We start from the raw sequence: 87,895 nt of genomic DNA, 5'->3' as shown, positions 1-87,895 counted from the left end.
CGGGCGGGGGGGGGGGGGGCGGGGGGGGGGGGGGGGGGGGCGCGCCGGCGGGGGGCGGGGGGGGGGGCCCGGGGGGGGGGGGGGTGGGCGAGGGGGGGGGGGGGGGGGGGGGGGGTGGGGGCGGCCGGGCCCACGTGCGCGGGCCCGGCCTTGGTGGAAGGGGTGGTGCGGGCGGGTCAGTCGGCGAAGACGGCGCTGAACTGAGGGGTGCCCGAGGTGGAGACGCCGACGGTGCCCGCGCCGATGAAACGGCTACCGGCGGTGGTGATCTTCTCGCCGTCGGACGGCAGGTAGGTGATGGCGCCGTCACCGGCGTCCTCGGTCGCGCCGATCACCAGGTCGGCCTTGCCGTCACCGGTGACGTCGTCGAGCTTGACGTCGTTGCCGAAGAGGTCGCTCTTCTCGTTGCCGCCGGGGACGCCGGTGGTGTTCTGGTTGAACGACTGGGTGCCGGAGGCGGTGTTCACGCCGGACTGCGAGCCGTACAGGACGGTGACCGCGCCGGTGTCGGTGACGCCGTCGATGTCCTCCAGCGGGGTGCTGACGACGAGGTCCTGGTAGCCGTCGCCGTTGACGTCGCCGAGGTCGAGCTCCCAGCCGAAGGAGTCGCCCTTCTCCGAGGTGCCGGGGACGTTGCCGGTGTTCTGGTCGATGCCGGTGGTGGACGCCGGGCCGGCGGCGGAACCGTAGGTGACGTTCACCCGGCCGCCGGTGGAGGAGTCCGGGACGGCGGTGCCGTCGGACAGGGTGGCGTCCCAGCCGGCGCCGCTGACGATGTCGCCGAAGCCGTCGCCGTTGATGTCGCCGATGGCGGTGATGATGCCGGACTTGAGGGTCTTGGCGGACGAGCCGCTCAGACCGCTCGCGGTGCCGGGCAGCCAGTAGTTGGTGTTCCAGCCGTACTGCGACTTGGTCTCGTAGCCGTCGACCACGAGGTCGGTGCGGCCGTCGCCGTTGACGTCACCGGCGGTCAGGCTCATCGGGCCGAACGGGTAGTCGTTGCTGCCGTTCTGGATGGGCGGCTTGATGGTGGTGATGCTGCCCGCGGTGCCGGAGCCGCTGATGCCGCCCTTGTAGAGGTACAGGGTGGCGGAGGAGCTGCCGACGACCAGGTCGGTCTTGCCGTCGCCGTCGAAGTCGCCGGCGGCGAGGTCCTTGCCCCAGTAGTCGTGGCCGGAGACGGCCGGGTCGACCAGGTGGGCGGACTTGCCGGTCAGGCCGCTCTTCGAGCCCCACAGGACGACGAGGTCGCCGCCGTTGGTGTCGTTGCCGACCTTCTCGAACGGGCTGCCGACGGCGAGGTCGTCGTAGCCGTCGGCGTTGAAGTCGCCGTACGCCGTCTCGCGGCCGAAGCCGTCGCCGGCCTCGGCGGTGCCGGGGACGCCCGTGGTGTCCTGGCTGATGGTGGTGCGCTTGGCGGAGGAAACGCCGGTGGCCGTGCCGTACAGAACGACGACCTGGCCGGCGTCCTTGTGGCCGCCGACGTATGCGCCGGGCGCGGAGGCGGCGATGTCGCCGATGCCGTCGCCGTTGAAGTCCGCCTTCGCGACCTTGACCGAGTCGGCGGCGGTCGCGGGTGAGGCGACGAAGGTGAGCAGGCCGCCCGTCAGCGCGGCCGCGGTGGCCGTCGCGAGGGCGAGACGCCTGTGCTTGTGCATGCGGTTCTCCTGCGGCATGCGGGGGATGCCTGGCGGGCATCCACAGTCGATGGGGTGCGGACTGCCCGTGTTCGTCGCTTGTTGTACCGCGGTTCACCGGGCGGTCGGCGATCAAGAGACCTGCGCGGGGGCGTGAGGGTTGTACGGGAGACCGGTAAAGCTTTCGAGACCGCCGAGCACGTTCGGGTGACGGCGTCTCAGGGCCGCCGGGCGGGTTCGCATGACGGCGGTTCACGGCCGCCGGTCGGTGTGCGACGGCGTCCTGCCTGCGCCCGACGGGTGGGTGTGGGTAAGGATTGGCGCATGAGCGTAGTGAAGATCAACGTGCTGACCGTCCCCGCCGAGCAGCGGGAGACGCTGGAGAAGCGGTTCGCCTCGCGGGCCCACGCCGTGGAGAACTCCGACGGCTTCGAGTGGTTCGAGCTGCTGCGGCCCGTCGAGGGCACCGACCAGTACCTCGTGTACACGCGCTGGCGTGACGAGGAGTCCTTCCAGGCGTGGATGGAGGGGCCGATGAAGTCCGCGCACCAGGGCACCGGCGAGGGCGCCGAGCGCCCCCGCCCAGCCGCCTCCGGCTCCACCCTGTGGTCCTTCGACGTGGTCCAGCAGGCGGCTCCCAAGGGGGCGTAGCGCGCCGCGGCCCGTGACGTACGACGGCGCCCCCTGCCTGTGCGGGTCAGGGGGCGCCGTCGGGTTCCCGGGGGCGGCTCGGCCGGTGGGGTTACTTCACCGGCTCGGGCTCGGGGGCGGTCTCCGACTCGGCCGTGCCCGCGGGGGGCTCGTCGTCGGGGACCGGGGTCCGGACGGAGTCGAGCAGGAGCTGGGCGACGTCCACGACCTGGATGGACTCCTTGGCCTGACCGTCGTTCTTCTTGCCGTTCACCGAGTCGGTGAGCATGACCAGGCAGAACGGGCAGGCGGTGGAGACGATGTCGGGGTTGAGGGAGAGGGCCTCGTCGACGCGCTCGTTGTTGATGCGCTTGCCGATCCGCTCCTCCATCCACATCCGCGCGCCGCCGGCGCCGCAGCAGAAGCCGCGTTCCTTGTGGCGGTGCATCTCCTCGTTCCTGAGGCCCGGGACCTTGCCGATGATCTCGCGCGGCGGCGTGTAGATCTTGTTGTGGCGGCCCAGGTAGCACGGGTCGTGGTAGGTGATGATGCCCTCGACCGGGGTGACGGGGACCAGCCTGCCCTCGTCGACGAGGTGCTGCAGCAGCTGGGTGTGGTGGATGACCTCGTAGTCGCCGCCGAGCTGCGGGTACTCGTTGCCGAGGGTGTTCAGGCAGTGCGGGCAGGTCGCGACGATCTTCTTCGCGGACCTCGGCTTCGCGGACTCGGGAACGACCTTGCCCTCGTCGTCCGTCTCCTCGCCGAACGCCATGTTCAGTGCCATGACGTTCTCCATGCCGAGTTCCTGGAACAGCGGCTCGTTGCCCAGGCGGCGGGCGGAGTCACCGGTGCACTTCTCGTCACCGCCCATGATCGCGAACTTCACGCCCGCGATGTGCAGCAGCTCGGCGAAGGCCTTGGTGGTCTTCTTCGCGCGGTCCTCCAGGGCGCCGGCACAGCCGACCCAGTACAGGTACTCGACCTCGGAGAGGTCCTCGATGTCCCTGCCGACGACCGGGACCTCGAAGTCGACCTCCTTGGTCCACTCCAGGCGCTGCTTCTTCGCCAGGCCCCAGGGGTTGCCCTTCTTCTCCAGGTTCTTGAGCATCGTGCCCGCCTCGGACGGGAACGCGGACTCGATCATCACCTGGTAGCGGCGCATGTCGACGATGTGGTCGACGTGCTCGATGTCCACCGGGCACTGCTCGACACAGGCACCGCAGGTGGTGCAGGACCACAGCACGTCCGGGTCGATGACACCCAGCTCCGCGGCGGTGCCGATCAGCGGGCGCTCGGCCTCGGCCAGTGCGGCGGCGGGTACGTCCTTCAGCTGCTCCGGCGACGCCTTCTCCTCGCCCTCCATGGACTTGCCGCCACCCGCGAGCAGGTAGGGCGCCTTGGCGTGGGCGTGGTCGCGCAGCGACATGATCAGGAGCTTGGGGGAGAGCGGCTTGCCGGTGTTCCACGCCGGGCACTGCGACTGGCAGCGCCCGCACTCGGTGCAGGTGGAGAAGTCCAGCAGGCCCTTCCAGGAGAACTGCTCGACCTGGGAGACGCCGAAGACGTCGTCGTCGCCCGGGTCGGTGAAGTCGATCGGCTTGCCGCCGCTCGTCATCGGCAGCAGCGCGCCCAGCGCCGTCCCACCCTTCGCGTCCCGCTTGAACCAGATGTTCGGGAACGCCAGGAAGCGGTGCCACGCGACACCCATGTCGGTCTTCAGCGCGACCACGATCATCCAGATGAAGGAGGTCGCGATCTTCAGGCCGGCGAAGAAGTAGGTCAGGTTCTGGAGCGTGGAGACGTCCAGGCCCCTCAGCCACGAGACGACCGGGTACGAGATGAAGAAGGAGGCCTCGTAGCCGTCCACGTGGTGCTGGGCGCCCTCCAGGGCGTGCAGCATGAAGATGCAGACGCCGACGATGAGGATGACGGCCTCGACGAAGTACGCCTGGCCGAAGTTGGAGCCGGCGAAGCGGGACTTGCGGCCCGGCTTGTTCGGCTTGCTCAGCTGCCGGATGACGAGCAGGGCGAGGATGCCGAGCACCGTCATCGTGCCGATGAACTCGACGTAGACGTTGTAGGGCGCCCATTCGCCGATGATCGGCAGGAGCCAGTCCGCCTTGAACAGCTGGCCGAACGCGTTCACGATCGTCAGCAGCAGGGTGTAGAAGCCGATGGCCACGAACCAGTGCGCCACGCCGACGACGCCCCAGCGGTTCATCCGGGTGTGGCCGAGGAACTCGCGCACCACGGTCACGGTGCGCGCGTACGGATTGTCGGTCCGGGCCCCGGCCGGTACCGGCTGGCCGAGCCGCATGAAGTTGAAGATCTGCAGGCAGGCGCGGCCGAACAGTGCCACGCCGACCACGATCAGGACCAGCGACACGATGATCGCGGCGAGTTGCATTGGGGCTCCTGAAGCGGCCTCGATTTTGACCGAGCGACATTACTAAGCGGTAACTTATGCAGTCCGTCTGAGACTACCCCCATCTTCCTTCGGGATGCAGCCGGGCGCGGGGTGATCTGGGTCGCTGAGGTCTGCCTTTCCCCGCGTCCGCGCGTACGCCTATTGCATCCCACGGGCAATCCGATCGTGTTATTCATCCCGAATTGCTACATTCGCACCTACCTTAGAGCCGTGCTCTACGGGATCGCCGCCGCCACCGCCGCCCTCTTCCTCGCCGCCGTGCTCGCGGCGCTGCTCAGAGTGCCCGCGCTGCGGCTGGGCATCCTCGACCGGCGCCGGCAGCGGCCCCTTCCGGTGCTCGGCGGCCTCGCCGTGGTGGCCGTCACCTGTCTGGTCGCCTGGGTGGGGCAGTGGACGCGGGTGGCCCCGCTCGGGGACGGGGTCGGCAGGCTCCTGGTCGCCGCCGCCGCGCTCGCGGCACTGGGCCTCGTCGCCGACGTGTGGCGGCTGCGCGCGCGTGTGCTCGTCGCCGGCGCGTTCGTCGCCGCTGCCTGTGTGGTGCCGTACGACGAGACCGGCGTGCCGGGCGGGGCGCTGGCGGTGGGCTGGATCGCGCTCGCCTCCCTCGCCTTCAAGGGGCTCGACCACGCCGACGGGCTGGCCGGGACCGTCGGGGTGGTCACCGCGTTCGGGGCGGGCGCCTGTGCCGCCGCCGAGGTGATGGACGGGCTCGCCGTCCTGCTGAGCGTGTTCGCCGCCGCCCTCACCGGCTTCCTCATGCACAACTGGCATCCCGCGCGGGTGGGGATGGGGGCCTGCGGTTCGCTGTTCACAGGATTCCTGCTGTCGGCGTCCCTGGTCTTCACGCGTGCGGGGTACGCGATCGGCCCGAGCGCGGCCGTGGTGTTCGGTCTCGGCGCGGTCGCCGTCGCCGACACCGTCCTGGTGGTCCTCGCCCGGCTGGTGTCCCGGCGCCCGCTGCTCAGGCGGGGTCCCGACCATCTCGCGCACCGGCTGCGGCGGCTCGGGCTCACCCCCCAGGGGTCCGTCGTGCTGCTGGGTGCCGGCTCCTTCTCGTCGGTGCTCGTGGGGGTGCTCGTGCACACCGGCTGGACGGGGGGCCGGGCCGTGTGGTGGGTTGCGGGAGTGGCGCTGCTCGCCGTTCTCGTACTTCTTCTGGTCCCGATCAAGCCGCCCCGCCACACCGAATCCACGCAGGTCACGGGTTCGTTGCGTGTAAGGAACGGATAAGAGTTGAGCCCAGCTGGCTCAGGTCTGTTGACCGAGCGGACGCGGTCATGCACACTTGAGTCTGTTCCACTCAAGTCAGCTGGAGGAATCAACCATGGCACGTGCGGTCGGCATCGACCTGGGCACGACTAACTCCGTCGTCAGCGTTCTGGAGGGCGGCGAGCCCACCGTCATCACCAACGCCGAGGGTGCCAGGACCACGCCGTCCGTCGTCGCCTTCGCCAAGAACGGTGAAGTGCTCGTCGGCGAGGTCGCCAAGCGCCAGGCGGTCACGAACGTGGACCGGACCATCCGCTCGGTGAAGCGCCACATGGGCACCGACTGGAAGATCCAGCTGGACGGGAAGGACTTCAACCCCCAGCAGATCTCCGCGTTCATCCTGCAGAAGCTGAAGCGGGACGCCGAGTCCTACCTGGGCGAGAAGGTGACCGACGCGGTCATCACCGTCCCGGCGTACTTCAACGACTCCGAGCGTCAGGCGACCAAGGAGGCCGGCGAGATCGCCGGCCTGAACGTCCTGCGCATCGTGAACGAGCCCACCGCGGCCGCGCTCGCGTACGGCCTCGACAAGGACGACCAGACGATCCTCGTCTTCGACCTCGGTGGCGGCACGTTCGACGTGTCCCTGCTGGAGATCGGCGACGGCGTCGTCGAGGTGAAGGCCACCAACGGTGACAACCACCTCGGTGGTGACGACTGGGACCAGCGCGTCGTCGACTACCTGGTCAAGCAGTTCCAGTCGGGTCACGGCGTGGACCTGTCCAAGGACAAGATGGCCCTGCAGCGCCTCCGCGAGGCCGCCGAGAAGGCCAAGATCGAGCTGTCCTCGTCCACCGAGACCTCGATCAACCTGCCCTACATCACGGCGTCCGCCGAGGGCCCGCTGCACCTGGACGAGAAGCTCACCCGCGCTCAGTTCCAGCAGCTGACGGCCGACCTGCTGGAGCGCTGCAAGACGCCGTTCCACAACGTCATCAAGGACGCCGGCATCCAGCTCGGCGAGATCGACCACGTCGTCCTCGTCGGCGGCTCCACCCGTATGCCCGCCGTCGCCGAGCTGGTCAAGGAGCTGACCGGCGGCAACGAGGCCAACAAGGGCGTCAACCCGGACGAGGTCGTCGCCATCGGCGCCGCCCTGCAGGCCGGTGTCCTCAAGGGTGAGGTCAAGGACGTCCTGCTGCTCGACGTCACCCCGCTGTCCCTCGGTATCGAGACCAAGGGCGGCATCATGACCAAGCTGATCGAGCGCAACACCACGATCCCGACCAAGCGGTCCGAGATCTTCACGACGGCCGAGGACAACCAGCCGTCCGTGCAGATCCAGGTCTACCAGGGCGAGCGCGAGATCGCGGCGTACAACAAGAAGCTCGGCATGTTCGAGCTGACCGGTCTGCCGCCGGCGCCGCGTGGCGTCCCGCAGATCGAGGTCGCCTTCGACATCGACGCCAACGGCATCATGCACGTGACCGCCAAGGACCTGGGCACGGGCAAGGAGCAGAAGATGACCGTCACCGGCGGCTCCTCGCTGCCGAAGGACGAGGTCGACCGCATGCGCCAGGAGGCCGAGAAGTACGCGGAGGAGGACCACGCCCGCCGCGAGGCCGCCGAGACCCGCAACCAGGGCGAGCAGCTCGTCTACCAGACCGAGAAGTTCCTCAAGGACAACGAGGACAAGGTCCCCGGCGAGATCAAGACCGAGGTCGAGACCGCTGTCGGCGAGCTGAAGGAAGTCCTCAAGGGCGAGGACACCGCCGAGATCCGCACCGCCACCGAGAAGGTCGCCGCCGTCTCGCAGAAGCTGGGCCAGGCGATGTACGCCGACGCTCAGGGCGCCCAGGCCGCCGGCGGTGCCGGTGAGGCCGGTGCCGGCGAGGCCAAGGCCGACGACGACGTCGTGGACGCCGAGATCGTGGACGACGAGCGCAAGGACGGTGCCGCGTGACGGAGGAGACCCCGGGCTTCGAGGAGAAGCCCGACGTCCCCTCCGGCGCGACCCCCGAAGACGCCGAGTCGAAGGCCGCTCCCGAAGAGGGGGCGGCCCCGGCCGGGGACGTAAACGCAGACGCGGGTCTGGTGGCCCAGCTGGACCAGGTGCGTACGGCGCTCGGTGAGCGCACGGCGGACCTCCAGCGCCTCCAGGCCGAGTACGCGAACTACCGCCGCCGTGTCGAGCGCGACCGGATCGCGGTCAAGGAGATCGCCGTGGCGAACCTCCTGACCGAACTCCTGCCCGTGCTCGACGACATCGGCCGCGCCCGGGAACACGGCGAACTCGTCGGCGGCTTCAAGTCCGTCGCCGAGTCGCTGGAGACCGTCGCGGCCAAGATGGGCCTGCAGCAGTTCGGCAAGGAGGGCGAGCCCTTCGACCCGACGATCCACGAGGCCCTGATGCACTCCTACGCGCCGGACGTCACCGAGACGACCTGCGTGGCGATCCTGCAGCCCGGGTACCGCATCGGCGAGCGCACCATCCGCCCCGCGCGGGTGGCCGTCGCCGAGCCGCAGCCCGGCGCGCAGACGGTCAAGGCGGAGGGCGCCGAGGAGAGCACCGAGGCGGCCGAGGCCGACGACAAGGAGAACGGTGGCCCGGAGGAGGGCTGACGTAATCACCAGCGAGGCAGGAGAGGAGGGACGTCGAGGATGAGCACCAAGGACTTCATCGAGAAGGACTACTACAAGGTCCTCGGCGTCCCCAAGGACGCCACCGAGGCCGAGATCAAGAAGGCGTACCGGAAGCTCGCCCGCGAGTTCCACCCGGACGCCAACAAGGGCAACGTCAAGGCCGAGGAGCGCTTCAAGGAGGTCTCCGAGGCGAACGACGTGCTCGGCGACCCCAAGAAGCGCAAGGAGTACGACGAGGCGCGCGCCCTGTTCGGCAACGGCGGCTTCCGCCCCGGGCCGGGCGCCGGCGGCTCCTTCAACTTCGACCTGGGCGACCTCTTCGGAGGCGCCGGCGGGGGCGGTGCCCAGAGCGGCGGCTTCGGCGGCGGGATCGGGGACGTCTTCGGGGGCCTGTTCAACCGCGGTGGCACGGGGGCGACCCGGACCCAGCCGCGGCGCGGGCAGGACATCGACACCGAGGTCACCCTCAGCTTCACCGAGGCGATCGAGGGGGCGACGGTCCCGCTGCGGATGACGTCCCAGCAGCCCTGCAAGGCCTGCTCCGGCACCGGCGACAAGAACGGCACACCGCGTGTGTGCCCGACCTGTGTCGGCACCGGGCAGGTCGCCCGGGGCTCGGGCGGCGGCTTCTCGCTGACCGACCCCTGCCCCGACTGCAGGGGCCGCGGCCTGATCGCCGAGCACCCCTGCCTGGAGTGCAAGGGCAGCGGCCGGGCCAAGTCCTCCCGCACGATGCAGGTCCGCATCCCGGCGGGCGTCACCGACGGGCAGCGCATCCGGCTGCGCGGCAAGGGCGCGCCCGGCGAGCGGGGCGGACCGGCGGGCGATCTGTACGTGGCGGTGCACGTCGGAGAGCACCCGGTGTTCGGCCGCAAGGGCGACAACCTCACCGTCACCGTGCCGGTGACGTTCACCGAGGCCGCTCTCGGCGGCGAGGTGCGGGTGCCGACTCTAGGCGGCCCCTCCGTCACCCTGAAACTGCCGCCCGGCACCCCGAACGGCCGTACCATGCGGGCGCGGGGCAAGGGCGCGGTCCGCAAGGACGGCACTCGCGGCGATCTGCTGGTCACCGTCGAGGTGAGTGTCCCCACGGACCTGTCGGGGAAGGCTCGTGACGCGCTGGAGGCGTATCGCGAGGCGACCGCGGGCGAGGACCCGCGGGCGGAGTTGTTCGAGGCCGCGAAGGGAGCCTGAGAGTGATGGACGGCCGTCGACGTAATCCGTATGAACTGACCGAGGAGACCCCGGTCTACGTCATCTCGGTGGCGGCCCAGCTCTCCGGACTGCACCCGCAGACGCTGCGCCAGTACGACCGCCTCGGCCTGGTCTCCCCCGACCGCACCGCCGGCCGGGGCCGCCGTTACTCGGCCCGCGACATCGAACTGCTCCGCCAGGTGCAGCAGTTGTCGCAGGACGAGGGCATCAACCTGGCCGGCATCAAGCGGATCATCGAGCTGGAGAACCAGGTCGCCGCCCTGCAGTCCCGCATGGCGGAGATGGAGGCGGCCCTGGACGGCGCGGCGGCCGCGATGCGGCAGCGCGAGGCCGCCGTCCACGCCTCCTACCGCCGGGACCTGGTCCCGTACCAGGAGGTCCAGCAGACCAGCGCGCTCGTGGTGTGGCGGCCCAAGCGGCAGCAGCAGCCGGACTGATCCGTAGCAGCGGCCGGGCCGACCGGCGGCAGTGGCCGGGCCGGCCCTCCGGCAGGCGTGGCGGAGCGACGGAGCGACGAAGGGCCCGCAGGCGTCAGAGCCTGCGGGCCCTTCTCCGTGCCATCCCCGTTGGCGGAGTCTGTTCGCTCATCTGGTCGAATCCGCGCGCCGGCGGTGCGCCGCCCGGTGATCGCATGGTGATCACACGGTGATCGTGAGGTGCCGGGAACGGACCGGTCGTGCCGATCTGTGGCCGCCTGTGAACTCCGATTGCGTGGAGGGTCCGTAAAGAGTGTTTGCAGGGGGTTCCGCGCCCCCTTCACAGGGTCACCCGAGCGTGGTGTTGCGGACTCGTTAAGTGATTCCGCTTGACGCCGGGTACGGCATCCGCGTTGTCTTTTCAGACACCTGGGTCGTATAGCAGCACCCACGTCCGGAACGCACCTGAAGTGAGCCCCCGAATGCGCCGTATCGCCATATCCGTGGCCGCGTCCACGTTGACCCTCTCGCTCGCCGGCTGCGGCGTGCTGAACGCCACGGGGGACAGCGCGAGCGCGAGCCCGACCAAGGGCGACGACGTCACCGTGGGCCTGCTGCTCCCGGAGAAGGCCAACTCCCGCTACGACAGGTTCGACTACCCCATCATCAAGGACAAGGTGGCCGAACTCACCAAGAAGCAGGGCAAGGTCGAGTACGCCAACGCGAACGCGAGCGCCACCCGTCAGTCCGAGCAGCTGCAGCAGATGGTGGACGACAAGGTCGACGTCATCCTGCTCGACGCCGTCGACGCGCACGCCGTCGCCGACGGGGTGAAGAAGGCCAAGGACGCCGGCATCCCGGTCATCGCCTACGACCGCCTCGCCGAGGGCCCGATCGACGCCTACATCTCCTTCGACAACGAGCTGGTCGGCGAGGTGCAGGCCCGCAGCCTGCTGGAGTCCCTGGGGTCGGGCGTCGACAGCTCCGACAAGATCGTCATGATGAACGGCTCGCCCACCGACCCGAACGCCAAGCAGTTCAAGCAGGGCGCCCTGTCCGAGCTGACCGGCAAGGTGACGATCGCCGCGTCCTACGACACCAAGGACTGGAAGCCGGAGAACGCCGAGGCCAACATGGCCGAGGCGATCGCGAAGATCGGCAAGGGCAACATCGCGGCCGTCTACGCCGCCAACGACGGCATGGCGGGCGGTGTCATCAAGGCGTTCAAGGCGGCCGGCGTCACCGACCTGCCCCCGATCACCGGCCAGGACGCCGAACTCGACGCCGTGCAGCGGGTGGTGGCGGGCGAGCAGTACATGAGCGTCTACAAGTCCTACCCGGACGAGGCCGAGGCCGCCGCGCAGATGGCCGTCACCAAGATCCAGGGCAAGGACATCCGGTTCGACGCCCTCACCCAGGACAGGGTCGACAGCCCCACCAGCAAGGCCATCCCGGCCAGGCTGGTGCAGGTGAGCGAGCTGACCAAAAGCAGCATCAAGGACACGGTCATCGAGGACGGCATCTACACCGCCGCCGACATCTGCACCGCCAGGTACAAGGCGTCCTGCGCGGCGATCGGCCTGAAGTGACGGCCGGTGGATCCTGACCGGAGCCGGGCCGGACCGCGGCCGGACTCCGGCCGGACCCACGCCGGACCCGGGCCGGACTCCCGGCGGCAGGGCCCCGAGGCACGACCGAGAGCCGTACGACGACGTGTCGTACGGCTCGAGGCCGTGGGCCCTCGGCCGGGCCCACGGCCGCTCCCCGGCGTCGCGCCACCCCCGTGGGCGCGATGCGGCGGCCCCGGCCGGGCGGGGGGCGCCCGGGGCCGAGGCCGCTCCGGGTGCCTGGGGCACCCGGGGGAAGCGGGAACAACGATGCCCCGGTGAAGTCCGCCCCACCACCATCAGCTTGTTGCAATGCGAGGGGCGGAGCCTGGACGAAACCCGGGCAAAACAGGGGTTTGCGACAGCGCTCGTCGGGAGAGCCGTGTTGCGGACCTGGTCGGCGCCGCGCATAGTTGCGCTGCGGAAGAGGCAGCACACCGGGGGTGGAATGGGCGATGGCCGGGCACGGGGCGGAGGAGCATCCTCACGGTGCCGACCGGCTGTGTGAGGCCGGGGACCGTGTCTATTCCCGTGCCGTACGCCGGGGACGGGTGCCGCGCACGGACGCCGGGCCGGTGCCCTGCCTGCTGGAGCTGGCCCTGCTGCACCCGGACCCCGACGACATGGACTACCTGGTGCCGACCTCCCCGCAGGAGGTCATGACCAGGCTGCTGCGCGGCGTCTACGACGAGGTCAGCGAGAGTCAGCGGCGGGTGGGCTCGGCGGTGTCCGCCTTCGAGTGGTACGCGGACCTGGGCCGGCAGCTGAACGCCCTGGCCGCACCGGCCGAGGGCAGCGCCATCCGCGTGCTGGAAGGGCTCTCCCGCATCCAGGCGGCCATGGACGAGGCGACCGAGGCGTGCACCACCGAGGTGCTCACGGTGCAGCCTGGCGGCATCCGGCGCGAGGCGGAGCTGACCGAGGGGCTGCACCGGGCGCTGACCCTGCGCGGGCGCGGTGTGCGCATGCGCGACCTGTACACGCATGTGGCCCGGCACGGGCAGGGGCTGCTCAACTACCTGGAGCTGATGGGCGACACGGTCGAGGCCCGCAGCCTGGACGAGGTCATAGACCGGCTGATCCTCTTCGACCGCACGGTGGCCTTCATCCCCGCCAACTCCGACCGCACGATGGCCCTGGAGCTGCGCCACCCGGCGCTCGTCGAGTACCTGGTGACGGTCTTCGAGCGGCTGTGGCGGCTGGCCATCCCGCTCACCGCCCCGCTGCCCGACACCGGCATCGAGGGCATCTCGCACCGCGAGCAGTCCATCGCCGCACTGCTCGCCGAGGGGCATCAGGACGCGGTGATCGCCGAGCGGCTCGGCATCAGCGTCCGTACCTGCCGCGCCCACATCGCCCGGCTCTCGGAGACGCTGGGCGCGGCCAGCCGTACCCAGCTGGGCGTGCGGATCGCCCAGGTGGGGCTGGACGGCCACCGCCGGGGCCGGCCGGCCTCCGCGCTCACCGCTCCGGATCAAGAATCCCCGACTGTCCTATGAGGTAGCCGAGCTGGGCGCGGCTGTCGCTGCCGAGGGCGGTGGCGAGCTTGGCGATGTGCAGCCGCGCGGTGCGGACGTTCATGCCGAGCCGTTCGGCGATGACCGCGTCGGTGTGGCCCTCGACCAGGAGCGCGGCGATGGCGTGCTGGCGGGGCGTGATGCCGCCGAGCGACGGCGGCTGGACGGCCTGCGGGTACATCGGCGTGGCCAGCCGCCACAGCCGGTCGAACGCGGTGAGGAAGAAGCCGACCAGGGCCGGGTGGCGTACCTCCAGGGCGAGCCGCTGGTCGTCGCCGGCCGGGAGGAACGCCACCGTGCCGTCGATGACGATCTGCCGGTCCGGCAGCTCGTCGAGCGTGCGGGCCTCGGCGCGGCCGCGCAGCCGCTCGTATCGGGAGCGGATGAGCGGCAGATGGCGCTGGGTGTGCTGGTACAGGGTGCGGATACGGCCACCCCGGCCGAGCAGTGCCTGGTCGCGCTCCATGGCCCGGCTCTGCGCGAGCCGCCCGCGTTCGTCGTGGTAGTGGGTGTTGGGCTGGACGCAGCACACCTCGCCGGTCGCCTCGGCCATGGCGTCGCCGATCGCGCGGTTGATCACCTCGGTGCCGCCGAGGAGGCGCAGGGTGGGGGTGTCGGCGGGCGTACCGTGCCGGCTGCCGGCGTGCATGAGGGGCTCGAAGAGCTCCATCAGCCGCTCCTCCCGGCGCCGTTCCCCGGCGATGCGGGCACGGGAGGCGCGCAGGAAGCGGTTCAGCACGGCGGCGGGGGCGACGGGCTCCAGGCGGGCGAGGTCGTCGACGGCCGGGTGCAGCAGCCCCAGGCCGGTCAGGCAGGGCGCCTCGGCGGCCTCGGCGGCGGGCAGGTGCCCGTCCCGCAGGGCGCGCTCGTAGAGCTTCTCCCCGGCGGCGCACAGCTCCTCGACGCCGTGCTCGCGGTGGTTCACCGGACCGCCTCCGTGCGGCGGTCGAGGATCCCCGACCGCCCTATGAGGTAGCCGAGCTGGGCGCGGCTGTCGCTGCCGAGGGTGGCGGCGAGCTTGGCGATGTGGACCCGGGCGGTGCGGACGTTCATGCCGAGCCGTTCGGCGATGACCGCGTCGGTGTGGCCCTCGACCAGCAGTGCGGCGATCGCCCGCTGGCGGGGCGTGACCCCGCCCACGGTGGGCCGTTGGACGGCCTGCGGATACATGGGCGTGGCCAGCCGCCACAGCCGGTCGAAGACCGTCACGAAGTACGAGATCAGCGCGGGATGCCCCACCTCCAGGGCCAGGGTGGCGTCGGCGTTCGCCGGGAGGAAGGCGACGGCGCGGTCGATGACGATCAGACGGTCGGTGACCTCGTCCAGGCTGCGCGCCTCGGTGTCGCCGCTGAGCTGCTCGTAGTACCCGGCGACGGTGGGCAGATGGCGCAGGGTGTGCTGGTACAGCGTGCGGATCCGGCCGCCGCGGTCCAGCAGTTCCTGGTCCCGCCGCACGGCGGCACGTGACGAGGCATGGCCGCGCGGGGTGTTCAGTTCGTGGTGCGGCTGGACGCACAGCACCTCGCGGCGGGCCGCGGACATGGCCTCCGTGATGGCCTCGTTGATCCGCGCCGTGCCGCTGAGCACCCGCAGCGTGGGGGTGTCGGTGCCGGTCTCGGTCCGCCGGCCGTCGATCCGCATGAGCGGTTCGAACGCGTCGGCAACCAGGGCCTCGCGCCGCCGCTCGCCGGCGATCCGGTCCGCCGCCGAGCGCAGCAGCCGGTGCAGCGCCACGGCCGGCGGGACGGGCTCCAGGCGCCCGGGGTCCGGTGCGGAAGGCCGCAGCAGCCCGAAGTCGACCAGGCAGGGCGTACCGGCGGCGTCCCCTGCACGCACGTGCCCGTCGCGCAGGGCACGCGTGTACAGGTCCGTGCCCGCCGCGCACAGGTCCTCCACGCCGTGCCCGCAATGTGGTGCCGTGCTCACCGGGCCGCTCCCGCCTCGCCGGCCGGCTCGGCCGGGTGCGGGAGCCGTCCGGCGTCCGAGCCCGTGCCCTCGCGTGTCGCTCCCGGCGGGACCATCGCGTCAGTGGTCCCGGTCCAGCATTCCGGACTGTGCGATGAGATAGCCGAGCTGGGCGCGGCTGCCGCTGCCGAGCGCCTGGGCGAGCTTGGCGATGTGGGCCCGGCAGGTGCGCACGTTCATGCCCAGGCGGCGGGCGATCGCCTCGTCGACGTGGCCCTCCACCAGGAGCTTGGCGATGGAGTGCTGGATCTCGGTGATGCCGTCGGGGGCGGTCTCGTACGGGGTGCCGGCGCTCAGTGGCACGGCGCGGTCCCACATGAACTCGAACACCTTGATCAGGTAGCAGACGAGGCCCGGGTGACGCAGTTCCAGGGCGACCTGCCGGTCGTCCCGTATGGGGATGAAGGCGACCGTCTCGTCGCAGATGATGAGGCGCTCGACCAGTTCGTCGATGGTGCGGTACTCCGCCTTGCCGTTGGCGAACTGGTCCACGTAGGCGAGCCGTTCGGGGCTGTAGCGGGCGGTGTGCTGGTACAGCGTCCGGATCCGCACGCCCCGCTCTATCAGGGTCCTGTCGCGCTCCAGGCCCTCGATGACCCGGCGTTCGGGGTGGCGGGCGCTCGGCTGGACCGTGAGCATCTCGTTGCGGCACTGGTCGGTGGCCAGGTCGAGCGCGGCGTTGATGCGGTCGAGCCCTTCCAGCACGGTGATCGAGTGCGTCGGGTCCCCGCCCTGAGCGGTGAGCGTCATGAACGGTTCGAAGACCTCCGCCAGTTCGTTCGAGGTGCGGCGGCGCTCGGATATCTCGCGTTCGATCGGATTGAGCCGCTGCGCCAGGGCCACCGAGGGGGGAACCGGCCGCAGCCAGTTCGCGTCGTCGAGGTCGGGGTGCAGGAGGGCGAACTCCATGAGGCAAGGGGCGGCCTCGGCGTCGGTGCGGGCGATCCGCCCCGTGCGCAGCGCGTTGGCGTAGAGACGCCTTCCTTCCTCACAGAGGTCAGTGATGGCGTGGGGATGTGTCGGTTCTGCCGGATTTGTTGTCAAATCTCCACCCCCCAGGGTCCTGAACATGCAGGAACATGATGCACTGATTGTGTGGTCATGACGTGCCTGAATGAGCCATCGTCTTATCCGACGGGGGAAGAGGGGACCTTCAAGTGAGGACGAAGCCGACTATGCGTAAGAGAATGCTTCGCTCGGTGCTTGTCGCCGCCTTCTCCGCCGTTGTGGCCTTCGGAACACTGAACGGCCTCTCCAATGCGAAGGGCGACGTACGAGCGGACAGCCGGTGGTCAGTGGTGGCTGCGGACAGCCGGTGGTCAGTGGTGGCGGCGACCGACGAGCCCGTCGTCACCGACACGGTGGCCACTCCCGGCGACAGCATCTGGTCGTGATATGACGACTCCGCCTGACGACCGCAGCTTCCGTCGCGAGATGGCCACGGCCTACCGCTCGGGCTGGCACTTCATCGACCTGGTCACCGCCATCCCCCACAGCGGCGACTCGTTGATGGTGACCGTGTTCGGCGAGCCGGTCGTCGTCACCCGGGACGATGACGAGGACGTGCGGGCATACCGGTGCCTGCGCAAGCCCCGCGGGGCGCCTCAGCCGGTACGGTGCGCCATCCGGTACGGAATGATCTTTGTGAACCTGGACCAGCGGGACCACCGGCTGACCGAACCGGTGGACCCCGATCTGACGACCATCTCGGCCACCCCCCGCAGTGCCTGACGCGATTCCCCCGTCGTAAAAGATCGCTCAGGCGCTTCCCCCCGCAGCGGCGTCACCGTGACCTGAACACGGTGACGCCGCTGCAGTTTTGTGGGGGCATTCCACGCTATGGACGTAGCCCATGGTGGCCGAAACCAGCCGTTCGGCGGCCGTAGCCGGTCACCCGTGCCCCAGCGCCCGGTCCACCTCGATCTCGATCACCACGCGCGCCGGATTCGGGCGCGGTGTCCGCTCGTAGCGCTCGGCGTAGCGCTGTTCCGCCTCCGCCACCCGCTCCGGCTCGGTGCGCACCCTCGCGCGCCCCTCCAGCGTGGCCCAGCGCCGGCCGTCCACCTGGCACACCGCGACGCGCGCCCCTTCGTCGCCGGCCGCGCGCACGTGGGAGGCCTTCGCGGACGTGCCGCTCGTGATCACCCTGGCAAGCCGGGCACCGGGGTCGTAGGTCACCCCGACCGGCACCACGTGCGGGCTGCCGTCGGGCCGGAGCGTGGTCAGCGTGCACAGATGCCGCTCGCGCCAGAACGCGAGGTAGGAGTCGCCCGGGGCATCCGGGTCTATGGAGTGGTTCACCATGCCTGCAACCTAGCCGGAAATCCCGCTCCGCCATCTTGAGTGGAATCGACTCAACTTTGTGTACGCTGGTTAAGTCAGCAGAGAGAGGCCGAGGAGGAGAACGGACACGTGGACGCCGAGCTGACCAACAGGAGCCGGGACGCGATCAACGCGGCGAGCAACCGGGCCGTGACCGAGGGGCACCCGGACCTCACTTCCGCTCACCTGCTGCTGGCCCTCCTGGAGGGCCAGGACAACGAGAACATCACCGACCTGCTCGCGGCCGTCGACGCCGATCAGGCCGCCGTACGCTCCGGCACGGAGCGGGTCCTGGCCGCGCTGCCCAGCGTGACCGGCTCCACCGTGGCGCCGCCGCAGCCCAACCGGGAGCTGCTGGCCGTGATCGCCGACGCCGGGGAGCGGGCGAAGGATCTCGGTGACGAGTACCTGTCCACGGAGCACCTGCTGATCGGCGTCGCCGCGAAGGGCGGCGCGGCCGGTGAGGTGCTCAGGGGGCAGGGCGCCGACGCCAAGAAGCTGCTGGAGGCCTTCCGCAAGGCCAGGGGAGGACGCCGCGTGACCACCGCCGATCCCGAGGGTCAGTACAAGGCCCTGGAGAAGTTCGGCACCGACTTCACCACGGCCGCCCGCGAGGGCCGCCTCGACCCGGTCATCGGCCGGGACCAGGAGATCCGCCGGGTGGTGCAGGTGCTCAGCCGCCGTACGAAGAACAACCCCGTGCTCATCGGTGAGCCGGGCGTCGGCAAGACCGCCGTGGTCGAGGGGCTCGCCCAGCGGATCGTCAAGGGCGACGTGCCCGAGTCGCTGAAGGACAAGCGGCTCGTGGCGCTGGACCTCGGCGCCATGGTGGCCGGGGCCAAGTACCGCGGCGAGTTCGAGGAGCGGCTGAAGGCCGTGCTCGCCGAGATCAAGGACTCCGACGGGCAGATCATCACCTTCATCGACGAACTGCACACGGTCGTGGGCGCCGGCGCCGGCGGCGACTCCGCCATGGACGCGGGCAACATGCTCAAGCCGATGCTGGCCCGCGGTGAACTGCGCATGGTCGGCGCGACCACCCTGGACGAGTACCGGGAGCGGATCGAGAAGGACCCCGCACTGGAGCGCCGCTTCCAGCAGGTGCTGGTCGCCGAGCCCACCGTCGAGGACACCATCGCGATCCTGCGCGGTCTGAAGGGCCGGTACGAGGCCCACCACAAGGTGCAGATCGCCGACAGCGCGCTGGTGGCCGCCGCGACCCTGTCGGACCGGTACATCACCTCCCGTTTCCTGCCGGACAAGGCCATCGACCTCGTCGACGAGTCGGCTTCCCGGCTGCGCATGGAGATCGACTCCTCGCCCGTGGAGATCGACGAACTGCAGCGCTCCGTCGACCGGTTGAAGATGGAGGAGCTGGCGATCGCCAAGGAGACCGACCCGGCCTCCCGGGAACGCCTGGAGAAGCTGCGCCGCGACCTCGCCGACAAGGAGGAGGAGCTGCGGGGGCTGACCGCCCGCTGGGAGAAGGAGAAGCAGTCCCTCAACCGGGTCGGCGAGCTGAAGGAGAAGCTGGACGACCTGCGCGGCCAGGCCGAACGGGCCCAGCGCGACGGCGACTTCGACACCGCCGCCAAGCTGCTCTACGGCGAGATCCCGGAGCTGGAGAAGGAGCTGGAGGCCGCCTCCGAGGCCGAGGAGGAGGTCGCCAGGGACACCATGGTCAAGGAGGAGGTCGGGCCCGACGACATCGCCGACGTCGTCGCCGCCTGGACCGGTATCCCGGCCGGCCGCCTGCTGGAGGGCGAGACGCAGAAGCTGCTGCGCATGGAGGACGAGCTGGGCCGGCGGCTGATCGGCCAGGGCGAGGCCGTGCGGGCGGTCAGCGACGCCGTGCGACGCTCCCGCGCCGGCATCGCCGACCCCGACCGCCCGACCGGATCCTTCCTGTTCCTCGGCCCGACCGGTGTGGGCAAGACCGAACTGGCCAAGGCGCTCGCCGACTTCCTCTTCGACGACGAGCGGGCCATGGTCCGCATCGACATGTCGGAGTACGGCGAGAAGCACAGCGTGGCCCGGCTGGTCGGCGCACCCCCCGGCTACGTCGGCTACGAGGAGGGCGGCCAGCTCACCGAGGCCGTCCGCCGCCGCCCCTACAGCGTGGTGCTGCTGGACGAGGTGGAGAAGGCCCACCCCGAGGTCTTCGACGTCCTGCTCCAGGTGCTGGACGACGGCCGGCTGACGGACGGCCAGGGCCGCACCGTCGACTTCCGCAACACCATCCTGGTGCTCACCTCGAACCTGGGCAGCCAGTTCCTGATCGACCCGGTCACGAGTGAGGCGGAGAAGAAGGAGCAGGTGCTGGAGACCGTACGGACCTCCTTCAAGCCGGAGTTCCTCAACCGGCTCGACGACCTGGTGGTCTTCACCGCGCTGACCAAGCCCGAACTGGAGCGGATCGCGAAGCTCCAGATCGACCGGCTGGCCAAGCGGCTCGCCGAGCGGCGCCTGAGCCTGGAGATCACCCAGGAGGCGCTGGCCTGGCTCGCCGAGGAGGGCCTGGACCCCGCCTACGGCGCCCGCCCGCTGCGCCGCCTGGTGCAGACCGCCATCGGCGACCGGCTCGCCAGGGAGATCCTCTCCGGCGAGATCAAGGACGGCGACACGGTCCGCGTGGACCGGGCCGGCGAGGGCCTGCTGGTGGGCCCGGCGACCGGCAAGACGCTGTAGCTCCCGGCCGCCGCCGTACGGCCCCCGCTCCGGACCACCGCGAGGTGACCGGCGCGGGGGCGGCCGGCCGTTTCAGACGCTGGACACGGCGACGTACAGCGCCCAGAAGCACCAGAGGGAGAAGCCCAGACAGCCCCACCACAGGGCCCACAGGACCCATCGCACCGCTCTCGGTATGCGCATGCCCGGATCGTCGCCCGGCCGGGTCACCCCGCCGGGAACCCGTCCCGACCGCTTCCACGCCACGCCGGATCGCCCCCCGTCCACCGGATTCCCACCCGTCCAGCCGGATCATGTCAGCCCACGGCTGACAGGCCCCGCCGGGGGTTGCCACCCCCCTCCCCGCATGGGGGAGGATGGCGGGATCCGCATGAAGGGAAAATCACGGTGAGCATCGACCCGTCCTCGATTCCGAACTTCGGGGGCCAGCCCGAACCGCAGCCCCAGGGACCTGCGGGCCCCGTCGTCCCGGATCAGGACCTCGTGAAGCAGCTCCTCGACCAGATGGAGCTGAAGTACGTCGTCGACGAGGAGGGAGACCTCGCGGCGCCTTGGGAGCAGTTCCGCACGTACTTCATGTTCCGCGGGGAGGCCGAGCAGGCGGTCTTCTCGGTGCGGACCTTCTACGACCGCCCCCACCAGATCGACGAGAAGCCGCAGCTGCTGGAGTCCATCGACGACTGGAACCGCCGCACCCTGTGGCCGAAGGTGTACACCCACACCCACGACGACGGCACCGTCCGTCTCATCGGTGAGGCCCAGATGCTGATCGGCACGGGCGTCGACATCAACCACTTCGTCTCCTCCACGGTCAGCTGGGTGCGGGCCGCGATCGAGTTCGACAAGTGGCTCGTCGAGCAGCTCGGCCTGGAGCAGGAGGTCGACGAGGCGGAGAAGCCCGAGGACGACGGGGAGTAGCCCCGACGGTCCCGGACCCCTCACAGAGGCGCGCGCACGAACACGACCAGGTACGCGCCGTAGCCGAAGCTGAGCCCGGCCAGGGCCGCGACCACCACGGCCGCGTGCCGGGGCCGGGCTCTCGCCGTGCGCACCAGCGCGCGGGCGAGCGGCAGCAGCAGCGGGAACGCCGGCAGCAGGAACCGCGGCTTGGACGCGAAGAAGCCCGAGCCGCCGAGCACGACCAGGAGCAGTACCCCGCTGTGCACGAGCAGCGGCACCGGGGCGCGCTCCACGAGCAGCAGCGCGTACAGCAGCACGGCGGCCACGACGATGATCAGCGTCATCGGCACGTCGAACCGGCTGTTGTGCAGCAGCGAGCGGCGCACGACCTCCAGCGAGCCCTGCCCGAAGTCGAACCGCGAACCCCAGCGGCGCTGCACCTCGAAATAGCCGTGCAGCGGGTCGCCCGTGCGCAGTCCGACCCAGAGCACGTACGCCGTCCAGCCCAGCGGGGCGAGCGCCGCGCCCGTCCACAGCCTGTGGGAAACCCGGCCGCGGCGGCGCCACACCTCGCAGCCGGCCGCGGCCAGTACGGCGGCGGCGACAGCGAAGCCGTTCGGCCGGGCGAGTCCCGCGAGCGCCGCCAGGGAACCGGCCCACAGCCAGTTGCCGGCCAGCACCGCGAACAGCGACCAGGCCGCGAACGCCGTCAGCAGCGGCTCGGTGTACGCCATCGACAGCACCACCGAGTGCGGCAGCAGGCCCCACAGCAGCACCAGCGCGAAACCGACCGCCCGCCCGTGCAGCCGGCAGCCGATCGCGTGGATCCCGGCGGCGGCCACGGCGGCCGCCGTCCACGACACGAGGAGCCCGGCGCCGGTCCAGCCGAGCGGTGTCACCGCGCGCAGCGCCCGCACCAGGGCCGGATACAGCGGGAAGAAGGCCAGGTCGCTGACGACGGTGGAGCGCAGGTGCAGCGAGCGGCCGTAGCCGTGCGCGGCGATCCCGAGGTACCAGACCGAGTCCCAGGATCGGCCGAGCAGGGTGAGCGGGTGCTTGCCGGCGGCCTGCCCGACGAGCGCGAGCACGGCGGTGCCGGCGAGCCGCACGCCCAGGAACAGGCCGGCCGCGAGGACGCTCGCCCTCCCGAGGGGCGGCCCGGTGACCTTCCGGGGCTCCGGCTCCGGTGTGACGACGACGGGTGGGGTGAGGAGGGTGCTGGCGTAAGTCACACCACCGCACCTTGCAAGGGCCTGGGCGCGGACGCGAGCGGCGGACCGCCGACCGCGTGACCGGTTCACCTGTGTCGCGTACAGGAACGCCCCACAGGGGGCACGGACGGCCACCTGCCCCACTCGACGCCACGGCGGACGGGCCCGGGCGGGACGCCACGGCCCGCCCGGGCCGCCCGGCCCACCCGGCCCGCCGGTGGCGCCGGCCGCCGGTGGTGCCGGACGGGGCCGTCCGCCCGGGCCGCCGGTGGTGCCGGACGGGGCCGTCCGCCCAGGCCGCCGGTGGTGCCGGACGGGGCCGTCCGCCCGGGCCGCCGGTGGTGCCGGACGGGGCCGTCCGCCCGGGCCGCCGGTGGTGCCGGACGGCGCCGGTCTGCTCAGGGCGACGGTGGTGCCGGTCGGGTCACATGGTGCGCAGTCGTCCTGCCGCCTCCCGCAGGACCTCCTCCCGCTTGCAGAACGCGAACCGCACGAAGGGCGCCCCCGCCTCCCGGTCGTCGTAGAAGACGGCGTTGGGAACGGCGACCACGCCCGCGCGCTCGGGCAGGGCGCGGCAGAAGGCGAAGCCGTCCTTCTCGCCGAGGGGGCGGATGTCGGTGGTGATGAAGTACGTGCCGGCCGGCTCGTAGACCTCGAAGCCCGCCGCCGTCAGCCCCTCCGCGAGGATGTCCCGGCGCTTCAGCATGGAGCGCCGGAAGTCCTCGAAGTACGAGTCGGGCAGGGCGAGGGCCTCGGCCACCGCGTACTGGAAGGGCCCCGAGGAGACGTACGTCAGGAACTGCTTCACCGAGCGGACGGCGCCGACCAGCTCCGGCGAGGCCGTCACCCAGCCGACCTTCCAGCCGGTGAACGAGAACGTCTTGCCGGCCGAACCGATGGTGACCGTGCGCTCGCGCATGCCCGGGAAGGACGCCAGCGGCACGTGCTCTGCGTCGCCGAAGACCAGGTGCTCGTAGACCTCGTCCGTCACCACCAGCAGATCGCGTTCCACCGCCAGCTCGGCGATCGCGGCCAGTTCGGCGCGCGTGAGGACGGTGCCGGTCGGATTGTGCGGGGTGTTGATCAGCAGCAGCCGGGTGCGGTCGGTGACCGCGGCACGCAGTTCGTCGAGGTCCAGCCGGAAGCTCCCCTCGTGCGGCCGCAGCGTCACCGGCACCCGCCTGCCACCCGCCAGCGCGATGCTCGCCGCGTAGGAGTCGTAGTACGGCTCCAGCGCGACGACCTCGTCCCCAGGCTCGACCAGCGCCAGCAGCGCGGCCGCGATCGCCTCCGTCGCGCCCGCCGTGACCAGCACCTCGGTGTCGGGCTCGAACGCCAGCCCGTAGCGGCGCAGCTGGTGCTCGGCGATCGCGGTGCGCAGCTCGGGGACGCCGGGCCCCGGCGGGTACTGGTTGCCGCGTCCGTCGCGCAGCGCCCGCACGGCGGCCTCCCGGACCTCTTGCGGACCGTCGGTGTCGGGAAAGCCCTGGCCCAGGTTGATCGCGCCGGTGGCCACGGCGAGGGCGGACATCTCGGCGAAGATCGTCGTTCCGAACTCGGCGAGTCGGCGGTTCAGCAACGGGCGCTCGGTGGAGGTCATGCCGGTCATCCTGCGCCCAAGCTCTGGAGTTGCTCAACTCTGCTTTGCGGCGCGAGGCGGCCGGGCATCCCCCGGTCACCGCACGGAATGCGGTGACAGCGAGGCGCCCACGGGGGGCCGCTTCGGGGGAACGAAAGGAGGGGTGACGCCATGGAATTCGGCATCATCCTGGCGGTGGTCGCGGTGCTGTTCGTCGCGGCGATGGTGGGCCGGGGCAACCGGAACCGGCCCGCCAAGGTGTCGCTCGGCAAGAGCGGCCGTCGACGGTCGTCGCGTGCGTCGTCCTCGTCGTCCTCGTCGCACGACAACTCGGGCAGCTGGTGGGCCGCGGGTGGCGCCGTCGGCGAATCCGGCTCGTCCTCGGGGGGACACGGCGGTCACGGTGGGCACAGCGGGGGCCATCACTCCTGCGGGGGTCACTCCTGCGGTGGTGGCTCGTCCTGCGGCGGAGGTTCGTCGTGCGGCGGCGGGGGCGGCTGCGGGGGAGGCAGCTGACGGGGCCGCCGGGCCTCTGCAACCCCGCGCGAAGGCCCCGGTGACCATGGGACTTTCCGGAATCGGGGGGAACCGCGCCCGGCCGTGCACAGGCGCCCGCCGGAGAGGCCGTCCGGCGGGCGCCCGCCCGTCGGGCACCCGCGCCCGGCGTACGCCATGGTTGAACAGTTGAGCTGTGGAGCCCTCTGAGGGATGGAAACGCCACGAAGTTGGGTAAAAACGCTGTGGGGGCGCCTCTGTTCATGATTCCCTCTAAATCGCCAACGCAGCCCCTCGGACGTCCCGCAGACTCCCTTCCCCGGCCGAGCCGGCTGGGCTGACATGGCCGCTTCTCCCCCTCGTTGCGTGTTAGCGGAGCCGACCCATGCTCACGACCCTGAACACCCCCTACACCGATACACGGGCTGCCGACCTCGCCTGGGCGCTGGGGCGCGAGCCGCTGCCCGCCCTGGCCACCTTGGATCTCGAACTCATGGACGTAAAACTGCAGTTGAGGCTGCTCGGCGCGTCCCACCAGGTCCTCCTGGAGGAGGAGCGCGGCAACTGTTCGGAGACGGTCGCGTGCATTCCCGGCTCCAGCACCCCGCTTCCGCTGGGCGTCGCCAAGCGCGTCGACGACTGGGAGTACGAGTTCGCCGCCCGCGTCGAGGTGCTCACGCCCGGCTCTTTCGCCGGCCGCGCCCAGGAACTGCTGGCCCTGGTGTCGGATCATCCGCACGGCCTCGCCGGCGTCTTCCCCGGCAGCCCGCACGCCTTCACCGCGATGCTGGCCCAGCGGCACGAGGGCCAGGTGCACTGGCGGACCTGGCACGCCTACCCCCAGGACGGGCAGCTGGTGGCCACCCGGACCCGGGTCGGCGCGCGGGTGACGGTGGGGCAGCCGGGCTAGGACGGGTTCAGGCGGCATGAACGGGTTCAGGCGGCACGAACGGCGACATAAACCCGGGCTACGTCGACTGCCGATGTTTCCACACGTGTGGGTGACGAAGCGTACCGAGCGAGTGACGTAACGTCGCAGCGTGATCGAACAGCACGCCCCCGCGCCCCCGGGCGCCCCGCCCTCCCGGACCGGCCCGGCGCGGCTGCCCGTCCGGCCCGGGACCGGGCGGTTCCTGGTCCTCGTGTGCGTCTTCGTCTGCGCGGCCTGCGGACTGGTGTACGAACTCGAACTCGTCGCGTTCGCCTCGTACCTGATGGGCGACTCCGTCACCCAGGCCTCCGTCGTGCTGTCCGTGATGGTGTTCGCGATGGGCATCGGCTCCCTCGCCGCCAAACGGCTGCGCTGGCACGCGGCCGCCGGTTTCGGCGCGGTCGAGTCGGCCCTCGCGCTGGTCGGCGGCTGCAGCGCGATGGCGTTGTACGCCGTGTTCGCCTGGACCGGCGGCTGGGGCGGGGTGTGGGCCGAGGGCCCGCGCTGTCTCCTGGTCGCCTTCTCGCTCGCCATCGGTCTGCTCATCGGCGCCGAGGTCCCCCTGCTGATGGAGCTGATCCAGCGCATCCGCCGCCAGGACGCGGGCGGCGCGGTGGCCGACCTGTTCGCCGCGGACTACGTCGGCGCGCTGGTCGGCGGCCTCGCCTTCCCCTTCCTGCTGCTGCCCTTCCTGGGCCAGCTGACCGGGGCCCTGCTCACCGGGACGGTCAACGTCGTCGCGGGCGGCGCCCTCGTCCTCGGCCTCTTCCGCCGCGACCTCACCCGCCGCGCCCGCTGGACGCTGCTCCTCGTCGGCCTCACCGTGCTCGTCGTCCTCGCCTCCGCCGCGGCCCTCGCCGGCGACTTCGAACGGGCCGCCCGGCGTGCCGTCTACGGCAAGGACGTCCGGGTGGCCGTGCAGACCGGCGTCCAGGAGATCGTGCTGACCGGCGGCACCGGCGGCAGACCCCTCGACCTGTTCCTCGACGGCCGCCTCCGGGTCGGCGGCCGCGACGAGCAGCGCTATCACGAGGCCCTCGTCCACCCGGCCCTCACCGGCACCGACGCCCGCGTGCTCATCCTCGGGGGCGGCGACGGCCTGGCCGCCCGCGAAGTGCTGCGCCACAGCCGGGTGCGCCGCCTCGACGTCGTCGAACTCGACGCGGGCCTGCTCCGCCTGGCCCGGAACGACCCGGGCCTGTCCGCCGCCAACGGCCACGCCTACGCCGACCCCCGGGTGCACGTCACCACGGCGGACGCCCTCGGCTGGCTGCGCGGCGCGCCCGGCGCGGCGTACGACGTCGTGATCGCGGACCTCCCCGACCCCGGTATCACCGCCAGCACCAAGCTGTACTCCCAGGAGTTCTACGGCCTGGCCCGGCACGTGCTGACCCCGCACGGACGCCTGGTGGTCCACGCCGGCCCGGTCACCACCCGTCCCCGGGTCTTCTGGACGGTCGACGCGACCCTTCGCGCCGCCGGTTTCGCCACCGACCCCTACCGCGTCCTGGGCCACGACTCCGGCTTCGCGGCGGGCCCGGACCGCGCCACGGGATCGTCCCGGGAGCCGCACGACTGGGGCTTCCTGCTGGCGGCACCGGGCCGCACTCCACCACCCCTGCGACTGGGCCCGGTCCGCCCCCGCACCCTGTCCCGGGCCGGACTGGCGGCGGACGGGGAGGCGGCGCGACGGACCCGGGTCGGGGGGCTGCGGGCGTCGACGCTGGTGCATCCCCGGTACTGAGGGCACGCCTCGGGGGCCCGGCCCGCGTGCCCGTCTCGCTGGCCTGTCTCGCGGGCCCGGCTCCGCTCCGGCGGGTGCGGAGGGCAAACGGGGGGCCGGGAGCGCAGATCCCAGCACGACAGGGTGAGTTCCGCCCACAACTGGGTAGGCTCAGCGAACATGAGGCACCAGGTCTTCGTTCCGGTACCCGCCGAACGACTGAGGGCGGCACTGGCGGACCCCGCTCGCGTCGCCCGGGCCGTGCCCGGTCTTCAGCAGGACGCCGGTGCCGAACCCGTCGCCGGACGGCTGAAGGTCCGCGTCGGGGGTCACTCCGTCACCTACCGGGGAGCGGTGCGGGTGATGGCCCGCGGGGACGGTGCGTACGCCGTCGAGGGCGACGCCACCGAAGCCCGCGGCACCGGTTCGGTCAAGCTCGCGCTGACCCTGCGCCTCGCCGGCGCCGAGGGGGGTTCGACCGTCACCGTCGAGGGGACGGCGGACGCGGACGGCCGGATCACGGAACTGCCGACGGAGGCGGTCACCTCGGCGGCGACAAGGCTCCTGAACCGCTTCGTGGAAAGCCTGGCAGGCGTGAGCGAGCCGCCGGCGACGGCCACGAAGCCGCCACCGGCCACCGGGCCGGAGCCAGAGGCGTCACCGACCGCCGGGCCGGAGCCCACGCCGCCCGCCGAGCCGCGGGAGGCGGGGTCGCAGCCGGAACCGGTCGCCGGGACGGAAGCGGTCGCCGGTCCGGAACCGGAGCCGCCACCGGCCGAGTCGCGGGAAGCAGGGCCGGAGCCGGTCGCCGGTCCGGAATCGGAGCCGCCACCGGCCCCGGGGTCGCGGGACGCGGGGGCGGAGCCGGTCGATGAGTCGCGGGAGGCGGGGGCGGGGTCGGAGCCGCCGGCCGATCCCCGGACCTCCGTCTTCGACGCCGAGGTACCCCCGCCCGCCCTGGACCCGGAGGCCGACGACGAGGCCGGGTACGGCATGGATCCGGCCGACCGGCCGGGTGGAGGGTTCACCGACGGCGGCGAACCCCCGGCCGAGGCCGCGCACGCCCGCCGGACGATGATCGGCCGCAGTGCCGAGGAGGTCGACCACGCCCCGCCGCGCGGCCGCTACGCCCCCGTACCGGCCCCCCAGACCGTCGGCGGGAACCCCGCCCTGCGCTGGGCGGCCCCCGCCGCGGCCCTGGCCCTGGCCTCGGCGATCGTCGTCACCCGAGCCCTGCGCCGACGCCGCTGAGCGGTCCGGGCCGGGCCGTTCCCTGCTCGGTCACCCCACCCCCACCCCCCGCGCCCGGCCGGCGTCCTCTCTCCCCCCCCCCGCACATCCGCCCCGCACCCGCCCGGCGTCCTCTCCGTCGCCCCCGCCCGCCCCGCACACCGCGGATGGCCGACGTCCTCCTGATCACCCCAGTAGGGTCGTGGCGTGAGTAACGAAGACATCACGCTGACCGCGGGCGACGCGGAGGTGAGCGTGCGGCCGGGCAACGGCGGCCGCATCGGTGGGCTGCGGATCGGCGGCGTGGAACTGCTGCGGCAGGGCGAGCGCTTCGGCTGCTTCCCGATGGTTCCCTGGTGCGGCCGGATCCGGGAGGGCCGTTTCCTGGACGGCGCCACCGTCCGCCGGATGCCGCTCAACTCCCCGCCGCACGCCATCCACGGCACCGCACGCGACGGCGCCTGGCGCACCGCACGCGTCACGGAGAACGAGGCGGTGATCACGCACGAGCTGGCCGAACCCTGGCCGCACCGCGGCCGCGTCACCCAGATCGTCACCCTCGCCGAGGACGGTCTGACGCTGACGATGTCCGTGGAGGCGTACGACGACTCCTTCCCGGCGCAGATCGGCTGGCACCCCTGGTTCCACCGCAGCCTCGGCGGCGAGGACGTCCGGCTTGACTTCGAGCCCGCCTGGCAGGAGGAGCGCGGTCCCGACCACCTGCCCACCGGCAACCGGATCGACCGGAAGCCCGGCCCCTGGGACGACTGCTTCGGCATGCCGGGCGGCGTCGACGTCACCCTCACCTGGCCCGGGCGGCTGGAGCTGAAGGTGACCAGCCGCGAGGAGTGGGTGGTCGTCTACGACGAGCAGGCCGAGGCCGTGTGCGTGGAGCCCCAGACGGGTCCGCCCAACGGCCTGAACACCCTCCCGCGCCTGGTCACCCCGCTGGAACCGCTGGAGGCCTCGACCACCTGGAGCTGGCGCCGCCTCTAAGCTGGTCGGCATGACGGACGTACGTGCTGACCTCCTGCAGCAGATCAAGGACAAGGCCGTGGTGCACGGCAAGGTGACCCTCTCCTCCGGTCTGGAGGCCGACTACTACGTCGACCTGCGCCGCATCACCCTCGACGGCGAGGCCGCCCCGCTGGTCGGGCAGGTGCTCCTGGACCTGACCGCGGACCTGGAGTTCGACGCCGTGGGCGGCCTGACCATGGGCGCGGACCCGGTCGCGGCCGCCATGCTGCACGCGGCCGCCGCGCGCGGGAAGCGGCTGGACGCGTTCGTCGTCCGCAAGGCGGCGAAGGCGCACGGCCTGCAGCGCAGGGTGGAGGGGCCGGAGATCGCGGGCCGCCGGGTGCTCGTCGTCGAGGACACCTCCACCACCGGCGGCTCCCCGCTGACGGCGGTGGAGGCCGTGCGCGAGGCGGGCGCCGAGGTCGTCGCCGTCGCGACGATCGTGGACCGGGCGACCGGTGCCGCCGAGAAGATCGAGGCCGGCGCGGGTGTCCCCTACCGCTTCGCCTTCTCGAAGGATGAACTGGGTCTGGACTGACACGCCCCTTTGACCTGGACTTGGCGGGGGCATGGACCAGCGCCCCATGTCTGGAAAGATGGGGGCGACGATGACGTCACCCCCAAGGTCTAGGTCAGGGCCGTAACGCAGCACGCCCACCCGCAACTCAAGGAGCGGACAGATGCCCATCGCAACCCCCGAGGTCTACGGCGAGATGCTCGACCGGGCGAAGGCAGGCAAGTTCGCCTACCCGGCCATCAACGTCACCTCGAGCCAGACCCTGAACGCGGCCCTGCGCGGCTTCGCGGAGGCGGAGAGCGACGGCATCGTCCAGATCTCGACCGGCGGTGCCGAGTTCCTCGGCGGCCAGTACAGCAAGGACATGGTGACCGGCGCGGTCGCGCTCGCCGAGTTCGCGCACATCATCGCCGAGAAGTACCCGGTCAACATCGCGCTGCACACCGACCACTGCCCGAAGGACAAGCTCGACGGGTACGTGCGTCCGCTGATCGCGCTCTCCAGGAAGCGCGTCGAGGCCGGTCTCGGCCCGCTGTTCCAGTCGCACATGTGGGACGGCTCGGCCGAGACGCTCGCCGACAACCTGGAGATCGCGCAGGAGCTGCTGGAGCAGGCCCGCGCCGCGAAGATCATCCTCGAGGTCGAGATCACCCCGACCGGCGGCGAGGAGGACGGCGTCTCGCACGAGATCAACGACTCCCTCTACACCACGGTCGACGACGCGATCCGCACCGCCGAGGCCCTCGGCCTGGGCGAGAAGGGCCGCTACCTGCTGGCCGCCTCCTTCGGCAACGTGCACGGCGTGTACAAGCCGGGCAACGTCGTCCTGCGCCCCGAGCTGCTGAAGGAGCTCGCCGACGGCGTCTCCGCGAGGTTCGGCAAGGCCTCCCCGTTCGACTTCGTCTTCCACGGCGGCTCCGGCTCCACCGAGCAGGAGATCCGGACCGCGCTGGAGAACGGCGTCGTGAAGATGAACCTGGACACCGACACCCAGTACGCCTTCACCCGTCCGGTGGCGGACCACATGTTCAAGAACTACGACGGCGTCCTGAAGGTCGACGGCGAGGTCGGCAACAAGAAGGCCTACGACCCGCGCACCTGGGGCAAGCTGGCCGAGGCGTCCATGGCCGCTCGCGTCGTGGAGGCCACGCAGCACCTGCGCTCGGCGGGCAACAAGATCAAGTAAGCGGCGTTCCCGCGGTGGGCCCGGCGACTGTCTGCGTCGCCGGGCCCGTTGTATACCTGAAGACGTGCCCGATGTCCGGCTGGCGTCCCCCCGGGGCAAGTGGATCCTGCTGACCACGGTCCTCGGGTCCAGCATGGCCCTGCTGGACTCCACCGTCGTCAACGTGGCGCTCCCGACCATCGGGCGGGACCTGGACGCGAGCCTCGCCGCGCTGCAGTGGACGGTCAACGCGTACATGGTGACGCTGGCGGGCCTGATCCTGCTGGGCGGTTCGCTCGGCGACCGCTACGGCCGCCGGAAGATCTTCGTGCTCGGGGTGGTGTGGTTCGCCGCCGCCTCGCTGCTGTGCGGGGTGGCCCCGACCTCCGGGGTGCTCATCGCGGCCCGCGCCCTCCAGGGCATCGGCGGGGCGCTGCTGACCCCCGGCTCCCTCGCGCTCATCCAGGCCTCCTTCCACCCCGACGACCGCAGCCGCGCCGTCGGCCTGTGGTCCGGCTTCGGCGGGATCGGCGCCGCGGTCGGCCCGTTCCTGGGCGGCTGGCTGGTCACGGGCCCCGGCTGGCGCTGGGTGTTCCTGCTGAACATCCCGGTGGCCCTGGTGTGCGTCCCGGTAGCGCTCCGGCACGTGCCGGAATCGGCCGGCGAGAAGGCCCACGGCCGCTTCGACGTGCTCGGCGCGTCCCTGGGCGCGCTGTCCCTCGCCCTGCTGACGTACGCGCTCATCGAGGCCAGGGCCGGTTCCCTGGCGGTGGCCGTGAGCGCGACGGCGGGCCTGCTGGCCGCCCTGGCCTTCCTGTACGTCGAACGGCACCGGCCCGACCCGATGCTTCCGCCGGGCATCTTCGCCTCGCGCCAGTTCACGGCGGTCAACCTGGTCACGTTGTGCGTGTACGCCGCCTTCGGCGGCTTCTTCTTCCTCACCGCGCTCCAGCTGCAGGTGGTGGCCGGCTACTCGCCCCTGGGCGCCGGTACGGCGCTGCTCCCCACCACCGCCCTGATGCTGCTGTTCTCGTCCCGCTCGGGGGCGCTGGCCGACCGTACCGGCCCCCGGCTGCCGCTCACCGTGGGCCCGCTGATCTGCGCGGCGGCGATGCTGCTGATGCTGCGCATCGGCCCGCACGCCGACTACCTGAGGGAGGTCCTGCCCGCGGTGCTGGTGATGGGCGCCGGCATGGTCACCCTGGTCGCCCCGCTGACGGCCACGGTCCTCGCCTCCGTCGACACCGCCCGGGCGGGCCTGGCCAGCGGCATCAACAACGCGGCGGCCCGGGCGGCGGGCCTGGTGGCGGTGGCCGCGCTGCCGCTGCTGGCCGGGATGGGACCCGAGGCGTACCGGTCGCCCACGGCGTTCGACGCGGCGTTCGGGCGGGCCATGCCGATCTGTGCGGGGATGCTGCTGCTGGGCTCGGCACTGGCGGTCACGCTGGTCCGTCGCCCGCCCCGCGACTGCCGCCGCCCGGAGTGCAGGACGCACGGCAACGTGACGACGCCACCACTGGAGGCGGGGTCCCCCGGGCACTCGCGCCTCGGGGACCCCGGGCACTCGCGCCCTCCGACCCGAGGTGCGCCAGACTGAACCCATGACGATTCACGAGAACCTCCTCGGCGGCCCGCCCCCGACCCACCTCCCCGACGACCCGGGGCCCCGCGAGATGCTGGCGAACGGCACAGCCCCCGCGGACGTCGCCGCCAAGTACCCCACCTCCTCCCTCGCCTGGGCCCAGCTGGCCGACGAGGCGTTCGAGCGCGGCGCGGTCGTGGAGTCGTACGCCTATGCCCGTACCGGCTACCACCGCGGCCTGGACGCCCTGCGCCGCAGCGGCTGGAAGGGCCACGGCCCGGTGCCGTGGGAGCACGAGCCGAACCGCGGCTTCCTGCGCGCCCTGCACGGCCTCGCCCGCGCCGCCGGGACCATCGGCGAGCAGGAGGAGTACGAGCGCTGCACCCAGTTCCTGAAGGACTCCTCCCCGACGGCGGCCCAGACCCTGGGCTGAGACCCTGGGCGGAGGCCCTGGGCCGATCCGTGCAGGAGAGGCCTCGGCCGATCCGTGCCGGAGGTGACGGTGTGGCCCGTCTGGCAGCAGACGGGCCTTGCCGTATCCGGGGGGATTACGGAGGATTCCGCTTGGGGACCGGGGCCCCCGTGCCGGCATCGGCAGGGGCGGACCGCTACCCGGAGTAACATCAGGAGACAGCGATGTCCCACCAGGCTCACCCCCCTTCCGAGGCCACTGAGCCCGAGACCCCGCATCTCGACTTCGCCGGTACGACGCCGTACGAGGACTACGTCAAGGCGGACGTGCTCACCCACCTCCAGCACACCCTCTCCGACGATCCCGGAGAGATGGTCTTCCTGGTCACCACCCAGGTCATGGAGCTGTGGTTCACGGTCATCGTCCACGAGTGGGAGACGGCCGCCCATGCCCTGCGCTCGGACGACGTCCCGACGGCGATCGCCGCGCTGAAGCGGTCCGTGCGGGAGCTGGAGGCGCTGAACGCCTCCTGGCGGCCGCTCGGCCAGCTGACCCCCGCGCAGTTCAACTCCTATCGGAGCGCGCTGGGCGAGGGCTCCGGTTTCCAGTCGGCGATGTACCGGCGCCTGGAGTTCCTGCTCGGCGAGAAGTCCGCGTCCATGCTCGTACCGCACCGCGGCGCCCCGCGCGCCCACGCGGAGCTGGAGAAGGCGCTGCACGAGCCGAGCCTGTACGACGAGGTGCTGCGGCTGCTGGCGCGCCGCGGGCACGCCGTCCCCGAGTCCGTTCTGCGCCGTGACGTGGCCCAGCGCTACGAGCACTCCGAAGCCGTCGAAGCGGTCTGGGCCGGACTGTACGCCGGTGATCAGGACGCCGAACTCGTCCGCCTCGGCGAGGCGCTGAGCGACGTGGCGGAACTGGTGTGGCGCTGGCGCAACGACCATCTGGTCGCCACGCGCCGCGCGATGGGCGCCAAGACCGGCACGGGCGGTTCCGCCGGTGTGGCCTGGCTGGAGAAGCGGGCCCGCAAGAACGTGTTCCCGGAGCTGTGGACGGCGAGGTCCCATGTCTGAACCGGCACTGACATCAGAGTCCGAGCCGGCGGTGCTGGCCGGGAAGCTGGACGCGGCGGACGAACTGGCAGCGGTCCGCTCCCGCTTCGTCCTCGACCCCGTGCCCGAGCGCGCGGGGGACCCCGCGGGTGTCTACCTGGACGGGAACTCGCTCGGCGCGCTGCCCGCCGGCGTACCCGACCGCGTGGCGGACGTGGTCCGCCGGCAGTGGGGCGAGCTGCGGATCCGCTCCTGGGAGGAGAGCGGCTGGTGGACCGCGCCCGAGCGGATCGGCGACCGGATCGCGCCGCTGGTCGGCGCGGCACCGGGCCAGATCGTGGTGGGCGACTCCACGAGCGTCAACGTCTTCAAGGCGCTCGTGGCGGCGATCCGCATGGCCGGTGACGGCCGGGACGAACTCCTCGTCGACGCCAGCACGTTCCCCACGGACGGCTACATCGCCGAGTCGGCGGCCCGTCTGACAGGCCGCACGCTGCGCGCGGTGACCCCCGCGGAGGTGCCGGCCGCCCTCACCGACCGTACGGCGGCGGTCCTGCTCAACCACGTCGACTACCGCACCGGCCGCCTGCACGACCTGCCGGCGCTGACCACCGCGGTCCACGCCGCCGGCGCGCTCGCGGTCTGGGACCTGTGCCACAGCGCGGGCGCGCTGCCGGTGGGGCTCGACGAACACGGGGTCGACCTGGCCGTCGGGTGCACCTACAAGTACCTGAACGGTGGCCCGGGTTCCCCGGCGTACCTGTATGTCTGCCGGGAACTGCAGCCCCGCTTCGACTCGCCCCTGCCCGGCTGGAACTCCCACGCCGAGCCCTTCGGGATGAGTCCGTCCTACAGGCCGGCACCGGGCGCGCTGCGGGGCCGCGTCGGCACGCCGGACATCCTCTCCATGCTGGCCCTGGAGGCGGCGCTGGAGGTGTGGGACGGCGTCTCGATCGACGCGGTCCGCGCCAAGTCCCTCGCGCTGACCGACTTCTTCCTGGAGTGCGTCGCGGCCTACACCGAGCCGGGCCGGGTCGAAACGGTCACGCCGGCACGGCACGAGGAACGCGGCAGCCAGATCGCCCTGCGCTGTCCCGACGCGGGCGAGGTCATGAAGCGCCTGATCGACCGCGGCGTGGTGGGCGACTTCCGCCACCCGGACGTCCTCCGCTTCGGCTTCACCCCGCTGTACGTGAGCTTCACCGACGTGGAGCGCGCGGCTCGGGTGCTGGGGGAGGTGCTCGGCTAGGAGACGCCGACGGTCGTGCGGGCCGCTTCGGGGTGCGGGCTCCTCTTCGGGGGTGCGGAGGCCGCTCTCGGGGGGCCGGCGTTTTCCGGGTGCGCGCACGCGGGCTCTCCCCGGGTGCGCGCACGTGGCCTCTCCAGGGTGCGCGTGCGGCCTGCTCCCGGAGGCGTGCCGGCGATCCCCCCCCCGTCCGGCCCCGGTACCGGACGACCGTGCCCACCGGCCCGCACGGCCGTCGGCCCCGACCCGCCCCACGAAACCGTGTGTCCTCACCCTCCGTCACATCTCCGTATCCCCGCACGTCACCGGCCTGATACCGTCCCGGCCAACGGCCGACGACCGATCCCCGCCCGGTCCGCCACAGCATCTCGCCAAACCCGTTCCATCGCTGAGAGGTTGGAGCATGCCGGACGACGCCGCAGCAGCCCGCGCCGCCGCCGAAGAGGAGTCGGCCTTCTCGCATCCCCCGGTCGACCCCGACGCCACCGCCGCCTACGGCGATCACCCCGACCAGGTGATCGACTTCTACGCCCCGCACACCGGCACCCCCCTGGTCCCCCTCGTCGTCGTCCTGCACGGCGGAGCCTGGCGCGCCCGCTACGACCGCCGCCACATCAGCCCCTTCGCCGACCATCTGGCCCGCAGGGGCTTCGCCGTGGCCAGCGTCGAGTACCGGCGTGGCGGCGCCCCCCTGCTCCCCGCGCAGAACACCGGCAGCGGCACAGGCACCGGCACGGTCACCGGAACAGGCACCGGCACCGATGCAGGCGACGGCACAGGCATCGGCCCCGGTCCCGGTCCCGGCCCCGGTCCCGGAGCACCGGTTCCCCCGGCCGGCCGCTGGCCCGACACCCTCGACGACGTGGCCGCCGCCCTCGACGCCCTTCCCGGCCTGGTGCGCGAAGCCCTCCCGCAGGCCGACGCCCGCCGCACGGTCCTCACCGGCCACTCCGCGGGCGGCCACCTCGCCCTGTGGGGGGCGGCCCGTCACGTCCTGCCCGCCGACGCACCCTGGCGCATCGACCGCCCGGCCCCGTTGCGCGGCGTGGTCGCATTCGCCCCCCTCGCGGACCTCGCGTCGGCGGCGGAGCTGGGCGCGTGCGACGACGCGGCGCTTCAGTTCCTGGGCGGGAAGGAAAAGTTCGCCGAGCACCGGCCGTACGCGGACCCCGTGCTGCTCCTGCCGACGGGCATCGCGACGACGCTGGTCCAGGGCCGCGCCGACCTGGACGTACCGCGGGCGGTGGCCGAGTCGTACGCGGACGCGGCGGCGAGGGCGGGCGAGATGGTGGGCCTGACGCTGCTGGCGGACGTGGGCCACTTCCCGCTGATCGACCCGGCGGCGGACGCCTGCGCTGTGGTGGCGGAGGAGATCGCCCAGCTCGCGTGGTGAGGCGCTCGTCCCGCCCCGACGGGCCGCCCCGGTGACGGCGCGGGGGCGCCGGCGCGCGGGCGCGGTCACGGGTGGTCCGCGGGCGGCACGCCCTGGGACATCGACCGCGTGAGGGAGGTCGGTCGCCCCGGATCCCGCACCCGTAGTACCTGAGAGGGAGACCCGAGGACCGTTCTCCAAGGTGACGACCGCGGCCCCCGATCGGCATACCGTTTTCCCGTGACCCAGACGACGCACACCCAGACGACACCGGCGGGTGGCGCGGAGCGGCCGCGCAGCCCGGAGTTCCGGCTCGCCGCGGACGCTCTGCGGGGCCTGCGGCAGGACCTGTTCCACGACGCGTTCGCCTACCGCCCGCTGCCCCGGATCGAGGCCGGCGGACGGGTCGCCCGCCGCTCCGGCCGCTTGCGGGAGTACGCGGCCTGGACCCCGCACGCGGTCGTCACCGGCCTCGGCCTGCTGGCGATGCTGGTCGCGCTGGCGAGCGTCGGTGATCCCGGGTCGCCGTCGGCCCTGTGCGGACTGCTGGCACTGGGGCCGGTGCTGCTGACGCTGGTGCGCCCGGTGGGCGCCTTCTGGTTCTCGCTCGCCGCGACCACGCTCTCCTCCGCCATCGGCGGGGCGACCGGCTTCGACTGGCCGTGGGGACCCGGCAGCTTCGTCTCGCACCTGGCGGTGCTCATGATCGTGGCGATACGCACCCGCCCGCGCACGGCGGCCTGGATGTGGGTTCTCACCGCGGTCTACGGTTTCCTCGCCGAGACGGGCTTCGGCTGGGGGCACTACGACACCGACGTGGGCCCGATGCTGGTCGTCTCCGCGCTGCTCCTGCTGGTCGTCACGGTGCGGCACATCCGCCGCGAGGCCCAGCAGGAGGTGACCGCCCAGCAGACGGTGACCGCGGCGGAACGCTCCCGGCGCACGCTGCTGGAGGAGCGCACGACCATCGCCCGCGAACTGCACGACGTGGTCGCGCACCACATGTCGGTGGTCGCTATCCAGGCGGAGGCCGCACCCTACCGGGTGGACGATCCGCCACCGGAGCTGGCGAAGGCGTTCGCCACCATCAGGGAGAACGCGGTGGCGGCCCTGACCGAGCTGCGCCGGGTCCTCGGAGTGGTCCGTGCGGAGGACTACGAGGCCCCGGACGCCCCGCAGCCCACCCTCGCCGACCTGGAGGGGCTGCTCGCCAACGTCCGGGAGGCCGGCCTGACGGCGGAGAAGGTGGTGACCGGCGCGGTGCGCGAACTGCCGCAGGGCGTGGAGCTGTCGGCGTACCGGATCGTGCAGGAGGCGCTCAGCAACACGCTGCGGCACGCTCCGGGCGCACAGGCGAGGGTCGAGATCGGCTACGTGCTCGGCGGCCTGGGGCTGCGCGTCGTCAACGGGCCGCCGCCGGCCTCCGCCCTGATCAAGCCGTCGCCCGGCGCCGGGCACGGCATCACCGGAATGCGGGAACGCGTCACGATGCTGAACGGCGAGATGACGGCGGCCCCGACGGCGGACGGAGGGTACGAGGTGACCGTGTTCCTGCCGGTTCCGGCGGCCACCGCGATCGAGGACGAGGCATGACGATCCGCGTACTGATCGCGGACGATCAGATGATGGTGCGCGAGGGATTCTCGGTCCTGCTGAACGCGATGCCGGACATCGAGGTCGTCGGCGAGGCCGTCAACGGCCGGCAGGCGGTCGAGCGGGTGCGGGAACTCGCCCCCGACATCGTGCTGATGGACATCCGTATGCCGGAGCTGAACGGCATCGAGGCGACCCGGGAGATCGTCGCGGCGGACGCGACAGCGAAGGTGCTGGTGCTGACGACGTTCGATCTGGACGAGTACGTCTACCAGGCGCTGCGCGCGGGAGCCTCCGGTTTCCTGCTCAAGGACGCCTCGGCCCGCCAACTGGCCGACGGGGTACGGGTGGTGGCGTCCGGCGAGGCGCTCCTGGCACCCTCGGTGACCAAGCGGCTGATCGCGGAGTTCTCCCGCCTGTCCGAGACGACGCGCCTGATGCCGGCCGGGGCGCAGGCGGCGTACGGCGAACTGACGGATCGCGAGACGGAGGTGCTGATCCTCATCGCCCAGGGCCTGTCCAACGCGGAGATCGCCGAGCGGCTGGTCGTGGCGGAGTCGACGATCAAGACCCACGTCAGCCGCATCCTGGTCAAACTGGGCCTCAGGGACCGCACCCAGGCCGCGGTCTTCGCCTACGAGGCACGACTGGTCACGCCGGGCTGACGGACCTCACGGACGCCATCGCGATCAGCCGGCCCCGTGCCGACGAGGACGGCCACGACCACGGCGCCGTGGCCGGCGCGACACGATCGGGGGAGCGCGGCGGAACGGGAACCGGTGCCGCGGGCCGGCGTCGGGCGTCTCCGGCCCGGTGTCCGCCGACGAAGCGCTCGCCGCGGTACCGGACCGGGGTCTCTTCGGGATGTCCCGGTCGCGGACCGGAGCTGAGCGGAAGGACCGCACCCCTGGTCAGACGCCGGGTTCGGGCGCTAGCGTCCCCGCATGGCAGGCCAGAGCGATCTCGTGTTCGACCCCTGGGACCCCGCGTTCCTCGCCGACCCCTACCCGGCCTACGCCGAGCTGCGCGCCCGCGGCCGGGTGATCCGGTACGAGCCGACCGACCAGTGGCTGGTCCCGCACCACGCGGACGTCTCGGCACTGCTGCGGGACCGGCGGCTGGGCCGGACCTACCGGCACCGGTTCGGCCACGAGGACTTCGGGCGGACCGCGCCGCCGCCGGAGCACGAGCCGTTCCACACCCTCAACGACCACGGGATGCTCGATTTGGAGCCGCCGGACCACACCCGGATCCGGCGGCTGGTGTCGAAGGCGTTCACCCCGCGGACGGTGGAGCGGCTGAAGCCGTATGTGCACGGCCTGGCGGACGAGCTGGTGGGCAAGCTGGTCGAGGCCGGCGGCGGTGATCTGCTGACCGATGTGGCCGAGCCGCTGCCGGTGGCCGTGATCGCCGAGATGCTGGGCATCCCCGAGGCGGACCGGGGCCCGCTGCGCCCCTGGTCGGCGGCCATCTGCGGAATGTACGAGCTGAACCCGCCCGAGGAGACGGCGGCGCGGGCGGTGCGGGCGTCGGTGGAGTTCTCCGACTACCTGCGGGAGCTGATCGCGGCCCGCCGAAAGGAGCCGGGGGAGGACCTGATCTCCGGCCTGATCGCCGCCCACGACGAGGACGACCGGCTGACGGAACAGGAGATGATCTCCACGGCGGTGCTGCTGCTCAACGCCGGTCACGAGGCCACGGTCAACGCCACCGTGAACGGCTGGTGGGCCCTGTTCCGCAACCCCGGCCAGCTGGCGGCCCTGCGCGCCGACCACGGCCTGGTCCCGACCGCGGTCGAGGAGCTGATGCGCTACGACACCCCGCTCCAGCTCTTCGAACGCTGGGTCCTGGACGACATCGAGATCGACGGCACCACGATCCCCCGGGGCTCGGAGATCGCCATGCTGTTCGGCTCCGCCAACCGTGACCCGGAGGTCTTCGCCGACCCCGGCCGCCTGGACCTCGCCCGCGCCGACAACCCGCACATCTCCTTCAGCGCGGGCATCCACTACTGCATCGGCGCCCCGCTGGCCCGCATCGAACTGGCGGCCTCGATGTCGGCCCTCCTCCAGCGGGCCCCCACGCTGAGCCTGGCGACGGAGCCGGAGCGGAAGCCGAACTTCGTCATCCGCGGGCTGGAGGGGCTGAGCGTGCTGGTGGGGTGATCCGCGCCCCGCACGGGGGGCGCGGGGTATTGCGCGACCGGCCACGGCCCCGGGGCGGCCGGACGACGGCGTCCAGAGCGCCGGGGCGGCCGGACTACGACGTGCAGTGCGCCGGGGCGTCCGGACGACGGCGTGCAGTGCGCCGGGGCTGCCCGGCGGAGCGGGGCGTCACCGCTCCTTCGTCTCCTCCAGGACCGTGCGTCCGAGGAGGGCGTATCGCTCGGGGGAGCGGCGCTTGAGGTACTGGGCGCAGCCGACGCCGGTCGCGGCGACCAGCGCCACCAGCCACGGGGTCGCCTTCAGCACCAGCGAGCCCGACTCGGGCCCGGCCGCCACGCCCATGTTGGACACCAGCAGCACCACCACGGCGAGCATCGCGACACCGCCGAGCAGCGGTGCGGTGAAGGTGCGGAACCAGTGCCGGCTCTCCGGGTGGTGGGACCGGAAGTACGCCAGCACCGCGAACGAGCACACGGCCTGCACGACGAGGATCGCCATGGTGCCGAGGATGGCGAGCAGGACGTAGGTACCGGTGTACGGGTCCTTGCCCGCGGCCCAGAACGCGGCGATCAGCACGCCGCTCACCACCGTCTGCACCAGGCCCGCGATGTGCGGCGAGCCGTGGCGGGCGTGGGTGCGGCCGACGGTGTTCCTCAGCGAGGGCAGTACGCCCTCCCGCCCCAGGGCGTACAGATAGCGGGCGGCGCAGTTGTGGAACGCCATGCCGCAGGCCAGTGAACCGGTGATCATCAGCCACTGCATGACGTCGACCGCCCAGTGGCCGACGTAGCGCTCGGTGGGGCCGAAGAACAGCGCGAGCGGGTTGGTGGACGAAGCGGCCCGCACGGCCTCCGCCTCGCCGTTGCCGGTGATGGCCATCCAGGAGACGAGGACGTAGAAGACCCCGACGCCGAGCACGCTGATCATCGTCGCCTTCGGGATGATCCTCTTCGGGTCGCGGGACTCCTCGCCGTACATGGCCGTCGACTCGAAGCCGACCCAGGACCAGAAGGCGAAGAACAGCCCGAGTCCGGCGGACGTGCCCTTGAAGGCGTTGACGGGGTTGACGGGTGCGAAGGTGAACCCGTGCGGTCCGCCGCCGTGGAAGGCCACGGACACCGCCATGGCCGCCAGCACCGTGACCTCCGTGGCCAGCAGTACCACCAGCAGTTTCTCGGCGACGCTGACCCCGAACCAGGTCCCGGCCGCGTTGACCGCGAGCATCAGGACCGCGAACGTCCACCAGGGCACCGTCAGGCCCGTCTGATCCTTGAGCGTGGTCGTCGCGAAGGTGGAGAAGATGCCGATCAACGCCGGCTCGAAGACCATGTAGGCGAAGGTGGCGAGCAGCCCGGACGCCAGCCCGACGGTGCGGCCGAGGCCGTAGGAGATGAAGCCGTAGAACGCGCCGGTGGACGTGATGTGCTTCGCCATCGACGTGAAACCCACGGAAAAGATTCCCAGGACGACCATTGCGACGAGATAGCTCGCCGGTGCCCCCACGCCGTTGCCCGACGACACCATGAAGGGCACGTTGCCGGTCATCGCGGTGATCGGCGCGGCGGTGGCGACCGCCATGAACACCACGCCGAGCAGTCCGACTGCGTTGGGTTTCAGTCGATGTACCGTCGTGTCGTCGGCGGTCCGCGCCTCGGGGGCGATGCCCTCGTCCACTGCCATCGGGTGGCCCCTTCCGTGTCCCGTCCGTGGGTCCTGATGGAGCAGGATGGTGGACGACGCACCGGCTCGGGAAGGGGTCGGCGCTGTTAAATATTTGTCACGAGACCTTTAGCGGCCGCCGTGGGGGTCGTCGGCCGCCGGGGCGGGCCGTCGGCCGGCGGGCAGCGATCACCGGCCGGTGGGCAGCGATCACCGGCCGGTGGGCAGGGTGAGCCCCCAGGCTCCCTCCCGCACGGTCCACGTCCGCCTGCGCACCGGCCCGGAGACCACCGCGTCCGCCCGGTAGCGGAAGTCGGCGCCCACCACCGTCACCGTGTGGCCCGAGGCCAGCAGCGGGGTCGCCTCCGCACCCACCGACAGCGGCCGCACCTCCACCGAGGCCTGCCCGTACGCACCCGTCGACACCGAGACCGCCTCGACCGGCTGGTCCAGGTCCACCACCGTCGTCCCGTCGACCTCCACCCGGAGCCGCGCGGGCCCCGGCGAGGGAATGGCGGGCAGCCGGGGCGGACGGGGCGCCAGGGTCCGCACCAGGGAGCGGTACCAGCCCCGGCCGGAGGAGACCGGCACCGGCTCGGCCGCGGCCGACCGCACCGGCACGGGCGGAATGCCCAGCGCGCCCAGCACCACCCCGTCGCTGTCGTCGACCAGCAGGTCCAGACGCCGCTCGGTCCCGTCCAGCACGGCCCGCGCCGCCGCCACCGCGCCGCGCGGGACGCCGAGGGACTCGGCCAGGGCGGTGTCGCCCACCGGGACCACCGACAGCGCGCAACCGGCCAGCTCCCGCTGCCGGTGCAGCAGGGTCACCGCGCGCACCAGGGCCCGGTCGTCGCCGATCACGACCGGGCGCCGCGAACCCCGCCGGCCCAGTGCGCGGGCGAATTCCTCCGGCCCCTCCGGCAGGCACAGCTTGGCCGTCGCACCCGCGCTGAGCACGTCTTTCGCGATTCGTACGGCCTCTCCGTCCGCCTGTCGTGCCGCCGGATCGATGATCACCAGCAGCTGATCGGACGTCGCGAAAGTCGCCACCTCGGTCCTGCCTCGCTTCCTCGGGTAGCATCTTTGTGCAAGAGCCCCTTGCGCTATTGCGCCAGGGGCTTCGTCTATTCCGGGGCATCCGGTCCGACGGTTGTGCGACCAAAGGCGGTCGCGGTGGTACGCGGCGGTGAACCTTACGCCGGGGCCCCCGACCTTGGACATGCCCCGCCCGGAAGGGGTGTACGCGCGTGCCCGCACTTGTGCTGCTCGGTGCTCAGTGGGGTGACGAAGGCAAGGGGAAGGCGACCGACCTGCTCGGTGGCTCGGTGGACTATGTAGTGCGCTATCAGGGCGGCAACAACGCCGGCCACACGGTCGTCGTGGGCGACCAGAAGTATGCGCTCCACCTCCTCCCTTCCGGAATCCTCTCGCCCGGCTGTACGCCGGTCATCGGCAACGGCGTCGTCGTGGACCCGTCGGTCCTGCTCTCCGAGCTGAGCGGTCTGAACGAGCGTGGCGTCGACACGTCCAAGCTCCTGATCAGTGGTAACGCGCACATCATCACGCCGTACAACGTGACCGTCGACAAGGTGACGGAACGCTTCCTCGGCAAGCGCAAGATCGGTACCACCGGCCGCGGTATCGGCCCGACCTACGCGGACAAGATCAACCGCGTGGGCATCCGGGTCCAGGACCTGTACGACGAGTCGATCCTCACCCAGAAGGTGGAGGCGGCGCTCGACGTCAAGAACCAGGTCCTCACCAAGCTGTACAACCGGCGTGCCATCGCCGTCGACCAGGTGGTCGAGGAGCTGCTGGCGTACGCGGAGAAGCTCGCTCCGTACGTCGCCGACACCGTCCTGCTCCTCAACCAGGCGCTGGAGGACGACAAGGTCGTGCTGTTCGAGGGCGGTCAGGGCACGCTCCTGGACATCGACCACGGCACGTACCCCTTCGTCACCTCCTCCAACCCGACCGCCGGCGGCGCCTGCACCGGCGCCGGCGTGGGCCCGACGAAGATCAGCCGGGTGATCGGCATCCTCAAGGCCTACACGACCCGCGTGGGTGCCGGCCCGTTCCCCACCGAACTCTTCGACGAGGACGGCGAGGCGCTGCGCCGCATCGGCGGCGAGCGGGGCGTGACCACGGGCCGCGACCGCCGCTGCGGCTGGTTCGACGCGGTCATCGCCCGTTACGCGACCCGCGTGAACGGCCTGACCGACTTCTTCCTCACCAAGCTGGACGTGCTGACCGGCTGGGAGGAGATCCCGGTCTGCGTGGCGTACGAGATCGACGGCAAGCGGGTCGAGGAGCTGCCGTACTCGCAGACGGACTTCCACCACGCGAAGCCGGTCTACGAGACGCTGCCGGGCTGGTCGGAGGACATCACCAAGGCGAAGTCCTTCTCCGACCTGCCGAAGAACGCCCAGAACTACGTCAAGGCGCTGGAGGAGATGTCCGGCGCCCCGATCTCCGCGATCGGCGTGGGCCCGGGCCGGGACGAGACGATCGAGATCAACTCGTTCCTGTAGGCACCTCGCGGGAGCACCCGCCGTTCCGCCCCGGGCGGCCCGGCGGGTGCTCCCGTTCCGTGCGCGCTGCACAATCGGGGTATGGGCGTCCACCGGAGCGCACGATGCCGGGGACCGTACGGCGGTGAGGGCCACCAGGCGGACGGCACGGACTGCGCCGACCCCGCCGTCTTCGAGGTCGCCCGGCACAACCGCCCGCCCCTGCCGGTCTGCCCGGTGCACCTGGGGCCGTCCCTCCTGCTGGCCTCCGGCATCCTCTGGCCCCCGCAGATCCACCTCATCGCCCGCGCACCGGGCCTGCCGCCCTAGGGCCAAGAAGCCCGCGGGCCGCGGCCACGCGGTCAGCTGAAGACGATCATGGAGCCCTGGGCCAGGGAGCGGGTGGCCGCCGCGTGCAGGCCCAGCCACACGTGGCGTTCGCGGGCGAAGGGGCTGGGGTCGTACGGCGCCGGGACGGCCGGTTCCTCCAGCTCCGTCGGGGCGGCGGGGGGCTCGGGCGCGGACGGGGGGTTGGCCGGGTCGATGCCGATCGTCGGGGCGACGTACTGCAGTTCCCGCAGGAGGGTCTGGGCGGATCCCAAGGGGCCGCCGCCCGCGAGGAGTTCCTCGTTCGACAGCGGATGCGGGAATTCGACGGGGACGTACGCGCCCGCGTGGTCGTAGTGCCAGACCAGGTGGGACTGCTGGGCCGTGGACTCGAACATCTCCAGCAACTGCTCGTAGTCGCCGCCCAGTTCGTCGACCGGGGTCACCGGCAGGCCGCAGACCTGGAGCAGATAGACCCGGCGCAGGAAGTGCAGGGCGTCGTAGTCGAAACCGGCCACCGGCGCCACGTCACCCGACAGGCCCGGCATGTACTGGTACACCGGCACCGGCGGGAGCCCGGCCTCGGACAGCGCCTTGTTGTATTGCGCGAGTTCCTCGGCGAACGGGTTGTCCGGGGTGTGGCACAACACGTCGACGAGCGGTACCAGCCACAGGTCACAGGCCAAAAGAGGACTCCTCGCATCGGCAGGCGCGCGATCACGCACGGCAGCAGGTGGTCAGGGAAGGGTAGTCGGTGCGGCCCGGCTGCGGCTGCCCCGCGGGCCGTACCCGTCACTTACCCGTCGGCCAGGTCTTCCAGCAGCGCCAGTGAATGCGCGTTGGCGGCCGCGACGATCCGGTGGGCCGTCTCGGCCTCACGGCGGGCCAGCGCGTCGACCAGCTCCGTGTGCCCGGCCCACAGCCGGCCGCGCAGGTCCGGGAGGCGGAGCAGACGCTGCACCGCGCAGACCCAGGACTGCACGCGCAGCCGGTCCAGGAAGTCGCCGAGGTAGGGGTTGCCGAACAGGGCGCTCAGCTCGCGCCAGAACCGGAGGTCGTAGCCGATGAGGATGGTGAGGTCGCCGGCCGCCGCGGCGCGCTGGGCCTCCTCGCCCCGGCGGCGCACGGTGGCCAGCGCGGCGGCCGTGCGCGGGTCCTCGGGCGGGGTGCGGAAGGCGGGGTGACCCGAGACGAGGGCCTGGAACATGCCGTCGGTGACCAGGCTGCGGGCCTCGATCATGCCCCGGTAGTCGGTGAGGGAGTACTCCGGCACGCGGAAGCCGCGGTGCTGGTCCGCCTCCAGGATCCCCTGCGCTGACAGGTCGACCAGCGCCTCGCGCACGGGCGTGGCCGAGACGCCGTACTGGTCGGCGATCTCCTTGACGGTGAACGCCCGGCCGGGTTGCAGCCGCCCGGCCAGCACCTCGTCGCGAAGCGCGTCCGCGATCTGCTGGCGCAGGGTGCTGCGCGTCACCGCGCCGGTGCCGGGCATGGTCGGGGTCTCTCCTCGCGCGTCCGGTGACGTACTCGTACGAATCCGGGGTGGCGTGCTCGTGCGGACTCGCGACGAGCGCGAGTCCCTCTCTCTTACGAGCACGCCACCTTACGCGTTCGAATCGCCCCGGCGGCAGGCGTGGCCCGGTCACACCGGGTGACTCGGGTGACCGTGTTCCTGTGATTACGCGGTGTACTCGTCCGCCACGGTGAGCGCGGCGTCGAGTGCCGCCAGGCCCTCCTTCAGCTCGGCCTCGGAGGCGTTGCACGGCGGGACGACGTGGGTGCGGTTCATGTTCACGAAGGGCCACAGACCGTGCCGCTTGGCCGCCCCGGCGAAGGCGGCCATCGGGGCGTTCGCCTCGCCGGCCGCGTTGTACGGCACCAGCGGCTCGCGGGTCTCGCGGCTCTTGACCAGCTCCAGCGCCCAGAACATGCCGACGCCGCGCACCTCGCCGACGCTCGGGTGCCGCTCGGCCAGGTCGGCGAGGCCGGGGCCGACGACGGACGCGCCCAGCCGCTTGGCGTTCTCGACGACTCCCTCCTCCGCCATCACCTCGAGGGTGGCGACGGCGGCGGCGCAGGCCAGCGGGTGACCGGAGTAGGTCAGGCCGCCGGGGTAGGGGCGCTTGCCGAAGGTCTCCGCGATCTCCCCGGAGATCGCCACTCCGCCGAGCGGGACGTATCCCGAGTTCACGCCCTTGGCGAAGGTGATGAGGTCGGGGGTGACATCGAACAGGTCGGCCGCGAACCACTCACCGGTCCGGCCGAACCCGGCCATGACCTCGTCGAGGATGAAGACGATCCCGTACTTGTCGCACAGCTCGCGCACCCCGGCCAGGTAGCCGGGCGGCGGGACCATGATCCCGGCGGTGCCCGGGACGGTCTCCAGGATGAGCGCGGCGATCGTCGCCGGGCCCTCGAAGGCGATCGTCGTCTCCAGGTGCTCCAGGGCGCGCGCGGTCTCCTGCTCCTCGGTCTCGGAGTAGAAGCGGGAGCGGTAGAGGAAGGGCGCCCAGAAGTGGACGACACCTGCGCTGCCGCTGTCGGAGGCCCAGCGGCGCGGGTCGCCGGTGAGGTTGACGGCCTGCTGGGTGCCGCCGTGGTACGAGCGGTAGGCGGAGAGCACCTTCGGGCGGCCGGTGTGCAGCCTGGCCATACGCGTCGCGTGCTCGACGGCGTCGGCGCCGCCGTTGGTGAAGAAGATCTTGTCCAGGTCGCCGGGGGTCCGCTCGGCTATCAGCCGGGCCGCCTCCGAGCGCGCTTCGACGGCGAACGCGGGCGCGAAGGTCGTCATCTTCGCGGCCTGCTCCTGGATCGCCGCGACGACCTTGGGGTGCTGGTAGCCGATGTTGGTGTAGACGAGCCCGCTGGTGAAGTCCAGGTACCGCGTGCCGTCGTAGTCCCAGAAGTACGACCCCTCGGCGCCGGCGACGGCGAGGGGGTCGATGAGGTCCTGGGCGGACCAGGAGTGGAAGACGTGCGCGCGGTCCGCGGCCTTCACTGCGGCGCCGGCGTCGGGATGGGGCTGAGGGGTCATGCCCGCGAGCGTAAATGTCCGCGATGTGGAAGCGACATCGGCGTCCTGTTCCGTGGGCGGGGGCTTTCCGCGACAGGTTGTCCACGGTGCCGCTCCGCAAAGGGCCGGTTCCGGTCTCCGGAGAGCCGGTGCCGGTCTCCCGAGTGATTCCCCGGAGAGACGGGGCCGATCCCAGGACCGCCGGGCGAGCCTGTTACGCAACCGTAGACACCGGCGCGCGCTGTACCCCGGTACCACCGCACTATTCTCGGTCCGTTGCAGACCTATGGGGGGAAGGCGGCGCGGGATGGGGAAGCTGGGACCGGGGGAACCGCTGGAGATCCCGCCGGGCGAGGCCCCGGCGAGGATCGGCGCGTACCGGCTGCTGGCGCGGCTGGGCGCGGGCGGCATGGGGAACGTCTATCTGGCCCGGTCGGACCGGGGGCGCACCGTCGCCGTGAAACTGGTCCGCCGGGAACTGGCCGAGCAGGAGGAGTTCCGGGCGCGGTTCCGGCAGGAGGTGCAGGCCGCGCGACGGGTCGGCGGGTACTGGACCGCGCCGGTGCTGGACGCGGACACCGAGGCCGCGGTGCCGTGGGTGGCGACGGGGTACGTCGCCGGGCCGAGCCTGCAGCAGGTGGTGGGGCACGACCACGGGGCGCTGCCCGAGCGGTCGGTACGGATCCTCGCGGCCGGCCTCGCGCACGCGCTCAAGGACATCCACGCGGCGGGGATCGTGCACCGGGATCTCAAGCCGTCGAACGTGCTGGTCACCATCGACGGTCCCCGGGTCATCGACTTCGGGATCGCGCGGGCGCTGGAGACGACCTCGGTGGGCGGGGAGGCGCTCACCCGGACCGGATCGCTGGTCGGGTCGCCCGGGTTCATGGCGCCCGAGCAGGTGCGGGGGGACCGGATCACGCCGGCGTGCGACGTGTTCTGCCTGGGGTCCGTGCTGGTCTACGCGGCGACCGGGACGCTTCCGTTCGGGGCCGCCAACAGCGGCGTGCACGCGCTGATGTTCCGGATCGCCCAGGAGGATCCGGATCTGGCGGGGGTGCCGGAGGGGATCGCCGACCTGGTGCGCGACTGCTTGCGCAAGGATCCGGGGGCCAGGCCCTCGCTGGACGCGATTCTGGAGCGGACGGGGGCGGAGGACACGGTGGCCGGGGGGCGGTCCCGGGATCCGTGGTTGCCGGGGTCGCTGGTGGCGCAGCTCGGGCGGCATGCGGTGCGGTTGCTGGAGGCGGAGGATCCCGACGGCGGGGTCGCCGACGGTGCTCGCGGGGCCGGGGCCGGGGCCGGCGAGGGGGGTGGTGCCGGTGGGTTCGCCGGTGCGGGCGCGCCGGAGGGCACCCGTCCTCCGGCCGGGTCGGTGTACCCACCCGCACCGACCGTGCAGCCGGCGTCGTCGGGTGCGGGTGGTCCCGGTGGTGCCCACTCGCCGTCGTCGGGTGCGGGTGGTCCCGGTGGTGCCCACTCGCCGTCGTCGGGTGCGGGTGGTTCCGGTGGGGACCGAACGCCGTCGGCGGGTGCAGAGGGTCCGGGCGCGGGGCGGGGGCCGTCGGCGGGGGCGAGTGGTCCCGGCGTGGGGCAGGCGTCCTCGGCGGGGGCGGCAAGGGGGTTCGCCGGAGGCGTGCCGTCGGCGGCGGCCGGTGGGCCGGGCGAGGGACGGCCGTCCTCGCCGGGTGCAGGGGGTGGGTCTCCCGAGCATGGGGCCGTGAGGGACGGGGGTGCTCCGCCGCCCGCTCCGGTGGGCTTTCCGGGCGGCGTCGACGGCAGCCGTCTGCCGACCGTCGTGGCCGGGCCGACGCCCCCGCCCGGCGTTCCGCCCGCGCCGCCCGCACCGCCCGCGCTGTACGGGTATCCGCAACAGCACCCCCAGCCCATGGGCGCCTACGGCCACCCCCAGCCCGTCGCCGCCTACGGCCACCCGCAGGGTGGGACGCAGCCGTCGTACCAGCCCTACGGCGGTGGGCTCGGCTCCACCCCGCCGTACGGGCCGCCGCCGTTCGGCACGGTGCAGCGGCCGGAACGGCGCGACGGCCGCTCCACCGTGCTGCTCGTGGTGATCGCCCTGGTCGTGGCGCTCGGCGCGGGCGGCACCGTGTACGCGCTGATGAAGAACGGCGGCGAGGGCGACGGCAAGGGACGCGGCACGGCCGGCCCCGCGCCCGCCCTCACCTCCGCACCGGCCACCGGCGACGGCTCCGGAGCGCCGGACCCGGTCACGTCGGCACCCTCCGCCTCCGCCTCCGCCTCCGCCTCCGCCTCCGCGGACGGCGCGGTCCCGGCCGCCTACCTGGGCACCTGGGAGGCGACGATCGACAACGCCAACGGCGCCAACACGCGCCGGCTGACCGTTCACCAGGGCGACGTGGGCGACACCGTGCTGACGCTGGTCGCGGACGGGCCGGCCGAGGGCGGCGGGACCTACCACTGCGTCTTCGAGGCGGAGCTGGCCGGACAGCCCAGGGGTGAGGGGCCGCTGGAGATCGGGCCGTCCTCCGTCACCACCGGCCGGCCCGCCTCCTCCTGCTCCCCCGGCGCGGCCACCGAGGTCACCCTGCTCCCGGACGGCCGGCTCGAGCGGACGAAGCAGGGCGGCGGGGAGAGCCTGACGTACAGCAGGCGCTGAGCGGCACCCGCCGCCCGCTCGTGCCCGTCACCCTTCGTGCCGTCCTCCGGGCCGACACCGCCACCCCTCGTGCCGTCACCGCCCCCCGGGCCGAGGTGAGGCACCCGGGAACGTTCCCGGGTGCCTCACCTCACCACCACTCCCCGGACCGTCATCGCGGCTCCGGCGGGCGCTGGCGTGGCATGTTCGGGCGGCTGCCGTTCGCCGGGGGCAGGGGGAGCCGGCCGGCCGGGCCCCCGTGGTCCTGGCGCGGTACGGACGCCACCGCCGTCTGGATGCCCAGTGGTGCCGAGCCGGTGCGGAACTCCACCATCCAGTCGGTGGTCTCCGTGCGGACCAGCTCCGTGACGTCCTCCGAGAAGCGCCGCAGGACACCCAGGCACCGCTCGGCCGCCTCGCTCGCCGTGCCCTCCGCCGGACCCAGCACCTCCCGCACGCTCTCCGAGGCCCAGTCGAACTGCAGCGCCTGCAGCCGCCGCTGCACCGCCTGCGCGGTCGCCACATCCCTCATCCACCCGGAGGTGACGCCGAAGTACCGGTCGAAGCCGACGCAGGCGACGCCGAGCAGCAGCGCGAGACAGCCCCAGGGGGCCACCCCGCCGGCGGCTCCGGTGAGGTCCAGCAGGGGCAGCGTGGCCCCGGCCACCGCGCCCGCGGCCGCGCCGGCCCGCAGCACCCGGGCACCGCGCCGCTTCCACACCCGGTCGTGCAGATACCAGGCCGTCGTCCGCAGCGCCTCGCCCTCCACCCGGCGGTACAGCTCGTCGAGCCGCTCGGCGGGCTCTCCCCAGTCCCCGAGCGGGAACGCCCGCCCGGTCAGGTCGCCCGGCCGCAGCCCGGCCGCGCCCTCGCCCCGCCCGTCCTGAGGGGGACCCTCGGGCTGCATCTCCGGCTGACCCACCCGGCACTCCCAACTGCTACACAACCGGTCACGTCGCGTGACATTCCATGCTGACGCGCGGCCCCCTTCCTACCGCCCAATGGGTGGCGGAGAGGGAGCTTTCACGACTTTTCCGCCCGGAAGAGGGCCTTGATCAGGTATAGGACTGCCATTGTTCTCACTCGAAAGAGTGGCGGGGCGATGGCCGCCTGGACCACGTAGGCTCGTGCAGAGCGGAGAAGAACAGCGGTGAAGACAGCGAGGAGCTGATCGTGATCCCCGGTGGTGGCCAGCCCAACATGCAGCAGCTGCTCCAGCAGGCCCAGCAGATGCAGCAGGATCTGCAGCGGGCGCAGGAGGAACTGGCGAACACGGAGGTCGACGGGCAGGCGGGCGGTGGCCTGGTGCAGGCCACCGTGACGGGTGCCGGTGAGCTGCGTGGGCTCAAGATCGACCCGAAGGCGGTGGACCCGGAGGACACCGAGACCCTCGCCGACCTGATCGTGGCGGCCGTACAGGCGGCCAACGAGAACGCGCAGGCGCTGCAGCAGCAGAAGCTGGGCCCGCTGGCCCAGGGACTGGGCGGCGGCAGCGGCATCCCCGGCCTGCCCTTCTGACCGCGTGACGCGCCGATCGTTCTGAAGTTCGCCATCGGCGCGACACCCCCGCCGCCTTCCGGGGAAAGGCGGCAGCCAACTACCGTACGTACCGAAAGGTCTCCAGGAAGGGCAGTCCGTTGTACGAAGGCGTGGTCCAGGACCTCATCGACGAGCTGGGGCGACTGCCCGGCGTCGGTCCCAAGAGCGCGCAGCGGATCGCCTTCCACATCCTGCAGGCCGAGCCGACGGACGTGAAGCGGCTCGCGCAGGCGCTCCTGGAGGTGAAGGCGAAGGTCCGCTTCTGCGCGACCTGCGGCAACGTGGCACAGGAGGAGCTGTGCAACATCTGCCGCGACCCGCGCCGCGATCCGTCGGTGATCTGTGTGGTCGAGGAGCCCAAGGACGTCGTCGCCGTCGAGCGCACCCGCGAGTTCCGGGGCCGCTACCACGTGCTCGGCGGGGCGATCAGCCCGATCGAGGGTGTGGGCCCCGACGATCTGCGGATACGGGAACTTCTCGCGAGGCTGGCCGACGGGACGGTCACGGAGCTGATCCTGGCCACCGACCCCAACCTCGAGGGTGAGGCGACGGCGACGTACCTCGCCCGCATGATCAAGCCCATGGGCCTGAAGGTCACCCGCCTGGCCAGCGGCCTCCCGGTGGGTGGCGACCTGGAATACGCGGACGAGGTCACTCTCGGCCGCGCCTTCGAGGGGAGAAGACTCCTAGATGTCTGACGCCACGCTGCACGACACGACGCAGGACCCGGACGACTTCGTGGTCCAGATCGCGGACCAGGTGGAAAGCTTCCTGGTGGCCGTCACGGAGGTGGCGAAGGGCGACGAGCCCGAATCGGCGGTCCCCTTCCTCCTCCTGGAGGTCTCCCAGCTCCTGCTGGCCGGCGGCCGGCTGGGGGCCCACGAGGACATCGTTCCCGACGACCGCTACGAGCCCGACCCGGGCCCGGAGCCGGACGTGGACGACCTTCGCGAGAACTTCGCCCGTCTGCTGGACCCGATCGACGTCTACTCCGAGGTCTTCGACCCCTACGAGCCCCGCAAGGCCCCCGTGCCGGCCCGGATCTCGGACGACCTCGCCGACATCATCACCGAGCTGCGCCACGGGATGGCCCACTACCGCGCGGGCCGCACCACGGAGGCGCTGTGGTGGTGGCAGTTCTCCTACTTCTCCAACTGGGGCCCCACCGCCTCCGCGGTCCTGCGCGCCCTGCAGTCGGTCCTCATCCACGTCCGCCTGAACCAGCCCCTGGAAGAACTCGACGGGCTGGACACCGACCAGGCGGACATCGGCGACGAGACCCTGGAGTTCGAGGCCGGCCGGGTGATGGCGCAGGAGATCGGCGGCCCGCTGGGGATCCCGCCGGGCCATTAGCGCTCGCGGCGCACTGTGAGCCGGGGCACGTTCCGCGTGGGTCGGCTTCTGGTGGGCAGGTTCCGAATTCGAGCGGCCGAGGTCCCGGCACACGGTCCGACCGATGTCTCACCATGCGGGAGCAGGGTGGTGGATTTCGGACGCTCGTTAAACTGAGCCGACACAAACGAACCGAGCGAGGAGCGCACGTGGGCCTTGTCGTGCAGAAGTACGGAGGCTCCTCCGTAGCCGATGCCGAGGGCATCAAGCGCGTCGCCAAGCGGATCGTGGAAGCGAAGAAGAACGGCAACCAGGTTGTCGTCGTCGTTTCCGCGATGGGCGACACGACGGACGAGCTGATCGATCTCGCCGAGCAGGTGTCTCCGATGCCTGCCGGACGGGAGTTCGACATGCTGCTGACCGCCGGAGAGCGTATCTCCATGGCCCTGCTGGCGATGGCGATCAAAAACCTGGGCCACGAGGCGCAGTCGTTCACCGGCAGCCAGGCAGGCGTCATCACCGACTCGGTCCACAACAAGGCCCGGATCATCGACGTCACGCCGGGCCGGATCCGGGAGTCGCTGGACAAGGGCAACATCGCGATCGTCGCCGGGTTCCAGGGCGTCAGCCAGGACAAGAAGGACATCACCACGCTGGGGCGCGGTGGGTCCGACACGACGGCCGTGGCTCTTGCCGCCGCCCTCGACGCCGAGGTCTGCGAGATCTACACCGACGTCGACGGCGTGTTCACCGCCGATCCGCGCGTGGTGAAGAAGGCGAAGAAGATCGACTGGATCTCCTTCGAGGACATGCTGGAGCTCGCGGCCTCCGGCTCCAAGGTGCTGCTCCACCGCTGTGTGGAGTACGCCCGCCGCTACAACATCCCGATCCACGTCCGGTCCAGCTTCAGCGGACTGCAGGGCACGTGGGTCAGCAGTGAGCCGATTGGGGACCAGAAGGTGGAGCAGGCCATCATCTCCGGTGTCGCGCACGACACCTCCGAGGCCAAGATCACGGTCGTCGGCGTGCCGGACAAGCCGGGCGAGGCCGCCGCGATCTTCCGGACCATCGCGGACGCCCAGATCAACCTCGACATGGTCGTGCAGAACGTGTCCGCCGCCTCCACGGGCCTGACGGACATCTCCTTCACGCTGCCGAAGACCGAGGGCCGCAAGGCGATCGACGCGCTGGAGCGCAACCGGCTCGGCATCGGCTTCGACTCGCTGCGCTACGACGACCAGATCGGCAAGATCTCCCTGGTCGGCGCCGGTATGAAGACGAACCCGGGCGTCACCGCCTCCTTCTTCGAGGCGCTGTCCGACGCGGGCGTGAACATCGAGCTGATCTCGACCTCCGAGATCCGCATCTCCGTCGTGACCCGCAAGGACGACGTGCCGGAGGCCGTGCGCGCCGTGCACACCGCCTTCGGGCTCGACTCCGACACGGACGAGGCCGTCGTCTACGGGGGCACGGGCCGCTGATGGCACCGACCGGCAAGCCGACGCTCGCGGTCGTGGGAGCGACCGGGGCCGTCGGCGCGGTCATGCTCCAGATCCTGTCCCAGCGCGCGGACATCTGGGGCGAGATCCGTCTGATCGCCTCCCCACGCTCGGTCGGCCGCAAGCTGGCCGTGCGCGGAGCGGAGGTCGAGGTGGTGGCCCTGACGGAGGAGGCCTTCGCCGGTGTCGACATCGCCATGTTCGACGTCCCCGACGAGGTCGCCGCCGAGTGGGCGCCGATCGCCGCCGCGCACGGAGCGGTCGTCGTCGACAACTCGGCCGCCTTCCGGCTGGACCCCGACGTGCCGCTCGTGGTGCCCGAGGTCAATCCGCACGCGGTGCGGAGCCGCCCGCGCGGGATCGTCGCCAATCCCAACTGCACGACCCTGACGATGATCGTCGCCCTGGGCGCGCTGCACGCCGAGTTCGGGCTGCGCGAGCTGGTGGTGTCGTCGTACCAGGCGGTCAGCGGGGCCGGACGGGCCGGGGTGGACGCGCTCAGGAGCCAGCTGTCGCTGGTGGCCGGCACCGAACTGGGGACCAAGCCCGGTGACGTACGGCGGGCCGTGGGCGACGAGACCGGGCCGTTCCCGGAGCCGGTCGTGCTCAACGTCGTCCCGTGGGCCGGGTCGCTCAGGGACGACGGCTGGTCGTCGGAGGAGATGAAGGTGCGGGACGAGTCCCGCAAGATCCTCGGCCTGCCGGCGCTGCCGATCGCCGTGACCTGTGTCCGGGTGCCGGTGGTCACCACGCACTCGCTGACCGTCCACGCCCGCTTCCAGGGCGAGGTGACCGTCGACGGCGCCCGGGAGATCCTCGCCACCGCGCCCGGCGTGGTGCTGTGCGACGACCCGGCCGCCGGGGAGTTCCCCACCCCGGCCGATGTGGTGGGCACCGACCCGACCTGGGTCGGCCGGGTGCGGCGGGCGCTGGACGACCCGACCGCGCTCGAACTCTTCGTGTGCGGGGACAACCTGCGCAAGGGAGCCGCCCTGAACACCGCGCAGATCGCCGAGCTGATCGCGGCGGAACTGTCCTGAGGAGCCCCCGGCGCCGTAAAGAAGCCGGGTGGGAGCGGATCCATTCGTAGGATCTGTGTAAGAAATGTGTCCAGAAGCATGGTCCGGACCACTTGATCCGGGGCCGTGCGGCGACAGAGGATTTCCCTCCCCGCCCTGCGCAACCGCGTGCAGGGCGGGGAGCGTCTTTGCGGTCACCGTTACGGGACCTGGGGGACGTGATGATCCTGGCGTGGGGACGCCGTGATCGGGGCGTGGGGACGCCCGTTCAAAATGGGATATAGCGGAAGAGCGGGGCGCATGACGGCACTTGATGCACCGTCGGTTGTCGCACTTGTGACGCCCGGCACGTACAACCCTGGCGGGGGGAAGCGTGTCCAACTGGCGTGGCAGAGGTACTCGAACTCCCAGCGGCCCGCGGCACGGGCCTGCGGTCGCCCCGTGCGGCGCTCCGGCCCCGCACGCCCGGCGGCATGCCGGTGATCGCGCCCATGCCCACAGCGCGGCCGGCCCGCATACCCAGTCAGCGTGACGGTGCGGAGGAGGCCGGGGCCGCTGCGGTCGCCGGCACGACCGTCGACCACCTCACGGAGACCTACCGGGCGCACTACCGCTCGCTGCTGGGCCTCGCGGCGCTCCTCCTCGACGACACCGCCTCCTGCGAGGACGTCGTCCAGGAGGCCTTCATCCGCGTCCACTCGGCCCGCAAGCGCGTCCGCGACCCCGAGAAGACGCTCGCCTATCTCCGGCAGACCGTCGTCAACCTCTCCCGCTCCACGCTGCGCCGCCGCATCCTCGGCCTGAAGCTGCTCTCCAAGCCGATGCCGGACATGGCGAGCGCGGAGGAGGGTGCCTACGACCGGCTGGAGCGGCGCGACCTCATCCAGGCGATGAAGGGGCTGCAGCGCCGCCAGCGCGAGGTCCTCGTGCTGCGCTACTTCGCGGACATGACGGAGGCCCAGGTCGCGGAGTCCCTCGGCATCTCGCTGGGTTCGGTGAAGGCGTACGGCTCCCGGGGCATCGCCGCCCTGCGGGTGGCCATGGAGGCACCGGCATGAGCGGGTGCGCCGAAGGGGGCGATCCCGATGCGGGCCACGCCGACGGACGTCATGAGGGCCGCGCCCGGAACGCACCGGCGCGGCGGCACGAGCAAGAGCACAGGCAATCGCACGCTGGGAACGGAACTGTGAACCACGGCCCCGACGTAACGGGCCCCGAGCGGCCCGGCCCCGATCGCGACGGGTTCGACCCGGACGAGGCGGGTCTGCGGGGGTTGCTGCACGCCGCGGTCGACGACCTCGAGCCGCGCGCCGGCACCCTGGACCATCTGCGCCGGGCGGTGCCCGCGCGGCGGGCCCGCAAGCGGCAGGCCGTCGTCGGCATGGCCGCCGCGGCCCTCTTCATCGGCACCGCGATCCCCGCCCTCGTGCACGTGTCCAGCGCCGGCGGTTCCGACCCCGACACCGCGATGGCCGGCCAGTCCTCCCAGGCGCAGGGCGGCACGGGCCAGGGCAAGGACCACAGCGGTCCCGCGGCCGGCACGCACGACGAGGACAGCGCGAGCGCCCAGCCCGGCAAGGAGACCGGCAAGCCCGGCGGGAAGAGCAGGAACGACGGCGGCCACGCCGGCACCACCGGCGGCGCCGATCCCTCCGCGACCCTCGCCACGGGCACCCCGCTGTGCACGTCGAACCAGCTCGGCTCCGCCACCGGCACGGCCGACGCCCCCGACTCGGCGGGCATCGTCTACGGCACCTTCCGGGTCGTCAACACCTCTTCCGCCGCCTGTACCGTCGGCGGCGCCGGCACCATCGGCGTCACCGCACAGGGCGCCGCCGACCAGACCAAGATCACCCGGACCGGGCATGTGGCCGGGGACGCGGCGACCAGCCTGCCCGACCCCTCCCTGGAGGTCTCGGCGCTGGTCCTGCAGCCGGGTGCGGCCTACGAGGAGAAGTTCGCCTTCGTCCCCTCGGAGACCTGCCCCACCACCGGTGCCGGCAACGGCGGCTCGGATCCCGGCGACCCCAGCCCCGACCCGACGCCCACCGGCGAGCCCGGTGCCGCGGGCGGCTCGGACCCCGGCAGCGCGTCCTCCGGCACGACCACCCAGCTGCGCACCGAGGACGGCACGACGGACGGCAGCGTCCTGATCACCCACACGCCCCAGCCGGGGTCTCCGACGGCGTCCACGGTCGTGCCCGGGGAGTGTGCGGGGACGGTGTACTCCACGGGAGTCCTGCCCGGCGCCTGACGTTCCGCAGGCGCGGGGCCGTGTCCCCGGGCCCGGCCGCCGCGTGGGGCCGTGTCCCCGGGCCTGGCCGCCGCGTGGGGCCGTGTCCCCGGGCCTGGCCGCGGGTTCGTCGTGGCCGCTCGCGCAGTTCCCCCGTGCCCCTTCGGGGGCGCCTTCCCTCTCGCCTCCCCCTCCCGCGAGCAGACCGCCGCGGCCGGTCAGCCGCTGATGGCCGGTGCTCGTTCCGGCTCGTCCGGGACCAGGCCCAGCGCGGCGTCCCGCTGGAACTCGATCTCCCGTCGCAGCAGCCGGAACCACATGAACACCACGAATCCGGCGAAGACGAACCACTCCCCGGTGTAGCCGAGGTTCTGGAACGCCTTCAGGTCCAGCCCCGTGCCGCCCGGCGCGGTCGCGGGCACGGCCTTCATCCCCGAGTCCGCCTCGTCCAGGGTCACCCAGGCGTCGTACAGCTTGTACGGCACGAGGTTCACCAGCGACGCCGAGCTGATCGCCGGCGTCTGCCCGGCGGGCAGCCCGCTCTGCGCGCCGACGCCGTTGTCCCCCGGCGTCTCGGACGCCTGCAGCGCGCCGGTGACGGTGACCCGGCCGGTGGGCGGGGCGGGCGCCTCGGCCGCGTCCGCCGTGCCGGGCAGCCAGCCCCGGACGACGGGCAGGGCCTTGCCGGAGTCGGTGCGCAGCAAGGTGAGCACGTAGTAGCCGTGCTTGCCGTCCAGTTCCCGGCCGGGAACCAGCAGCTGCTCGCCGTACCGGCCGCTCGCGGTGACACGCCGGCCCGAGGTGCTCTTGTCGACCGGCAGCATCCGGCCCAGCGGCTGCGCGGCCTCGTGCCGGCCGGACGCGGCCTGCTCGGTCGCGGCGCGGTGGTCCTGCACCCGCCCCTCGAACCGGCTCAGCTGCCAGGACCCCATGAAGACGCAGAACGGGATGGCGAGCAGCACGAAGACGTTGATGCCCCACCAGCGGGGTGTCAGCAGAAACCGGTACACACCCTCCACGGTACGGCGCCCCGGCCGGGCGTCCGGCCCGGGGGTCGGCTCTCGGAGGCCCCGAGCGGCGAGGCGGAGGCCGTGCGGGCGGCCATGATCGAAAAGTTGTCCACAGGCTGCGCACACCTGTCCCCCAATTGTCGGCGCGGCCAGGCACTATGGGCGCATGACTGGGGCCATGAGTGAGAGCAGGACGCCGGACACACCGGACATGCCGGACTGGGAGAAGCGCTTCCGGGCGCCGCGGGTGTCGCTGCCCGACTGGGCGGAGGACGCACCGGACCGCTCCCTGTTCGTGTCGAACGCGACGGGCACGTACGAGCTGTACGCCTGGGACCGTGCCACCGGCGCGCAGCGGCAGGCGACGGACCGGCCGAACGGCACGACGGACGGCGTGCTCTCCCCGGACGGCGCCTGGATCTGGTGGTTCGACGACAAGGACGGTGACGAGTTCGGCATCTGGCGCCGCCAGCCCTTCACCGGCGGGGAGAACGAGCCCGCGGTGCCCGGCCTGGAGCCCTCCTACCCGGCCGGTCTGGCCCTGGCGCGGGACGGCCGCACGGCGGTCGTCGGCCGCTCCACGGACGACGAGGGGACGACCGTCCATCTCGCGCGCGCGGGCGAGGACCCGGTGGAGATTTACCGGCACCGCGAGTCGGCCGGCGTCGGCGACCTCTCCCACGACGGTTCCCTGATCGCCATCGAGCACACCGAGCACGGCGACGCCATGCACGCGGCGCTGCGCGTGCTGCGCCCGGACGGATCGGCGGTCGCCGAGCTGGACGACACCGAGGGCGGCACGCGGGACCTGGGCCTGGAGGTGCTGGGCTTCGCCCCCGTCGAGGGCGACACCCGCCTGCTCATCGGCCATCAGCGCCGGGGCCGCTGGGAGCCGCTGGTGTGGGACGTGGCGTCGGGCACGCAGACGGACCTCGCCCTGGACCTGCCGGGCGACGTCAGCGCCGAGTGGTACCCGGACGGCTCCGCGCTCCTCGTCGAGCACGGCTTCGAGGCCCGCAGCGAGCTGTTCCGGTACGACCTTGCGGCCCGCGAGCTGACCCGCATCCCCACCCCGCCCGGCACGGTCTCCGGCGCCACGGCCCGCCCCGACGGCAGCGTGGAGTACCTGTGGTCGTCGGCCGCCGAGCCGCCGGCGGTGCGTTCGACGACCGGTGGCGTCGTCCTGGATCCGCCCGGCATGGCGTGCCCGCCGTCGGTGCCGGTGCGGGACGTGTGGGTGGACGGCCCGGGCGGCCGGATCCACGCCCTGATCCAGCAGCCGGCCGGCGCCACCGGCCCGCTGCCCACGGTCTTCGATCTGCACGGCGGCCCGACCTGGCACGACTCGGACTCCTTCGCCGCCGGCCCGGCGGCCTGGGTCGACCACGGGTACGCGGTGATCCGCATCAACTACCGCGGTTCCACCGGCTACGGCCGCGCCTGGACGGACGCCCTCAAGCACCGCATCGGCCTGATCGAGCTGGAGGACGTGGCCGCGGTGCGGCAGTGGGCGGTCTCCACCGGTCTCGCCGACCCCGAGCGACTGGTCCTCACCGGCGCCTCCTGGGGCGGCTACCTCACCCTGCTCGGCCTCGGCACCCAGCCGGAGGCGTGGTCGGTGGGCATCGCGGTGGTGCCGGTCGCGGACTACGTCACGGCGTACCACGACGAGATGGAGGCCCTGAAGGCCATGGACCGGACGCTGCTGGGCGGCACCCCGGAGGAGGTCCCCGAGCGCTTCGAGGCATCCTCCCCGCTCACCTACGTCGACCAGGTCAAGGCTCCGGTCCACATCTCGGCGGGCGTCAACGACCCGCGTTGCCCGATCCGCCAGATCGACAACTACGTCAAGCGCCTGGAGACGCGGGGCGCACCCCACGAGGTGTACCGCTACGACGCCGGGCACGGCTCGCTGGTCGTGGACGAGCGGATCAAGCAGGTCGGACTGGAGCTGGAGTTCGCGAAGCGGCACCTGCCCGCCTAGCGGCCCGCCCGCCCGCCCGGCCGGCCGGCTGCTGGCCTGGCCGCCCGCCCGGCCGGCCGGCTGCCGGCCTAGCCGCCCGCCCTACTGCCCGGCCGGCCGGCGCGGAAGGGCGAACGGGGCCCGGGTGCCCGGGTGCCCGGGGGCCTGGTCCCCGGGCGCTCACCGCAGGTCGGCGAGGCCTCGGCGGGTGGCGGCGACGACGACCCGGTCCCCCTTCGCCAGCACATGCCCGGGAGCCGTGTCCGTGCGCCCCTCGAGCGCCAGCACCCGCCAGGACCCGGCCCGGAACGCCTCCCGCACGGTCCGGCCCTCCAGCTGCGGATGCCCGTCCACGTCCACGGCGGCGATGAGCAGCACCCTGCGCTCCACGGGAATCGCGCCCATCACCTGCCGGCCCAGCATCGCCCCGGCGAAGGAGGGAGCGGCCAGATACGTCACGCTCCGGCTCCGGGTCAGCGCCTGCGGGTACGCGGCCCGCAGCGTCCGGTACACGGCGGTGGCGAAGTCGTCGTCGTACAGCCGCAGCACCACACGCAGGTCGGGGCGGACGGTCCGGGCGTACAGCACGGCCTCCAGGTTGGTGGTGTCGGCGCTGGTCACCGCGAGCAGCGCCTGGGCCCGGTGGATCACCGCGGATTCCAGTACGCCCTCCTGGGTGACGTCCCCGAGGACCACCGGCACCCGCAGCCGGCGGGCGGTCGCCAGGCCCCGCGCGTCCGGGTCGGACTCCACGCACACCACGGGAACGCCCAGTTCCCGCAGCCTGGTCAGCACCCGGGTACCGATCTTCCCGAGGCCGAGCAGCACCACGTGACCGCCGAGTCCACGCGGCGGTTTGCGCAGCGCGGAGGCGGTGCGGAAGGTGCCCAGCGCCTCCAGGACGGCCGCCAGCAGAACGGGCAGCAGCAACAACCCGACCAGCCCGGACAGGAGTTGCAGGAGCTGCCGGCCGAGGGACTCCCCGATCGCCGGGTCGTCGATCGCGAACATGTCCAGCAGGGTCAGGTAGAAGGCCCGCAGCGGATGGATGCCGGTGACCATCCACAGGGCGACGGCGAGCGCGACCACGCACCCGACGATCCCGGCCAGTGACCAGCGCAGCCGCCGGGAGAAGAGTGAGGCGAGCGGCGGTACGCCCCGCACCCGGTGAGCGGGTGCCGCCGACTCCGCCCCCGCGGCGGACACCTGTTCCAGCACCATGGCCGGCCGCCCGCCGGACCGCCGTACCTCCTCGTCGTCCGGGAGCAGCCGCGGTTCCTGCTCCCCGTTGCCCTCGGCGCCGTCGGCCGCGGGATCCGCCCCGGACGCGGAGAGCAGCGCGAGGGTGCACAGGCCGGATCCGGCGGCCTGCCCGTCCCCGGCGGAGGGGCGCTCCACGGCCCGCAGCAGCAGGCCCTCGGTCTGGACGACCTTGCTGGTGCCCGCGACGGCGGAGGCGGCCAGTGCGGGTGCGGCGGTGTCGGCGTCCGACAGCACGGTGGTGGAGGCGTCCGCGCCTCCGGCGTCCCGGCCGGCCAACGTGGTGACCTGGTCGAGGAGTTCCTCGATGTGCTGGCCGAGCCGCCGGTTGTAGAGCCGCAGGACGAGCCGCAGTTGCGGGTTGAGCCGACGGGCGATCAGCGCGGCCCGGATGTTGGTCTCGTCGTCGTCGTACACGAGGGCCAGCGCGGTCGCCTGCTCCACTCCGGCCTCGGCGAGCACGGCCTCGGTCAGCTCGCCCGCGGCCAGCACCCCTTCTCCGTCCGGGGGCTGGACGGACGTGCCGGCCGCCCCGGCGAAGTGCCCGGTGCCGCCGCGGCCCACGGAGCCGGCCGCGGCGTTGACCACGCGGTCGAACAACGCCGCCGAAGCGGCCCTGGCCCGTCCCACCACGGGCGGTCTGGCCGTCCTCTCGCTCGGCGGCACCACGAGGGTGACCCGCTCGCCGTAGACCCCGCGCAACTCGGCGGCCAGCCGGTGCGCGAGCCCGTCGTCACCGCACACCACCATGTGCGCCGGCCGGGTCCCGGGACCCCCTTGATACGGAACGCTCGCCACGAGGGAAAAGACTGCCCCAGAGAGAAGGCCGGTTCCAACGACGGGATGAACACCGTTGCCGCGCCCGCGTGCTGGACGGGGTGACGCCCGGTGCGGGAGCCGCGTGGAGGAAGGGGTGAACTCCCGGTGCGGGAGCCGCGTGCCGGAAGGGGGTGAACGTCCGGTGCCGGAGCCGCGTGCCGGGTGAGGCGAGCACCGGTGCCCGGTCCGCGTTCGGGACTCGGTGGGATGTTGTCCGGTCCGCGTTCGGGACTCGGTGGGGTGTTGTCCGGTCCGCGTTCCGGACGAGGTGAACGCCGGTGCAGGGGCCCGCGTACTGAGGGGGAGGCAGTGCATCAGCCGGAGGGATCCATCCGTGGCCATCACCGAAGACGCCCCGCCCGGCGCCGCGACGCCGGACGCGGCGGGCACCGCCGGCCGGCCGGCCGATCGGCGGGTCGCGATCGCGGTCGGGGTCGGCGGGGTGCGCCCCGCCGGCGAACGGCCGGGGAGCGGGGGCCGGCGGCTCAGCTCCCCTCTGGTGCTGACCACGACGCTGGTCCTGGCGGTCCTCGCCCAGTCCCCGATCCGCGGAGCGCTCGCCGCCCCGGCGATGCAGAGCTGGATGACGGTGTTCGTGGCGGTCACCGTGCAGGCGCTGCCCTTCCTGGTGTTCGGCGTGCTGCTCTCGGCGGCGATCGCCGTGTTCGTCCCGCCGTCCTTCTTCGCCCGCGCCCTCCCGCGCCGCCCGGCCCTGGCCGTGCCCGTGGCCGGGGTCGCGGGGGCGCTGCTGCCGGGCTGCGAGTGCGCGTCGGTGCCGGTGGCGGGCGCCCTGGTCCGCCGGGGAGTGACCCCCGCCGCCGCCCTCGCCTTCCTGCTCTCCGCGCCCGCGATCAACCCGATCGTGCTGACCGCCACCGCCGTCGCCTTCCCCCGCAACCCCGAGATGGTTCTGGCCCGGCTCGTCGCCGGCCTGCTGGTGGCGTGCGCGATGGGCTGGCTGTGGCAGCGCCTCGGCCGCACGGACCTGCTGCGCCCGCGGGCCCACGGCGCCCACGAGGGCGCCACCAGGGGCGAGACGTTCTGGAACTCGGTCCGCCACGACACCATGCACGCCGGCGGGTTCCTGGTGCTGGGCGCGATGGCCGCGGCCACCCTGAAGGCGGCCGTCCCCGCGGACTGGCTGCGCACGGCGGCCGGCAACCCCGTCCTCTCCGTGCTCGCCCTCGCGGTCCTGGCCGTGCTCCTGTCCATCTGCTCGGAGGCGGACGCGTTCGTCGCCGCCTCCCTCACCCAGTTCTCCCCGACGGCCAAGCTGGTGTTCCTGGTGGTGGGCCCCATGATCGACTTGAAGCTCTTCGCGATGCAGGCCGGCACCTTCGGCCGTGCCTTCGCGCTCCGCTTCGCCCCCGCCACCTTCGCGGTGGCCGTCGCGGGCGCCATCGTGACCGGGGCGGTGCTGCTGTGAACCGCCAGGCCCAGGCCGCCGTACTGTTCTTGCTCGGCGCCGCCCTGCTGCACGCCGGCACCACCGACCTCTACCTGCGGTACGTCAAGGCGGGCCTGCGCCCGCTGCTGCTGGCCTCGGGCGCGGTGCTGATCGTGACGGCGCTGGCGACGGCCTGGTACGCACGCAGGGCCGGCGGGACCGCCCGCACCGGGCACGCCCACCCCGAACCGCGGATCTCCTGGCTCCTGCTGCTGCCGCTCCTGGCGCTCATCCTGATCGCCCCGCCGGCCCTCGGCTCCTACAGCGCCCTGCGCTCCGGTACGGCCCTGCAGAAGCCGTACGCCTACGGCACGCTGCCCACCGGCACCCCCGTCCCGCTCTCCGTGGTCGACTACGCCTCCCGCGCCGCCTACGACCACGGCCGCTCCCTGCACGGCCGGCCGGTCCGCGTCACCGGGTTCCTCGCCCTGGACCACGCGGGCGCTCCCTATCTCGTCCGCATGGCCCTCAACTGCTGTGCGGCGGACGCCCAGCCGGTGAAGATCGCCCTGACCGGTGAGCTGCCCCCGGTGCTGCGTCCGGACGCCTGGCTGGAGGTGACCGGCACCTACAGGCCCGGGACGCTACGCGACCCCGTCGACGACGGCCCGATCCCGTACCTGGAGGTCACGTCCGCGAAGCCGGTCCCGGTGCCGCACGACCCCTACGACGAGACCTGGAACAACTGAGGGCGGACGTCGGGACACGGCAGCGGGGGCCCGCCCAGGTTGCCGGGCCCGGCACAAGAACCGGGACCCGCGCGGCGGCACAATCGCGCGCATGAACACCCCGGAGGCCGTGCGCCGCCCCCGACGACCTCGCGCGCATCCTCCGGGAGCTGGCACCCGCACGGACGTGACCGGGGGAGCGGCCGGGTGCCCGGCGTCCACGTAGGGGTGACCGCTGGAGCGGCCGGTGTCAGGCGTCCACGTGAGGGGGACCGGGGGAGCGGCCGGTGTCAGGCGTCCACGTGGGGGTGACCGCTGGAGCGGCCGGTGTCAGGCGTCCGCGCCGTCGGCGTCGAACCGCCTGAGGTCGCGCAGCCAGGCGTGCGCGTTGCCGTCGGACGGAGCCCGCCAGTCGCCGCGCGGCGAGAGCGAACCGCCGGCGGAGACCTTCGGCCCGTTCGGCATGGCCGAGCGCTTGAACTGCGCGAACGCGAAGAAGCGGCGGCAGAAGACCTCCAGCCAGTGCCGGATCTCCGCCAGGTCGTACGACCCCCGCTTCGCCTCCGGGAAGCCGGGCGGCCAGGCCCCGGCGTCCGCGTCGTGCCAGGCGTGCCAGGCCAGGAAGGCGATCTTGGAGGGCCGGAAGCCGTGGCGCAGCACCTGGAAGAGGGTGAAGTCGTGCAGCGCGTACGGCCCGATCCGGGACTCGGTCGACTGCATCTCCTCACCCGGTACCAGCTCCGGGCTGATCTCCGTGTCCAGGATCGCGGCCAGGATCTCGCCGGTCTCCGCGTCGAACTGGCCACTGCCGATGACCCAGCGGATCAGGTGCTGGATCAGCGTCTTCGGCACGCCGGAGTTGACGTTGTAGTGGCTCATCTGGTCGCCGACGCCGTACGTCGACCAGCCGAGCGCCAGTTCCGACAGGTCTCCGGTGCCGAGCACGATGCCACCGCGCTGGTTGGCCAGCCGGAACAGGTAGTCGGTGCGCAGACCGGCCTGCACGTTCTCGAAGGTGACGTCGTAGACCGGCTCGCCGGAGGCGAACGGGTGGCCCATCTCCTGCAGCATCAGCCGTGCCGTCGGAGTGATGTCCAGCTCGGCCGCGGTGACGCCGAGCGCGCGCATCAGCCGGTGGGCGTTGTCCTTGGTGTGGTCGCTGGTGGCGAAGCCCGGCAGGGTGAAGGCCAGGATGTCGCTGCGGGGCCGGCCGGCGCGGTCCATCGCGCGGGCGGCGACGATCAGCGCGTGGGTGGAGTCCAGGCCGCCGGAGACCCCGATGACCACCTTCGGGCCGCCGATCGCCGCCAGCCGCTGCTGCAGCCCGGCGACCTGGATGTTGTAGGCCTCGTAGCAGTCCAGGGCGAGCCGGTCGGGGTCGGCGGGCACGAACGGGAAGCGCTCGACCCGGCGGCGCAGCCCCAGGTCGGTGGCGGGCGGGTCGAGTTCGAACCGCACGGTGCGGAAGTCGCCGGTGCGTGCGGCGTGGGTCCGGCGGTTCTCCCCGAACGTGCCCATCCGCTGCCGCTCCTGGCGCAGCAGGTCCAGGTCCACGTCGGCGACCGCGTACTGCTCGTCGAGCGGGAAGCGGTCGGTCTCGGCGAGCAGCATCCCGTTCTCGTAGATCATGGTCTGGCCGTCCCAGGACAGGTCGGTCGTCGACTCGCCGAGACCGGCCGCCGCGTAGACGTACGCGGCGAGACAGCGTGAGGACGCCGAGCGGCACAGCAGCTTGCGGTCCTCTGCGCGGCCGACCGTGATCGGGCTGCCCGACAGGTTGACCAGGAGGGTCGCGCCGGCCAGGGCGGCCTCGGCGCTCGGCGGCACCGGCACCCACATGTCCTCGCAGACCTCCGCGTGCAGCACGAGGCCCGGGACGTCCGTCGCCTCGAACAGCAGGTCCACGCCGAACGGCACGGTCTCCCCGCCGATCCGGATCGTCCCGCCGCGCTCGGCGTCGCCGCCGGCGATCTGCCGGCGCTCGTAGAACTCGCGGTAGTTCGGCGGGTACGACTTGGGTACGGCGCCGAGGACGCGGCCGCGGTGCACGAGCACCGCGCAGTTGTAGATCTGCCCGCGGTGGCGCAGCGGGGCGCCGACGACCAGTACGGGCAGCAGGTCTGCGGAGCCGGCCACCACGTCGGCGAGCGCCGCCTCGACGTCGTCGAGCAGCGCGTCCTGCAGCAGCAGGTCGTCGATGGCGTAGCCGGACAGGCCCAGCTCCGGGAAGACGGCGACGGCCACGCCCTCCTCCGCGCACCGGCGCCCGTGCCGCAGCACCGTCTCGGCGTTGGCCCGGGGGTCGGCGATGACGGTGTGGCCCGTGCACGCGGCGACGCGCGCGAAGCCGTGCTGATAGATCGACCAGAAGTTCAACGGGACGTCCCTCATGACTCCACCATGGCTGGCCGTCTCCACGAACCGCACGGAGGCGACGAATGCCCTACCGGAAGAAGCCTAGATCCCCGGCCCGGTCCGCCCCCGACGGGGCCACGGCCTCCGGCTCGCCCAGGGACGGGGACCGCACCCGCCAGGATCCCTGGTCTCAGGTCCCGGCCGGCCGATTGCGGACCGGGCCCGGGCTGTCGTTACGAGGCCCGACCCGGCCCCACCCGGCGCGTGCGCCGGGGTGTGAACAGTGCTGCCCGGGCCGCCGTCCCCCGGTCCTGCCAGTACGGGTGGAACATCACCTGCGAGGACAGCCGGATCAGTCTCCGGCGCAGCTCGGTGCGCTGGTGCTCGGCGAGCTGCCGGTAGGTGGCGTGCCACTCCTCCTGTGCGTGGGCCAGGTCCTCGGGAGTCGATCGCATGACCGAATTCAATCACGTGTTCGATTTCTGATGCGAGCGGGACACCGGAAACGGCCGGGGCCCGATCCGCCGTGCGGATCGGGCCCCGGACTCTGCTGCGCCGGCGTGGTTCACCACGCCGGCGCTGCACCGGCGTGGTTCACCAGGCCCACGGAGCGTCGTCGGCCCGTACCTCCTGGGCCGGCGCGGCCACGGGAGCGTCGTGGCAGGCGAAGCCGAGCCGGGTCAGGGCCCTGCGCACCTCCTGTGCCGTGAAGTCACGGCGGTCCTGCCTGGTGATCACCTGCCCCACCTGCTTGACCGGGTAGACGCGGCGGCCTACGGCCACGCACATACCGGTGGCGGGCTCGGGCGGAATGCCCTCCATCAACTGCTCGACCTCGCTCTTGGTCAGGTCGAAGGGAAACCGGGCGATGACACAGCGCATGATGCCTCCACAGGACGCAGGGGGAATGCGAGGGGCGGGACGGCGGAGCCGAAGGGGTCAGTGAGGGAGGCCGAGGACACCCAGGGCGTAGCCCTGCTCGTCGACGACGGGGGACGCCTGGAGCGTCCGCAGGCGCATGGCGGCTTCGGCCTCGCCGAGCACGGCGGCGGACGGGGTGAACGGCCCCCGGTCGAGCGGGATGTCCCGCAGCCGGGTCCGGTCGGTGTACCAGGAACCGCCGCGGTGCGCGGCGAGCTGTGACCGGGTGACCAGCCCCGTGCACCGGCCGTCGTCGTCCTGCAGGAGCAGGTGCGGGACGCGGGCACCGATCAGGACCGACATGGCCACGTCGACGGTCATGTGGTCGTCGACCTGCGGTCCGGGAGCGTTCATGGCGTCACGGGCGGTCAGCCCGGTGCCGGTGGCGTGGCCGGTTCGGTGGTCGGTCTGCCGGGCTCGCTGCGAAAGCGGCGTCAATGGCTTCTCTCTTCGTCGGCTGGGCGGGACGAGCGTGAGCGGCCTCGACCGCCGCGAGTGAAGCCCGTGCCGGGGTTATCGGCTGGTCCTGCCGGAGCGGCGGCCACGGCTGCCACCTCGTCCGCCCCGCCCGCGACCGCCGCCGCTGCCGGCCGCCGGCCGCTCGCGCCGCTCGGGAGCCTGCACGGGGACGGTGACGGTGACGGGCACGCCGGAGGGCGTCCGGGCGCCGGTGATGCGGTTCAGTTCGGCCTCGCCCGGGCGGACCCGCGCGGAGCGCGCGGTGATGCCGGCGTCGGCCATCAGGCGGTCCACCGTACGACGCTGGTGCGGCAGCACGAGGGTGACGACGGTGCCGGACTCGCCGGCACGGGCCGTACGGCCGCCGCGGTGCAGATAGTCCTTGGGGTCGGCGGGCGGGTCGACGTTGACGACCAGGTCGAGATCGTCGACGTGGATTCCGCGAGCGGCGACGTTCGTCGCGATCAGGACCGTGACGTGGCCGTCCTTGAACTGGGCGAGTGTCCGGGTGCGCTGCGGCTGGGACTTGCCGCCGTGCAGGGCCGAGGCGCGCACGCCGACGGACAGCAGGTGCTTGGCCAGCCGGTCCACGGCGTGCTTGGTGTCCAGGAACATGATCACGCGCCCGTCACGGGCGGCGATCTCGGTGGCGGTGGCGTGCTTGTCGGCGTCGTCCACGTGCAGCAGGTGGTGCTCCATCGTGGTGACCGCTCCGGCGGACGGGTCCACCGAGTGCACGACCGGGTCATGGAGGTAACGGCGCACCAGGAGGTCGACGTTGCGGTCCAGGGTCGCCGAGAACAGCAGTCGCTGACCGCCACTGGCCACCTGGTCGAGTAGCGCCGTCACCTGCGGCATGAAGCCCATGTCGCCCATCTGGTCGGCCTCGTCGAGGACGGCGACGGAGACCTGGTCGAGCCGGCAGTCGCCCCGTTCGATCAGGTCCCTGAGGCGGCCGGGCGTGGCGACGACGACCTCGGCGCCACCGCGCAGGGCGCTGGCCTGGCGGCCGATCGACATGCCGCCCACCACGGTGGCGATCCGCAGCCGCAGGGCGCGGGCGTACGGGGTGAGCGCGTCGGTGACCTGCTGGGCCAGTTCCCGGGTGGGTACGAGGACGAGGGCGAGCGGCTGCCGGGGCTGGGCCCGCTGTCCCTCCAGCCGGGCCAGGACGGGCAGGCCGAAGGCGAGCGTCTTGCCCGAGCCCGTACGCCCGCGGCCCAGGACGTCCCGGCCGGCCAGGGCGTTGGGCAGCGTGGCCGCCTGGATCGGGAAGGGCACGGCCACGCCCTCGGCGCTGAGCGCGGACAGCAGCCGTTCGGGCATGTCCAGCTCGGCGAACGCCTCGACCGCGGGCAGCGGTTCGGTGAGGGTGGCCGGCAGGGCGAACTCCTGCTGCCGCGGGGAGGAGGAGCGGCCTCCTCGGTTGTTCGTACGACCGGCGGCCGGGCCGGGACTGCGGCGGCGTGTCTCCTGCGTCTGCGTCCGGGAACGGCTGAATCGGGCGGCGGAGCGCGTGCGGTTCACGGGGGAACCTTCCTCGATGCGGCGCGTATCGAGGAATTCCTCCCGGGCGCGCGTCAGCGCGCGAGGATTCACAAGAACAGGCCGAACGGAAATTCGAAGCCCTTGAGCCTTGCGGAAGCGCAGGCAAGGGATGCGTGAAAAGGGGGTGAACAGAGGACCACGGGAACGCGCGAATCAGGGGACGCACGAAGCCGGGTCGCCCGGCGCGCAACAGACGGGGCGCCGAGCGGGGTGGAGCGGACAGCAAGCGGCTGGGGCCCGCACCCCAAGAGCGCGGGCCCCAGCCACATGCTGCGCGAGCCTTACGGCTCGCTATAGTTCGCGTCTGCGTCAGGCGGGAACGATGTTCTCGGCCTGCGGGCCCTTCTGGCCCTGCGTGACGTCGAAGGTAACCTTCTGGCCTTCCTGAAGCTCGCGGAAGCCGGAGGTGGCGATGTTCGAGTAGTGGGCGAACACGTCAGCGCCGCCGCCGTCCTGCTCGATGAAGCCGAAGCCCTTTTCCGCGTTGAACCACTTCACGGTGCCAGATGCCATATTGAATCTCCCTTGGGGGGCAGTGCCGAGTCCCGCACTTTACGGAAGCTCGAGTCGCCGCGATGATCACCCCTCCGGAAAGATCCGGAAAGCTCTGCAAAGAAACAAGTCCCTGGTAACCAAAACTGCAACTGGTATCACGCTAACACAGGTCCATGGAAAACCTCACGTGTTTCGAGCCCGTCCGGCAGTTGCTACCGCCTTGGTGTCCGTATTTCTGCATCGGTGGCGCTAGGTTTCCAGGCGGCACTCGTCCGGCTTCATACGCATTTCCGCGTTCCGGCGCGGGGCGGCGCCGAGGCGGCACCCTCCGGCCGGGGCTGCGGCGCGCGGCCCCGACACGGGGCCTTGGTCGGCGAGTGCGGAGCATGGGTGCAGCGCCCGTGCTCCGAAGAAATCGGCGGATCACCCTCCTCGCATCTCAACCCTGGTGCCGGCACGTACGAAGATCTGGTGTGGGCGGAACAGCTATTCTGCCGGCATCCCGCCCCTCCGAGCGAGGCTCACCCGGTCGCGCTCCACCACGGGGCGGCGCGGCGGATTGATGGGCGGGGCACTGGTTACCCGTCGTGCGGGGTTCGGAAGCCAGCCCCACGGGGCTCTCCGGGCTCGCTCTCGGAGGGTCCTGTCAGATCACGGTGAGGGTTGGCGGCACCGTGCGGGCGGACGGATGATGGGAGAGGAGCCGGCAGGGCGCGGGGACGCTGCCGTGCCCGGCTCGCGCTCCGCTGATCCTTGGCCCTGATCCGGTGATCTGTATGACTACCTTCGCACTCTCCGAACGGCGGTCCCAGGCGTCCGACCTGGAGGCCGCGCTCCAGGAGGTCGAGCGGCTGCGAGCGGAGAACGCGCAGCTGCGGCAGGCCATCTCCTCACACGCCACGGTGGACCGGGCCATCGGCGTCCTGGTCGCGCGCGCGGGCATCAGCCCCGACGACGGCTTCGGCATCCTGCGCGAGGTCTCCCAGCACCTCAACATCCGGCTCTCCGTGCTGGCGGCGGAGATCGTCCGCCACGCCCGCGGTGCGGGCCTTCCACCCCGCCTCCTCGGCGAACTCCACGCCACGCTCACCCGCCGCGCCGAGACCCCCTGAAAGTCCCGGTCCCGCCGTACGCGCCTCCGGCCCTTACCCGGTCCGGCCCGTGCCGGATGCCGGTCGCTCGAGGCCGGTGACGTCATGCCTCTCCGGGGCCGGCGGTCACCGCCCGGGCGCGGCGCCGGCCTCGCCTCGCGGGCCTCATGCGGAGCGCCCATGCTGAGGAAGAGGGCGCCGTCGTCCTGAGGCTCGTCCTTCCCGAAGGCCGAACGAAGGCGCCTGAGAGGAGGAGGAAGTCGTGCGCATGCGAAGAATCCCGCTTGCCCTGGCCGCGGCGACCCTTGCCGGCGTGAGCGCCTTCGGTGTGAGCGCCGTCGGCGCTGTCGGCGCCGGGGCCGCGTCGTCTCCGAACATCTCCAGAGACGACTGCACGGCCGCCGGCGGACAGGTCGTTTCACGCCCCTACGCCGGCGACACCTGCGCGCTGCCCGACGGGACCACGCCGGCGATCACCTGACCTGTCGGCGCACGGCTGGGCAACCAGTGCGGCCGGTGTACCCGGCGCGGTGGATATGGCGTGACCGCACCCGCTCCACCGCCGGGTGGATCGCCCGCGCCCGTCTCGACACCGCGGGCGATCGCCACGGTCTCGAGGTCCATGGCGACCGCGTACCGCACTCGCGATGGTGGACGCCGACCGTCGCGATGGTGGACGCCGACCGTCTCGAGGCCCATGGCGACCGCGTACCGCACTCGCGATGGTGGACGCCGACCGTCGCGAAGCCGAGGCCGTCACCGCTTCGAGACGGTCCGCGCTGTCCTGGACACCGCGCTCTCCGCCCTCCTGGACGGCCTCGGGCCAGGTCGTCATACAGCGACCGACGAGGTCGTCCGCATTTCCGGGCTGTGTTGGTTCGGGCTTCCCAGCCGTACGGCTCACGAGCGTCGTCGGCACTCGGCAGGACTTGAACAGGCGCACAGGAACGCGCAGTTCCCCCGGCCCCGAGCCGGGACGTGCCGACGGTGACGGAGCCTTCCTTCCCGTGCGGGCGATGACAGCGCCGCCGTCCGCATCGAGGTGGCCCGTCGCCGATGCCCCGACTCGTCGCCACCGTCGAAGAGGTCCGGCAGGTCACCCCGCTCCAACTCGTCTGATGCGAGGCCGACCTCGCCGGCACCGCCGACCGGCACGCGGCCCACTGCCCTCTCCGGGCGCCGACGAGACGGCGCGGTGACGGCACGACCGAGGAGCCGGCCGGCGCGGCGCACCCGCCGGCCGGCTCCGCCGTGCTCCTCGACGACCCCCGGGACGACTCCGTCGTTCGGCCCATCAAGGGCACCGGCGGCGACGCCGAAAAGGACCAAGCGGAGTCGCCCCACCCACGCCTTCCGGTACCTCTCCGCGCTCCAGGCCGCCCGCCCCCATGACGGCGGTCCCGTACCCCGGCCGAGAGGCCCGGAGGAAACCCCGCATGCGCGTCTTCCCGCCCCTGACGGCCGTCACCACCGCCGCGCTCCTGCTCGTCACGGTCACCGGCGCGACTCCCGCCGCGGCAGTCCGTGACCCCGACGGCACACCACTGGTCAAGGTGTCCCACGGCGACCCGTACGCGGAGTGCACCATCGGAGCGAGGTCCCCCGACAGCGTCGTCTACCCGGCCACCGAGGTCGAGCCGTACCTGTCCGTAGACCCGCGCGACCCCAAGCGCGTCGTCACCGTGTTCCAGCAGGACCGCTGGAACGACGGCGGCGCCCGTGGCCTGGCGGCCGGCTGGACCACGGACGGCCACACCTTCCACCGGAGCACGCTGCCGTTCAGCCTGTGCGCCCCCGGCGGCGCGGACTACGAACGGGCCTCCGACCCCTGGGTGAGCACCGGGCCCGACGGCACGGTCTACGCCGGCGGCGAGGGCGTCGACTTCACGAAGAGCACACGCAGCGCCCTCCTGGCAGTCACGTCCCGCGACGGCGGCCGCACTTGGCGGAACCTCACCACCACGCACGTCGACGAGCAGCCGTTCTTCAACGACAAGCCCTCACTCACCGCCGACCCGATCCGCAGGGGCACCGCCTACCAGGTCTGGAACCGCCTCGACAACGACCCACCCGGCCCCAGCTCCCTCGACGGTCCCGGCTACATCTCCCTCACCCGCGACGGCGGCCGCACCTGGAGCACGGCGCGGCCGTTCGTCGACACCGGCGCCGTGCCCAACACCCAGACCATCGGCCATCTGATCGTCGCCGACCGGTGCACCGGCACCCTGTACGACTTCTTCGACCGGATCACCTACTCCGACGACCTGAGCACCGTCGCCGAAGCCCGCTACGAGGTGGTCACCTCGACCGACGCCGGAGAGACCTGGAGCGCCCCGGTCACCGTGGCCCGGGACACGTCCGTACCGGAGGTCGACCCGAACGACCCCACCAAGCAGCTGCGCGCCGCGGCCACCCTGCCGAGCCCGGCCGTCGACCCCGGGACCGGCACGCTGTACATGGCCTACGAGGGCTCGGACTTCTCCGGTGGAGAATTCGACTCCGTCCAGCTTGTGCGGTCCACCGACGGCGGACGCACCTGGGGGGCCCCGGAGCTGATCAGCCCCGAGGGCGTTCCGGCCTTCTCACCGTCGATCGCGGTCGCAGAGCGCGGCACGGTCGCGCTCACTTACTACGACCTGCGCTTCCTCAGGCCCGGCAACACCACCACCCTGCCCACCGCCTACCAACTGGCCACGCTGCAGCACGGAGACCCGAAGCTCCGGACCGAACGACGGATCTCGCGGGTCTTCGACTGGCTGCAGGCACCATTCAGCGGGGGCTACTTCCTCGGCGACTACCAAGGCCTGGTGGCAGACGGCAAGGGAGTACGGGCGGTGCTCACCGAGACTCACTCCGGCGCACCACGGAACCGTACGGACGTGTACACCGGCAGATTCCGCACCCGCTGACCGCAGTGAGCGGCGGACACCACGCTGTCCGCCGTCTCCACGGGCCGCCCCACCGCGTGGGCCCCTCCCTCGGGGAGGACGTCGAGAGTGCCGGCGGTGCGGCCGTACGGCCCTGACTCGCCGGCAGCCGCACGGCTCTGACTCGCCGGCAGGTGAATCCCGCAGTCCGCTGCGCTCGCGCGACCACAGCGGGCTGCGCTCGCGCGACGGCGTTCGGGGGAGCAGTCCGGGAGCGGGCGTCCCCGGCGGTGGTGGAGGACCACCAACAGCGGATCCGCCCCGTGTGCCAGGTTGGTGCGGTGGTCATGGACGGAGTCTTCGCCGGCGCTCGGCAGCGGTCGTGGTCACTCGGGAACAACCGCATCACCGCGGCTCCTCGGGTCATCTCCCCGGCCCGACCGGGTGGTCACCCACCCGAGGCCCCTGGGAACGCCACCATCGCCGACCAGCAGAGGACCTGGAGGCGAACCCTCGGCGGGCATCATCACGCGCGCAGGTCCGTCGACATGACACTTCCTTTACCCATTTACCCTATGGTCGGAAGCCGCAGCTGCGAACCGGGGGAGGCGACAGCGATGGGTGACGGCAAGGTGCCCGGCAAGGTCCTGGACATCAAGACGGCCGACATCAAGGCGGCGGCACCTGCCTTCCACCAGGGCGCCATCGATCTGAGCAAGGCGCTGACCACGCTCATCAAGACCCTGGACGGCCTGGGCGAGCCCTGGGGGCACGACGAACAGGGCGACAAGTTCGGCAACGCCTACAAGCCGCAGCAGAAGAAGATCGAGAGCGCGGCGGGCATTTTGGTGCTCGGACTGACGAGCATTCACGAGGCCATGGTGGACCTCTCGGACGGGCAAGTGGACAACGACCAGCTGATCGCAGGCATGTTCACACAGGTGAAGACCAGCAAGCAGAGCGACGGTGCCGGTGAGCGTTGAGGACAAAGCCCGCCACATTCTTCTCAAGCTGGGCATGTGGTGGCCCGAGGCGGACTCCGGCAAGCTCCGAAACGCGGCGGAAGCCTGGCGTACCTTCGCGGGGGCCGTGGACGACGTCCGCTCCCCGGTGCACCGCAGCGCCGCCTCGATCATCCATCACAACACCGGTGAGTCCATCGAGGCGTTCGAGAAGTTCTGGGGCCGCTACGCCAAGGACCAGGACGGCGGCTGGCTGAGCGACCTCGCGAAGTCCTCGCGGGAGATGGCCAAGGCGCTCGAGAAGTTCGCCGACGCCATCGACGACGCGATCAACAAGCTGTGGACGCAGATCGGGATCGACGCGGCCGTGATCGCGGGCGGTGTGGCGCTCGCCTTCTTCACCGCGGGCCTCGCCTCCGGGGCGGCAGTCGCGGCGGCGGACGCGGTCATCGAGTTCGGTGCGACGATGGGCATCGCCGTCACCACGACGGTCGCGGAGATCGCCGCAGGCACGCTCGTCGCCGCCGCCTTCGGCGGGGTCGAATCGGTCGCCGTCGACCTCGCCGTGGCCCAGCCGCTGAAGATGGCGACCGGGCTGCAGGACGGTTTCAGCCTGGACGAGGTCAACCAGGCCGCCAAGGACGGCATGATCTTCGGCGGCGCGCTCGGAGCCGGCGGTGGCGTGCTGAAGGCGAGCATCGAGGGCGGGCTCGCCGACACGACCCCGCTGCTGCTGCGCCCGCCGTCGCTCCGTCCCGACCTGGTCGAGCTGGGCCCGGCGGCCCGCAACGCCGAGCGCACCCCGTGCGTGGGCGAGCCGATCGACGTGGCGACCGGCGCGATGCTGATGACCGCGACGGACTTGACCCTGCCCGGCGCGCTCCCGTTCGAGTTCACGCGTACCCACCTGTCTTCCTACCGGGGCGGCGTCTGCTTCGGCCCGACCTGGATATCGACCCTCGACGAGTGCCTGCAGATCGACGGCGAGGGCGTCGTCTTCGCGGCGGCCGACGGCATGCGCCTGGTGTACCCGGTGCCGGAACCGGGCGTACCGGCCATGCCGGCCAAGGGCCCGCGCTGGCCGCTGGAGTGGGACGGCAAGCCGGACGGCGCGATGACGGTCACGGACCCGTCGACCGGCGTGACCCGCACCTTCGCCGCCCCCGTCCCGTCCCCCACCTTCGGCGTCTTCCACCTGGCGCTCGATTCCTGGAGCGACCGCAACGGCAACCGCGTCGACGTCGAACGCGACGACGAGGGCATACCGTTCGGCATCCGCCACTCCGGTGGCTACTACGTCGCCGTCGACACCCAGGGCCCCCGCATCACCGCCCTGCGCCTCCTGGACGAGCCGCCCTCCCGCTACCGCCCGGCCACCACGCCCGACGAGGGCACGGTGGTCATGCGCTACGCCTACGACACGTCCGGCAACCTCACCGAGGTCATCAACTCCAGCGGCGATCCCATGCGCTTCGCCTACGACGCCGAGGGCCGTGTCACCCGCTGGACCGACCGCAACGGCACCTGGTTCTCCTACGTCTACGACGACCGCGGCCGGGTGACCCGCACCGAGGGCATCGACGGCATCCTCTCCGGCATCCTCACCTACGACGACACCGCCCGCAGCACGACCTACACCGACTCCCAGGGCCACACCTCGGTCCACCGGTACAACGCCGAGGGCCTGGTGGTGGAAGCGACGGACCCGCTCGGCCACGTCACCCGCACCGAGTGGGACGAGCACGGCGCCGCACCACTGACGGTCACCGACCCCCTGGGCCGCACGACCCGGTACGCCTACGACGACGCCGGCGACATCACCGTACTGACCCTCCCCGACGGTTCGGAGGCACGGGCCGCGTACAACGCGCTCGGACTGCCGACCGAGGTCGTGGAGCCGGGCGGCGCCCGCTGGCGGCAGACCTACGACGAGCGGGGCAACCTGCTGACCACCCAGGACCCGCTCGGCGCCGAGACCCGGTTCGCGCACGACGAAAGGGGCCGGCCGACGGCGATCACCGATGCCCTCGGTCACACCCGGACGGTCGCCTACGACGCGGCAGGCCTGCCCGTCGCCCTCACGGACGAACTGGGCCACACGACGACGGTCCGCCGCGACACCTTCGGCCGCGTCATCGAGGTGACCGACCCCCTCGGCCACAGCACCCGCCTGGGCTGGACGACCGAGGGCAAGCTGTCCTGGCGGGAACAGCCCGACGGCACCCGCGAGTCCTGGACATGGGACGCCGAAGGCAACCTCGTCACCCACACCGATCCAGCGGGCAACACCACTCACCAGACGGCCGCGCCCTTCGACCTCCCGGCCGACCGCACCGACCCGGACGGCACCCGGTACGCATTCACGTACGACACCGAACTGCGCCTGACCGGGGTCACCAACCCCGACGGGCGGACCTGGTCGTACATCTACGACGAGGCCGGCCGGCTGATCGCGGAGACGGACTTCAACGGGCGCACGCTGACGTACGCGCACAACGCTGCGGGGGAACTGATCGCCCGGACCAACGGCACCGGCGAGGTCATACGCTTCACGCTGGACGCGTGCGGCCGGGTCACGACCCGGCAGGACGACTCCGGTGAGATCACGACGTACGAATACGGGCTGGACGGCGGGCTCCGGCGCGCGGTCAACGCGGATGCCGAAGTGGCGTTCGAGCGGGACGCGCTGGGGCGAATCCTGGCGGAGACGGTCAACGGCCGGCCATCGACCTTCGAGTACGACGCCGCCGGTCGTCGTACTCGCCGCGTGACACCCTCCGGTCTGGCATCGGAATGGGCGTACGACGCGGCCGGACGCCCGATCATGCTGCGCTCCGAGGTGGGCTCGGTCGGTTTCACCTACGACGAGGCGGGGCGTGAGACCGAGCGACGGTTGGGTGAGGCGGTGAGACTGACCCAGAGCTGGAGCCCCACCGGGCGGTTGAACGATCAGTCGTTGGTCTCGACTCTGACAGGTGCGGGGCCGGAGCGCCTGCTCCAGCACCGCACGTACGCCTACCGGGCCGACGGACATCTCACGGAGATCCGCGAACTGACCTCCGGTACGCGTCGCTACGATGTGGACGCCATGGGCCGGGTGACGGGCGTACGGGCACACGGATGGACCGAGACCTATGCCTACGACGCGGCCGGCAACCTGCTCCAAGCATCGGCCCCCGGCCATGCATCCGAAGGCGGGCGCAGGTTCGAGGGAACACTCGTCCGCCATGCGGGGCGCACGACGTTCGAGCACGACGCACAGGGGCGCCTGGTCCGCCGGACACGCAGGCTCCTCAATGGGCAGAAGCGCCTGTGGACCTATGCGTGGGATGCCGAGGACCGACTGAAAGAGGTGGTCACACCCGAGGGTGACCACTGGCTCTACCGCTATGACCCGATGGGTCGGCGCATCTTCAAACATCGCGTCGGCGAGGACGGTTCAGCAGCGGATCGCATCGATTTCGCGTGGGACGACACGCGCCTTGCGGAACAGGTCGATGCGGACGGCAGGATCACCACCTGGGACTATGAGCCAGGGACCCATCGCCCGGTCGCGCAGACCGACCGGCGGGAGTCGCCGGCCGAAACCTCGTTCCTCGCCCGGCTGGCCGAGGAGAGCAGCCCTGACATGGGGCCACGTTTCCACGCCGTGATCACGGACGCCGTCGGCACGCCCATGGAACTGGTCTCTCCCTCCGCCGACCTTGCGTGGCAGTCCCGCACCACGCTATGGGGCACCAGGTTTCCCTCTGCCCCGGACTCCGAGGCGGCTGTCGACTGCCGGCTGCGGTTCCCGGGGCAGTACGCCGACGGGGAGACGGGCCTCGACTACAACCTGTTGCGTTACTACGACCCCGAAACGGGCGGATACCTCACATCGGACCCCATGGGCCTCCTGGCCGGCCCCAACCCCCATGCCTACGTCGGCAACCCGGGGAGCGAGTCCGATCCGCTGGGCCTGTTCACGTGCAAGGTCGACAACGCGCTCAAGAGCTGGCAGAGCCGCAAATACCAGTTCGGAAGCCATGAGTTCGCGCTCGACAAGAAGGGCATGGCGCATGTCCTGGAAAGGCATCACCCGGAATACTGGGACGGGTCCGTCAAGGCGAAGCAGTCGTTCCTCGACGGGAAGATGTCCGTCCAGGATGTGCAGGATGCCATCACGGAGACGCTGAAGCAGAACCGGGAAAAACTCGTCTCGCGCGGCCCGATGGGCATGTACCAGATCGAGGGTCGAGTGAACGGCGTGGACTACGTCCTCGGCATCAAGAACGGCCGCATCGGCCAATTTTATCCCGGAACCCTCGACAAGTAGGCTGGCCGTATGATCGACATCACGTCCTACCTGCGCACCAAGTCGGGATCGTTCGTCAAGGTGGCGGAGGCAGGCTCTCCTCCTGCGGATCCTTCGTATGTCGAGGGCGCTATCGATATGACTGTCAACGGTGTACGCATCCTGGACCAGGAGCTCTGGGATTATGTCGATGAACTCTGGGCTTATATCGGTGACATGCTCCAAAAGCTCGCGAGCGAGGGCGAGGCGTCGACCTACTTTCCGGATCAGCCGATCCGCTTGTCGTTCAAACGCCTGGGTGGCGGCCTCGTTCTCGTGTCACTCACCTATGATGACGTCAAGCGGACCGTTTCCATCGAGGAACGGGAACTCGTGGACGCCTTGCAGCGGTCCGGCACGGAATTCTTCACAAGGATGAAAGAGCTGCTTCCCGAGAACGCCCTGGGTTATGACGACGCCTTGACGCGGCTCACGAGCTGAAGCTGCCGGCAGAAGCCCGGGGCGCCCCGATCGAGCGGCTGCCCAGGCTCGCCGAATCCCTCGCGGCCACGCGCGACCTCGCCACCGCGATCAGCGAACTCCGAGCGGCGCGCGCGGACCTGACCACTCCGGCCCACTGCGAGCCGCCGCCGAAGGGCACTGGGCCGGCATCCCCACCCGTCAGTCCTGGCAGCCACACCCCGCGGCGGACTTGGCCTCGGCCGCGCTGAAGGCGGGGTCAGTGGCTGCTTCGGCCGGGGTGCAGCAGGCGTTGACGCCGCAGCACGTGTCGGCCGACCGGTCAGCCTCGGAGGAGGTGCCGGCGGTCACCGGCTTGGTGGCCCGGACGATCGCGGAGTGCATGCCGTCCGCCACGGAGTGGGTCGGGGTTATCTCGATGTCGTTGAAGCCGGCGGCTTCGAGGCCGGCGCGGTACTCGGCGAAGGAGAGGGCGCCGGCGATGCAGCCGACGTGGTCGCCACGCTCCGCGCGCTGCTCCGGCGTGAGTGCGTCGTCGGCGACGACGTCCGAGACGCCGATACGGCCGCCGGGCTTGAGGGCGCGGAAGGTCTCGGCGAAGACGGCGGCCTTGTCGACGGACAGGTTGATCACGCAGTTGGAGATGACCACGTCGATGGTGTTCGCGGGCAGTGGGATGGCTTCGATCGTGCCCTTGAGGAACTCCACGTTGGTGGCGCCCGCCTTCTCGGCGTTGGCCAGCGCGAGGGCGAGCATCTCCTCGGTCATGTCCAGCCCGTACACCTTGCCGGTCGGTCCGACGCGGCGGGCGGAGAGCAGAACGTCGATGCCGCCGCCGGAACCGAGGTCCAGGACGCGTTCGCCCTCGCGGAGTTCTGCTACGGCGGTCGGGTTGCCGCAGCCGAGGGAGGCGGCGACCGCTTCGGCGGGGAGGGTGTCGCGTTCGTCGGTGGCGTAGAGCGTGGAGCCGAAGTTCTCGTCGACCTCGACGGGCTCGGGTCCGCAGCAGGCGGCGCCGCCCTCGGTGACCTGCACGGCTGCGGCTGCGTAGCGCCGGCGGACGGTCTCACGCAAGTCGGTGGACTGCTCGCTCATCACTTCACTCCTGGATGACGGGGCATGGTGGTGCCCGGGCGGCCTGTACTGAGGTTCGTTCCTGTATCGAAGTTCGTTGATGCAACCTTGCGTCCTGGATCGAGAAACGTCAACATAGAGAAATGTCGAAACAAGACCTCGAGGTGATCGGCCAGGAGCGTGCCGCCGCCTGCTGCCCGGGCCTGGCTGCCGAGCCGCTGGAGGACGAACGCGCCACGGAGCTGGCCAAGGTCTTCAAGGCGCTGGGCGATCCGGTGCGGCTGCGCCTGCTGTCGATGATCGCCTCTCGGGAGGGCGGCGAGGTCTGCGTGTGCGAGATGACGCCGGCCTTCGACCTGTCCCAGCCGACGATCTCCCACCACCTCAAGCTCCTGCGCCAGGCCGGCCTGATCGACTGCGAGCGCCGTGGGACCTGGGTGTACTACTGGGTGCTGCCCGGGGTCCTGGACAAGCTCGCCGCGTTCCTGACGACGCCGCGAGCCGCCGGGGTGACGGCGTGATCGCCTCCCTCGGTCGTCGTGTCGCGGCCGAGGCGGTGGGGACCGGATCGCTGGTGGCCGTGGTCGTGGGCTCCGGCATCCAGGCGACCGAGCTGTCCCACGACGTCGGTGTGCAGCTGCTGGCCAACTCCCTGGCCACCGTCTTCGGGCTGGGCGTGCTGATCACGCTGCTCGGGCCCGTATCCGGCGCGCACTTCAACCCCGCCGTGACCCTGGCCGCCTGGTTCACCGGCCGCCGCTCCGGCGCCGGGCCGAACCTGCGGGAGGTCGCCGCGTATGTTTCCGCGCAGGTCGCCGGGGCGATGGGCGGCGCGGTGCTGGCCGACGCGATGTTCGCCCATCCGCTGGTGAAGTTCTCCACCCACGATCGGTCCGCCGGTCACCTGTTGCTGGGTGAGGTCGTCGCCACGGGCGGCCTGATCCTGCTGATCTTCGGCCTGGAGCGGGCCGGCCGAGCCTCCCTGGCCCCGATGGCCGTGGCCTCCTATATCGGGGCCGCGTACTGGTTCACCTCCTCCACATCCTTCGCGAACCCGGCGGTGACCGTCGGCCGGGCCTTCACCGACACCTTCGCCGGGATCGCCTTCGCCTCCGTCGCCCCGTTCATCGCGGCACAACTGCTCGGCGCCGTACTCGGGCTGGCCGCCGTGGCGGTCGTGTACGGACGCCCCGCGCGCGCGGCCGACGACGTGGTCGTCCCGCACGGCGAGCCCGAACCCGCCTCCTCTTGACCGCCCCAACCACTCTTCCGCCTGCAAGGACATCTGCCATGAGCACCGTTGCACCGCGCCCCTCCGTGCTGTTCGTCTGCGTCCACAACGCCGGCCGCTCGCAGATGGGCGCCGCTTTCCTCACCCACCTCGGCGGCGGCCGGGTAGAGGTCCGCTCGGCAGGCTCCGCCCCCGCCGACGCGGTCAACCCGGCCGTCGTCAAGGCCATGGCAGAGGTGGGCGTCGACATCTCCGCCGAGACCCCCAAGCTGCTCACCACGGAGACGGTGCAGTCCTCGGACGTGGTGATCACGATGGGTTGCGGGGATGCCTGCCCGGTCTTCCCGGGCAAGCGGTACCTGGACTGGCAGCTCGAAGACCCGGCGGGCCAGGGTGTAGACGCCGTTCGGCCGATCCGGGACGAGATCGAGCGACGCGTACGCGACCTGCTCGCCGACCTGGGCGTTCCGGCGACGAGCTGATGGCCGTCAGCATGCGCCACTGGCAAGAGCGCGTGCCGGGCGGTGTAGTGTCGCCCGCCACGTCTTCACGCAGATGCCGCATAGGGCACGGCGCGTTCGTGCTTTTCCCAAGCGGCAATGTCGGTGCTCAGGATGTCGGCAACAGCAGAATCCTCGAACGCGGGAAGCAAATGCTCTTCGATGTGCCGCCGGTAGTTCTGCATGGTGGATGCCGCCAAGTCCTGTGTGACATACCAGCGGTTGACGTAGGCACCGAACGTGATCCGCTCACCAGATGCCTTCTTCGTGCCGGCCAACAGCTTCGCTTCTTCGGCGTCAGCCGCCTTCTTCGCCGCAGCCTTGGTCCGGAGCGGATGGCATCGCCATCGGCATCGCGGACAGTGGCGTACTTGCCCGGCGCGAGCTTGTACCGGCCGCGCCAGTAGCTGCCGAGACTCTCGGCATAACCCACCTTGTTCTCCTATGAACGGGCGTGCCGCCCGACTGAAGGGCCGGGCGGCACACGGAATCAGGCTGCGCTGGACTGCGGTTGGCCGTTTTGCGCCCTGCGCGGGGTCCGTGCCTTCAGGGAGCTGACGGACGCCGCCGGTGTGATCGTCCTGCGCCGTGGAGCTTGTTCTGCTGGCGCAGGAGTGTCACGGCTTTCGGCGGGGCGGCTCTCGAAGATGCGCATGATCTCGGCGAAGCGCTCGGCCGTGAACCGGTAGCTCCCTGCGGGCTTGGTGAAGGGGATGCGTCCCCGGCGAGCTTGTTCCTTCACCCACCACTCCGAGCAGTGGAGGGCCTTGGCGATGTCGCTCGGGAGGTAGACAGGAGGAAGGGCCGGCGGTTCCGGTCGCGGAGCGGTGCCCATGTAGCGGTGACTCCTCACGAGGAAGGGGGATCCGCTGACAGAACTGACAGAACCTCCCCGGCCGCAAAGGCCCTCACCCGGCCTGGGCCAAAGAGCGCTGAAAACCGATCCCGCACGACATCACCGCTGAGCTTCAACCTCGCGCGGTGGAGCCGCCTCCGGCGGCACCACGAGCCTTGCACAGCGTCCACCCTGGTCGGAGATGTCCAGGACCACCGTGACTGTGCCGGATACCGGGGCGGGCGACTGAACGAGCGGATACGGTCCTTCCATGACGAAAACTGTCTGGACCATGAAACGTGCGGGAGCCCTCGCCGCGGCAGCCGTCGTGACTGCGCTCGCCTTCCCCGCCCAGGCCCACGCCGCTGCCGTCGCCTGCGGCGGCGGGGTCTCGACGCAGAACATCGGCGCCCGGGGTTGCATTTCCGCCGAACGCTGGAAGAACGGGGGAGTCTTCTGGCACGACATCACCGCCCACGCCCTCATCACCAACTCCCGCTCCCACGCCTCATGGGTCGAGTACGAGGCGTACCTCCAGGCGGGCAGCGGCGACTGGACGAAAATGGGCAGCGGCCGGACCATCGTGCAGCGGCGTTCCACGGTCGGCCCGATCGAGATCGCCTCCAAGTCCCGCGTCTGTGACACGGTCAAAGTCACGATCCGCGTCCACGTGAGGCCGGCGGGAGGCGCCTGGTCGAACTGGTCCAGCGCGGCCACCTCGCAGTGCCAGACCTGATGCTGCCAGACCTCGCACACCGCAGCGCCCCCGCCTCCGCGACCCAGGAGGACGGGGGCTCTCGTATTTCTGCGGAGGAATGGACTGACTTCACTCCGGCCGGACGGTGATCACCCCTTTAGCGTTAACCGCTGTACCGACGTAGCAGCCGACAACGCTGCTTCCGCAGAAGGAGCGGATAGTCCCCTGGCAGTGCCCGCTATGTGACAGGCAATACGACCAGAGATATCAGACAGACTGCCAGGCGGTTTTGCATGAGCGACAACGCCCCGGCAGCGACGGCGGACGGCAGCAGCACCCAGCAGCTCAAGGTGGCCTCAGTAAGGTGCCTCTGGCCCGGCCAACCACGGCTTGCCCGCATCTGTCCGCACGGCGTTGCCGGTCGGCTGGCTTGCCGCCATGACCGATGACGTTGCTCTCCAGGTCAGGGCCACCTACTAGTCACTAGTAGGTGGCCCTGACGGGTTTCCGGAGATCGTTTGGGAGAGCCTGGGAGAAGGTCTTGGTCGGCTTCTCCCAGAGGGTGCCCGGTGAGGCTGCGTGGAGTGCGGCAGCTGAGGGCACTCGGACCTGCGCGTTCACGCATCCGGCCCTGTGACTGGCCGGGAACACCATGCTCGCCCGCCTCAACCGCCATTAGGATCGCGACACATGGCAGGCCATCACTCAGCGCGTCCTCACGACCACGCTCGCGCGCTCGCTCAGCGAGTGCGGGTTCTGCGGGAAGCCCGTGGGTGGTCGCGTGAGCGGCTCGCCAAGGAAGCCTGCATCAGCGCCAGAACGCTGGCCCGCCTGGAGGGCGAGGGAGCGATCCAGCCAGGTTTCTTCACAGTCGGCGCGGTTGCAGAGGCTCTTGAGGTCTCCCTGGACGATCTCTTCCGGGAGACCCACGTCCAGCCTGTCACGCCCGGTCTCTGGTCAGCCGGATACGAAGGGCGAGACATCGACTCGTTCGTCGCCTCGCTAGTCGACAGCCGTATCGGGGTCGTGGCGGATCTACGACTCACCCCGATCAGCCGCAAGAAGGGCTTCAGCAAGACCCGCCTCGGGCAGGCACTCACCGAGGCCGGCATCGAGTACACCCACCTTCGCGGTCTGGACATGCTCTGCCAGGCGGTCGAGATCGGCCTGCGCCTCCTCGGACCGCAGCACGTCACGGAAGCGGGCCCGGCCGGAGAAGGCGGTCACGACCGCTCTCGGCATCCTGTTGCTCGCCGAGAGAATGGCCCTGCTGTCCGGCCGCGACGACGAGTTCGTCGCCGGCATCGTCAAGGGCGACACCGGGATGCGCTGGGGCGAGATCGTTGGCCTTGAGCCTGAGTTCGTCCGACCGAGGAGCATCCGTGTGGAATGGCAGCTCTACGAACTGGACACCGGCGAACTGCACCGCTGCCCGCCCAAGGATGACTCCTACCGCGACATCGACACTCCGGATTTCCTCACCTCGCTCCTTGCCAACCACATCGCCCGGACGAGGTCGAAGCCTTGCGAGTGCCACGGACTGGCCTACGTCTTCCGTGGCCATGGAACCGTTAACGGCTCCGTAAGCCGCCCCGGGGCGAAGCTAGTCGACGTGGCGCGCCGCGCCGGCGTATCGACCGGCACCGTTTCCAACGTCCTCAATCGCCCGGATGCCGTGGCGGAGCCGACTCGCCTGAAGGTGCTGGAAGCCGTCAGCGATCTCGGGTACATCCGAAACGCCGCATCGGCGGAGTTGGCTGCTCACTGGCGCCGCTCGGGCTTCGCCACGTGGCTCTGTCGACCTGCCGCGACAGGGCGGTATCCCGGGCGAGGCAGCCAGGGAGAGCGGCCGGTGCCTGTCATTGCTGAGCCTTGGCCCGGCATTCCGGCACGCGGGCGAGGAGCCTCGAAGCGGGCTGAGGTGTGCTGGGTGCCGATCTGGAGACAGATTCCAAGATCTTCTCCAGGAGTTCTCCAGAGAGCCCCTGGAGAACGAGGCAGGCCCGGTACTGAAGTATCAGCACCAGGCCTGACCTGCGATTTAGCTGTCGGGGTGGCGGGATTTGAACCCACGACCTCTTCGTCCCGAACGCGATCAGGCCCTTTGTGACCTTGTCCACGAGGTGCTGAGCTGCACGTACCACTCCGCAGGCGTCCATAGCCGTCCAGGACGGTACTGGCGCGGCTGCCTCGTTTGGCCCCCCGTTTGGCCCCCTGCTCGGACGCCTGCGGGGCCATATCATGGGCGGATCGTGCCTGGTCCCGGGGCCTGCGAGCGCGCTCGCTCGGCCGACTACGTGCGTCGCTGTTGCCCGCATGAGCTTGGTGTAGGGACAGCCCGAGCATGCTCCGCAACGCAACTGGGCAGAGAAGCATCTACGGCGGTGACCGATCCGTGACAGAACGTAGAGTTCGCAAGCGTCACTTTGGTCCCTAACCTATGGTCGAGGGGGAGGTGAGTGGCATGTCTGTCCGTGTCCGGGTGGAACCGGCTCTGTTGGAGTGGGCGGTTGAGCGAGCCGGATGGTCGGAGGAGACTACTGCCCAACGTGTCCCGAAGCTTGACGAGTGGCTTACCGGGAGAGCTCGCCCCACGCTGAAGCAGCTGGAGCGTTTCGCTCACCTCACCCACGCACCGCTCGGACTCCTGTTCCTCCCTGAGCCGCCGGAGGAGCCTGTACCAATCCCCGACATGCGAACGTTCGGCAATCGCGCCATTGTTCGC

75 protein-coding genes and 3 pseudogenes (1 of these 78 only partly in view) are annotated in these 87,895 nt (G+C 71.7%); 54 read left to right on the top strand and 24 right to left on the bottom strand.

Translation table 11 applies throughout. The features are described 5' to 3' along the window. Nucleotides 1-176 precede the first annotated feature (176 nt). Nucleotides 177-1,658: an FG-GAP and VCBS repeat-containing protein gene (locus tag ACGFT2_RS29780; RefSeq protein WP_393284008.1), complete on the bottom strand. Its 1,482-nt coding sequence runs from the start codon at nt 1,656-1,658 to the stop codon at nt 177-179. Nucleotides 1,659-1,961: 303 nt separating this feature from the next. Here ACGFT2_RS29780 and ACGFT2_RS29775 point away from each other — a divergent pair, with 303 nt between their 5' ends. After that, entirely contained in the window at nt 1,962-2,288 is a 327-nt protein-coding gene (locus ACGFT2_RS29775; RefSeq protein ID WP_393284005.1) for an antibiotic biosynthesis monooxygenase family protein, read from the top strand. Nucleotides 2,289-2,379: 91 nt separating this feature from the next. Here the strand turns inward: ACGFT2_RS29775 and ACGFT2_RS29770 are convergent, their stop codons facing one another. Further along, entirely contained in the window at nt 2,380-4,674 is a 2,295-nt protein-coding gene (locus ACGFT2_RS29770) for a (Fe-S)-binding protein (RefSeq protein WP_393284002.1), read from the bottom strand. 231 nt (nt 4,675-4,905) lie between these two features. On the opposite strand from ACGFT2_RS29770, the gene ACGFT2_RS29765 reads away from it, so the two are divergent. The 7 genes from ACGFT2_RS29765 to ACGFT2_RS29735 all read left to right on the top strand — a co-directional run bounded on the left by ACGFT2_RS29765 (nt 4,906) and on the right by ACGFT2_RS29735 (nt 13,284). After that, nucleotides 4,906-5,925, top strand: a complete 1,020-nt coding sequence (locus ACGFT2_RS29765) for an MraY family glycosyltransferase (protein ID WP_393283999.1) — start codon at nt 4,906-4,908, stop codon at nt 5,923-5,925. A gap of 94 nt (nt 5,926-6,019) precedes the next feature. Continuing rightward, nucleotides 6,020-7,867 (top strand): molecular chaperone DnaK, encoded by a 1,848-nt coding sequence (gene dnaK / locus ACGFT2_RS29760; protein ID WP_393283996.1) that lies wholly within the window; start codon nt 6,020-6,022, stop codon nt 7,865-7,867. After that, nucleotides 7,864-8,526 (top strand): nucleotide exchange factor GrpE, encoded by a 663-nt coding sequence (gene grpE, locus ACGFT2_RS29755; protein WP_393283993.1) that lies wholly within the window; start codon nt 7,864-7,866, stop codon nt 8,524-8,526. The genes dnaK and grpE overlap by 4 nt, the downstream gene beginning before the upstream one ends. A gap of 39 nt (nt 8,527-8,565) precedes the next feature. Further along, on the top strand, nt 8,566-9,741 hold the full coding sequence (gene dnaJ / locus ACGFT2_RS29750) for a molecular chaperone DnaJ (RefSeq protein WP_393283990.1): 1,176 nt from the start codon (nt 8,566-8,568) through the stop codon (nt 9,739-9,741). 5 nt (nt 9,742-9,746) lie between these two features. Continuing rightward, nucleotides 9,747-10,199: a heat shock protein transcriptional repressor HspR gene (locus ACGFT2_RS29745; protein WP_393283987.1), complete on the top strand. Its 453-nt coding sequence runs from the start codon at nt 9,747-9,749 to the stop codon at nt 10,197-10,199. A gap of 461 nt (nt 10,200-10,660) precedes the next feature. Then, nucleotides 10,661-11,767: a sugar ABC transporter substrate-binding protein gene (locus tag ACGFT2_RS29740; RefSeq protein ID WP_393283984.1), complete on the top strand. Its 1,107-nt coding sequence runs from the start codon at nt 10,661-10,663 to the stop codon at nt 11,765-11,767. A gap of 473 nt (nt 11,768-12,240) precedes the next feature. Then, a complete protein-coding gene (locus ACGFT2_RS29735) occupies nt 12,241-13,284 on the top strand; it encodes a LuxR C-terminal-related transcriptional regulator (RefSeq protein WP_393283982.1) in 1,044 nt (347 codons plus the stop codon). Here the strand turns inward: ACGFT2_RS29735 and ACGFT2_RS29730 are convergent. From ACGFT2_RS29730 to ACGFT2_RS29720, 3 genes are all read right to left on the bottom strand, one after another. Beyond that, entirely contained in the window at nt 13,247-14,227 is a 981-nt protein-coding gene (locus ACGFT2_RS29730; RefSeq protein ID WP_393283979.1) for a helix-turn-helix transcriptional regulator, read from the bottom strand. The two genes, ACGFT2_RS29735 and ACGFT2_RS29730, sit on opposite strands and share 38 nt — an antisense overlap. After that, nucleotides 14,224-15,228 (bottom strand): LuxR C-terminal-related transcriptional regulator, encoded by a 1,005-nt coding sequence (locus ACGFT2_RS29725; RefSeq protein WP_393283976.1) that lies wholly within the window; start codon nt 15,226-15,228, stop codon nt 14,224-14,226. Before ACGFT2_RS29725 ends, ACGFT2_RS29730 begins: the two co-directional genes overlap by 4 nt. A gap of 99 nt (nt 15,229-15,327) precedes the next feature. Beyond that, entirely contained in the window at nt 15,328-16,338 is a 1,011-nt protein-coding gene (locus ACGFT2_RS29720; protein ID WP_393283973.1) for a helix-turn-helix transcriptional regulator, read from the bottom strand. A 104-nt stretch (nt 16,339-16,442) separates the two neighbouring features. Between ACGFT2_RS29720 and ACGFT2_RS29715 the strand changes: the two genes are divergently transcribed. Both ACGFT2_RS29715 and ACGFT2_RS29710 read left to right on the top strand, forming a co-directional pair. Beyond that, the gene (locus tag ACGFT2_RS29715) at nt 16,443-16,661 is read left to right on the top strand and encodes a hypothetical protein (RefSeq protein ID WP_393283970.1); all 219 of its coding nucleotides are present in this window, start codon (nt 16,443-16,445) and stop codon (nt 16,659-16,661) included. A gap of 1 nt (nt 16,662) precedes the next feature. Further along, nucleotides 16,663-16,998 carry a hypothetical protein gene (locus ACGFT2_RS29710; protein ID WP_393283967.1) on the top strand — a complete coding sequence of 112 codons (336 nt, stop codon included), beginning with the start codon at nt 16,663-16,665 and terminating at the stop codon, nt 16,996-16,998. 159 nt (nt 16,999-17,157) lie between these two features. Here the strand turns inward: ACGFT2_RS29710 and ACGFT2_RS29705 are convergent, their stop codons facing one another. Then, entirely contained in the window at nt 17,158-17,571 is a 414-nt protein-coding gene (locus tag ACGFT2_RS29705; RefSeq protein WP_393283964.1) for a pyridoxamine 5'-phosphate oxidase family protein, read from the bottom strand. A 108-nt stretch (nt 17,572-17,679) separates the two neighbouring features. Between ACGFT2_RS29705 and clpB the strand changes: the two genes are divergently transcribed. Both clpB and ACGFT2_RS29695 read left to right on the top strand, forming a co-directional pair. Next, the gene (gene clpB, locus ACGFT2_RS29700) at nt 17,680-20,277 is read left to right on the top strand and encodes an ATP-dependent chaperone ClpB (RefSeq protein ID WP_393283962.1); all 2,598 of its coding nucleotides are present in this window, start codon (nt 17,680-17,682) and stop codon (nt 20,275-20,277) included. 387 nt (nt 20,278-20,664) lie between these two features. Further along, entirely contained in the window at nt 20,665-21,195 is a 531-nt protein-coding gene (locus ACGFT2_RS29695; protein ID WP_393283959.1) for a YbjN domain-containing protein, read from the top strand. Between the two features lie 20 nt (nt 21,196-21,215). Here ACGFT2_RS29695 and ACGFT2_RS29690 read toward each other — a convergent pair whose 3' ends face one another. Together ACGFT2_RS29690 and ACGFT2_RS29685 are read right to left on the bottom strand one after the other, a co-directional pair. Further along, entirely contained in the window at nt 21,216-22,409 is a 1,194-nt protein-coding gene (locus ACGFT2_RS29690; RefSeq protein WP_393283957.1) for a hypothetical protein, read from the bottom strand. 403 nt (nt 22,410-22,812) lie between these two features. Continuing rightward, on the bottom strand, nt 22,813-23,997 hold the full coding sequence (locus ACGFT2_RS29685) for a pyridoxal phosphate-dependent aminotransferase (RefSeq protein ID WP_393283954.1): 1,185 nt from the start codon (nt 23,995-23,997) through the stop codon (nt 22,813-22,815). A 141-nt stretch (nt 23,998-24,138) separates the two neighbouring features. On the opposite strand from ACGFT2_RS29685, the gene ACGFT2_RS29680 reads away from it, so the two are divergent. From ACGFT2_RS29680 to ACGFT2_RS29610, 15 genes are all read left to right on the top strand, one after another. Continuing rightward, entirely contained in the window at nt 24,139-24,483 is a 345-nt protein-coding gene (locus ACGFT2_RS29680; RefSeq protein ID WP_393283952.1) for a hypothetical protein, read from the top strand. Between the two features lie 364 nt (nt 24,484-24,847). After that, nucleotides 24,848-25,372 carry a DUF2617 family protein gene (locus tag ACGFT2_RS29675; protein ID WP_393283949.1) on the top strand — a complete coding sequence of 175 codons (525 nt, stop codon included), beginning with the start codon at nt 24,848-24,850 and terminating at the stop codon, nt 25,370-25,372. Nucleotides 25,373-25,502: 130 nt separating this feature from the next. Beyond that, the gene (locus ACGFT2_RS29670; protein WP_393283944.1) at nt 25,503-27,137 is read left to right on the top strand and encodes a polyamine aminopropyltransferase; all 1,635 of its coding nucleotides are present in this window, start codon (nt 25,503-25,505) and stop codon (nt 27,135-27,137) included. Between the two features lie 159 nt (nt 27,138-27,296). Beyond that, the gene (locus ACGFT2_RS29665) at nt 27,297-28,367 is read left to right on the top strand and encodes an SRPBCC family protein (RefSeq protein ID WP_393283941.1); all 1,071 of its coding nucleotides are present in this window, start codon (nt 27,297-27,299) and stop codon (nt 28,365-28,367) included. A 186-nt stretch (nt 28,368-28,553) separates the two neighbouring features. After that, the gene (locus ACGFT2_RS29660) at nt 28,554-29,342 is read left to right on the top strand and encodes an aldose 1-epimerase (RefSeq protein WP_393283939.1); all 789 of its coding nucleotides are present in this window, start codon (nt 28,554-28,556) and stop codon (nt 29,340-29,342) included. A 10-nt stretch (nt 29,343-29,352) separates the two neighbouring features. Beyond that, entirely contained in the window at nt 29,353-29,901 is a 549-nt protein-coding gene (gene pyrE / locus ACGFT2_RS29655) for an orotate phosphoribosyltransferase (RefSeq protein WP_393283936.1), read from the top strand. A gap of 142 nt (nt 29,902-30,043) precedes the next feature. Continuing rightward, nucleotides 30,044-31,066 (top strand): class II fructose-bisphosphate aldolase, encoded by a 1,023-nt coding sequence (gene fbaA, locus ACGFT2_RS29650; protein WP_393283933.1) that lies wholly within the window; start codon nt 30,044-30,046, stop codon nt 31,064-31,066. Nucleotides 31,067-31,130: 64 nt separating this feature from the next. Further along, entirely contained in the window at nt 31,131-32,642 is a 1,512-nt protein-coding gene (locus ACGFT2_RS29645; protein WP_393283931.1) for an MFS transporter, read from the top strand. 4 nt (nt 32,643-32,646) lie between these two features. Further along, nucleotides 32,647-33,060, top strand: a complete 414-nt coding sequence (locus tag ACGFT2_RS29640) for a DUF3151 domain-containing protein (RefSeq protein ID WP_393283928.1) — start codon at nt 32,647-32,649, stop codon at nt 33,058-33,060. A 203-nt stretch (nt 33,061-33,263) separates the two neighbouring features. Further along, nucleotides 33,264-34,112 (top strand): tryptophan 2,3-dioxygenase family protein, encoded by an 849-nt coding sequence (locus tag ACGFT2_RS29635; protein WP_393283925.1) that lies wholly within the window; start codon nt 33,264-33,266, stop codon nt 34,110-34,112. Then, the gene (kynU, locus tag ACGFT2_RS29630; protein ID WP_393283922.1) at nt 34,105-35,340 is read left to right on the top strand and encodes a kynureninase; all 1,236 of its coding nucleotides are present in this window, start codon (nt 34,105-34,107) and stop codon (nt 35,338-35,340) included. Before ACGFT2_RS29635 ends, kynU begins: the two co-directional genes overlap by 8 nt. A 400-nt stretch (nt 35,341-35,740) precedes the next feature. Further along, nucleotides 35,741-36,730 (top strand): alpha/beta hydrolase family protein, encoded by a 990-nt coding sequence (locus ACGFT2_RS29625; protein WP_393283920.1) that lies wholly within the window; start codon nt 35,741-35,743, stop codon nt 36,728-36,730. 219 nt (nt 36,731-36,949) lie between these two features. After that, nucleotides 36,950-38,302: a sensor histidine kinase gene (locus tag ACGFT2_RS29620; RefSeq protein WP_393283918.1), complete on the top strand. Its 1,353-nt coding sequence runs from the start codon at nt 36,950-36,952 to the stop codon at nt 38,300-38,302. Beyond that, nucleotides 38,299-38,967: a response regulator gene (locus ACGFT2_RS29615; protein ID WP_393283917.1), complete on the top strand. Its 669-nt coding sequence runs from the start codon at nt 38,299-38,301 to the stop codon at nt 38,965-38,967. The genes ACGFT2_RS29620 and ACGFT2_RS29615 overlap by 4 nt, the downstream gene beginning before the upstream one ends. 279 nt (nt 38,968-39,246) lie before the next feature. After that, the gene (locus ACGFT2_RS29610) at nt 39,247-40,467 is read left to right on the top strand and encodes a cytochrome P450 (protein ID WP_393283915.1); all 1,221 of its coding nucleotides are present in this window, start codon (nt 39,247-39,249) and stop codon (nt 40,465-40,467) included. A 168-nt stretch (nt 40,468-40,635) separates the two neighbouring features. Here the strand turns inward: ACGFT2_RS29610 and ACGFT2_RS29605 are convergent, their stop codons facing one another. Both ACGFT2_RS29605 and ACGFT2_RS29600 read right to left on the bottom strand, forming a co-directional pair. Next, on the bottom strand, nt 40,636-42,147 hold the full coding sequence (locus tag ACGFT2_RS29605; RefSeq protein WP_393283912.1) for an APC family permease: 1,512 nt from the start codon (nt 42,145-42,147) through the stop codon (nt 40,636-40,638). Nucleotides 42,148-42,336: 189 nt separating this feature from the next. Then, nucleotides 42,337-43,176, bottom strand: coding sequence for a diacylglycerol kinase (locus tag ACGFT2_RS29600; RefSeq protein WP_393283910.1), 840 nt, complete (start codon nt 43,174-43,176; stop codon nt 42,337-42,339). 197 nt (nt 43,177-43,373) lie between these two features. Here ACGFT2_RS29600 and ACGFT2_RS29595 point away from each other — a divergent pair, with 197 nt between their 5' ends. Beyond that, nucleotides 43,374-44,657: an adenylosuccinate synthase gene (locus tag ACGFT2_RS29595; RefSeq protein WP_393283907.1), complete on the top strand. Its 1,284-nt coding sequence runs from the start codon at nt 43,374-43,376 to the stop codon at nt 44,655-44,657. An 81-nt stretch (nt 44,658-44,738) separates the two neighbouring features. Further along, entirely contained in the window at nt 44,739-44,966 is a 228-nt protein-coding gene (locus ACGFT2_RS29590) for a hypothetical protein (protein ID WP_393283904.1), read from the top strand. A gap of 32 nt (nt 44,967-44,998) precedes the next feature. On the opposite strand, the gene ACGFT2_RS29585 is transcribed toward ACGFT2_RS29590, so the two are convergent. The 3 genes from ACGFT2_RS29585 to ACGFT2_RS29575 form a co-directional block, all read right to left on the bottom strand. Then, the gene (locus ACGFT2_RS29585) at nt 44,999-45,649 is read right to left on the bottom strand and encodes a hypothetical protein (protein WP_393283902.1); all 651 of its coding nucleotides are present in this window, start codon (nt 45,647-45,649) and stop codon (nt 44,999-45,001) included. A 110-nt stretch (nt 45,650-45,759) separates the two neighbouring features. Continuing rightward, nucleotides 45,760-46,455, bottom strand: a complete 696-nt coding sequence (locus ACGFT2_RS29580) for a GntR family transcriptional regulator (RefSeq protein ID WP_393283900.1) — start codon at nt 46,453-46,455, stop codon at nt 45,760-45,762. 186 nt (nt 46,456-46,641) lie between these two features. Continuing rightward, a complete protein-coding gene (locus ACGFT2_RS29575; RefSeq protein WP_393283899.1) occupies nt 46,642-47,997 on the bottom strand; it encodes an aspartate aminotransferase family protein in 1,356 nt (451 codons plus the stop codon). Nucleotides 47,998-48,283: 286 nt separating this feature from the next. Here ACGFT2_RS29575 and ACGFT2_RS29570 point away from each other — a divergent pair, with 286 nt between their 5' ends. After that, nucleotides 48,284-50,614, top strand: coding sequence for a protein kinase (locus ACGFT2_RS29570; protein ID WP_393283897.1), 2,331 nt, complete (start codon nt 48,284-48,286; stop codon nt 50,612-50,614). A 151-nt stretch (nt 50,615-50,765) separates the two neighbouring features. On the opposite strand, the gene ACGFT2_RS29565 is transcribed toward ACGFT2_RS29570, so the two are convergent. Next, nucleotides 50,766-51,515 (bottom strand): SLATT domain-containing protein, encoded by a 750-nt coding sequence (locus ACGFT2_RS29565; protein WP_393283896.1) that lies wholly within the window; start codon nt 51,513-51,515, stop codon nt 50,766-50,768. Between the two features lie 251 nt (nt 51,516-51,766). Here ACGFT2_RS29565 and ACGFT2_RS29560 point away from each other — a divergent pair, with 251 nt between their 5' ends. The 7 genes from ACGFT2_RS29560 to ACGFT2_RS29530 all read left to right on the top strand — a co-directional run bounded on the left by ACGFT2_RS29560 (nt 51,767) and on the right by ACGFT2_RS29530 (nt 58,236). Further along, nucleotides 51,767-52,111 carry a YbaB/EbfC family nucleoid-associated protein gene (locus ACGFT2_RS29560; RefSeq protein WP_393283893.1) on the top strand — a complete coding sequence of 115 codons (345 nt, stop codon included), beginning with the start codon at nt 51,767-51,769 and terminating at the stop codon, nt 52,109-52,111. Between the two features lie 119 nt (nt 52,112-52,230). Next, nucleotides 52,231-52,830 carry a recombination mediator RecR gene (gene recR / locus ACGFT2_RS29555; protein ID WP_067004569.1) on the top strand — a complete coding sequence of 200 codons (600 nt, stop codon included), beginning with the start codon at nt 52,231-52,233 and terminating at the stop codon, nt 52,828-52,830. Continuing rightward, nucleotides 52,823-53,485, top strand: a complete 663-nt coding sequence (locus ACGFT2_RS29550) for a DUF5063 domain-containing protein (RefSeq protein WP_393283891.1) — start codon at nt 52,823-52,825, stop codon at nt 53,483-53,485. The genes recR and ACGFT2_RS29550 overlap by 8 nt, the downstream gene beginning before the upstream one ends. Before the next feature lie 188 nt (nt 53,486-53,673). Continuing rightward, the gene (locus ACGFT2_RS29545) at nt 53,674-54,945 is read left to right on the top strand and encodes an aspartate kinase (protein WP_393283889.1); all 1,272 of its coding nucleotides are present in this window, start codon (nt 53,674-53,676) and stop codon (nt 54,943-54,945) included. Next, on the top strand, nt 54,945-56,003 hold the full coding sequence (locus tag ACGFT2_RS29540; protein ID WP_393283886.1) for an aspartate-semialdehyde dehydrogenase: 1,059 nt from the start codon (nt 54,945-54,947) through the stop codon (nt 56,001-56,003). Before ACGFT2_RS29545 ends, ACGFT2_RS29540 begins: the two co-directional genes overlap by 1 nt. A gap of 365 nt (nt 56,004-56,368) precedes the next feature. Beyond that, nucleotides 56,369-57,040 (top strand): SigE family RNA polymerase sigma factor, encoded by a 672-nt coding sequence (locus ACGFT2_RS29535; RefSeq protein WP_393283884.1) that lies wholly within the window; start codon nt 56,369-56,371, stop codon nt 57,038-57,040. Between the two features lie 128 nt (nt 57,041-57,168). Continuing rightward, the gene (locus ACGFT2_RS29530) at nt 57,169-58,236 is read left to right on the top strand and encodes a hypothetical protein (RefSeq protein ID WP_393283881.1); all 1,068 of its coding nucleotides are present in this window, start codon (nt 57,169-57,171) and stop codon (nt 58,234-58,236) included. Nucleotides 58,237-58,433: 197 nt separating this feature from the next. Here the strand turns inward: ACGFT2_RS29530 and ACGFT2_RS29525 are convergent, their stop codons facing one another. Beyond that, nucleotides 58,434-59,225: an SURF1 family protein gene (locus ACGFT2_RS29525; protein ID WP_393283879.1), complete on the bottom strand. Its 792-nt coding sequence runs from the start codon at nt 59,223-59,225 to the stop codon at nt 58,434-58,436. A gap of 178 nt (nt 59,226-59,403) precedes the next feature. On the opposite strand from ACGFT2_RS29525, the gene ACGFT2_RS29520 reads away from it, so the two are divergent. Beyond that, nucleotides 59,404-61,209 carry a prolyl oligopeptidase family serine peptidase gene (locus ACGFT2_RS29520; protein WP_393283876.1) on the top strand — a complete coding sequence of 602 codons (1,806 nt, stop codon included), beginning with the start codon at nt 59,404-59,406 and terminating at the stop codon, nt 61,207-61,209. Between the two features lie 159 nt (nt 61,210-61,368). Here ACGFT2_RS29520 and ACGFT2_RS29515 read toward each other — a convergent pair whose 3' ends face one another. Continuing rightward, nucleotides 61,369-63,198, bottom strand: a complete 1,830-nt coding sequence (locus ACGFT2_RS29515) for an NAD-binding protein (RefSeq protein ID WP_393284049.1) — start codon at nt 63,196-63,198, stop codon at nt 61,369-61,371. Nucleotides 63,199-63,601: 403 nt separating this feature from the next. Here ACGFT2_RS29515 and ACGFT2_RS29510 point away from each other — a divergent pair, with 403 nt between their 5' ends. Together ACGFT2_RS29510 and ACGFT2_RS29505 are read left to right on the top strand one after the other, a co-directional pair. Then, nucleotides 63,602-64,693 (top strand): permease, encoded by a 1,092-nt coding sequence (locus tag ACGFT2_RS29510; RefSeq protein WP_393283874.1) that lies wholly within the window; start codon nt 63,602-63,604, stop codon nt 64,691-64,693. Beyond that, entirely contained in the window at nt 64,690-65,403 is a 714-nt protein-coding gene (locus ACGFT2_RS29505; protein WP_393283871.1) for a TIGR03943 family putative permease subunit, read from the top strand. Before ACGFT2_RS29510 ends, ACGFT2_RS29505 begins: the two co-directional genes overlap by 4 nt. A 309-nt stretch (nt 65,404-65,712) precedes the next feature. Here the strand turns inward: ACGFT2_RS29505 and ACGFT2_RS29500 are convergent, their stop codons facing one another. The 6 genes from ACGFT2_RS29500 to ACGFT2_RS29475 all read right to left on the bottom strand — a co-directional run bounded on the left by ACGFT2_RS29500 (nt 65,713) and on the right by ACGFT2_RS29475 (nt 71,178). Further along, the gene (locus ACGFT2_RS29500; RefSeq protein ID WP_393283868.1) at nt 65,713-67,773 is read right to left on the bottom strand and encodes an NAD(+) synthase; all 2,061 of its coding nucleotides are present in this window, start codon (nt 67,771-67,773) and stop codon (nt 65,713-65,715) included. A gap of 197 nt (nt 67,774-67,970) precedes the next feature. Further along, a complete protein-coding gene (locus ACGFT2_RS29495; protein WP_393283866.1) occupies nt 67,971-68,192 on the bottom strand; it encodes a hypothetical protein in 222 nt (73 codons plus the stop codon). Nucleotides 68,193-68,331: 139 nt separating this feature from the next. Further along, nucleotides 68,332-68,619 carry an SCO5918 family protein gene (locus ACGFT2_RS29490; RefSeq protein WP_393283864.1) on the bottom strand — a complete coding sequence of 96 codons (288 nt, stop codon included), beginning with the start codon at nt 68,617-68,619 and terminating at the stop codon, nt 68,332-68,334. Nucleotides 68,620-68,676: 57 nt separating this feature from the next. Beyond that, nucleotides 68,677-69,012 (bottom strand): CBS domain-containing protein, encoded by a 336-nt coding sequence (locus tag ACGFT2_RS29485; RefSeq protein ID WP_393284046.1) that lies wholly within the window; start codon nt 69,010-69,012, stop codon nt 68,677-68,679. Between the two features lie 159 nt (nt 69,013-69,171). Further along, nucleotides 69,172-70,644, bottom strand: coding sequence for a DEAD/DEAH box helicase (locus ACGFT2_RS29480; protein WP_393283861.1), 1,473 nt, complete (start codon nt 70,642-70,644; stop codon nt 69,172-69,174). Between the two features lie 330 nt (nt 70,645-70,974). Next, nucleotides 70,975-71,178 (bottom strand): cold-shock protein, encoded by a 204-nt coding sequence (locus ACGFT2_RS29475; protein ID WP_007383480.1) that lies wholly within the window; start codon nt 71,176-71,178, stop codon nt 70,975-70,977. Nucleotides 71,179-71,936: 758 nt separating this feature from the next. Between ACGFT2_RS29475 and ACGFT2_RS29470 the strand changes: the two genes are divergently transcribed. The 7 genes from ACGFT2_RS29470 to ACGFT2_RS29440 all read left to right on the top strand — a co-directional run bounded on the left by ACGFT2_RS29470 (nt 71,937) and on the right by ACGFT2_RS29440 (nt 81,084). Further along, the gene (locus ACGFT2_RS29470) at nt 71,937-72,272 is read left to right on the top strand and encodes an ANTAR domain-containing protein (RefSeq protein ID WP_393283858.1); all 336 of its coding nucleotides are present in this window, start codon (nt 71,937-71,939) and stop codon (nt 72,270-72,272) included. 247 nt (nt 72,273-72,519) lie between these two features. Then, nucleotides 72,520-72,732 carry a hypothetical protein gene (locus tag ACGFT2_RS29465; protein ID WP_393284043.1) on the top strand — a complete coding sequence of 71 codons (213 nt, stop codon included), beginning with the start codon at nt 72,520-72,522 and terminating at the stop codon, nt 72,730-72,732. A gap of 955 nt (nt 72,733-73,687) precedes the next feature. Continuing rightward, complete coding sequence (locus tag ACGFT2_RS29460; protein ID WP_393283856.1) at nt 73,688-75,160, top strand: sialidase family protein; 1,473 nt, start codon at nt 73,688-73,690, stop codon at nt 75,158-75,160. 575 nt (nt 75,161-75,735) lie between these two features. Continuing rightward, complete coding sequence (locus tag ACGFT2_RS29455; RefSeq protein WP_393283854.1) at nt 75,736-76,101, top strand: hypothetical protein; 366 nt, start codon at nt 75,736-75,738, stop codon at nt 76,099-76,101. 34 nt (nt 76,102-76,135) lie between these two features. After that, a complete protein-coding gene (locus ACGFT2_RS29450) occupies nt 76,136-80,395 on the top strand; it encodes a DUF6531 domain-containing protein (protein ID WP_393284041.1) in 4,260 nt (1,419 codons plus the stop codon). A gap of 9 nt (nt 80,396-80,404) precedes the next feature. After that, nucleotides 80,405-80,854: a hypothetical protein gene (locus tag ACGFT2_RS29445; RefSeq protein ID WP_393283851.1), complete on the top strand. Its 450-nt coding sequence runs from the start codon at nt 80,405-80,407 to the stop codon at nt 80,852-80,854. Beyond that, a complete protein-coding gene (locus tag ACGFT2_RS29440) occupies nt 80,851-81,084 on the top strand; it encodes a DUF6177 family protein (protein WP_393284038.1) in 234 nt (77 codons plus the stop codon). Before ACGFT2_RS29445 ends, ACGFT2_RS29440 begins: the two co-directional genes overlap by 4 nt. On the opposite strand, the gene arsM is transcribed toward ACGFT2_RS29440, so the two are convergent. Then, a complete protein-coding gene (arsM, locus tag ACGFT2_RS29435) occupies nt 81,035-81,928 on the bottom strand; it encodes an arsenite methyltransferase (RefSeq protein ID WP_393283848.1) in 894 nt (297 codons plus the stop codon). The genes ACGFT2_RS29440 and arsM overlap by 50 nt on opposite strands. A 122-nt stretch (nt 81,929-82,050) precedes the next feature. Here arsM and ACGFT2_RS29430 point away from each other — a divergent pair, with 122 nt between their 5' ends. From ACGFT2_RS29430 to ACGFT2_RS29420, 3 genes are read left to right on the top strand one after another with little or no spacing between them, the layout of a single operon-like run. Then, nucleotides 82,051-82,428 carry an ArsR/SmtB family transcription factor gene (locus tag ACGFT2_RS29430; protein ID WP_393283846.1) on the top strand — a complete coding sequence of 126 codons (378 nt, stop codon included), beginning with the start codon at nt 82,051-82,053 and terminating at the stop codon, nt 82,426-82,428. Beyond that, on the top strand, nt 82,425-83,159 hold the full coding sequence (locus ACGFT2_RS29425) for an aquaporin (RefSeq protein WP_393283843.1): 735 nt from the start codon (nt 82,425-82,427) through the stop codon (nt 83,157-83,159). Before ACGFT2_RS29430 ends, ACGFT2_RS29425 begins: the two co-directional genes overlap by 4 nt. Nucleotides 83,160-83,197: 38 nt before the next feature. Next, the gene (locus ACGFT2_RS29420) at nt 83,198-83,620 is read left to right on the top strand and encodes an arsenate reductase ArsC (RefSeq protein WP_393283841.1); all 423 of its coding nucleotides are present in this window, start codon (nt 83,198-83,200) and stop codon (nt 83,618-83,620) included. A gap of 42 nt (nt 83,621-83,662) precedes the next feature. Here the strand turns inward: ACGFT2_RS29420 and ACGFT2_RS29415 are convergent. Beyond that, nucleotides 83,663-84,071, bottom strand: a pseudogene (locus tag ACGFT2_RS29415) (LacI family transcriptional regulator); the annotation flags it as partial. Nucleotides 84,072-84,744: 673 nt separating this feature from the next. Between ACGFT2_RS29415 and ACGFT2_RS29410 the strand changes: the two are divergent. The 4 genes and pseudogenes from ACGFT2_RS29410 to ACGFT2_RS29395 form a co-directional block, all read left to right on the top strand. After that, nucleotides 84,745-85,209, top strand: coding sequence for a hypothetical protein (locus ACGFT2_RS29410; protein ID WP_389490034.1), 465 nt, complete (start codon nt 84,745-84,747; stop codon nt 85,207-85,209). A gap of 651 nt (nt 85,210-85,860) precedes the next feature. Next, nucleotides 85,861-86,307: pseudogene (locus tag ACGFT2_RS29405) on the top strand (helix-turn-helix domain-containing protein); the annotation flags it as partial. Nucleotides 86,308-86,380: 73 nt separating this feature from the next. Further along, nucleotides 86,381-87,109 (top strand): annotated as a pseudogene (locus tag ACGFT2_RS29400) (LacI family DNA-binding transcriptional regulator); the annotation flags it as partial. 753 nt (nt 87,110-87,862) lie between these two features. Beyond that, nucleotides 87,863-87,895: the start of an ImmA/IrrE family metallo-endopeptidase gene (locus tag ACGFT2_RS29395; RefSeq protein ID WP_393283838.1), read on the top strand. Its footprint extends 894 nt past the window's final position; 33 of the gene's 927 nt are visible here — the first part of the coding sequence; it begins with the start codon at nt 87,863-87,865; the stop codon falls past the right edge of the window.

Origin of the sequence: Streptomyces sp. NPDC048514 (assembly GCF_043199955.1) — a bacterium.
GTDB lineage: Bacteria > Actinomycetota > Actinomycetes > Streptomycetales > Streptomycetaceae > Streptomyces.
Note: the sequence above shows the minus strand (reverse complement) of the source record. Positions and strands in the feature narration are given on the sequence as shown.

Coding starts and splice junctions, on each gene's coding strand:
- ACGFT2_RS29780 (WP_393284008.1), bottom strand. CDS start 1,658: ATGCACAAGCACAGGCGTCTCGCCCTCGCGACGGCCACCGCGGCCGCG.
- ACGFT2_RS29775 (WP_393284005.1), top strand. CDS start 1,962: ATGAGCGTAGTGAAGATCAACGTGCTGACCGTCCCCGCCGAGCAGCGG.
- ACGFT2_RS29770 (WP_393284002.1), bottom strand. CDS start 4,674: ATGCAACTCGCCGCGATCATCGTGTCGCTGGTCCTGATCGTGGTCGGC.
- dnaK (WP_393283996.1), top strand. CDS start 6,020: ATGGCACGTGCGGTCGGCATCGACCTGGGCACGACTAACTCCGTCGTC.
- dnaJ (WP_393283990.1), top strand. CDS start 8,566: ATGAGCACCAAGGACTTCATCGAGAAGGACTACTACAAGGTCCTCGGC.
- ACGFT2_RS29745 (WP_393283987.1), top strand. CDS start 9,747: ATGGACGGCCGTCGACGTAATCCGTATGAACTGACCGAGGAGACCCCG.
- ACGFT2_RS29740 (WP_393283984.1), top strand. CDS start 10,661: ATGCGCCGTATCGCCATATCCGTGGCCGCGTCCACGTTGACCCTCTCG.
- ACGFT2_RS29735 (WP_393283982.1), top strand. CDS start 12,241: ATGGCCGGGCACGGGGCGGAGGAGCATCCTCACGGTGCCGACCGGCTG.
- ACGFT2_RS29720 (WP_393283973.1), bottom strand. CDS start 16,338: ATGTTCAGGACCCTGGGGGGTGGAGATTTGACAACAAATCCGGCAGAA.
- ACGFT2_RS29715 (WP_393283970.1), top strand. CDS start 16,443: ATGCGTAAGAGAATGCTTCGCTCGGTGCTTGTCGCCGCCTTCTCCGCC.
- ACGFT2_RS29710 (WP_393283967.1), top strand. CDS start 16,663: ATGACGACTCCGCCTGACGACCGCAGCTTCCGTCGCGAGATGGCCACG.
- ACGFT2_RS29705 (WP_393283964.1), bottom strand. CDS start 17,571: ATGGTGAACCACTCCATAGACCCGGATGCCCCGGGCGACTCCTACCTC.
- ACGFT2_RS29685 (WP_393283954.1), bottom strand. CDS start 23,997: ATGACCGGCATGACCTCCACCGAGCGCCCGTTGCTGAACCGCCGACTC.
- ACGFT2_RS29680 (WP_393283952.1), top strand. CDS start 24,139: ATGGAATTCGGCATCATCCTGGCGGTGGTCGCGGTGCTGTTCGTCGCG.
- ACGFT2_RS29675 (WP_393283949.1), top strand. CDS start 24,848: ATGCTCACGACCCTGAACACCCCCTACACCGATACACGGGCTGCCGAC.
- ACGFT2_RS29665 (WP_393283941.1), top strand. CDS start 27,297: ATGAGGCACCAGGTCTTCGTTCCGGTACCCGCCGAACGACTGAGGGCG.
- pyrE (WP_393283936.1), top strand. CDS start 29,353: ATGACGGACGTACGTGCTGACCTCCTGCAGCAGATCAAGGACAAGGCC.
- fbaA (WP_393283933.1), top strand. CDS start 30,044: ATGCCCATCGCAACCCCCGAGGTCTACGGCGAGATGCTCGACCGGGCG.
- ACGFT2_RS29640 (WP_393283928.1), top strand. CDS start 32,647: ATGACGATTCACGAGAACCTCCTCGGCGGCCCGCCCCCGACCCACCTC.
- ACGFT2_RS29635 (WP_393283925.1), top strand. CDS start 33,264: ATGTCCCACCAGGCTCACCCCCCTTCCGAGGCCACTGAGCCCGAGACC.
- kynU (WP_393283922.1), top strand. CDS start 34,105: ATGTCTGAACCGGCACTGACATCAGAGTCCGAGCCGGCGGTGCTGGCC.
- ACGFT2_RS29625 (WP_393283920.1), top strand. CDS start 35,741: ATGCCGGACGACGCCGCAGCAGCCCGCGCCGCCGCCGAAGAGGAGTCG.
- ACGFT2_RS29615 (WP_393283917.1), top strand. CDS start 38,299: ATGACGATCCGCGTACTGATCGCGGACGATCAGATGATGGTGCGCGAG.
- ACGFT2_RS29610 (WP_393283915.1), top strand. CDS start 39,247: ATGGCAGGCCAGAGCGATCTCGTGTTCGACCCCTGGGACCCCGCGTTC.
- ACGFT2_RS29605 (WP_393283912.1), bottom strand. CDS start 42,147: ATGGCAGTGGACGAGGGCATCGCCCCCGAGGCGCGGACCGCCGACGAC.
- ACGFT2_RS29590 (WP_393283904.1), top strand. CDS start 44,739: ATGGGCGTCCACCGGAGCGCACGATGCCGGGGACCGTACGGCGGTGAG.
- ACGFT2_RS29580 (WP_393283900.1), bottom strand. CDS start 46,455: ATGCCCGGCACCGGCGCGGTGACGCGCAGCACCCTGCGCCAGCAGATC.
- ACGFT2_RS29575 (WP_393283899.1), bottom strand. CDS start 47,997: ATGACCCCTCAGCCCCATCCCGACGCCGGCGCCGCAGTGAAGGCCGCG.
- ACGFT2_RS29570 (WP_393283897.1), top strand. CDS start 48,284: ATGGGGAAGCTGGGACCGGGGGAACCGCTGGAGATCCCGCCGGGCGAG.
- ACGFT2_RS29550 (WP_393283891.1), top strand. CDS start 52,823: ATGTCTGACGCCACGCTGCACGACACGACGCAGGACCCGGACGACTTC.
- ACGFT2_RS29540 (WP_393283886.1), top strand. CDS start 54,945: ATGGCACCGACCGGCAAGCCGACGCTCGCGGTCGTGGGAGCGACCGGG.
- ACGFT2_RS29520 (WP_393283876.1), top strand. CDS start 59,404: ATGAGTGAGAGCAGGACGCCGGACACACCGGACATGCCGGACTGGGAG.
- ACGFT2_RS29515 (WP_393284049.1), bottom strand. CDS start 63,198: ATGGTGGTGTGCGGTGACGACGGGCTCGCGCACCGGCTGGCCGCCGAG.
- ACGFT2_RS29500 (WP_393283868.1), bottom strand. CDS start 67,773: ATGAGGGACGTCCCGTTGAACTTCTGGTCGATCTATCAGCACGGCTTC.
- ACGFT2_RS29495 (WP_393283866.1), bottom strand. CDS start 68,192: ATGCGATCGACTCCCGAGGACCTGGCCCACGCACAGGAGGAGTGGCAC.
- ACGFT2_RS29490 (WP_393283864.1), bottom strand. CDS start 68,619: ATGCGCTGTGTCATCGCCCGGTTTCCCTTCGACCTGACCAAGAGCGAG.
- ACGFT2_RS29485 (WP_393284046.1), bottom strand. CDS start 69,012: ATGAACGCTCCCGGACCGCAGGTCGACGACCACATGACCGTCGACGTG.
- ACGFT2_RS29475 (WP_007383480.1), bottom strand. CDS start 71,178: ATGGCATCTGGCACCGTGAAGTGGTTCAACGCGGAAAAGGGCTTCGGC.
- ACGFT2_RS29470 (WP_393283858.1), top strand. CDS start 71,937: ATGACTACCTTCGCACTCTCCGAACGGCGGTCCCAGGCGTCCGACCTG.
- ACGFT2_RS29465 (WP_393284043.1), top strand. CDS start 72,520: ATGCGAAGAATCCCGCTTGCCCTGGCCGCGGCGACCCTTGCCGGCGTG.
- ACGFT2_RS29460 (WP_393283856.1), top strand. CDS start 73,688: ATGCGCGTCTTCCCGCCCCTGACGGCCGTCACCACCGCCGCGCTCCTG.
- ACGFT2_RS29455 (WP_393283854.1), top strand. CDS start 75,736: ATGGGTGACGGCAAGGTGCCCGGCAAGGTCCTGGACATCAAGACGGCC.
- ACGFT2_RS29450 (WP_393284041.1), top strand. CDS start 76,136: ATGTGGTGGCCCGAGGCGGACTCCGGCAAGCTCCGAAACGCGGCGGAA.
- ACGFT2_RS29445 (WP_393283851.1), top strand. CDS start 80,405: ATGATCGACATCACGTCCTACCTGCGCACCAAGTCGGGATCGTTCGTC.
- arsM (WP_393283848.1), bottom strand. CDS start 81,928: ATGAGCGAGCAGTCCACCGACTTGCGTGAGACCGTCCGCCGGCGCTAC.
- ACGFT2_RS29430 (WP_393283846.1), top strand. CDS start 82,051: ATGTCGAAACAAGACCTCGAGGTGATCGGCCAGGAGCGTGCCGCCGCC.
- ACGFT2_RS29420 (WP_393283841.1), top strand. CDS start 83,198: ATGAGCACCGTTGCACCGCGCCCCTCCGTGCTGTTCGTCTGCGTCCAC.
- ACGFT2_RS29410 (WP_389490034.1), top strand. CDS start 84,745: ATGACGAAAACTGTCTGGACCATGAAACGTGCGGGAGCCCTCGCCGCG.